Source organism: Bradyrhizobium sp. DN3 (assembly GCF_041357655.1).
Lineage (GTDB): Bacteria > Pseudomonadota > Alphaproteobacteria > Rhizobiales > Xanthobacteraceae > Bradyrhizobium.
On sequence record NZ_JAULLN010000018.1, the window covers coordinates 56,139 to 167,021 of the forward strand.

The 110,883-nt window shown below is 64.6% G+C and carries 110 protein-coding genes and 1 tRNA gene (2 of these 111 running past the window's edge); 58 read left to right on the forward strand and 53 right to left on the reverse strand.

The features are described 5' to 3' along the window. The 3 genes from AAE027_RS25035 to panE all read left to right on the forward strand — a co-directional run. Nucleotides 1-862, forward strand: the 3' portion of a protein-coding gene (locus AAE027_RS25035) for an MATE family efflux transporter (protein ID WP_370989052.1). It extends 488 nt beyond the left edge of the window; the window shows 862 of its 1,350 coding nt (coding positions 489-1,350); its start codon lies beyond the left edge, outside the window; it ends in the stop codon at nucleotides 860-862. Between the two features lie 95 nt (nucleotides 863-957). Further along, nucleotides 958-1,566: a 2-hydroxychromene-2-carboxylate isomerase gene (locus tag AAE027_RS25040; RefSeq protein WP_370989051.1), complete on the forward strand. Its 609-nt coding sequence runs from the start codon at nucleotides 958-960 to the stop codon at nucleotides 1,564-1,566. Nucleotides 1,567-1,657: 91 nt separating this feature from the next. Next, nucleotides 1,658-2,581, forward strand: coding sequence for a 2-dehydropantoate 2-reductase (gene panE / locus AAE027_RS25045; RefSeq protein ID WP_370989050.1), 924 nt, complete (start codon nucleotides 1,658-1,660; stop codon nucleotides 2,579-2,581). Between the two features lie 207 nt (nucleotides 2,582-2,788). Here panE and AAE027_RS25050 read toward each other — a convergent pair whose 3' ends face one another. The 4 genes from AAE027_RS25050 to AAE027_RS25065 form a co-directional block, all read right to left on the reverse strand. Then, nucleotides 2,789-3,382 carry a c-type cytochrome gene (locus tag AAE027_RS25050; protein ID WP_370989049.1) on the reverse strand — a complete coding sequence of 198 codons (594 nt, stop codon included), beginning with the start codon at nucleotides 3,380-3,382 and terminating at the stop codon, nucleotides 2,789-2,791. A gap of 185 nt (nucleotides 3,383-3,567) precedes the next feature. After that, nucleotides 3,568-4,848, reverse strand: a complete 1,281-nt coding sequence (locus AAE027_RS25055) for a PQQ-dependent sugar dehydrogenase (protein WP_370989048.1) — start codon at nucleotides 4,846-4,848, stop codon at nucleotides 3,568-3,570. A gap of 383 nt (nucleotides 4,849-5,231) precedes the next feature. After that, nucleotides 5,232-6,218 (reverse strand): NAD-dependent epimerase/dehydratase family protein, encoded by a 987-nt coding sequence (locus tag AAE027_RS25060; protein ID WP_370989047.1) that lies wholly within the window; start codon nucleotides 6,216-6,218, stop codon nucleotides 5,232-5,234. A 76-nt stretch (nucleotides 6,219-6,294) separates the two neighbouring features. Further along, a tRNA-Gly gene (locus tag AAE027_RS25065) sits at nucleotides 6,295-6,369 on the reverse strand. Nucleotides 6,370-6,641: 272 nt separating this feature from the next. Between AAE027_RS25065 and trxA the strand changes: the two genes are divergently transcribed. Continuing rightward, complete coding sequence (gene trxA, locus AAE027_RS25070; RefSeq protein WP_370989046.1) at nucleotides 6,642-7,565, forward strand: thioredoxin; 924 nt, start codon at nucleotides 6,642-6,644, stop codon at nucleotides 7,563-7,565. Between the two features lie 32 nt (nucleotides 7,566-7,597). Further along, nucleotides 7,598-8,275 carry an LON peptidase substrate-binding domain-containing protein gene (locus AAE027_RS25075; protein WP_370989045.1) on the forward strand — a complete coding sequence of 226 codons (678 nt, stop codon included), beginning with the start codon at nucleotides 7,598-7,600 and terminating at the stop codon, nucleotides 8,273-8,275. 12 nt (nucleotides 8,276-8,287) lie between these two features. Here the strand turns inward: AAE027_RS25075 and AAE027_RS25080 are convergent, their stop codons facing one another. The 6 genes from AAE027_RS25080 to AAE027_RS25105 all read right to left on the reverse strand — a co-directional run bounded on the left by AAE027_RS25080 (nucleotide 8,288) and on the right by AAE027_RS25105 (nucleotide 14,124). Continuing rightward, nucleotides 8,288-10,789 carry an EAL domain-containing protein gene (locus AAE027_RS25080; protein ID WP_370989044.1) on the reverse strand — a complete coding sequence of 834 codons (2,502 nt, stop codon included), beginning with the start codon at nucleotides 10,787-10,789 and terminating at the stop codon, nucleotides 8,288-8,290. Between the two features lie 202 nt (nucleotides 10,790-10,991). Further along, nucleotides 10,992-11,582, reverse strand: coding sequence for a cytochrome b/b6 domain-containing protein (locus AAE027_RS25085; protein WP_370989098.1), 591 nt, complete (start codon nucleotides 11,580-11,582; stop codon nucleotides 10,992-10,994). A 49-nt stretch (nucleotides 11,583-11,631) separates the two neighbouring features. Continuing rightward, nucleotides 11,632-11,910: a PepSY domain-containing protein gene (locus AAE027_RS25090; protein WP_091882699.1), complete on the reverse strand. Its 279-nt coding sequence runs from the start codon at nucleotides 11,908-11,910 to the stop codon at nucleotides 11,632-11,634. 219 nt (nucleotides 11,911-12,129) lie between these two features. Next, nucleotides 12,130-12,942 (reverse strand): SDR family oxidoreductase, encoded by an 813-nt coding sequence (locus AAE027_RS25095; RefSeq protein WP_370989043.1) that lies wholly within the window; start codon nucleotides 12,940-12,942, stop codon nucleotides 12,130-12,132. After that, a complete protein-coding gene (locus tag AAE027_RS25100; RefSeq protein ID WP_370989042.1) occupies nucleotides 12,933-13,742 on the reverse strand; it encodes a crotonase/enoyl-CoA hydratase family protein in 810 nt (269 codons plus the stop codon). The genes AAE027_RS25095 and AAE027_RS25100 overlap by 10 nt, the downstream gene beginning before the upstream one ends. Nucleotides 13,743-13,773: 31 nt before the next feature. Next, nucleotides 13,774-14,124, reverse strand: a complete 351-nt coding sequence (locus AAE027_RS25105) for a hypothetical protein (RefSeq protein WP_370989041.1) — start codon at nucleotides 14,122-14,124, stop codon at nucleotides 13,774-13,776. Nucleotides 14,125-14,230: 106 nt separating this feature from the next. On the opposite strand from AAE027_RS25105, the gene AAE027_RS25110 reads away from it, so the two are divergent. Together AAE027_RS25110 and AAE027_RS25115 are read left to right on the forward strand one after the other, a co-directional pair. After that, nucleotides 14,231-14,761, forward strand: a complete 531-nt coding sequence (locus AAE027_RS25110) for a TetR/AcrR family transcriptional regulator (protein WP_370989040.1) — start codon at nucleotides 14,231-14,233, stop codon at nucleotides 14,759-14,761. 124 nt (nucleotides 14,762-14,885) lie between these two features. After that, nucleotides 14,886-15,083 carry a Trm112 family protein gene (locus tag AAE027_RS25115; RefSeq protein ID WP_028133418.1) on the forward strand — a complete coding sequence of 66 codons (198 nt, stop codon included), beginning with the start codon at nucleotides 14,886-14,888 and terminating at the stop codon, nucleotides 15,081-15,083. Between the two features lie 218 nt (nucleotides 15,084-15,301). Here the strand turns inward: AAE027_RS25115 and AAE027_RS25120 are convergent, their stop codons facing one another. Further along, entirely contained in the window at nucleotides 15,302-16,522 is a 1,221-nt protein-coding gene (locus AAE027_RS25120; protein ID WP_370989039.1) for a ubiquinone biosynthesis hydroxylase, read from the reverse strand. Between the two features lie 136 nt (nucleotides 16,523-16,658). Between AAE027_RS25120 and tesB the strand changes: the two genes are divergently transcribed. After that, nucleotides 16,659-17,522, forward strand: coding sequence for an acyl-CoA thioesterase II (gene tesB / locus AAE027_RS25125; protein ID WP_128930528.1), 864 nt, complete (start codon nucleotides 16,659-16,661; stop codon nucleotides 17,520-17,522). Nucleotides 17,523-17,526: 4 nt separating this feature from the next. Here the strand turns inward: tesB and AAE027_RS25130 are convergent, their stop codons facing one another. Next, nucleotides 17,527-18,432, reverse strand: coding sequence for a DUF4339 domain-containing protein (locus AAE027_RS25130; RefSeq protein ID WP_370989038.1), 906 nt, complete (start codon nucleotides 18,430-18,432; stop codon nucleotides 17,527-17,529). A gap of 236 nt (nucleotides 18,433-18,668) precedes the next feature. On the opposite strand from AAE027_RS25130, the gene AAE027_RS25135 reads away from it, so the two are divergent. The 12 genes from AAE027_RS25135 (at nucleotide 18,669) to xth (ending at nucleotide 30,651) form a co-directional block, all read left to right on the forward strand. After that, nucleotides 18,669-19,007: a P-II family nitrogen regulator gene (locus AAE027_RS25135; protein ID WP_028176997.1), complete on the forward strand. Its 339-nt coding sequence runs from the start codon at nucleotides 18,669-18,671 to the stop codon at nucleotides 19,005-19,007. Nucleotides 19,008-19,141: 134 nt separating this feature from the next. Beyond that, a complete protein-coding gene (locus AAE027_RS25140; RefSeq protein WP_370989037.1) occupies nucleotides 19,142-20,443 on the forward strand; it encodes an ammonium transporter in 1,302 nt (433 codons plus the stop codon). 42 nt (nucleotides 20,444-20,485) lie between these two features. Then, nucleotides 20,486-20,800, forward strand: a complete 315-nt coding sequence (locus AAE027_RS25145) for an ArsR/SmtB family transcription factor (protein WP_018646000.1) — start codon at nucleotides 20,486-20,488, stop codon at nucleotides 20,798-20,800. Beyond that, nucleotides 20,797-21,153, forward strand: coding sequence for an SRPBCC family protein (locus AAE027_RS25150; protein WP_370989036.1), 357 nt, complete (start codon nucleotides 20,797-20,799; stop codon nucleotides 21,151-21,153). The genes AAE027_RS25145 and AAE027_RS25150 overlap by 4 nt, the downstream gene beginning before the upstream one ends. Nucleotides 21,154-21,194: 41 nt before the next feature. Beyond that, nucleotides 21,195-21,797, forward strand: a complete 603-nt coding sequence (locus AAE027_RS25155; protein WP_370989097.1) for an ATP-dependent Clp protease proteolytic subunit — start codon at nucleotides 21,195-21,197, stop codon at nucleotides 21,795-21,797. A gap of 427 nt (nucleotides 21,798-22,224) precedes the next feature. Beyond that, nucleotides 22,225-22,563 carry a P-II family nitrogen regulator gene (locus AAE027_RS25160; protein ID WP_008142813.1) on the forward strand — a complete coding sequence of 113 codons (339 nt, stop codon included), beginning with the start codon at nucleotides 22,225-22,227 and terminating at the stop codon, nucleotides 22,561-22,563. 38 nt (nucleotides 22,564-22,601) lie between these two features. Next, a complete protein-coding gene (locus AAE027_RS25165; protein ID WP_091882666.1) occupies nucleotides 22,602-24,050 on the forward strand; it encodes an ammonium transporter in 1,449 nt (482 codons plus the stop codon). 202 nt (nucleotides 24,051-24,252) lie between these two features. Continuing rightward, nucleotides 24,253-24,657, forward strand: coding sequence for a GFA family protein (locus tag AAE027_RS25170; protein WP_370989035.1), 405 nt, complete (start codon nucleotides 24,253-24,255; stop codon nucleotides 24,655-24,657). A 331-nt stretch (nucleotides 24,658-24,988) separates the two neighbouring features. Then, nucleotides 24,989-26,203 (forward strand): aminotransferase class I/II-fold pyridoxal phosphate-dependent enzyme, encoded by a 1,215-nt coding sequence (locus AAE027_RS25175; protein ID WP_370989034.1) that lies wholly within the window; start codon nucleotides 24,989-24,991, stop codon nucleotides 26,201-26,203. A gap of 9 nt (nucleotides 26,204-26,212) precedes the next feature. Next, entirely contained in the window at nucleotides 26,213-28,687 is a 2,475-nt protein-coding gene (locus AAE027_RS25180) for a DNA translocase FtsK (protein WP_370989033.1), read from the forward strand. 153 nt (nucleotides 28,688-28,840) lie between these two features. Next, complete coding sequence (locus tag AAE027_RS25185; protein ID WP_091882660.1) at nucleotides 28,841-29,596, forward strand: outer membrane lipoprotein carrier protein LolA; 756 nt, start codon at nucleotides 28,841-28,843, stop codon at nucleotides 29,594-29,596. Between the two features lie 239 nt (nucleotides 29,597-29,835). After that, nucleotides 29,836-30,651: an exodeoxyribonuclease III gene (gene xth / locus AAE027_RS25190; RefSeq protein ID WP_370989032.1), complete on the forward strand. Its 816-nt coding sequence runs from the start codon at nucleotides 29,836-29,838 to the stop codon at nucleotides 30,649-30,651. A 106-nt stretch (nucleotides 30,652-30,757) separates the two neighbouring features. Here the strand turns inward: xth and AAE027_RS25195 are convergent, their stop codons facing one another. Both AAE027_RS25195 and AAE027_RS25200 read right to left on the reverse strand, forming a co-directional pair. Then, nucleotides 30,758-31,201 carry a cyclic nucleotide-binding domain-containing protein gene (locus AAE027_RS25195; protein WP_091882654.1) on the reverse strand — a complete coding sequence of 148 codons (444 nt, stop codon included), beginning with the start codon at nucleotides 31,199-31,201 and terminating at the stop codon, nucleotides 30,758-30,760. A gap of 58 nt (nucleotides 31,202-31,259) precedes the next feature. Next, nucleotides 31,260-31,946, reverse strand: a complete 687-nt coding sequence (locus AAE027_RS25200; RefSeq protein ID WP_007598630.1) for a response regulator transcription factor — start codon at nucleotides 31,944-31,946, stop codon at nucleotides 31,260-31,262. A 200-nt stretch (nucleotides 31,947-32,146) separates the two neighbouring features. Here AAE027_RS25200 and AAE027_RS25205 point away from each other — a divergent pair, with 200 nt between their 5' ends. Together AAE027_RS25205 and AAE027_RS25210 are read left to right on the forward strand one after the other, a co-directional pair. After that, on the forward strand, nucleotides 32,147-32,716 hold the full coding sequence (locus AAE027_RS25205) for a L,D-transpeptidase family protein (RefSeq protein WP_370989031.1): 570 nt from the start codon (nucleotides 32,147-32,149) through the stop codon (nucleotides 32,714-32,716). Nucleotides 32,717-32,722: 6 nt separating this feature from the next. Further along, a complete protein-coding gene (locus AAE027_RS25210) occupies nucleotides 32,723-33,508 on the forward strand; it encodes a 2-keto-4-pentenoate hydratase (RefSeq protein ID WP_370989030.1) in 786 nt (261 codons plus the stop codon). A gap of 144 nt (nucleotides 33,509-33,652) precedes the next feature. On the opposite strand, the gene AAE027_RS25215 is transcribed toward AAE027_RS25210, so the two are convergent. Continuing rightward, entirely contained in the window at nucleotides 33,653-34,342 is a 690-nt protein-coding gene (locus AAE027_RS25215) for a YggS family pyridoxal phosphate-dependent enzyme (RefSeq protein ID WP_370989096.1), read from the reverse strand. Between the two features lie 107 nt (nucleotides 34,343-34,449). On the opposite strand from AAE027_RS25215, the gene AAE027_RS25220 reads away from it, so the two are divergent. Then, complete coding sequence (locus AAE027_RS25220; protein WP_370989029.1) at nucleotides 34,450-36,153, forward strand: diguanylate cyclase domain-containing protein; 1,704 nt, start codon at nucleotides 34,450-34,452, stop codon at nucleotides 36,151-36,153. A gap of 99 nt (nucleotides 36,154-36,252) precedes the next feature. Here AAE027_RS25220 and AAE027_RS25225 read toward each other — a convergent pair whose 3' ends face one another. Beyond that, nucleotides 36,253-37,299: a GGDEF domain-containing protein gene (locus tag AAE027_RS25225; protein ID WP_370989028.1), complete on the reverse strand. Its 1,047-nt coding sequence runs from the start codon at nucleotides 37,297-37,299 to the stop codon at nucleotides 36,253-36,255. A gap of 194 nt (nucleotides 37,300-37,493) precedes the next feature. Between AAE027_RS25225 and leuS the strand changes: the two genes are divergently transcribed. From leuS to holA, 3 genes are all read left to right on the forward strand, one after another. After that, a complete protein-coding gene (gene leuS, locus AAE027_RS25230; RefSeq protein WP_370989027.1) occupies nucleotides 37,494-40,118 on the forward strand; it encodes a leucine--tRNA ligase in 2,625 nt (874 codons plus the stop codon). Continuing rightward, on the forward strand, nucleotides 40,105-40,656 hold the full coding sequence (gene lptE / locus AAE027_RS25235) for an LPS assembly lipoprotein LptE (protein ID WP_091882635.1): 552 nt from the start codon (nucleotides 40,105-40,107) through the stop codon (nucleotides 40,654-40,656). Before leuS ends, lptE begins: the two co-directional genes overlap by 14 nt. Before the next feature lie 129 nt (nucleotides 40,657-40,785). Further along, nucleotides 40,786-41,814, forward strand: a complete 1,029-nt coding sequence (holA, locus tag AAE027_RS25240) for a DNA polymerase III subunit delta (RefSeq protein ID WP_370989026.1) — start codon at nucleotides 40,786-40,788, stop codon at nucleotides 41,812-41,814. Nucleotides 41,815-42,107: 293 nt separating this feature from the next. On the opposite strand, the gene AAE027_RS25245 is transcribed toward holA, so the two are convergent. The 7 genes from AAE027_RS25245 to hemJ form a co-directional block, all read right to left on the reverse strand. Beyond that, the gene (locus tag AAE027_RS25245) at nucleotides 42,108-42,992 is read right to left on the reverse strand and encodes a ParB/RepB/Spo0J family partition protein (RefSeq protein ID WP_370989025.1); all 885 of its coding nucleotides are present in this window, start codon (nucleotides 42,990-42,992) and stop codon (nucleotides 42,108-42,110) included. Between the two features lie 156 nt (nucleotides 42,993-43,148). After that, complete coding sequence (locus tag AAE027_RS25250) at nucleotides 43,149-44,015, reverse strand: ParA family protein (protein ID WP_370989024.1); 867 nt, start codon at nucleotides 44,013-44,015, stop codon at nucleotides 43,149-43,151. A 32-nt stretch (nucleotides 44,016-44,047) separates the two neighbouring features. After that, nucleotides 44,048-44,689: a 16S rRNA (guanine(527)-N(7))-methyltransferase RsmG gene (rsmG, locus tag AAE027_RS25255; protein ID WP_370989095.1), complete on the reverse strand. Its 642-nt coding sequence runs from the start codon at nucleotides 44,687-44,689 to the stop codon at nucleotides 44,048-44,050. Between the two features lie 141 nt (nucleotides 44,690-44,830). Next, nucleotides 44,831-46,711: a tRNA uridine-5-carboxymethylaminomethyl(34) synthesis enzyme MnmG gene (mnmG, locus tag AAE027_RS25260; protein ID WP_370989023.1), complete on the reverse strand. Its 1,881-nt coding sequence runs from the start codon at nucleotides 46,709-46,711 to the stop codon at nucleotides 44,831-44,833. Nucleotides 46,712-47,198: 487 nt separating this feature from the next. Further along, complete coding sequence (mnmE, locus tag AAE027_RS25265) at nucleotides 47,199-48,554, reverse strand: tRNA uridine-5-carboxymethylaminomethyl(34) synthesis GTPase MnmE (protein WP_370989022.1); 1,356 nt, start codon at nucleotides 48,552-48,554, stop codon at nucleotides 47,199-47,201. Nucleotides 48,555-48,868: 314 nt separating this feature from the next. Then, nucleotides 48,869-50,134 (reverse strand): transcription termination factor Rho, encoded by a 1,266-nt coding sequence (rho, locus tag AAE027_RS25270; protein ID WP_091882608.1) that lies wholly within the window; start codon nucleotides 50,132-50,134, stop codon nucleotides 48,869-48,871. Nucleotides 50,135-50,387: 253 nt separating this feature from the next. Then, nucleotides 50,388-50,810 (reverse strand): protoporphyrinogen oxidase HemJ, encoded by a 423-nt coding sequence (gene hemJ / locus AAE027_RS25275; protein WP_091882604.1) that lies wholly within the window; start codon nucleotides 50,808-50,810, stop codon nucleotides 50,388-50,390. A 524-nt stretch (nucleotides 50,811-51,334) separates the two neighbouring features. On the opposite strand from hemJ, the gene AAE027_RS25280 reads away from it, so the two are divergent. The 4 genes from AAE027_RS25280 to dnaQ are packed head-to-tail and all read left to right on the forward strand — an operon-like array spanning nucleotide 51,335 to nucleotide 54,161. Next, nucleotides 51,335-52,174, forward strand: a complete 840-nt coding sequence (locus tag AAE027_RS25280; protein WP_091882598.1) for a pyruvate, water dikinase regulatory protein — start codon at nucleotides 51,335-51,337, stop codon at nucleotides 52,172-52,174. Nucleotides 52,175-52,182: 8 nt separating this feature from the next. Beyond that, nucleotides 52,183-52,791: a Maf family protein gene (locus AAE027_RS25285; RefSeq protein WP_370989021.1), complete on the forward strand. Its 609-nt coding sequence runs from the start codon at nucleotides 52,183-52,185 to the stop codon at nucleotides 52,789-52,791. Between the two features lie 23 nt (nucleotides 52,792-52,814). Then, nucleotides 52,815-53,414, forward strand: coding sequence for a dephospho-CoA kinase (coaE, locus tag AAE027_RS25290; protein ID WP_370989094.1), 600 nt, complete (start codon nucleotides 52,815-52,817; stop codon nucleotides 53,412-53,414). Nucleotides 53,415-53,444: 30 nt separating this feature from the next. Then, nucleotides 53,445-54,161, forward strand: coding sequence for a DNA polymerase III subunit epsilon (gene dnaQ, locus AAE027_RS25295; RefSeq protein WP_091882592.1), 717 nt, complete (start codon nucleotides 53,445-53,447; stop codon nucleotides 54,159-54,161). Here the strand turns inward: dnaQ and secB are convergent. Then, on the reverse strand, nucleotides 54,158-54,643 hold the full coding sequence (gene secB, locus AAE027_RS25300; protein WP_091882589.1) for a protein-export chaperone SecB: 486 nt from the start codon (nucleotides 54,641-54,643) through the stop codon (nucleotides 54,158-54,160). The genes dnaQ and secB overlap by 4 nt on opposite strands. A gap of 414 nt (nucleotides 54,644-55,057) precedes the next feature. On the opposite strand from secB, the gene AAE027_RS25305 reads away from it, so the two are divergent. Genes AAE027_RS25305 through AAE027_RS25315 form a run of 3 tightly spaced genes read left to right on the forward strand, consistent with a single transcriptional unit; the run spans nucleotide 55,058 to nucleotide 57,934 of the window. Then, nucleotides 55,058-55,753 (forward strand): Tim44/TimA family putative adaptor protein, encoded by a 696-nt coding sequence (locus tag AAE027_RS25305; RefSeq protein ID WP_370989020.1) that lies wholly within the window; start codon nucleotides 55,058-55,060, stop codon nucleotides 55,751-55,753. Beyond that, complete coding sequence (gene mltA, locus AAE027_RS25310) at nucleotides 55,731-57,347, forward strand: murein transglycosylase A (protein WP_370989019.1); 1,617 nt, start codon at nucleotides 55,731-55,733, stop codon at nucleotides 57,345-57,347. The genes AAE027_RS25305 and mltA overlap by 23 nt, the downstream gene beginning before the upstream one ends. Continuing rightward, nucleotides 57,344-57,934, forward strand: a complete 591-nt coding sequence (locus tag AAE027_RS25315) for a Smr/MutS family protein (protein WP_370989018.1) — start codon at nucleotides 57,344-57,346, stop codon at nucleotides 57,932-57,934. The genes mltA and AAE027_RS25315 overlap by 4 nt, the downstream gene beginning before the upstream one ends. Before the next feature lie 166 nt (nucleotides 57,935-58,100). Here AAE027_RS25315 and AAE027_RS25320 read toward each other — a convergent pair whose 3' ends face one another. The 5 genes from AAE027_RS25320 to hslV form a co-directional block, all read right to left on the reverse strand. After that, the gene (locus AAE027_RS25320) at nucleotides 58,101-59,225 is read right to left on the reverse strand and encodes a hypothetical protein (RefSeq protein ID WP_370989017.1); all 1,125 of its coding nucleotides are present in this window, start codon (nucleotides 59,223-59,225) and stop codon (nucleotides 58,101-58,103) included. A gap of 198 nt (nucleotides 59,226-59,423) precedes the next feature. Further along, nucleotides 59,424-60,728, reverse strand: coding sequence for an ATP-dependent protease ATPase subunit HslU (gene hslU, locus AAE027_RS25325; protein ID WP_091882581.1), 1,305 nt, complete (start codon nucleotides 60,726-60,728; stop codon nucleotides 59,424-59,426). A gap of 53 nt (nucleotides 60,729-60,781) precedes the next feature. Beyond that, nucleotides 60,782-61,399 carry a DUF2585 domain-containing protein gene (locus AAE027_RS25330; RefSeq protein WP_370989016.1) on the reverse strand — a complete coding sequence of 206 codons (618 nt, stop codon included), beginning with the start codon at nucleotides 61,397-61,399 and terminating at the stop codon, nucleotides 60,782-60,784. Next, entirely contained in the window at nucleotides 61,396-61,881 is a 486-nt protein-coding gene (locus AAE027_RS25335) for a GNAT family N-acetyltransferase (RefSeq protein ID WP_370989015.1), read from the reverse strand. The genes AAE027_RS25330 and AAE027_RS25335 overlap by 4 nt, the downstream gene beginning before the upstream one ends. Nucleotides 61,882-62,068: 187 nt before the next feature. Then, a complete protein-coding gene (gene hslV, locus AAE027_RS25340) occupies nucleotides 62,069-62,629 on the reverse strand; it encodes an ATP-dependent protease subunit HslV (protein WP_091882572.1) in 561 nt (186 codons plus the stop codon). Nucleotides 62,630-62,841: 212 nt separating this feature from the next. Between hslV and hisB the strand changes: the two genes are divergently transcribed. The 8 genes from hisB to AAE027_RS25380 all read left to right on the forward strand — a co-directional run bounded on the left by hisB (nucleotide 62,842) and on the right by AAE027_RS25380 (nucleotide 67,975). Continuing rightward, a complete protein-coding gene (gene hisB / locus AAE027_RS25345; RefSeq protein WP_091882569.1) occupies nucleotides 62,842-63,435 on the forward strand; it encodes an imidazoleglycerol-phosphate dehydratase HisB in 594 nt (197 codons plus the stop codon). 63 nt (nucleotides 63,436-63,498) lie between these two features. Next, nucleotides 63,499-64,029, forward strand: coding sequence for a DUF2628 domain-containing protein (locus AAE027_RS25350; protein ID WP_370989014.1), 531 nt, complete (start codon nucleotides 63,499-63,501; stop codon nucleotides 64,027-64,029). Further along, nucleotides 64,026-64,676, forward strand: a complete 651-nt coding sequence (hisH, locus tag AAE027_RS25355; protein WP_370989013.1) for an imidazole glycerol phosphate synthase subunit HisH — start codon at nucleotides 64,026-64,028, stop codon at nucleotides 64,674-64,676. Before AAE027_RS25350 ends, hisH begins: the two co-directional genes overlap by 4 nt. Then, the gene (gene hisA, locus AAE027_RS25360) at nucleotides 64,664-65,404 is read left to right on the forward strand and encodes a 1-(5-phosphoribosyl)-5-[(5-phosphoribosylamino)methylideneamino]imidazole-4-carboxamide isomerase (RefSeq protein WP_370989012.1); all 741 of its coding nucleotides are present in this window, start codon (nucleotides 64,664-64,666) and stop codon (nucleotides 65,402-65,404) included. Before hisH ends, hisA begins: the two co-directional genes overlap by 13 nt. Nucleotides 65,405-65,414: 10 nt before the next feature. After that, entirely contained in the window at nucleotides 65,415-66,188 is a 774-nt protein-coding gene (gene hisF / locus AAE027_RS25365) for an imidazole glycerol phosphate synthase subunit HisF (protein WP_091882560.1), read from the forward strand. An 80-nt stretch (nucleotides 66,189-66,268) separates the two neighbouring features. After that, nucleotides 66,269-66,595, forward strand: a complete 327-nt coding sequence (locus AAE027_RS25370) for a phosphoribosyl-ATP diphosphatase (protein WP_008539706.1) — start codon at nucleotides 66,269-66,271, stop codon at nucleotides 66,593-66,595. Nucleotides 66,596-66,616: 21 nt separating this feature from the next. Continuing rightward, nucleotides 66,617-67,573, forward strand: a complete 957-nt coding sequence (gene coaA, locus AAE027_RS25375; protein ID WP_091882557.1) for a type I pantothenate kinase — start codon at nucleotides 66,617-66,619, stop codon at nucleotides 67,571-67,573. 105 nt (nucleotides 67,574-67,678) lie between these two features. Then, on the forward strand, nucleotides 67,679-67,975 hold the full coding sequence (locus tag AAE027_RS25380) for a hypothetical protein (protein WP_244551021.1): 297 nt from the start codon (nucleotides 67,679-67,681) through the stop codon (nucleotides 67,973-67,975). 39 nt (nucleotides 67,976-68,014) lie between these two features. On the opposite strand, the gene AAE027_RS25385 is transcribed toward AAE027_RS25380, so the two are convergent. From AAE027_RS25385 to AAE027_RS25395, 3 genes are all read right to left on the reverse strand, one after another. Continuing rightward, nucleotides 68,015-70,240 carry a PAS domain-containing hybrid sensor histidine kinase/response regulator gene (locus AAE027_RS25385; protein WP_370989011.1) on the reverse strand — a complete coding sequence of 742 codons (2,226 nt, stop codon included), beginning with the start codon at nucleotides 70,238-70,240 and terminating at the stop codon, nucleotides 68,015-68,017. A gap of 125 nt (nucleotides 70,241-70,365) precedes the next feature. Continuing rightward, the gene (locus tag AAE027_RS25390; protein ID WP_370989010.1) at nucleotides 70,366-70,833 is read right to left on the reverse strand and encodes a hypothetical protein; all 468 of its coding nucleotides are present in this window, start codon (nucleotides 70,831-70,833) and stop codon (nucleotides 70,366-70,368) included. A 99-nt stretch (nucleotides 70,834-70,932) separates the two neighbouring features. Continuing rightward, nucleotides 70,933-72,471, reverse strand: a complete 1,539-nt coding sequence (locus AAE027_RS25395) for a YifB family Mg chelatase-like AAA ATPase (protein WP_370989009.1) — start codon at nucleotides 72,469-72,471, stop codon at nucleotides 70,933-70,935. Between the two features lie 227 nt (nucleotides 72,472-72,698). On the opposite strand from AAE027_RS25395, the gene AAE027_RS25400 reads away from it, so the two are divergent. Next, nucleotides 72,699-72,944 carry a PilZ domain-containing protein gene (locus AAE027_RS25400; RefSeq protein ID WP_018644993.1) on the forward strand — a complete coding sequence of 82 codons (246 nt, stop codon included), beginning with the start codon at nucleotides 72,699-72,701 and terminating at the stop codon, nucleotides 72,942-72,944. Between the two features lie 80 nt (nucleotides 72,945-73,024). Further along, a complete protein-coding gene (locus AAE027_RS25405) occupies nucleotides 73,025-73,798 on the forward strand; it encodes a tetratricopeptide repeat protein (RefSeq protein WP_370989008.1) in 774 nt (257 codons plus the stop codon). An 82-nt stretch (nucleotides 73,799-73,880) separates the two neighbouring features. Here AAE027_RS25405 and AAE027_RS25410 read toward each other — a convergent pair whose 3' ends face one another. The 7 genes from AAE027_RS25410 to rsmI form a co-directional block, all read right to left on the reverse strand. Then, a complete protein-coding gene (locus tag AAE027_RS25410; RefSeq protein WP_249758946.1) occupies nucleotides 73,881-75,170 on the reverse strand; it encodes a CpaE/TadZ family protein in 1,290 nt (429 codons plus the stop codon). Continuing rightward, nucleotides 75,167-75,901 carry a CpaD family pilus assembly protein gene (locus AAE027_RS25415; RefSeq protein ID WP_370989007.1) on the reverse strand — a complete coding sequence of 245 codons (735 nt, stop codon included), beginning with the start codon at nucleotides 75,899-75,901 and terminating at the stop codon, nucleotides 75,167-75,169. Before AAE027_RS25415 ends, AAE027_RS25410 begins: the two co-directional genes overlap by 4 nt. A gap of 68 nt (nucleotides 75,902-75,969) precedes the next feature. Continuing rightward, a complete protein-coding gene (locus AAE027_RS25420; RefSeq protein ID WP_370989006.1) occupies nucleotides 75,970-77,487 on the reverse strand; it encodes a type II and III secretion system protein family protein in 1,518 nt (505 codons plus the stop codon). 13 nt (nucleotides 77,488-77,500) lie between these two features. Continuing rightward, a complete protein-coding gene (gene cpaB / locus AAE027_RS25425; protein ID WP_370989005.1) occupies nucleotides 77,501-78,313 on the reverse strand; it encodes a Flp pilus assembly protein CpaB in 813 nt (270 codons plus the stop codon). Nucleotides 78,314-78,800: 487 nt separating this feature from the next. Continuing rightward, complete coding sequence (gene gshB, locus AAE027_RS25430; RefSeq protein ID WP_370989004.1) at nucleotides 78,801-79,745, reverse strand: glutathione synthase; 945 nt, start codon at nucleotides 79,743-79,745, stop codon at nucleotides 78,801-78,803. Between the two features lie 10 nt (nucleotides 79,746-79,755). Beyond that, a complete protein-coding gene (locus tag AAE027_RS25435; RefSeq protein ID WP_091882523.1) occupies nucleotides 79,756-80,157 on the reverse strand; it encodes a YraN family protein in 402 nt (133 codons plus the stop codon). Then, entirely contained in the window at nucleotides 80,144-81,106 is a 963-nt protein-coding gene (gene rsmI, locus AAE027_RS25440) for a 16S rRNA (cytidine(1402)-2'-O)-methyltransferase (protein ID WP_370989003.1), read from the reverse strand. The genes AAE027_RS25435 and rsmI overlap by 14 nt, the downstream gene beginning before the upstream one ends. A 324-nt stretch (nucleotides 81,107-81,430) precedes the next feature. Here rsmI and AAE027_RS25445 point away from each other — a divergent pair, with 324 nt between their 5' ends. Beyond that, nucleotides 81,431-82,681, forward strand: a complete 1,251-nt coding sequence (locus AAE027_RS25445; protein WP_370989002.1) for a penicillin-binding protein activator — start codon at nucleotides 81,431-81,433, stop codon at nucleotides 82,679-82,681. Nucleotides 82,682-82,793: 112 nt separating this feature from the next. Here the strand turns inward: AAE027_RS25445 and hemW are convergent, their stop codons facing one another. Genes hemW through rph form a run of 3 tightly spaced genes read right to left on the reverse strand, consistent with a single transcriptional unit; the run spans nucleotide 82,794 to nucleotide 85,294 of the window. Beyond that, nucleotides 82,794-83,948, reverse strand: a complete 1,155-nt coding sequence (gene hemW / locus AAE027_RS25450) for a radical SAM family heme chaperone HemW (protein ID WP_370989001.1) — start codon at nucleotides 83,946-83,948, stop codon at nucleotides 82,794-82,796. Beyond that, nucleotides 83,935-84,570, reverse strand: a complete 636-nt coding sequence (rdgB, locus tag AAE027_RS25455; protein ID WP_370989000.1) for an RdgB/HAM1 family non-canonical purine NTP pyrophosphatase — start codon at nucleotides 84,568-84,570, stop codon at nucleotides 83,935-83,937. The genes hemW and rdgB overlap by 14 nt, the downstream gene beginning before the upstream one ends. 10 nt (nucleotides 84,571-84,580) lie before the next feature. Further along, entirely contained in the window at nucleotides 84,581-85,294 is a 714-nt protein-coding gene (gene rph, locus AAE027_RS25460) for a ribonuclease PH (protein ID WP_370988999.1), read from the reverse strand. A gap of 167 nt (nucleotides 85,295-85,461) precedes the next feature. Between rph and hrcA the strand changes: the two genes are divergently transcribed. Next, nucleotides 85,462-86,550: a heat-inducible transcriptional repressor HrcA gene (gene hrcA / locus AAE027_RS25465; RefSeq protein ID WP_091882505.1), complete on the forward strand. Its 1,089-nt coding sequence runs from the start codon at nucleotides 85,462-85,464 to the stop codon at nucleotides 86,548-86,550. Between the two features lie 96 nt (nucleotides 86,551-86,646). Continuing rightward, nucleotides 86,647-87,267 carry a nucleotide exchange factor GrpE gene (gene grpE / locus AAE027_RS25470; RefSeq protein ID WP_370988998.1) on the forward strand — a complete coding sequence of 207 codons (621 nt, stop codon included), beginning with the start codon at nucleotides 86,647-86,649 and terminating at the stop codon, nucleotides 87,265-87,267. Between the two features lie 68 nt (nucleotides 87,268-87,335). Here the strand turns inward: grpE and pncA are convergent, their stop codons facing one another. Together pncA and AAE027_RS25480 are read right to left on the reverse strand one after the other, a co-directional pair. Continuing rightward, nucleotides 87,336-88,058, reverse strand: coding sequence for a bifunctional nicotinamidase/pyrazinamidase (gene pncA, locus AAE027_RS25475; protein WP_370988997.1), 723 nt, complete (start codon nucleotides 88,056-88,058; stop codon nucleotides 87,336-87,338). A gap of 273 nt (nucleotides 88,059-88,331) precedes the next feature. Further along, nucleotides 88,332-89,273 (reverse strand): hypothetical protein, encoded by a 942-nt coding sequence (locus AAE027_RS25480; protein ID WP_176945414.1) that lies wholly within the window; start codon nucleotides 89,271-89,273, stop codon nucleotides 88,332-88,334. Nucleotides 89,274-89,667: 394 nt separating this feature from the next. Between AAE027_RS25480 and dnaK the strand changes: the two genes are divergently transcribed. The 9 genes from dnaK to AAE027_RS25525 all read left to right on the forward strand — a co-directional run bounded on the left by dnaK (nucleotide 89,668) and on the right by AAE027_RS25525 (nucleotide 97,152). Next, nucleotides 89,668-91,569: a molecular chaperone DnaK gene (gene dnaK / locus AAE027_RS25485; RefSeq protein WP_025033017.1), complete on the forward strand. Its 1,902-nt coding sequence runs from the start codon at nucleotides 89,668-89,670 to the stop codon at nucleotides 91,567-91,569. A 98-nt stretch (nucleotides 91,570-91,667) separates the two neighbouring features. Next, the gene (locus AAE027_RS25490; RefSeq protein WP_370988996.1) at nucleotides 91,668-91,802 is read left to right on the forward strand and encodes a hypothetical protein; all 135 of its coding nucleotides are present in this window, start codon (nucleotides 91,668-91,670) and stop codon (nucleotides 91,800-91,802) included. A 27-nt stretch (nucleotides 91,803-91,829) separates the two neighbouring features. After that, on the forward strand, nucleotides 91,830-92,969 hold the full coding sequence (gene dnaJ, locus AAE027_RS25495; RefSeq protein ID WP_370988995.1) for a molecular chaperone DnaJ: 1,140 nt from the start codon (nucleotides 91,830-91,832) through the stop codon (nucleotides 92,967-92,969). An 87-nt stretch (nucleotides 92,970-93,056) separates the two neighbouring features. After that, nucleotides 93,057-93,656, forward strand: coding sequence for a class I SAM-dependent methyltransferase (locus AAE027_RS25500; RefSeq protein ID WP_091882486.1), 600 nt, complete (start codon nucleotides 93,057-93,059; stop codon nucleotides 93,654-93,656). 57 nt (nucleotides 93,657-93,713) lie between these two features. Further along, entirely contained in the window at nucleotides 93,714-94,292 is a 579-nt protein-coding gene (locus AAE027_RS25505; protein WP_370988994.1) for an NADPH-dependent FMN reductase, read from the forward strand. Nucleotides 94,293-94,298: 6 nt separating this feature from the next. Beyond that, a complete protein-coding gene (gene pyrF, locus AAE027_RS25510) occupies nucleotides 94,299-95,009 on the forward strand; it encodes an orotidine-5'-phosphate decarboxylase (RefSeq protein ID WP_370988993.1) in 711 nt (236 codons plus the stop codon). A 24-nt stretch (nucleotides 95,010-95,033) separates the two neighbouring features. Continuing rightward, nucleotides 95,034-95,345: a DUF1330 domain-containing protein gene (locus AAE027_RS25515; protein WP_091882479.1), complete on the forward strand. Its 312-nt coding sequence runs from the start codon at nucleotides 95,034-95,036 to the stop codon at nucleotides 95,343-95,345. A 264-nt stretch (nucleotides 95,346-95,609) separates the two neighbouring features. After that, a complete protein-coding gene (dapB, locus tag AAE027_RS25520) occupies nucleotides 95,610-96,425 on the forward strand; it encodes a 4-hydroxy-tetrahydrodipicolinate reductase (RefSeq protein ID WP_128944535.1) in 816 nt (271 codons plus the stop codon). 103 nt (nucleotides 96,426-96,528) lie between these two features. Continuing rightward, a complete protein-coding gene (locus AAE027_RS25525) occupies nucleotides 96,529-97,152 on the forward strand; it encodes a 2,3-bisphosphoglycerate-dependent phosphoglycerate mutase (protein ID WP_128940750.1) in 624 nt (207 codons plus the stop codon). Between the two features lie 123 nt (nucleotides 97,153-97,275). Here AAE027_RS25525 and AAE027_RS25530 read toward each other — a convergent pair whose 3' ends face one another. After that, nucleotides 97,276-98,172 carry a methylated-DNA--[protein]-cysteine S-methyltransferase gene (locus AAE027_RS25530; RefSeq protein WP_370988992.1) on the reverse strand — a complete coding sequence of 299 codons (897 nt, stop codon included), beginning with the start codon at nucleotides 98,170-98,172 and terminating at the stop codon, nucleotides 97,276-97,278. A gap of 55 nt (nucleotides 98,173-98,227) precedes the next feature. Then, nucleotides 98,228-98,761: a DUF2244 domain-containing protein gene (locus AAE027_RS25535; RefSeq protein WP_370988991.1), complete on the reverse strand. Its 534-nt coding sequence runs from the start codon at nucleotides 98,759-98,761 to the stop codon at nucleotides 98,228-98,230. Between the two features lie 22 nt (nucleotides 98,762-98,783). On the opposite strand from AAE027_RS25535, the gene nth reads away from it, so the two are divergent. Beyond that, the gene (gene nth / locus AAE027_RS25540) at nucleotides 98,784-99,536 is read left to right on the forward strand and encodes an endonuclease III (protein WP_164934839.1); all 753 of its coding nucleotides are present in this window, start codon (nucleotides 98,784-98,786) and stop codon (nucleotides 99,534-99,536) included. Nucleotides 99,537-99,557: 21 nt separating this feature from the next. On the opposite strand, the gene AAE027_RS25545 is transcribed toward nth, so the two are convergent. The 3 genes from AAE027_RS25545 to AAE027_RS25555 all read right to left on the reverse strand — a co-directional run bounded on the left by AAE027_RS25545 (nucleotide 99,558) and on the right by AAE027_RS25555 (nucleotide 103,695). After that, complete coding sequence (locus AAE027_RS25545; RefSeq protein WP_091882459.1) at nucleotides 99,558-100,298, reverse strand: sulfate transporter family protein; 741 nt, start codon at nucleotides 100,296-100,298, stop codon at nucleotides 99,558-99,560. Nucleotides 100,299-100,597: 299 nt separating this feature from the next. Continuing rightward, nucleotides 100,598-101,050, reverse strand: a complete 453-nt coding sequence (gene nikR / locus AAE027_RS25550; protein ID WP_091882456.1) for a nickel-responsive transcriptional regulator NikR — start codon at nucleotides 101,048-101,050, stop codon at nucleotides 100,598-100,600. Between the two features lie 182 nt (nucleotides 101,051-101,232). Next, complete coding sequence (locus tag AAE027_RS25555) at nucleotides 101,233-103,695, reverse strand: heavy metal translocating P-type ATPase (RefSeq protein ID WP_370988990.1); 2,463 nt, start codon at nucleotides 103,693-103,695, stop codon at nucleotides 101,233-101,235. Nucleotides 103,696-103,745: 50 nt separating this feature from the next. Between AAE027_RS25555 and AAE027_RS25560 the strand changes: the two genes are divergently transcribed. Next, nucleotides 103,746-104,021, forward strand: a complete 276-nt coding sequence (locus tag AAE027_RS25560) for a metal-sensitive transcriptional regulator (RefSeq protein ID WP_024338640.1) — start codon at nucleotides 103,746-103,748, stop codon at nucleotides 104,019-104,021. A 259-nt stretch (nucleotides 104,022-104,280) separates the two neighbouring features. Here the strand turns inward: AAE027_RS25560 and AAE027_RS25565 are convergent, their stop codons facing one another. Then, nucleotides 104,281-105,246: a YiiX/YebB-like N1pC/P60 family cysteine hydrolase gene (locus AAE027_RS25565; protein WP_370988989.1), complete on the reverse strand. Its 966-nt coding sequence runs from the start codon at nucleotides 105,244-105,246 to the stop codon at nucleotides 104,281-104,283. Nucleotides 105,247-105,438: 192 nt separating this feature from the next. On the opposite strand from AAE027_RS25565, the gene AAE027_RS25570 reads away from it, so the two are divergent. Beyond that, nucleotides 105,439-106,833 carry a flavin monoamine oxidase family protein gene (locus AAE027_RS25570; RefSeq protein ID WP_370988988.1) on the forward strand — a complete coding sequence of 465 codons (1,395 nt, stop codon included), beginning with the start codon at nucleotides 105,439-105,441 and terminating at the stop codon, nucleotides 106,831-106,833. Between the two features lie 184 nt (nucleotides 106,834-107,017). Here AAE027_RS25570 and AAE027_RS25575 read toward each other — a convergent pair whose 3' ends face one another. The 3 genes in view from AAE027_RS25575 to pheS are tightly spaced (each overlapping or abutting the next) and all read right to left on the reverse strand, a layout consistent with a single transcriptional unit that may run on beyond the window. Continuing rightward, nucleotides 107,018-107,788 carry a sulfite exporter TauE/SafE family protein gene (locus tag AAE027_RS25575; RefSeq protein WP_370988987.1) on the reverse strand — a complete coding sequence of 257 codons (771 nt, stop codon included), beginning with the start codon at nucleotides 107,786-107,788 and terminating at the stop codon, nucleotides 107,018-107,020. Continuing rightward, entirely contained in the window at nucleotides 107,785-110,193 is a 2,409-nt protein-coding gene (gene pheT, locus AAE027_RS25580) for a phenylalanine--tRNA ligase subunit beta (RefSeq protein ID WP_370988986.1), read from the reverse strand. Before pheT ends, AAE027_RS25575 begins: the two co-directional genes overlap by 4 nt. Beyond that, nucleotides 110,190-110,883: the 3' portion of a phenylalanine--tRNA ligase subunit alpha gene (pheS, locus tag AAE027_RS25585; RefSeq protein ID WP_370988985.1), read on the reverse strand. It continues 389 nt past the right edge of the window; only the last 694 of its 1,083 coding nucleotides appear in the window; the start codon falls outside the window, past its right edge; the stop codon is at nucleotides 110,190-110,192. Before pheS ends, pheT begins: the two co-directional genes overlap by 4 nt.

Here is a 110,883-nt window from a genome sequence, read left to right on the forward strand (position 1 = left end):
CGCACTGGCGTTATCGACCGCGATCGGCCTGATCCTGACGCCGCTACTGATCCGCGGCACCTTCGGATTGCCGGCGGCGGGCATCACCAGTCCGGCATGGGCAGCTGCGATTGCCAACGCGCTGACGCTGATCGTGCTGGCCGCCTATCTGCTCCGGAAAAAGCACGCGCTGGCACCGGACGCTGCACTGCTGCGTCATCTGCGGCTCAATGGCGCCGTGCTGGGAAAAATCCTCGGTATCGGACTGCCGAGCGCAATTGGTATGGTGGTGATGGCGATTGCCGAGCTGGTGTTGCTTGGGCTCGTCAACGGCTTCGGCTCAAACGCCACGGCCGCGTACGGCGCCGTCAATCAGGTGATGGGCTACACCCAGTTCACGGCGATGTCGATTTCGATCGCGGTCTCGATCCTCGGTGCGCAGGCGATCGGCGGCGGCGACAGGGCGCGGCTCGACGGCATCGTGCGCACCGGACTTGCGTTCAACCTCGTGCTGACCGGCGGGCTGGTGGCGCTGATCTATCTCGTACCGCGCGCCGTGCTCGGCATCTTCATCACCGACGGCGCCGTGCTCGATCTGGCGAAGGAACTGCTTTACATCGCCTTGTGGAGCTCGGTGCCGTTTGGCCTCGCCACGGTGTTTTCCGGCGCCATGCGCGCCGCCGGTGTCGCCTTGACGCCGATGCTGCTGGCGATCTTCGCCATTGTCGCGATCGAGTTGCCGTCTGCAGTGATCCTGAGCCGCACGATCGGCCTTATGGGCGTATGGGCCGCCTATCCGATCGTGTTCTGCGCCATGCTCGTTTTGCAGATGGGCTATTACCTCGTGGTGTGGCGCAAGCAAACGATCCGGCGTCTGATCTGACGGAATCATCAAGGTATTATGATCATCATTAAACGGTGGACCTGTGGCGCCGCCTACGCCAAAATGGATGAAAATCGCCGCCAGGGAGATCGAATTTGACCCGCACAGCCCCGCAATTCCTGTTCGATTTCGGCAGCCCGAACGCCTATCTTAGCCATCTGGCGATCCCGGCGATCGAGCAACGCATCGGCGTCAAGTTCGAATATGTGCCGATCCTGCTCGGCGGCATCTTCAAGGCGACCAACAACAAGTCGCCGGCCGAGACGCTCGCCGGCATCAAGAACAAGCGCGAATTCCACGCGATCGAGACCGAGCGCTTCATCAAGCGCTTCAAGGTGCAGCCCTACGTCATGAATCCATTCTTCCCCGTCAACACGCTGAACCTGATGCGCGCTGCGATCGCGGCGCAGCTCGAGGGCGTGTTCGAGGCCTATGTCGAGGCGGCCTTCCACCACATGTGGCGCGAGCCGAAGAAGATGGACGATCCCGAGATCGCGGCGAAGGCGCTGGCGTCATCCGGCCTCGATGCGAAAAAGCTGTTCGCCCGCGCGCAGGAACCCGAGGTGAAGAGCAGACTGATCAAGAACACCGAAGAGGCGGTGGCGCGCGGCGCGTTCGGCTCGCCGACCTTCTTCGTCGGCAACGAGATGTTCTTCGGCAAGGAGCAACTGCGCGAGGTCGAGGAGATGGTGCTGGGGAAGTGATTTCCGTATAGCTTTGAAAGCTGGCAATCTCCTCTCGTCGTCCTGACGAAAGCCAGGACGACGGCAAAGAAGTAACAACAAGGACAATCCCATGCGTATCCTCGTGGTCGGCGCCGGCGCCATCGGCGGCTATTTTGGTGGCAGGCTGTTGCAGGCCGGCCGCGACGTCACCTTCCTGGTCCGGCCGCGCCGCGCCAGCGAGCTCGCGAGCGCCGGCCTCGTCATCAAGAGTCCAAATGGCGATGTGACGCTGAAGGACCCGCCGACCGTGCAAGCGGACAAGCTCGCGGAAAAATTCGACGTCGTGCTGCTCAGTTGCAAGGCGTTCGACCTCGACGACGCCATCAAGTCGTTCGCGGCCGCCGTCGGGCCGAACACCGCGATCATCCCCATGCTCAACGGCATGAAGCATCTCGACGTCCTCGACCAGAAATTCGGCGCCGGGCGCGTGCTGGGCGGGCTCTGCGCCATCGCCGCGACGCTGAACGACAAGCGCGAGGTGGTGCAGCTGCAGCCGATGCAATCGATCAATTACGGCGAGCGCGACGGCAAGCTGTCGGACCGCGTCAAGGCAATCGACGAGGCCTTCAGGAGCGGCATCAATGGCGCCTCCGCCAGCCAGAACATTATGCAGGACATGTGGGAGAAGTGGGTGTTCCTCTCGACGCTCGCGGCATCCACCAGCCTGATGCGCACCTCCGTCGGCAACATCCTCGCCGCCCCGGGCGGCAGGGACTTTCTGCTCGGCATGTTGGACGAGACCAGCGCGATCGCCGCGGCGTCGGGCTACGCACCGGGCGGACCATTCTTCGAGCGGGTGAAGGGCAATCTGACCACCGAGGGCTCGCCGATGACGGCATCCATGTTCCGCGACATCAAGGCGGGCCTGCCGGTCGAAGCCGATCACGTCATCGGCGATCTCATCGCACGCGGCGATGCTGCCAAGGTGCCGGTGCCGAAGCTGCGCATCGCCTATACGCATCTGAAGGCGTATGAGAAGCAGCTGGCGGGGTAGGGGCAGCTACACTCTCAGCTGTCGTCCCGGACAATCGAGCGATAGCGAGCGCTGATCCGGGACCCATAACCACAGGACGTGATTGTGGGCAGGCTGGTCACCACGAGTCTTCGCCAAATACAATCCTGTGGTTATGGGTCCCGGATCTACGCGCGCTTGAGGCGCGCTTGTCCGGGACGACAGTGGAGATTGCGGCGACGCCCAGCGCTATTTGAAATACGCAAGATAGTGCGAGACGGCGGTGATTTCCTCATCGCTCATGTGATAGGCGACATCGGCCATCGCGGCGACGCCGCTGCCGACGCGCTGGCCCGCTTTATAGTCGTGCAGCGCCTTGACCAGATATTCCTCGCGTTGACCCGCGAGCCGCGCAACCGCCTTGGTGCCGGCATAGCTGTCCGTGTGGCATGAGGCGCAACGGCGGCCGGCAGCTACCTGCGCGCCCTTTTTCGACAGGTCCGGATCCCCGTCCTCCGGTCCCTTCGGCGGCGTCAGCTGCGAGAAATAGGCGCCGAAATTGCGGATGTCCTCGTTGTTGATCTCCTCGACGATCGGCTGCATCTGGTCGTTCTTGCGCGAGCCGGCACGGAAGAACACCAGTTGCCATTGCAGGAATTGATCGGGCTGACCGGCCAGCGAGGGAATGTTCTCGGTCTGCGAGATGCCGTTCTCGCCGTGACAGCCGGCGCAGGCCGCCGCCTTCTCCTTGATCGCGGAATTATCGGCGGCGCTTACGGAAAGGGCGCCGAGCGTCAGGAGCGCAACCGCGCTGATTGCGTGCGAGATGAACTTCCGGCGCATGATGGGAATTCCGATCTGTCAAGTTCGTCATTCGGGGGCACAAGCCCGGAATCCATAACCCCCGCTCGCGGGTATGGGTTCCGGACTTGCGCGCAAGTCGCGCGCAATCCGGAACGACGGCATGGGACTTTGAGAATGAAAGAGGCTGCGACCGTCGCCCGGTCGCAGCCTTCCGTTACGTCGCGCTACTTCTTGCTGTAGCTGATGCGGTAGATCGCACCGGCCCAGTCGTCGGCGACGAGGATCGAGCCGTCCTTGGCGAGAACGATGTCGGCGGGACGGCCGAGATAGCCCTGGTCGCCCTCAAGCCAGCCGGAGGCGAAGATCTCCTGCTTGGGGTTCTTGCCGTCGGGCCCGACGATCACGCGCACGATGCGCGCGCCCTGATACTTGTGGCGATTCCAGGAACCGTGCTCGGCGATCAGGATGTTGTTCTTGTATTCGGCGGGGAATTGGTCGCCGGTGTAGAACTTCATGCCGAGCGGAGCGACATGCGCGCCGAGATTCAGCACCGGCGGCGTGAACTCGGAGCACTTGTGGCCCTTCGCGAACTTGTCATCGGGCAGATTACCCTGGTGGCAATAGGGATAGCCGAAATGCTCGCCGATCTTGTTGATCATGTTCAGCTTGTCTGAGGGCAGATCATCGCTGATCCAGTCGCGGGCATTCTCGGTGAACCAGTACTTGCCGGTGCGCGGATCGACATCGCCGCCGACGGAGTTGCGGACGCCGAGCGCCCAGATCTCGGCATTGCCGGTCTTGGGATCGACGCGCCGGATCTGCGCGACGCTGGTCGGCGGCATGCCGATATTGAAGGGCGGCCCGAACGGCAGGAAGAACCAGCCATCCTTGTCGACCGAGATGTATTTCCAGCCATGCGCGGCATAGGACGGCATGTCGTCGTAGACGACCTTGCCGTCGCCGAGCTTGTCGAGATTGGCTTCGGCGTCGTCGTAGCGGATCAGCTTGTCGACGGCGATGACGTAGAGCGCGCCGTCCTTGAAGGCGAGACCGGTGGGCATGTTCAGCCCCTTGAGGACGGTCTTGACCTCCCTCTTTCCGTTGTTGTCCTTGATGGCATAGACGTTGCCGAGGCCGAACGAGCCGACGAACAGCGTGCCCTTGTCACCCCAGGCCATTTGCCGCGCGGCCAGCACGCCGGGGGCGTAGACCTCGACTTTGAAGCCCGGCGGCAGCTTGATCTTCTTCATCATCGCCGCGAGCTCGGCCTCCGACGCGCCAGTCGGCGGACCCGATGGCGGCGCCAAGCCCTTCTGCGCCTCGGTCTCGTCGCCGAGGAACCAGTCGTCCGGCGGATGGGTCCAGAACTCCTTGGTGCCGGATTCGTATTTCTTCAGCGCGCGGTTCTTGTCCTGCTGTTGCGCGTTGCCAGCGCTGGTGCCGGCAAGAAGGGCAACCGCTGCAAGCGCCAGAACGGATCGAAAGACGGATTGATGGAATTTCATCGCGTCACTCCCCTAAGGCAGCCGTCAAGGCTGCACGTTATCTTATTTTGCTAGTCGAGAGGCGAAGTTTTGGGTCGGTCAGGACGACAGACGCAAAAAGGTTAGCACATCTGCGAACGGTGAGAAGCGCGCCGCGTGCAACGCGATTGCGCTCCGAGAAAATTGAGACGGAACGTCAATGCGCAGCGAACGGCGCGACGACAACGCTCTCGCTGCAGCGCGGAATCAAGTTGGCGCGCGGATCGTTTGCAGGCGGCTCGAGGGGTGGGACCAACAAAAAATGCGAAAACAACCCCATGCACAGTAGAACGGCTCGGGCCGGGTTGTTCTCGGTGACACCGGACAGACATTTGAAGCGTCGAGCAAAATAGCAATCGCGACGCTTACGAGACGACGGGGTAGGGTCCGTCGTCGAACACCGTGTCATGATAGCCTTTCGATCCGATCTCGCGCGCCAGCGCGCTGCGAAAATCGCGGTCACCATGCAGGCTGCGCAGCACATGCGCGAAGTCGAATTCGGGCCGCCAGCCCAGCTCGCGCCGCGCCCGTTCGTTGACATAGACGCGGTCGATCGCAGGGAAGAGGCGCCAGCCGCGCGCCGCATAGAGCTGCGCACATTCCGGATAGAGCTCGCGCACGACATTGGCGGCATCGCGCGCGAGCGCGGCGAGATGGCGTTGCTCGAACGGGCTCGTGGCCGAGACGATGTAGCGGGCGAACCCGATTCTGGGCGCGCGCTCGGCGGCGAGCAGGTGGGCGCTCACCGCATCCGCGATATCCAGCCGGCGATAGAGCAGCTCGTTGGCCTGCGCGTTCTCGGTTGTGTAAGCCGACCGCATCGCCGGATCGTCATCGGCTTCCGGAAAGAAGCGCGAGGTCCGCAAGATGACGACCGGCAGGGTACGCTCGCGAAAGAACAGCTCGCAGAGGTTCTCGGCCATCAGCTTGGTCGTGCCGTAGATGTTCTTCGGCACCGGCGGCAGGTCCTCGCTGACCCAGACGACAGCTTGTCCCGCCTCCGGCCTGAGCTGCGAGCCGAACGCGCTGGTGGTGCTGGTGAAGACGAAGCTCTTCACGCCGGCGGCCGCGGCCGCCTCGAGCAGGTTGAGCGTGCCGGTGACGTTGGTGTCGACGAAATCCTGCTTGCCGTGGGTCGCCACATGCGGCTTGTGCAGCGTCGCGGTGTGGATCACGGCAGTGACGCCGTCCATCTGGCGCCGGACGAAGGCTGGGTCGACGATCGAGCCGACGGCATCGGTGAAGGGCGAGGGCTTCAGATCAAGCCCGCACACGGGCGAACCGCGCGCGCGGAGTGTCCGGAGGATCGCCTCCCCGAGATGACCGGCGCTGCCCGTGACCAGAATTGTCATGCGAAACCCAATACAGCCGCCAGCGGCGTGGAAAACCACGGCCCGACCCGGTTTGGCTGGATGCTCTGGGAAAAATTGGAGCGGGCGAAGGGGCTCGAACCCTCGACCCCGACCTTGGCAAGGTCGTGCTCTACCACTGAGCTACACCCGCATCCTGTGTCGGTCGCGTGACGCGCCGGCAACGGCTGTCGTATGCCAAAAGCGGGAGGGGAATGCAACAGCTACCGGCGGCATAGATTCGCAATCGGGAGCCCCATATGGACCCTGAATGCGACCAAATCGCCCGAAAATGCCCCGGAACCGGCGAATCGACCGCAATGGATTGAAATTCGGCCGTCCCGGCCCAATTTAGGAGCCGACGACGCGCATCTACATCGGCGACGTGCTAAACAGCCGCCATTCCAGACATGACGAGGGGATCCCGTGACGATCATCGACCAGGGTAACGGAGCGGCGGGCCCGGCCGGCGCCGATCTGATCAAAGACACCACCACCCAGACCTTCGTGAAGGACGTCATCGAGGAATCGAAGCGCCAGCCGGTGCTGATCGATTTCTGGGCGGAGTGGTGCGGCCCCTGCAAGCAGCTCACCCCGGTCCTGGAAAAGGCGGTCAAGGCGGCCAAGGGCAAGGTCAAGCTGGTCAAGATGAACATCGACCAGCACCCGGCGATTCCGGGCCAGATGGGCATCCAATCGATCCCGGCCGTGATCGCCTTCGTCAACGGCCAGCCGGCCGACGGCTTCATGGGCGCGGTGCCCGAAAGCCAGCTCAACGCCTTCATCGAAAAGCTGACCAAGGGCGTGACCGCGCCGGGCGAGGTCAACGTCGCCGAGATCGTGCAGGAGGCCGAGGCCGTGCTCGCCGAGGGCGACACGGCTGCGGCAGCGCAGATCTATGCCGAGGCGCTCCAGCATGATTCGACCAACATCGCGGCGCTTGCGGGCCTTGCGAAGTGCTACGCGGTGTCCGGCGCGATGGAGCAGGCCAAGCAGACGCTGGCCATGGTGCCGGAATCCAAGCGCAACGATCCCGCTGTGAAAGCCGTGCAGACCACGATCGACCTCGCCGAGCAGGCGGAAGCGCTGGGGCCGGTGGCCGAGCTGGAACAGAAAGTCGCCGCAAACCCGCGCGATCATCAGGCACGATTCGATCTCGCCACCGCGCTCAATGCGCAAGGCAACCGCACGGCCGCCACCGAGCAGTTGCTCGAGATCATCAAGCGCGACCGCAAGTGGAACGACGACGGCGCCCGCAAGCAGCTGGTGCAGTTCTTCGAGGCCTGGGGCGGCACGGATGATGCAACCGTCGAGGGACGCAAGCGTTTGTCGACGATCCTGTTTTCGTAGGGCGTGCTGGCAACGCCAGGGGGACCGGGCAGATGCCGATCAACATCGAATATCGCGGGCCCGCCGACCTTCCGGAGATCATTCCGGTATTTCCGCTCCCCGGCGCGTTGCTGCTGCCCCGCGGCCAGATGCCGCTGAACATCTTCGAGCCGCGCTACCTTTCGATGGTCGACGATGCCTTCCGTGACGGCCATCGCCTGATCGGCATGATCCAGCCCGATGTGGCGCACTCGCCGAAGGATTCCGACAAGCCGGCGCTGTTCCGCGTCGGCTGCGTCGGGCGCATCACCCAGCTCGCAGAATCCGGCGATGGCCGCTACATCCTCGAGCTCACGGGCGTCTCGCGCTTCAAGGTGGTCGAGGAGCTCGACGTGCTGACCGCCTACCGGCAGTGCAAGGTGGATTTCTTCGCCTTCGTCGACGATTTCACCGCGCGCATGGGCGAGGACCAGGTCGATCGCGAAGCGCTGCTGGCGGTGCTGGCGGACTTCCTGAGGGCCAACAACCTCAAGGTCGATTGGGAGGGCGTCGAGAGCGCCCCCAACGAGGCGCTGGTCAACGCGCTGGCAATGATGTCGCCCTATGGACCCGCGGAGAAGCAGGCCATGCTGGAGGCGCCCGACTTGAAGACCCGCGCCGAGATCCTGATCGCGGTCACCGAGATGGACCTCGCCAAGAAGCGCACCAGCGGCGATCCACCGCTGCAGTGACGGCCTGAATCCTCACGCAGCGCGGATGGCCACTCCGGAATCTTTCCGCAGCATTTTGGCGATGTCGGATGCAGGCATGGGCCGGCTGAAATAGTAGCCTTGCGTTTCGGCGCACCCCTCTTCACGGAGGATATCCAGCTGCTCCTTCGTTTCGACGCCTTCGGCGGTCGTCGTCTTGCCGAGGCTGACGGCGAAACGAACCACTGCTCGCGCGAGATGGTGCGCCTCTGTCCTCGCGCTGGATAGTTCGCCCACGAAACTGCGGTCGATCTTGACCTTGTCGAACGGGAATCTTTGCAGAAAACTCAGCGACGAATAGCCGGTGCCGAAATCGTCCAGGGCGATTCGTACGCCGAGCTCGCGCAGCTGAGCGAGGACCGCAAAAACAGCGTCGCTGTCATGCATGATCACGGTCTCGGTGACCTCGAGCTCGAGCCTGTGCGGCGCAATTCCTGAACTCGCCAGCGCGCCGACAACGACCGGAACAAGCTCCGTGCTCCTGAATTGAGCGGGAGACAGGTTGACTGCGATCCTGACATAGGCAGGCCATTTGGCAGCTTCCGCGCAGGCGGTCCGCAAGACCCATTCTCCCAGCGGCACGATCAAGCCGGTTTCCTCCGCAAGCGGAATGAATTCGCTCGGCAGGACCAGGCCTCGCTGCGGGTGATGCCAGCGTAGCAAGGCCTCGAAGCCGATGGTCTTGCCGGTGGCAGTGCCGACGAACGGCTGGTAGTGAAGCTCGAATTGACGGCCGGCAAGCGCATCCCGCATGTCGCGCTCCAGATTGCGTCGCGCATGCATGAGCTCGTCGAGTTCCGGCTCGAAGAAACGAAATGCTCCGCGTCCGCCACTCTTGGCCGAGTAGAGCGCGAGATCCGCGCTCTTCATGATCACGTCGGAATCGTTGCCATCGCGCGGCGCGATGGCAATGCCGATGCTGGTGCCCACCGTGACCCGGTGATCGCCGAGATCGAAGGGTTCGCAAAGCGCCTTTCTGATGTTCTCGGCAAGAGCGGCGGCCTCCACGGCCGGGTTGGTCACGTAGTCGATCACCGCGAACTCGTCGCCGCCCAGTCGGGCAATCAACGCCGTTTCCGTGGTGCATTCGCGCAGACGCGCAGCGACGGCGCGCAGCAGGGAATCGCCCGCCGGATGTCCAAGCGTGTCGTTGACTTCCTTGAAGCGATCGAGGTCGAGCATGAGCACGGCCGGATCGAGGCCGCCGTTGCGCGTAACCGCAATGGCATGCTCCATCCGTTCCCTGAGCAGCACGCGATTTGGCAGATCGGTCAGCGCGTCGTGCTGCGCCATATGTGTGATCTTGGCCTCGGACCGGCGTTGCTCGGTCACATCGAGATGCGTGGCCACCCATCCGCCACCGGCCATCGGCTGCCGCGTCACGCGGATCAGCCGACCATCCGCAAACTCGTCGATCCTGCTCGAGACTGCATCGAACGGCAGGGCCGCCAATTTCGAGATGAATTGCTCGGCAGCACCCTCGCTGGAATCGCCCTTGAGGATTCCCTTCACAATACGATGCCTGATGATGTCGGTGTGCAATGTCCCCGTCCGCAGCAGTTCCGGCGGCAACCGATACAGTCGGGCATAACGCTCGTTGCAGACGACAAGCCGCTTTTCGGCATCGAACATGCAAAGGCCCTCGACCATGTGGTTGATCGCCGTGTCCAGCCGGACCGTCTGGTCCTGCAGTTCCTGCTGCGAGTCTTCGAGCTGCTGCCGGGCGTCCGAAAGCTGGCTGATGATCTCCTCGAACTTGGCGGTTCTGCTTGCCAGGCGACGATCGGCCAGCACGCCGATCAGGCTCATGCCCAGCACAGATAGCGCCACACCGGCGATAGCAAGCGCGAGCACAGCCGGAGAAAGCGACAGGGCGCCCGTCGCACGCGTTGGATCCGGCGTGATCTGCACGGCGCCCATGGCCGTGAAGTGGTGCGATACGATGGCGAGTGTCAGCAGGACCGCCGCTGCGAGCGTACCCCGGTAGTTCTGATACCTGATCGCGACGGCCAGGGCGGCATAGCCGAGGCACATGCCCAGAATGATCGAGACGAAGACGAGGTCCAGCGACCAGGCGACGCGACCCGGCACTTCGAGTGCCCACATTCCGAGATAATGCATGCTGGCAATGCCGCCGCCGATGATGACGCCGCCGGCCGCCGCGCGCCACCGGCCGGAATCGCCGACCGCAACGCCGAAGCCCCCCGAGGTCAGAAGCATTGCCGTCGCAAGCGAAAGTGCCGTCAGCACGATTCCGTAGCCGGTGGTAACGCCGGGCTCGTAGGCGAGCATGGCGACGAAATGCGTCGCCCAGATTCCGTATCCGATGGCGGCGCCGGCAATCGCGATCCAGATCAGCCGCGTTCTTGCGCGCGCCGCGATCGCACGATGGAAGATACTGACTGCAACAATGCTCGCGACGAAGCAGACCAGGCCAGCGAGCACGACGAGCCGAAAATCATGCTCGACGGTAAGGCAAGACAAAACGCGGAACATCCAATATCGCTCCATCGCCAATAGTGTCGATGGTGGTCGGGCTAAACGTCGTTCGCGTTAATTTTGTGCAACGCCTGATTGCATGCTTACCAGCGCGTTAATGCGTCCGCCGCAATTCGATGGTGCCGAGCATTGCGCATGCGTCCTACCGCAATCGCGCCCAAGCTGAGGGAGCAACACGTGCGACGATGGCAAGGTAATCCTAGAGGCGATTGCGAATGTGCTTGCGTCCGGTGAACATCGCGCGGATCAGGTTCTCGCGCTGGAGAATCCCCATCAGCAGCACGCCGAGCACGTGCAGCACGACCAGGACGATGACCGCGTCCGACGAATAGTGGTGGGTATCCTCGACCCACCAGACGCCGAAAAAGGTGACGGTCACCGACATCGCGCCCGTGATCGTCGACACCGCCAGCGAGACCAGCAGCGCCACCAGCATCAAGGTGCCGGCGGGGTTGAGCCCGATATAGCGACCCGTGATGCCGCGGCGCAGATTCCAGAGATAGTGTGGTGCGGCGCGCAGCCTGACGCCGACCATCCGGAAGCGCGAATAGCGGCTTCCCATCAAGCCCCAGAGCAGACGAAAGACGAGGAGGCCGATGACCGCATAGCCAACGATGCGGTGAAGGCCGTGATAGACGGTCGGCGTGAACCACGCCATCAGAACTGAGATCGCAAGAAGCCAGTGCCAGAGGCGCAGCGGGAGATCCCAGACCGCGACCGTCCGCGAAACGATTCGATTCGCGGGGGTCCTGTCGGACGCCCCGCGCGTTTGTCGCGCCGCTTCTTCCATCAAGCCCGTTTCGCTTTGGGGCTCACTTGCCGCAGTTTACTTGCTCAGCTTACTTGGCAATCGTGTGCTTCAGGCTGAGGTCTTCGGGGCTGTAGAACAGCTCGTAGAGCTTGCCTTCCTTGACGCCGTAGACCTCATAGCACGAGCCTTCGATCTTGGAGCGCCGCACCTCGTAGCCCAGCGCCTTGGCCTTGGCTTCGGCTTCGCTGGCCGGCTTCCACGACGCCTTGTCGAGCTTGGTGCAGTCCTTGAAACCGTCGGCCATGGCCGCCGATCCCATACCAATCCCGATCGTCAGCGCAATGGCAACAACACGAATGACCTTCACGAACGTCTCCTTCTCTGTGCGCTGTGTGCTCAGCGCGAAGCGCAGCCGAAGGAAGCAAAGGTGAAGGTGAAGTCAATCCGGTTCGGGGGTGACCAATCTTAGATTCATTCTAACGGTCGTCAAAAGATCAGCGCTCTCCGTATGCGGCGCGCGCATTTGAAGCGCCGCTGCGGCCTTACGCCTCACGGGCCGGATGAACTGCTGGCCTCGCCAGTTGCGCTAGGCCGCGCTCCGCATTCCCGGATCGTTGCGCTGCAGCCAGTCCGTCCAGCGGAGACGTCCGCGCACACCCTGGCTGACGACAAAGCCCATGCCACGCGCCTTCGCCTCGGACAGGCCGATCGGCAGGATTTTCCGATGCAGTCTCCTTGCATCCTGGTATTGGCGGGCGAAGGCAACGAGATCGAGATCTTCGGGGCCGCCGATCTCCGCACGCACGCCGCGCTGCCCGTCGAACGCGCAAGTCAGAACGTGATCGGCGACATCCGACGTATCGACAGGATTGAACAGCGTCGTTGGCACCGGCCACACCGGAAGCCAGGCGAGGCTCGAGAGCAACCTGTCGAGCAGGTAATAGAACGGCATCGCGCGAACGATGGACCAGGACAGAGCTGACGCACGCACCAGCCGTTCGCCGGCGAGCTTGACCCGCGCGTAGGGCAGGGTCGCCTGGTCGAGACCGACGATCGAGACATGCAGGACGTGCTGCACCTCGGCGGCCCCGCAGAGCGACAGCAACCGCTCCGTTCCCTCGACGTCCACTGCGGAGGGCGATCTGAAGAAATCGATCGGACGAATGCCGCCGCGCCGCGCGATCGGCGAACAGGTCGCCGCATTGATGACCGTATCGACGTCATGCAGCGCTTCCCGCAACCCTGCGCCTGTGGCGAGATCGCCTGCAGCCCACTCGACGCCCGATCGCATGCCCGGCGATCGCGCAAACACCCGGACGCGACGTCCGTCGCGAACCAGGCGATCGACGATATCCCTGCCGAGATGACCTGTGCCTCCGGTGACGAGTGTCAGCGCCATGCGAGGCTCCGTCTCGGTGCGCGATGTTCGAGATTGCTCCTGACCGCTTCGACATGATTGACGGAGCCGAGCAACGCCGCCTGTTCGGCGGTCTCCGCGGCGAGACCGACCGCCGCGTCGCAAGTTGCGGACAGGTTGAGCAGTCGCTTGGCGGCACGGATCGCACCGGGGCTGCGGCCTGCAATGTCACGCGCCGTTACCAGCGCGGCGGCCACGGGGTCATCGACGAGTCGCGTCGCAAAGCCATAGGCAAGCGCTTCGTCGGCCGAAAAAACGCGCCCGGTATAGGTCAGCTCACGCACCACATCCTCGCGCGCGAGATGACGCATCAATTGCGTGCGGCACATATCAGGCACCAGCCCCCATTTCGTCTCGATGACCGCGAGCTTCGTATCGGGTGCGAGATAGCGCATGTCGGCACCGAGCGCGAGCTGGAAGCTGCCGCCGAAGGCAACGCCGTGCACCGCTGCAACCACGGGCACCGGCAGCTCGCGCCAGAGCCAGACGAGGCGCTGGGCATAGTTCGCGATGCCGTGGGTTCGCCGCGTCAGGTCCACGGACGGGAGCAACGGTTCGCCCTTCGCCGTGGCGAGAAGGCGGTCCAGATCGAGGCCTGCGCAGAATGCGCGCCCTTCGCCGGAGAGAACGACGGCGCGGATGTCCTTGCGCGCACCAAGCTGCGTACCGGCCTCGATGACCGCCTTGAACATCGCGGGGTCGAGCGCATTCATCTTGTCCGGACGGTTCAGCCGAACATGGGCCACGCCATCGTCGATGGTCAGACGGACACGATCGGTCATCGTGTTTCTCCTTTGGCCTGCATCGGCAGGTTCAGTATCCGGCGACCGCCAGCGCGACCACGGTGGCGAGAGCCTTCCAGCCAAAGCCGCGGCCGCGCGACCACCAGGCGTTGGCGACGGCCGCAAAGCCGTAGACGGCGACGATCGTCGCCACGATCCAGTGCCGCGCGCTGTCCGATCCCAACATTGGTGCCGCAAGCAGGAGCACGCCGCCGCCGATCCAGGCTACCGTACCGGCCTGCCAGACCAACCGGATCAGCGTGCGCAGGCTTTCCGGGGTGATGGTCGCTTTGGCGAACACCTTGGTTTCGCCCAGCACGCCATGGATCAGGGCAACCACGATTCCTGCGGCGCCGGCACATTGCAGCAGCAGATCACGCATCAGCAGACCCTCGCCTCTTTCGTCCATACAGTACTGTATGGAAAGGTAGGCGCTGGCCTGCCGCCTGTCAATACACTAGTGTATGGTCAGGCCCTGGGAACCCGACATGACCGAACAGCTCTCCGCCGACGACTGGATCAAGGAAGGTCTCAAGGCGCTCGCCAGGAGTGGCTTCACCGCGCTCAAGGCCGACCCGCTGGCAAAAGCCATGGGCGTGTCGCGCGGCAGCTTCTATTGGCATTTCGCCGATCTCGCAGCATTCCAGGCCGCCGTGCTGAAGCGCTGGCGCGAGATCGCGGCGGAGCAGATCATTGCCGACGTCGAGTCCGCCAGCGACGAGCCATTGAAGGCGTTGCTGCGCAGGTCGTTCGGCGCGCGGCTCGACCTCGAACGCGCCGTGCGCAATTGGGCGGCCTTCGATGCGGCGGCGCAAGGGGCAGTGCGCGCGATCGACCGCCGCAGGCTCGACTATATCGAAGGGCTGCTGGAAAAACGCGGGCTCACCCCGGCAACCGCGCAGGCCCGGGCCCAGATCCTGTACTGGACATTTCTCGGCTTTGCCCTGTCGGGCACGCCGGTGCCGGCAGCACGGCTCCAGGCCCTGCTCGACGAGGTCTTAACGATGGTCTCCGCGTAGATTCTTATTTTGACGCGTTTTCGTTCCGCGAACCGGTACCCACTTCGCTGGAAAACGCTTTGGCAGCCGCGATGGGCGGATGCGAATTTCTGTGCTAGAGGCAGCCGACTGCCGGAGACCATCAATGAACGCGCCCACCGAACGTCCCGAAGCCAGCGTCGATCCGAAACTGCTGGAGATTCTGGTCTGCCCGCTGACCAAGGGCCCGCTGGAGTTCGACGCCGCGCGGCAGGAGCTGATCTCGCGCAGCGCCAAGCTCGCTTATCCGATCCGCGACGGCATCCCGATCATGCTGCCGGAAGAGGCGCGCAAGATCGATTGACGTTTTGTAGCCCGTTCGTCCTTTGGAGCGATGCCCACGCCACACCCTGTCGTCCCGGCGAAAGCCGGGACCCATAACCACAGGGGGAGGTTTGGCGCGATGCTGGTAACCCCGAGCCTTCGCAAAACGATTGCTGCGGCGTATGGGTCCCGGATCTGCGCGCGCTTGAGAGCGCGCTTGTCCGGGACGACGAGGAGAGTTAAGGACAGCAGCGAGACCTACAACGCTTCGCCCTTCAACAACCGCGGCACTTCGCCCGTGAGGCCGGCCGCCTGGCGGATGAAGAGATTCTTCAGCGGCGGTGCGCGGTCGACGAGCCCGAGGCCGATGTCGCGCACCGTGCGCAGCAGCGTCGACTGGTTGGAGAACAGGAAGTTCAGCGAGTTGGTGGCAACGCCCATCGCCATGGTGTCGAACCGGCGCCAGCGCTGGTAACGGTCCAGCACGTCGGCGCCACCGAGATCCATGCCGAGCCGCGCGGCATCGACGACGACCTCGGCCAGCGCGGCGACATCCTTCAGTCCCATGTTGAGGCCCTGGCCCGCGATCGGATGGATGACATGGGCGGCATCGCCGACCAGCGCCAGGCGCTCGGCGATGAAGGAGCGCGCGACGAAATAGGACAGTGGGAATGCGCGCGGCTTGTCGAGCGCCTTGACCTCGCCGAGATGCAGACCAAAGCGCTGCTCGAGCTCAGCGTGGAACTCCTCTTCACTGAGCGCGATGATGCGCGCGGCCTCGCTGCGGCGCTCGGTCCACACCAGTGACGACCGCTTGCCGGATAGCGGCAGAATCGCGAATGGGCCGGCGGGCAGAAAGTGCTCTTCGGCGCGGCCCTCGTGATCGCGTTCGTGACCGACGGTGACGACGATGCCGGACTGGTCATACTCCCAGCCGTGGGTGGCGATGCCGGCGCGCTCACGCAGCTTGGATCTGGCGCCATCGGCGGCGACCAGCAGGCTCGCCGCGATCACGCTGCCATCGCCGAGCGTCACATCGATGCCTTCGGACCGCGCGTCATAGGAGGCCACCGTGGTGGCGCGGAGATCGATGCCCTCGGCCTCGGCGCGCGCCACCAGCGCATCGATCAGGCGGCGGTTCTCGACCATATGGGCGAAGGGCTCGCCCGGCGCGACATCGCCGGCGAAATTCAGGAACACCGGCCGCGTAGCGTCCTCCAGCTTGGAATCGGTAACGACCATGTCCAGGATCGGCTGCGCCTCGCCCCGGACATCGTCCCAGGCGTCGATCGCCTCGAACAGGCGGCGGCAGGCGGCCACGATCGCGGTGGCGCGCGGATCGCGGCTCGGACGCATGCTGAGCGCGGGATCGGCCACGATGACGGGAATCTCGGGCCCGAGCCCCTGGCGCAGCGCCAGCGCCAGCGCCAGCCCTGCAAACGCGCCGCCGCCAATGACAATGCTACCCTGTACCGACATACCCGACTTTCCCGGCCAATTCCTGGTCTTGCTAGCAGACTTGAGGTGGGCGAAACAGTGCGGTGAAACAAGGGCGGAACGGCCCGAATGTCATTCCGGAGCTTCAATCCGGAAATGACGGCAAGAAAGCTCACGCATGTCCAAAAGCCTGATTGACCTCATTTCGATCCTCGACCTCGAACAGCTCGAGGTGAACCTGTTCCGCGGCAACAGCCCGAAGACGAGCTGGCAGCGGGTGTTCGGCGGCCAGGTGATCGGGCAGGCGATGGTGGCGGCCTGCCGCACCGTCGAGGGCCGGCTGCCGCATTCGCTGCATTGCTATTTCATCCTGCCGGGCGACCCGCAGATCCCGATCATCTACCAGGTCGAGCGCCTGCGCGACGGCAAGAGCTATTCGACGCGCCGCGTCACCGCGATCCAGCACGGCAACGCGATCTTCTCGATCATGGTGTCGTTCCATGCCGAGGAGGAGAGCGCGTTCGACCACCAGGACAAGATGCCCGACGTCCCGCCGCCGGAAAAGCTCACGGCGGAGGAGGTGGCGAAGCAGCCGATGTTCAAGGAGATGCCGGAGTTCATCCGCCGCTACTACGAATCCGATCGTCCGATCGAGCTGCGTCCGGTCGAGCTCGGCCGCTATTTCGGCCAGAAGATCGAGGACGGCCGCATTCACGTCTGGATCAGGACCGCTGCGAAACTGCCGGACGATCCGGCGCTGCACATGTGCGCGCTCGCCTATGCCTCGGACTTCTCGCTGCTGGACGCGATCATGGCGCGCTATGGCCGCACGCTGTTCGACAAGCGCATGATGCCGGCGAGCCTCGACCATGCGATGTGGTTTCACCGCCCGTTCCGCGCCGACGAATGGCTGCTCTACGCCCAGGATTCGCCGAGCGCACAATCGGGCCGCGGACTGACCCGCGGCTCGATCTTCAAGCCCGACGGCACGCTGGTCGCCTCCGTCGCGCAGGAAGGCTCCGTGCGCGAGCGGAGGGCGTGATCGCTTAGAGCGAGCCGCGCGGAGCGAGTTCGGTCTGCGACGCAAACCAGTTCATGATCCAGCGATACACCCACGGGATCGGGATGATGAAGCTGCACAGGATCGCGGCCACGATTCCGCGCCACAAGATCTCAAGTCCGCTGCCCTTGAACACGATTTCGCGCCGTGTGCCTTCGACGCTGCGGCAGAACCAGCGCATCTGCGCCGCGGCGACCCAGGCCCAGCCGATGATGGTGATGATCGAGATCGCGAACAGCAGGCTCCAGCCGATATAGGCCCAGATCGAGCCGGTGAAGCTCAGGCCCAGCGGCTGCCCGTTGGAGGCGAGGTTCGCGACCATCCATTTGATCAGCAGCCAGTAGAGGACGATCTGCACGATGAACAGCAGGTTGCTGAGCAGCTGGCTTCCGATGAACGAGATGGCGATCGCCAGGACGATGAAGCCGAAATACCAGGGCACCAACGTCATCGCATTGCCGGTGAAGCTGAGATTCGGACGAGCCGGGACCTTCACGCAGGAGACGATCCATTGCGTGTACCAGACGAACACCCACGGCGCCGGCAGAACGAAAATCATTCCGATCAGCAAGACGATGCTGCGCCAGGTGAACTCGAGGACGCCGAAATCGACCGCCAGCGATCCTCCACCTGCGCCACCATAGCCGCCGGCGCCGGCGCCAGCATATCCACCGCCGCCCATCATCGGCGGTCCGCCGGCCGGCATCATCGGCGGCGCGCCGCCGCCTCCGATCAAGCCGGGGATTTCGGCGGCCTTCTGCCAGCCGGCCATGCCTTCGGTCCACACCAGCGTGTCCGGGCGCACGACGCCTTGGGCGATGAGATCGCGGAACTGCCCTTCCGCAAAGGGCCCCTGCTGCTTGCCCTCGGATGCGTAGAACCAACTCGCCATGATGCGTCCCCCCAAAATACTTATGTACCGCCCTGGACCGGCAGGTTCACCCGATCCATGCCGAAAATGCATTGTGAAGGATGGACGGCTGCTCTGTACAGAGGCGGCCGTTCACATGGCCAAACTGTTTTTCCGCTTCAATCTGCAACTTTTTTGTGCCATTTGCCCGGAAAGATGCCAGATTGACGCAGCGCCGGGGACATACGGCGCGGCGCATCCCGGGGAATAGGCCTGCCATGAAACTCGTCGTCGCGATCATCAAACCCTTCAAGCTCGATGAGGTCCGCCAGGCCCTGACGGCGATCGGCGTCCACGGCATGACCGTGACCGAGGTGAAGGGCTATGGCCGCCAGAAGGGCCACACCGAGATTTATCGCGGCGCCGAATATGTCGTGAACTTCCTGCCGAAGCTGCGCATCGAGATCGCGGTCGCGTCCGACGTTGCCGACAAGGCGGTCAGCGTGATCACCGCGACCGCGCGCACCGGCCAGATCGGTGACGGCAAGATCTTTGTCACGCCGATCGACCACGCGCTGCGTATCCGCACCGGCGAAACCGACAGCGACGCGCTCTAGAGTTTTGTTTTGACGCGTTGCCTTGACGCGAACCGGTATCCGCTTCGCGCGAAAACGCTCTGATACATCTTCTTCGATCGCACCGGGCAACGACGCCACAGCGTGCGACGCCAGTTAATGCCGGGGGGAACGACATGGCGGGATATTTGCGCCGCGCAGCTGCTATGGCTGCGCCGATCGGATTTGCGTCTGCCATTGCCTCGCCGGCGCACGCCGCAGGCTCCGAGATCAATACCGCCGACACCGCCTGGATGATCGTCGCCACCGCGCTGGTGCTGATGATGACGATCCCCGGACTTGCGCTGTTCTACTCCGGCATGGTGCGCAAGAAGAACGTGCTTGCCACCATGGCGCAGAGCCTCGCCGCGGTGACGCTGATTTCGATTCTCTGGGTCGCGTTCGGTTATTCGCTGTGCTTCGTCGGCGACGGCCCGTGGATCGGCACGCTCGACCGCTGGTTCCTGGCGGGCATGACCATGGACAGCGTCAACCCGGCGGCCAAGACGATCCCGGAATCGCTGTTCATGCTGTACCAGATGACGTTTGCGATCATCACGGTGGCGCTGGTCGCGGGCTCGGTCGCCGATCGCATGCGGTTCTCCGCCTATCTCTTGTTCTCCGTCGCCTGGTTCATCTTCGTCTATATTCCGCTGGCGCATTGGGTGTGGGGTGGCGGCTTCCTCGCCAGCATGGGCGTTTTGGATTTCGCCGGCGGCCTCGTGGTGCATTTGTCCGCCGGCACCGGCGGCCTCGTCGCCGCGAAGGTGATGGGGCGCCGTCACGGCTACGGCACCGAGAATCTTTCGCCGTTCGATCTCTCGCTGGCGGTGATGGGCACCGGCCTGTTGTGGGTCGGCTGGTTCGGCTTCAACGGCGGCTCGGCCGGCGCGGCCAATTCGCGCGCGGTGATGGCGATCATTGCAACGCATCTCGCCGCCTGCGCCGGCGCTCTGACATGGGGCGCGATCGAATGGTCGACGCGGCGCAAGCCCTCGGTGCTCGGCATGATCTCCGGCGCGGTCGCAGGCCTCGGCACCATCACACCGGCCTCCGGGTTCGTGGCGCCCTGGCATGGCATCGTCATCGGCATCATTGCCGGCGCGGTTTGCTACTGGGCGTGCACCTGGCTGAAGCACCGCTTCAACTATGACGATTCGCTCGACGTGTTCGGCGTCCACGGCATCGGCGGCCTGACCGGCACCCTGCTCGGCGGCGTGTTCGCAACCAGCGCCATCGGCGGCACCGCCGGCCTGGTCGAGGGCCACCCGCAGCAAGTGTTGATCCAGCTCTATGGCGTCGCCGTCACCTTCGTGTGGTCGGCAGGGGTGAGCTTCGTCCTGCTCAAGCTGGTCGGCCTGTTCGTGCCCTTGCGCGTATCCCGTGAGCACGAGCTCGAGGGGCTCGACATCTCGCAGCATGGCGAGGCGCTTCAGTAACAGGGGCTTGCGCGACACATAAGTACGTGCTTATGTGTTGCCATGATCGAAGCCGACATCTTCAAGGCGCTGGCCGACCCGACGCGCCGCAAGGTCTTTGAAAAGCTCGCTGGCGGAAGCCTGAATGCCAGCGCCTTGCGCGACGGATTGGAGATCAGCCAACCCGCGATGTCGCAGCATCTTTCGGTGCTGCGCGCGGCAGGCCTCGTGCGCGAACAGCGGCAGGGCCGCTTTGTGAATTACGAAGTCGACCCGGACGGAATTGTCGCCATCGGGGCATGGCTTGCGCGCTACCGCGCCTATTGGCCGAAGCGCATGGAAGCACTCGCTGACCTCCTGAAGGACATGGATCAATGAGCGACACCGTGAAGCCTGATCGTCCCGACGAAGCCCTCGTGCTCGAATATGATTTCGATGCACCGCCGGCAAAAGTCTGGCGCGCCGTGACCATTCCTGCATTGCGCGAGCGCTGGCTGCCGGATTGCGACCTTGCCGGCGCCGAGCCGGAATCAACGATCGCAGGTGAAGAGGTGTGCTACCGGCTTCGCGATTCCAAACCGCCATTTCGCGAGAGCCACGTCATCTTCCGGATCGAGCCGAACGAAGACGGCGGCACCCGCTTTCGCATCATCCAGCAAGCCTGCGACGAACGAACAAGGCTGCCGCAGCCGGCCAATAGCAATTGCTGCCTGATGCGCGCGGCGGCCTAGCAACAACACGACGTCATCACCTGCAGACATGGAGGTCGCCGATGCGCGACATGCTTCAGCTCGTCCCTATGGTCGTCGAACAATCCGCCCGCGGCGAACGATCCTTCGACATCTACTCGCGGCTGCTGCGCGAACGCATCATCTTCCTCAACGGCGAGGTCAATGATGCGATGTCCGGGCTGGTTTGCGCGCAGCTGCTATTCCTGGAGGCGGAGAATCCGAGCCGGCCGATCAATCTCTACATCAATTCCTATGGCGGCGTGGTTACCAGCGGGCTCGCGATGTACGACACCATGCAGTTCATCAAGGCGCCGGTTCATACGCTGTGCATGGGCACTGCGCGCTCCATGGGTTCGTTCCTGCTGATGGCCGGCGAACCCGGTCACCGCGCCGCGCTGCCCAATGCGAGCCTTCACGTGCATCAGCCGCTCGGCGGCTTCCAAGGCCAGGCGTCAGACATCCTGATCCACGCCAACGAAATGCAGGAAACCAAGCGGCGCATCATCAGGCTCTATGCGCAGCATTGCGGACGGACTGAAGAGGAGGTGGAACGGACCCTGGACCGCGACCACTTCATGACCGCGCAGCAGGGAGTCGAATGGGGATTGGTCGACCGGGTTTTTGCTGAGCGCGACGCCATCTGATGGCGCGACAGCGGCCCTCAGCGGGATCCCCTCGGCGAGTGCTCGTCTGCTCGACCCGCGACCGCCGCGATGAGCGTATCCCGTAAGCAGCGGGCGCAGTGGTCTCTATATTTCTCAAGTCCCCTCCCGTATCAAAATACCTTTTGACTGCCCGACACATGGGCAACATTGTGTCGGCAGCCTGTCCTGCCTGCGTTTTGAGCAGGCGTGACCACGTTTTGAGCGCGACGTAATATCGCACCGCACGGCAATGCGCGTTAGACGCGAAAACACGCGTTTTCATAATCCGTTAGGCAACGCGCCTGATCTGGCACGGCATTTGATTCTACGGGTCTCGGCTGAGCCCGCGTAGTGAACTTCTCCCTCGTGGCGAACCAGTCGAGAACGCCCGGCCATGTCCGGACCGGGCCAAGCGGGGATAGGACCCATGAAAATCGTTATGGCGATTATCAAGCCATTCAAGCTGGAAGAAGTCCGTGACGCCCTGACCGCCATCGGCGTTCACGGTCTCACGGTGACGGAAGTCAAGGGATATGGCCGCCAGAAGGGCCATACGGAAATCTACCGCGGCGCCGAATATGCCGTGAGCTTCCTGCCCAAGATCAAGATCGAGGTCGCTGTCGCCTCCGACCAGGTCGACAAGACCATCGACGCCATCACGTCCGCCGCGAAAACCGGCCAGATCGGTGACGGCAAGATCTTCGTCATCAACCTCGACCATGCGGTACGCATCCGCACCGGCGAGGCCGACGCCGCGGCCCTTTGATTTCGCGCTCAACCTTTATCCAATCAGGAGTGAATACAATGACGTTTAAGCGTCCCTATGGCGCGGGACTGGCGGCTCTCGCAGTCGGCCTGTTCGCTGCGACCGCAGCCTATGCCGAGCCAACGGTCAACAAGGGAGACAACGCCTGGATGCTGACATCGACAGTGCTGGTGCTGTTGATGACGATCCCCGGCCTCGCACTGTTCTACGGCGGTCTCGTCCGTTCCAAGAACATGCTCTCGGTCCTGATGCAGGTGTTCTACACCGTCTGCGTCGTCACCGTGATCTGGGCCGTGTACGGCTACAGCCTCGCCTTCACCGGCGGTTCCGACTTCATCGGCGGCTTCTCCAAGGCCTTCATGATGGGCGTCACCACCGACTCGAAGGCGGCCACCTTCTCGGTCGACGCCAACATCTCGGAGCTCATCTACGTGTGCTTCCAGATGACCTTCGCGGCGATCACGCCCGCCCTCATCGTCGGCGCCTTCGCCGAGCGCATGAAGTTCTCGGCGATCGCTCTGTTCATCCCGCTCTGGGTCACGCTGATCTACTTCCCGATCGCGCACATGGTCTGGTACTGGCCCGGCCCGGACATGATCCAGGATGCGGCCAAGGCGCTCGCTGCGGCGGGTGATGCGGCAGCCAAGACCGCGGCGCAGGCCAAGCTCGACGAGATCAACGCCGACGCCGGCTGGATCTTCAAGAAGGGCGCGATCGATTTCGCGGGCGGCACCGTAGTGCACATCAACGCCGGTATCGCGGGTCTCGTCGGCGCTCTCCTGATCGGAAAGCGGGTCGGCTACGGCAAGGAGCTGATGGCTCCGCACTCGCTGACCATGTCGATGATCGGCGCCTCGCTACTCTGGGTCGGCTGGTTCGGCTTTAACGCCGGCTCCAACCTGGAAGCCAACGGCGGCGCTGCGCTCGCCATGACCAACTCCTTCGTCGCCACCGCTGCCGCTGCGCTGTCGTGGATGTTCGCGGAGTGGATCATCAAGGGGCATCCGTCGGTGCTCGGCGTCATCTCCGGCGCTGTCGCAGGTCTCGTGGCCGTCACGCCTGCCGCCGGCTTCTCGGGCGTCATGGGTGCGATCGTCCTCGGCCTCGTGGTCGGCGTGGTCTGCCTGTTCTTCTGTACCGTCGTGAAGAACGCGCTGGGCTATGACGACTCTCTCGACGTGTTCGGCGTGCACTGCATCGGCGGCATCGTCGGCGCTCTCGGCACCGGCATTCTGGTCAACCCGGCGCTCGGTGGTGCCGGCATCATGGACTACACCGCGATCCCGCCCAAGGTTGCCGATTACGACTTCGCCACGCAGATGATCGCCCAGCTCTGGGGCGTCTGCACCACGCTGGTGTGGTCGGGCATCGGTTCGGCGATCCTCTACAAGGTCGTCGATGTGATCGTCGGCCTTCGCACCAATGTCGAGAGCGAGCGTGAAGGCCTCGACATCACCGAGCACACCGAGCGCGCCTACAACATGTAACTCTCCTCCCGGTCGCGATCTCCTCGGGGATCGCGGCCAGACCTACGGTTTGGGCACATACCCGGCAATGCCCCGACCGTTGAGGGGCTCCAGCGCAAGTTGGAGCCCCTTTCTTTTGGTCGGAGGGTCGAAGAAAAACATTGCCATTGCGCACCGCCGGCGCAGAAATATCGACCTCAAGAACAACAATCGGGAGGTCGTCATGCGTTTGGAAGGCGGATGCTATTGCGGCGCAGTGCGCTACAAGGCCGAAGGTGATCCGATGATGCAGGCCCAGTGTCATTGCCGCGAATGCCAGTACATCACCGGCGGCGCGCCCAATACCTTCATCGCAATGCCGGCGGCCGGCTTCAGCTACATCATCGGACAGCCCAAGCAGTTCACGCGCAAAGACCTCGCACGCGCCGTCACGCGCGAATTCTGCGCCGAATGCGGCACCCATCTGGTGACCAAGGTTCCAGGCCTGCCGGCCGCGGTCGTGAAGGTCGGCACGCTGGACGAGCCCGGACAGTTCCATCCACAAATGGCGATCTACACCTGCGATAAGCAGGAGTTTCACGCGATCCCGTCGGGCATCCCGGCATTCGAGAAGCTGCCGGGGCGCTGAAACCGCAATGACGAGGCAGAGGCGGCCTATGGCCGCCTTTCTTACGAGGAATGCCGAAGCATCGGCCACGGGAGAGGATGTCTCAACATCGGGACAGTCCCTATTTGGAGAGAACCCTCACCCGCGCCTTCGGCGCGAACCTCTCCCGCAAGGACCAGCCCCGCCCTGTAGTCATGCATCCCGTTGTTATCCGGCCTCATTATTCCCGCTCTGGACGGGGGCGGCGGCCGATGGTTAATCGCGTCTTAACCTCGCCCTATCTATGGTGAACTGAACCGCTTCCCGCCGGCGCTTGGTGCGACCGGCTGTTCCAAGAGTGCTGGCGCCCAGAATGGTCATGACCGCTTCATCCCGTGCGCCGCAGGCCAGTGGAAGCTCCGACAGCGAACGCTCGCCCTTCGTCCGGCTGAACGAGCTCTTGGGCCCGCATCAGCCGGGTAAACCCTTGATTACGCTTGCAGTCGGCGAGCCCCAGCATCCCGTGCCTGACTTCGTCGGCCCGGTGCTGGCCAAGCACATCGCCGAGTTCGGCCGTTACCCGGCGAACAAGGGCACCGACCCCTTCCGCAACGCGGCGGGCGCCTGGCTGTCATCGCGCTTCAAGCTGCCGCGGCCGCTCGACCCCGAGAACGAGATTCTCGTCCTCAATGGCAGCCGCGAGGGGCTGTTCCTCGCCGCAATCGCGGCGGCGCGCTATGTCGGCCCGCGCCCCGGCAAGCCTGCCATCCTGATGCCGAACCCATTCTATCCGGTCTATGGCGCTGGCGCTCGCGCCGCAGCCTGCGAGCCGGTCTATCTGCCGACCACCGTCGAAAACGGCTTCCTGCCCGATCTCGACGCCATCGACGAAGCGACGCTGGCGCGCACCGTGGCGTTCTATCTGGCCTCGCCCGCCAATCCGCAAGGCTCGATCGCCAAGCCCGACTACTTCAAGCGGTTGAAGCAGCTCGCCGACCGCTACGGCTTCGTCATCCTCAGCGACGAATGCTATTCCGAGATCTACACCCGCGAGGCACCGGGCAGCGCGCTCGAATGCGCCGGCCCCGATTTCACCCGCGTGGTTGCGTTCCAGTCGCTGTCGAAGCGCTCCAACCTGCCCGGCCTGCGCGTCGGCTTCGCCGCCGGCGACAAGAAGTTCATCGGCATGTTCCTGGAGCTGCGCAACATCGCAGCGCCGCAGGTGCCGGTACCGCTCCAGCATGTCGCGACCGTTGCTTACGGCGACGAAGCGCATGTCGAGGAGAACCGCAGGCTCTACCGGATCAAGTTCGATCTCGCCGACCAGATCATCGGCAATCGTTACGGCTATCGCCGGCCCGATGCCGGCTTCTGCGTCTGGCTCAACACGTCCGCGTTCGGCGACGACGTGTCGGTGACGCTGAGACTGTTCACGGAAGCAGGCGTGCGCGTGGTGCCCGGCAGCTATCTGGCGCGGCTCCAGCCTGACGGCTTCAATCCCGGCGCGGGCTATATTCGCCTCGCGCTGGTGCAGGACGGCGAGACCACGGCGCAAGCGCTGCACCGCCTGGTCGAGACTCTGGGTTAGGCGGGGCCCATGAGCATGTCGGCAATCGAACGTGTCATTCCACTGGTCGGCCATCTGCCGCCCTCGATCCGAGAGGGGCTGGCACGGCGCCTGCGCGAGCTCACCGGCCTCGGCCTGATCGCGCTGGCGGGCGTCGCCTCGGCGGCGCTGATGACCTGGTCGGTGCAGGATCCCAGCCTCAGCCACGCCACCTCACGGCCGATCCGCAACATCCTCGGCTATGCCGGTGCGATCGGTGCCGACCTCTCGATGCAGATCCTCGGCCTTGGCGCGATCATGCTGGTCCTGACCGTCGCGGTCTGGGGCTGGCGCATGATGACGCATCGCCCGTTCGACCGCGAAGCGCTGCGGCTCGGCTCCTGGATTCTCTGCACGGTGATCGCCGCGGGTTTTGTCAGCTGCTGGCCGCATGGCGGCGCCTGGCCGCTGCCGACCGGCCTCGGCGGGGTGGTCGGCGACGCGCTGGTGCGCGCGCCCGCCGTGATCTTCGGACCTGCGGGAACAATCTATCGCATCGTGCTGGGCACGATCCTGTTCGCCGCGATGGCCGTGACATTCCTGATCGCCTGCGGTCTCGGCGCACGCGAGCATGACGACGAGCTCGCGGAGATCGAGGATGACGACAAACCGCTCGACGAAGATGAGGAGAGCGATCGCGGCTCGGTGTCGCTGGGCTGGCTGTTCCACGCCTTGATGAGCACCAAGGCGCGACTGATCTGGCTCTTCGGTGCCGCTTACCGCTCGCTGGTCTCGAGCGGGCCGAAGACCAAGGCCGCTCAGTTCAGCCGTCAGGAGCCCAATCTCGGCGGCGGCCGCGCCGCGCCCTCGATTTCACCGCAGTCCGAAGACGAGGACCACGAGGACGAGTACGAAGAAGAGGAGGAGGAAGAGGAAGACGAGGAGCCTGCCGCGCGCGCACCGCGCAAGAAGGTCGCGCCGAAGAGTTCTGCGAAGAAATCCTCCGACAAGTTCGATCTTCCGTCCGTCTCCATGCTGGCCGCACCAAAGGCCGGCGACCGCCAGCCGCTCAGCAAGGCCGAGCTGGAGACCAATTCCCGTTCGCTCGAAGGCGTGCTCCAGGATTTCGGCGTGCGCGGCGAGATCGTGAAGGCCAATCCGGGTCCCGTGGTCACGCTGTACGAGCTGGAGCCGGCGCCCGGCATCAAGTCGTCGCGCGTGATCGGGCTTGCCGACGACATCGCGCGCTCTATGAGCGCGCTGTCGGCACGCGTCGCCGTCGTACCCGGCCGCAACGCGATCGGCATCGAGCTGCCGAACGCGCATCGCGAAAAAGTTTACCTGCGCGAACTGCTGGTGGCCAAGGAGGCGACCGACACGGTTGCAAAACTACCGCTCTGCCTCGGCAAGACCATCGGCGGCGACCCCGTCATCATCGACCTCGCGCGCACGCCGCACATGCTGATCGCCGGTACCACCGGCTCCGGCAAATCGGTCGCCATCAACACCATGATACTCAGCTTGGTCTACAGGTTGCGCCCCGACCAGTGCCGGCTGATCATGGTCGATCCGAAGATGCTCGAACTCTCCGTCTATGACGGCATCCCCCATCTGCTCACGCCTGTTGTGACCGATCCGAAGAAGGCGGTGGTCGCGCTGAAATGGGCCGTGCGCGAGATGGAAGAGCGCTACAAGAATATGGCCAAGCTCGGTGTGCGCAACATCGACGGCTACAACACGCGCCTGCTCGAATTGAAGGCCAAGGGCGAGGAGCCGACGCGCACGGTGCATACCGGCTTCGACAAGGAGACGGGCAAAGCGATCTACGAGGAAGAGAAGCTCTCGCTCGACCCGCTGCCCTACATCGTCATCATCGTCGACGAAATGGCGGACCTGATGATGGTCGCCGGCAAGGACATCGAAGGCGCGGTGCAGCGTCTGGCGCAGATGGCGCGCGCCGCCGGCCTGCACGTGATCCTCGCCACGCAGCGGCCGTCGGTCGACGTCATCACCGGCACCATCAAGGCGAACTTCCCGACCCGCATCGCCTTCCAAGTCACGTCCAAGATCGACAGCCGCACCATTCTCGGCGAGATGGGCGCCGAGCAGCTGCTCGGCCAGGGCGACATGCTCTACATGGCCGGCGGCGGCCGCATCAGCCGCGTGCACGGACCTTTTGCCTCCGACGAGGAGGTCGAGAAGGTGGTGCGTCACCTCAAGACGCAGGGCCAGCCCGAATATCTCGAAGCGGTCACAGCCGAAGAACCCACCGAGGACGAGGACGGCGCAGTGTTCGACGCCACGGGCATGGGTGCCGACGGCGGCGGCGATTTGTTCTCGCAGGCCGTTGCCATCGTCAAACGCGACCGCAAGGCTTCGACCAGCTACATCCAGCGCCGCCTGCAAATCGGCTATAACCGCGCCGCATCGCTGATGGAGCGCATGGAACTGGAAGGCATCGTCGGGCCCGCCAACCACGCCGGCAAACGCGAGATTCTGGTCGAGGAAGAAGACAGCCATATGTGAGGCAAAGCGGCCTCAACGCATCATTTCACGCAAAATCGATATCTGCTTTTGCCAGAAATCACGCTAAAAGGCGCCCAGCCACGTTAGGACGACGCGTTGATCAGACATCCGGACATTCGATTCGCTGCCACCATCGCTGTGCGAAGCGCGCGCGTGGCCGGCGTGCTTCTCGTCACCGCCGCGATGGTGACCGCTACATCGTTCGCGCAGACCGTGCCCGTGCCGAAGCCAGCGCCGAAGGGCCGCGATGGCGGTGCGGCGGGGGGAGGGCCCGCCGTCACCGGTGCGACGCAGGCGCCGCCGAATCCGGTCATCCCGGATCCGCGCCGCAACGTGCCGAGCAGCATCTTCCAGACCTTCGATGCCAACCAAAAGGCGCAGGCCGCCAAGATCAGCGCCTATCTCTCCTCGCTCCAGACCCTGGTCGGGAATTTCGTCCAGGTCGGCCCCGACGGCAGCAAGACGCAGGGCGATTTCTACATCCAGAAACCGGGCAAGGTGCGCTTCGAATATGACGCGCCGAGCCCGATCGACATCGTCGCCGATGGATCCTCGCTGGTGGTGCGTGATCGCAAGCTCGCGACCCAGGACATTTATCCGCTGTCGCAGACGCCGCTGCGTTTCCTGCTGTCCGATCGCATCGACCTGATGAAGGACACCAACGTCGTCAACGTCTCGGCCGACGACGTCTTCACCAGTGTCACTATCGAGGAGAAGCAGGCGCTGGTCGGCACCAGCCGCCTCCTGTTGATGTTCGGCGCCAAGGACGGCCAGTTGAAGCAGTGGACCGTCACCGACCCGCAGGGCTACGACACCACGATCGCGGTTTACAATCTGGATTCGAGCAAGAAGCTCGATCCGGGCATGTTCAAGATCGATTTCACCAATTACGGCCCGTCGCCGGGTTGAGCGCTCCGCTGCCGTAGGGTGGGCAAAGGCGCATTTGCGCCGTGCCCACCATCTTTCCTCCTCGCGATCGGCACGTGGGCACGCTTCCGCCTTCGCTCTTCGAGCTACGGCGGACAAGTCGCTTTGCCCACCCTACCGAAAGCACGCCCAGATCCTCACATCTCGCACCCGAAAAGACGGTGGGCACGGCGCTTTGCGCCTTTGCCCACCCTACGAGAGCTTGCTAAGACGCATCCCTCATGCGTCTCTCCCTGACAACCTGGAACATCAATTCGGTGCGGCTGCGCATCGATCTGGTCGCGAAATTCCTCAAGAGCGCGCGGCCGGACGTGCTGTGCTTGCAGGAGACCAAATGCATCGACGACGCCTTTCCGCTGAAGCGCTTCAAGCGGCTCGGCTATGAGCACGTCGCGCTGAACGGACAGAAAGGCTATCACGGCGTCGCCATCGTCTCGAAGATCCCGTTCGAATCGAAGGATATCCGCACCTTCTGCGACAAGATCGATTCGCGCCACATCTCGGTATCGTTCGGCGAGAAGGCCAACATCGCAAAGCCGCTGGTGCTGCATAATTTCTACGTGCCCGCCGGCGGCGACATTCCCGATCCCGCCCTGAACGAGAAGTTCGACCACAAGCTTCGTTTCCTCGACGAGATGAAGGCCTGCGAGCCGCTGCATCCGCGCGGCGAGGACCGTCACATCCTGGTTGGCGATCTCAACGTCGCCCCGCACGAGAACGACGTATGGTCGCACAAGCAGCTCCTGAAGGTGGTGTCGCACACGCCTGTCGAAACCGAGAAGCTGAAGGCAGCGCTGTCGGCCGGCGAATGGATCGACGTCGCGCGCGAGCGCATTCCGATGTCGGAGAAGGTCTATACATGGTGGAGCTACCGCTCCGCCGACTGGACCGTCGGCGATCGCGGCCGCAGGCTCGACCATATCTGGGTCTCGCGCGCGCTGAAGGATGCGGTCAGTGATTTCAAGATTCTTCGCGATGCCCGGAGCTGGGAGCGTCCGTCGGACCATGTCCCCGTCACGGTGACGCTGGAGGTGTAGCCTCTCGGGAAGCCCGTAGCCTGGATGGAGCGCAGCGCAATCCGGGGTTCTTGCATACGGAAAGGCTGTCCCGGATTACGCTTCGCTCCATCCGGGCTACGACAGCTCAGCTCGTCAGCTTCGCACCGGCCATCAGGATATCGCTGGCGATCTGGCTGGAGCGCACCGCGAATTCGTCGCGCAGGCGAACCGCGGCGGCGGGGTCGCTTTCGAGCACGCGCTGAAACAGGCTGCGCGCGATGCGAATGACGGAGGCGTGCTCCAGCGCAACCGCGCTCGACGGCCGCTTCATCGGCACCACGAGCGCGAGCTCGCCGATCAGTGCGCCGGGACTGGCGATCATTTCGGCGCCAGCGCCGTCCTCGACCCGGAAGGCGCCGCGCTGGACCACGAAGCCGGCATCGGCCTCGTCGCCGAGATTGAACAGGACGTCGCCGCGGACGAAGTTCCGCTGCTCGGAGCCGATCGCCAGCATGCGCAACGACGCGTCTCCCAACAGGCGCAGTGTCGGGACTCGCTCGAGAAGCGCTACATCGTCGTCGATTGACATTCAGGTCCGAGGCTCAAAGGCGCGCGATCTCAAACGATTCGCGGGCCCCCGAAGCGTATCACGGCACCAGCTTGTAGCCACCGGCTTCCGTGACCAGGATTTCCGGGTTGGCGGCATCCTTCTCGATCTTCTGGCGAAGGCGGTAGATGTGGGTTTCCAACGTGTGGGTGGTAACGCCGGAATTATAGCCCCAGACCTCCTGGAGCAGGGTCTCGCGCGAGACGGGCATCTGGCCGGCCCGGTAAAGGAAACGGAGGATGGCGGTCTCCTTCTCGGTGAGGCGCACCTTGCGCGCGTTCGCCGCGGTCAGCATCTTCGAGCCCGGGCGGAAGGAGTAGGGGCCGACCGAGAACACCGCGTCCTCGCTGGCCTCGTGCTGGCGGAGCTGGGCGCGGATGCGGGCGAGCAGCACGGCGAAGCGGAAGGGCTTTGCCACATAGTCGTTGGCGCCGGATTCCAGCCCCAAAATCGTGTCGGAATCGGTGTCGTGGCCGGTCAGCATGATGATCGGGGCCTTGAAGCCGCCCTTGCGCAGGGAGCGGACCACCTCGCGGCCGTCGGTGTCAGGCAGGCCGACATCCATCAGAACGAGATCGGGAGCATTGGCCTTTGCGGCGCTCGCGCCCTTGGCGCCGGTATCGACGGCGGACGCTTCGAATTCTTCGTGCAGCGATAATTGCTCCACCAACGTATCGCGCAGATCGGTATCGTCATCCACGATCAGGATCTTGCGGGCATTGGCCATGGGGGGTCATCCTTTTGGATCCGGCTCGGCGCGCATCCATGCCGCACCCAGCCGCGAGGGAAAGTTAGGGTCGCCGTTGTTATTGTTGTTCGTGTTGAAGTAGTGGGCTGTTACCGATTCACAAGCCAGAACCACTCTAACCCAGAATAGCAGGGCGTTTTGATGAATGTCCTGTAATGAATTCGACATCGCATGTTCACATGAAAAACAAAGCTGCGTCAGCTAGTTACACCCAGAATCGAAGGGCCAGGCCGCTGTCCGCGATCCGCGTTAAGCCAGCTGCCGGTAATCCGCGCCGGGGCTGGCTGACGGCCGGAGCACTGACGATACCGGTGGCGTTGGGGCGAGGCGGCATTCTCGCCAACAAGCACGAGGGCGACGGCGGCACCCCGCGCGGCAGCTTCCGTCCCAGGCGATTGTGGTGGCGGAGCGACCGGCACAGCCGCCCGCAGACGTTCTTGCCGGCCCGGATCATCACCGGCCAAGACGCCTGGTGCGAGGACCCCAAAGACCGTCATTACAACCAAGGTATCCGGCTCGGCGAGGGGCAGGGCGGGGACCGGCTCAAGCGCGCCGACCACCTCTACGATTTCATCATCGAGATCGACCACAACACCAGGCCGCGGATCGCCGGCCGCGGCAGCGCGGTGTTCTTGCACCTCGCCCGCGACAATTTCGGCCCGACCGCAGGCTGCGTCTCCATGACGAAATCTGCGATGCTACAATTGCTGCGACGGCTGGGACCAAGAACAAGAATCATCATCGGGTGAAGACGCATGCTCGACAAGGATCAGATCGCCGCCGCATCGCAAGTCCTGGTGAAGCATTGGCGCGACGGCACCAAGCTTGAAGCGCTGGATGCCCAGTTGCGGCCGCAGAGCCGCGCTGATGGCTATGCCATCCAGGCCGCGCTCGAAACGCAATCGGGCGGAAAATTATTCGGCTGGAAGATCGCGGCAACGAGCGAGTCCGGACAGAAGCACATCAACGTCACGGGACCGCTGGCCGGCCGCATCATGAGCGACACCGTGATCGCCGATGGCGGCACCGCGTCGATGCAGGGCAACGAGATGCGCGTCGGCGAGCCGGAATTCGCCTTCCGCATGGGGCGCGATCTACCGCCGCGCGCGGTGCAGTACACTGTCGACGAGATCCTCGCCGCCGTAGACACCTTCCATCCCGCAATCGAAATTCCCGATTCGCGCTTTACCGATTTCGCCAGCGCCGGCGAGGCGCAGCTCATCGCCGACAATGCCTGTGCGCATCTGTTCGTGCTGGGCGCGCCGACGACTGCGGATTGGCGCGCACTGGATCTCGTCGAGGAGCGGCCGGAGATCACGCTACGTGGCCAGCGATATGTCGGTCACGGCAGGAACGTGCTCGGCGATCCCCGCGCCGCACTGGCCTGGCTTGCCAACGAGCTTCGCGGGCTCGGCATCACCTTGCGGGCAGGGGAGGTGGTGACCACAGGCACGTGCCATCCGCCGCTGCCGATTAAAGCCGGCGATCATTTTGCGGTGGATTTCGGTGTGCTGGGGAAGGTGTCGGTGGGGTTTGTGTAGGCGCACACGCTCCGCTGTCATTGCGAGGAGCCCTTGCGACGAAGCAATCCAGAATCCCTCCGCGGAAAGATTCTGGATTGCTTCGCTTCGCTCGCAATGACGAAATCGATGACGGTTGCTGGGCGCGTTCTTCGCTAACGGCTCTCACCTGTGCCCGAAGATCGCGCTTCCCACGCGCACATGGGTGGCGCCGAGCATGATCGCGGTCGCAAAATCCGCGCTCATACCCATCGACAGGTTCTTCAATCCATTGCGAGCCGCGATCTTGGCCGTGAGAGCAAAGTGCGCCGCCGGCGGTTCGTCGACGGGCGGGATGCACATCAGGCCGGAAATCGTCAGCCCATAGGTGTCGCGGCAGCTCGCCAGGAAAGCATCGGCCTCGCCAGGCGCGACGCCGGCCTTCTGCGGCTCCTCGCCGGTGTTGATCTGGACGAAGAGTTGCGGGTGCTTGTTCTGGGATTCGATTTCCTTGGCTAACGCTTGGCAAATGCTCGGACGGTCGACCGAATGGATGGCATCGAACAGCGCGACCGCCTCTTTCGCCTTGTTGGATTGCAGCGGCCCGATCAGATGCAGCGCGATGTCGGAGTAAACAGACGTTAACGCAGGCCACTTGGCTTTGGCCTCCTGCACCCGATTCTCGCCGAATACACGCTGTCCGGCGGTGATGACCGGGGTAATCGCATCCGCGGCGAAAGTCTTGGACACCGCGATCAGCGTCACGGAGGCGCGATCACGCTGCGCATCCTTGCAGGCGCGTGCAATTTCGGCTTCGACTGCGGCGAGCGCGTTTGGTGAATGGCCGGTTACCGGCGTGGCATTGGCTTCTGTCATGACGTCGATTGGTTGTGGTCGTAACCGAGGTAAGTCCAATTTTACCGAGTTCAAGAAAGAGTTTTTGAACCCTTCGCTTTACCTTGGCCCATGGGGTGGGTAGCGAAATGGCAAGCGTCAGTCTCAACCGCAAACGAGCGAAACTCAAGCAGGTTCTCGGAATCCGGGCGCGGCTGGCGTTGCTCGCGGTGATTCTGGTGGCCCCCTTGATGCTTGAGCGCATCCGTTCGCTCGAAGGCACGCGCGCGCGACAGATCGCGCAGGCCGCCGCTGAATTCACCACCGTCGCAAGGCACAGCGCCGATGCGCAGCGCGAAGTGATCTCGTCGGTCGAGACCATCCTGAAATCGGAGGCCTTCATCCGGGCGTCCGCCGGCGGCATCAGCAAGAGCTGCGACGTGCTGCGCGCTAGCCTGCCGTCCAGCCTGCCCTGGATCCGCACGCTTCTGATCGCCGGCCAGGACGGTCGCATCCAGTGCGCCACCAACAACATGTATGTCGGCCTCGACCTCAGTGACCGGCCTTACTTTCTGCAGGCACAGCAAACCGGCCGCTTCGTGTTGAGCGACTTCATCCTGTCCCGGCCTGCGCCGACGCCGACCGTCATGGCGGTTTATCCGGTGTCCGCATTCAGCGGCGTCCCGGATGCCGTCGTGCTCGCCACCGTCAATCTCGACTGGATGTCGAAGGTCATGAGCAATCTCGGCGGCCGCGCCGGCATTACCGCCGTGCTGGTCGACAGCGCCGGCACCGTGCTGGCCGCGCCGGCCGACCAGCACAGCGCGGTCGGCCGTCCCCTCGACAACATGCCGCTGATGTCGGCGATCGCCGACAGGGCATTGCGGTCGGACCAGGACGAAGGCGCGCTGTCCTTTCTTGCTGCTGACGGCTCCCGCCGCGCGGTCAGCTACATCCGCATCGCCGGCACCAACGCGCGCCTGATCGCCAGCATCGACGAGGACAAGGTATCTGCGGCCGTGAGCCGCGACATCCGCACCGCCTATCTCCAATTCGCCTTCGTCGTCGTGTTCGTCCTGCTCGGCGCGCTGATCGCCGCCGAGAAACTGGTGATCAAGCCGATCGAGATGCTGGCCGACATGGCCAAGCGTCTCGGCGAAGGCGATCTGTCGGCACGGGCGGCGCGCAGTCGCCTGCCCGCCGAGTTCGTGCCGCTGGCCCGCGCGTTCAATGCGATGGCTGCGCAATTGAGCCAGCGCGAGCGCGAGCTGATCGCGAGCAACGACCGCCTGACGGTGATGGCCTCGATCGACATGCTGTCCGGCCTCGCCAACCGCCGCGGCTTCCAGAGCCGGCTCGATTTCGAATGGATGCGCGCGCAGCAATATGGCAGCGAGCTCGCGCTTCTGATGATCGACGTCGATCACTTCAAGCTCTTCAACGACACCTATGGCCATCTCGAAGGCGATTCCTGCCTGACCCGGCTCGGCGAATCGCTGTCCGGCATTGCCGCCGACACGATGGGCTTTGCGGCACGCTATGGCGGCGAGGAATTCTGCCTGCTGCTGCCGAACACCGACGTGCCCCGCGCCGTCGAAATCGGCGAATTGGTGCGCGCGGCCGTGCTGAAACTCTGCCTGCCGCACATCACCTCCGCGCATATGATCGTCACAGTCTCGATCGGCGTTGCTGCGACGAAGCCAAACGAGACACTGCGCCCCGGTGATCTCATCGAAGCCGCCGACGCCGCGCTCTATGCCGCCAAGCATCGCGGCCGCAACAACGTCGTCGAGCACGGCGTGCAGGCGATCGAGACCGGCACGACTGACGTGATGATGGCGGCTAACGGCTAGAGCGTTTTCGAGCGAAGTGGATACCGGTTCGCGTGAAGAAAACGCGTCAAAACAAGAATCTAGAGCTTCGGTTCTGATACAATCAGAACCGATAATGCTCTAGCCCGCCGCTCCCGCGCGCTCGAGCTCGATCTCGGTCACCACGCGATTGCGGCCACCGCCCTTGGCGAGATAGAGCGCGCGGTCACAGCGCTCGATGAGATCGGTGATCGCTTCGCCGGTCCGGTATTGCGCGACGCCGATCGACACGCTGATATTGGGCAGGATCTCACCGGTCGAACGACGCGTGATCCTGCATTCGGCGATCGCGCGCCTGATGCGCTCGGCGGTCTCGGCAGAGGCGGCAAGGTCGGCATCCGGCAGCACCGCGATCAGCTCCTCGCCGCCATAGCGGGCCGGCAGATCCTGCTCGCGAACCTTTTCGCGCAACACCTTGGCGATCAGGCGCAACACCTGGTCGCCGATGCCATGGCCGAAATTGTCGTTGAAGGTCTTGAAGTGGTCGATGTCGAGCAAGAGCACGCTGAGCGGCTCGCCCCATTCCGCGGTCGTCTGCGCCTTGCGCAGGAATTCGTCGAGCGCCCGCCGATTCGCCAGCCCCGTCAGCGTGTCGGTCCGGGCGCGCTGCTCGGACCTCGACAGCGAATCACGGATCACGTCGAGCTCGCGGGTCTTTTCCGCAAAGCCTGCCTCAAGCCGTGTCGCGCGGGTGGCGGCGCGGGCGAGCTCGTTCATGAGCTGGGCGACCAGCGCCTTCGGATCGACGCCGGCCTTGCCTTGGTCCGCGACCTCGCTGATCGCCTGCATCTGCGAATGGTTGTCGGCGATGGCCGTCGTCAGAAACTCCTTTGCCGCACCCATGAGAGAATGCAGTCGCTCGGAGGTGCGGACGACGATGGCACTGACCTGCGGAGCGATGTAGGTCTCGAACAGATCCTGATTGGTTCTGCTGTCGAAGGGACGGTTGTGGTCGATCAGGAGATCGATCGCGTTGCGCAGATCGTCTTGGCTGCCAGCGAGATATTGGAACCAGACGGCAAAATTGGCCGGGGTCGGCGCAATCCGCTGCTCGGCCATGCTCCGCATCGCCCGTCCGGCAATGGACGCGGCATAGTCGTAATCGGGATCGTCGAAGCTGGAATCCATCGCAAGTTTTGGGGGTCGTTGGCGGCCGCAACTTCGCATCGACCCCTTAATCACACCCCAACGGCGGCCTCGGTATTTTTGCGGAGCAGCTCGGAAGGTTCCCCAGATTGCGGCAACCCATTGACCCCTTGCGGACTTCTATGGCCTAGTCCGCCGTCTTTAAGCCGGCCGAACCACGAAAAGCCAACGATTCCATGACCTCCGAACGCTACAACGCCCGCGACGCCGAACCGCGCTGGCAACGCCTCTGGGACGAACAGGCGATCTTCGTCTCCCGAAACGACGATTCGCGGCCGAAATACTACGTCCTCGAGATGTTCCCCTACCCGTCCGGGCGCATCCATATCGGCCATGTCCGCAATTACACGCTCGGCGACGTGCTGGCCCGCTTCAAGCGCGCCAAGGGGTTCAACGTGCTGCATCCGATGGGCTGGGACGCCTTCGGCCTGCCGGCCGAGAACGCGGCGATCGAGCGCAAGGTCGCGCCGAAAGCCTGGACCTACGACAACATCGCCGCGATGAAGAAGCAGCTCCGCTCGATCGGGCTGTCGCTGGACTGGTCCAGAGAGATCGCGACCTGCGATCCCTCCTACTACAAGCACCAGCAGAAGATGTTTCTGGACTTCCTGCGCGAAGGGCTTGCCGAGCGCGAGAAGCGCAAGGTGAACTGGGATCCCGTCGACATGACCGTGCTCGCCAACGAGCAGGTGATCGACGGCCGCGGCTGGCGTTCCGGCGCTGTCGTCGAGCAGCGCGAGATGAACCAGTGGGTCTTCAAGATCACGAAGTACTCGCAGGAGCTGCTGTCCGCGCTGGATGGGCTCGACCGCTGGCCCGACAAGGTGCGGCTGATGCAGCGCAACTGGATCGGCCGCTCCGAAGGCCTGTTGATCCGCTTCGCGCTGGATGCGGCAACGACGCCGGCCGGCGAGAACGAGCTGAAGATTTTCACGACACGGCCCGACACGCTGTTCGGCGCGAAGTTCATGGCGATCTCGGCGGATCATCCGTTGGCGCAGGCGGCCGCCGCGAAGAACCCTGAGCTTGCGGAGTTCATCACCGAGATCAAGAAGATCGGCACCGCGCAGGAGGTCATCGACACCGCGGAGAAGCAGGGCTTTGACACCGGCATCCGCGCGGTGCACCCGTTCGATCCCTCCTGGAAGCTGCCGGTCTATGTCGCCAATTTCGTGCTGATGGAATATGGCACCGGCGCGATCTTCGGCTGCCCGGCGCATGACCAGCGCGACCTCGACTTCGTCAACAAGTACAATCTCGGCAACACGCCGGTGGTCTGCCCCGAAGGGCAGGATCCGAAGACATTCGTCATCACCGACACCGCCTATGACGGTGACGGCCGCATCATCAATTCGCGCTTCCTCGACGGCATGACGATCGATCAGGCCAAGGAAGAGGTGGCGAAGCGGCTGGAAGGCGAGCTGCGCGGCAATGCGGCGGTCGGCGAGCGGCAGGTCAATTTCCGCCTGCGCGACTGGGGCATTTCGCGCCAGCGCTATTGGGGCTGCCCGATTCCCGTCATTCATTGCCCGAAATGCGATGTGGTGCCGGTGCCGGATGCCGATTTGCCGGTGACGCTGCCGGAGGATGCGACCTTCGACAAGCCCGGCAACGCGCTCGATCATCACCCGACCTGGAAGCACGTCACCTGCCCGAAATGCGGCGGCAAGGCGCAGCGTGAGACCGACACCATGGACACCTTCGTGGATTCGTCCTGGTACTTTGCGCGCTTCACCGATCCCTGGAACGAGAAGGCGCCGACCACGCGGTCAGTGGTCGATCGGCTGATGCCGGTCGATTGGTATATTGGCGGTGTCGAGCATGCGATCCTGCATTTGCTCTACGCGCGCTTCTTCACCCGCGCGATGAAGGCGACCGGGCACATTGCGCTGGACGAGCCGTTCGCCGGCCAGTTCACCCAGGGCATGGTGGTGCACGAGACCTACCAGAAGGCCGACGGCACCTATGTGCAGCCGGCCGAGGTCAAGGTCGAGGTCGGCGGCAATGGTCGCCGCGCCACGCTGCTCGCGACCGGCGAAGACATCCAGATCGGCCCGATCGAGAAGATGTCGAAGTCGAAGAAGAACACGGTCGATCCCGACGACATCATCGAGACCTACGGCGCCGACGTCGCGCGCTGGTTCATGCTGTCGGACTCCCCACCCGACCGCGACGTGATCTGGAGCGACGAGCGCGTCCAGGGCGCATCGCGCTTCGTGCAGCGGTTGTGGCGGCTGGTGAACGATGCCAAGGAACTCGGCAAGGAGGCGCCGGCGGCCCGGCCGGCTTCGTTCGGGACGGATGCGACCGCCTTGCGCAAGGCCGCCCATGGCGCCCTGGACAAGGTCACGACCGGCATCGAGCGGCTGCACTTCAACGTCTGCCTCGCCCATATCCGCGAATTCGCCAATGCCCTGTCCGAGGTGCTCCAGCGCCCCGGCCAGCCCGCCGCGGACCTGGCCTGGGCGATCCGGGAGGCCGGCCAGATCCTGGTCCAGCTGTTCTCCCCGATGATGCCGCATCTGGCCGAGGAGTGCTGGCAGGCCTTGGGCCAGAGCGGGCTGGTTTCAGAGGCCAATTGGCCCCAAATCGAACGCGATTTGCTGGTTGAAGACAGCGTGACCCTGGTGGTCCAGGTCAACGGCAAGAAGCGGGGTGAGGTCACAGTTGCAACAGTGGCCCAGAATCCGGAAATCGAGGCTGCCGTTTTGGCCCTCGATGCGGTAAAGCTGGCCCTGGACGGCAAGCCCGTCCGCAAGGTGATCATCGTCCCCAAGAGGATCGTGAATGTTGTCGGCTAGGATCCGCATCGCAGCCCGCTTGCTGGCGGTCGCCGCCCTGGCGGCGCTGACGGCCGGCTGCTTCCAGCCGATGTATGCCGAGCGTAACGACGGCACTCCCGGCCTGCGCGAGAAGCTGATGGGGGTCGAGCTGCCGCCGATCGCCAAGCCGAACGCCTCGCGCGAGGCGCGCGTTGGCGTTGAGGTCCGCAATGCCCTGGCCTTCAAGCTCTACGGCACCGCCACGGGCATGCCACCGACGCACCGCCTGGAGATCCGCTTCACATCCACCCGCTCCTCGCTGATCGTCAGCGCCGCGACCGGACTGCCGACCAGCGAGAATTACGGCATCGACGCCCAGTACAATCTGATCGAGGTCGTCACCGGCAAATCGGTGATGACCGGCACCACCTTCTCGCGTGTGTCCTACGACATGCCCGGCTCCTACCAGCGCTTCGCGCGCAACCGGGCCTATCGCGACGCCGAGGATCGTGCCGCCAACGAGATCGCCGAGAACATCACGACCCGGCTCGCCTCGTTCTTCACCGCGGGCACCTAATTCATTCCTGTCATTCCGGGGCTCGCGAAGCGAGAACCCGGAATCTCGGTTCCCAACCTCTGGTTTCTCTGGTGCGCAATTGCACACCGTAGTTAGCGCTACGCGCGCTCCGGAATGACGATCTAGGCCATGGTCGCGCTGCGCGGAAAAGAGATCGACGCCTTCCTCGCCCGCCCCGATGCGGGCCGCCCGATCATCCTGCTCTACGGTCCTGACGCGGGCCTCGTGCGCGAGCGCGCCGATGCGCTGATCGCATCCGCCGTCGACGATCCCAACGATCCATTCTCACTGGTCAAGCTCGATGGCGACGAGCTCTCCGCCGAGCCGTCCCGCCTCGTCGACGAGGCCATGACCGTGCCGCTGTTCGGCGGCCGCCGCGCCATCCGCATCCGCGCCGGCTCGCGCAGCTTTGCCAGCGGCATCGACACCCTGGCCGAGATGAGCGTGAAAGATTGCCGCATCGTGATCGAGGCCGGCGAGCTGCGCCCGGAATCGCCGCTGCGCAAAGCCTGTGAGCGCGCCAAGACGGCGGTCGCGATCGGCTGCTACCCCGACACCGAGCGCGACCTCGCCAAGCTGATGGAGGACGAGCTCCGCATCGCCAATTTGCGTATCGCGCAGGATGCCCGCGCGGCGCTGATGTCGTTCCTCGGCGGCGACCGTCAGGCCTCGCGCAACGAGCTGCGCAAGCTCACGCTCTATGCCCATGGCAAAGGCGAGATCACGCTGGACGACGTGATGTCCGTGGTCGCCGATGCCTCCGAGTTGAAGCTCGATCCCATCGTCGACGGCGCCTTCGCCGGCCGGCCCGACATCGTCGAGACCGAATTCGCCAAGGCCATGATCGCCGGCACCTATCCCGGCGTGATCATCTCCGCCGCACAGCGTCAGGCCGCATGGCTGCACAAATCGGCGCTCGCGATTGCCGACGGCACGCCGGCCTCAGCCGTGCTCGACGGCGGCTTTCCACGGCTGCACTTCTCGCGAAAGCCCGCGGTCGAAACGGCGCTGCGCAATTTCAGCCCGGCCCGGCTTGCCCTCATCATCGAGCAGCTCGCGACAGCCGCGCTCGAGACCCGCAAGCAATCCACCCTTGCCGCCGCCATCGCCCAGCGCACGCTGATGGCGATCGCCGCGAATGCGAAGCGGCGGGGGTAAGCGCGGCTCTCACCACGTCATTGCGAGCGCAGCTCTCTCAGCACCGTCATTGCGAGGAGCACTTGCGACGAAGCAATCCAGAATCCTTCCGCGGAAAGATTCTGGATTGCTTCGCTTCGCTCGCAATGACGTGATTGATGTAGACGCGCGCCACACACGCAACTGTCGTCCTGGCGAAGGCCAGGACCCATTGCCACCGCGAGTAATTTGGTGGGCGGTATTGGCCTTGATATCCTATCGATAGATCACGCGGTATGGGTCCTGGCTTTCGCCAGGACGACATCGAGGATAGTTCAGAGCCCGCCCTTCGCCAGCCGCTTCATCACCTCGTCGAGCTGATCGAGGTTGCGGTAGTTGATCTGCACGGAGCCGCCGGGATCGCGGTGATTGACCGTGACCTTGAGCCCGAGTGCGTCGCTGACGCGCTTTTCGAGATCGATCGTATCAGGGTCCTTTTCCTTCGTCCCAGTGCGCGCCTTCTGCGGCTTGCGCTCAGGCACGCCCTCCTCGTGCGCGAGCGCCTCGGCCTGACGGACGTTGAGACCCTCCTCAACGATGCGCTTGGCGGCCGCGAGCGGATCGGGCACGCCGATCAGCGCGCGGGCATGGCCGGCCGTCAGTTCGCCGGTCGCGATGAAGGCCTGCACCTCCGCCGGAAGCTTCGTCAGCCGCATCATGTTGGCGACGTGGCTGCGGCTCTTGCCGACGACTCTTGCGATGTCGTCCTGGCTGCGTTTGAACTCGTTGGCGAGCGCGTGATAGCCCTGCGCCTCTTCCATCGGGTTGAGGTCTTCGCGCTGCACGTTCTCGACGATCGCGAACTCGAGCGCGTCGCTGTCGCTGATGTCGACCGGCACGATCGGCACTTCGTGCAGGCCGGCCATTTGCGAAGCGCGCCAGCGCCGTTCGCCGGCGATGATCTCGTAGCGGTCCTGTGCGCCCTTCACCGGTCGCACCACGATCGGCTGGATCACGCCATGCTGCTTGATGGAGTCGGAGAGCTCCTTGAGCTCGGCCTCTGAAAAGGTACGGCGCGGGTTGCGCGGATTGGCCTTGATGAATTCGATCGGCACCTTGCGCTGCGCGCGCGGACGATCGACATGCTGAGCCTCGCCGCCGACATCACCGATCAGACTCGCAAGACCTCGGCCCAGTCGCGAACGCGCTTCGTCGGCCATCGCCAGCTCCCTTGGATTCACGGTGCAGCACTCCAGAACTGAATTTCAGACTCTCGATCGTAGGGTGGGCAAAGGCGCGTCTTCGCGCCGTGCCCACCATCTTTCAATCGAATGGTTTTGGTGGGCACGCTCCGCTTTGCCCACCCTACGGCAGCGTCAATGCGTCATGCGCAGCTCGCGCTCGCGCTGGATCACTTCGGTGGCGAGCCGCAAATACGCTTCGCTGCCGACGCATTTAAGATCGTAGACCAGCACCGGCTTGCCGTAGGACGGCGCTTCCGAGATGCGCACGTTGCGCGGGATCATGGTCTTGTAGACTTTCTCGCCCATGAACTGGCGGACGTCGGCAACGACCTGGTTCGAGAGGTTGTTGCGCGAGTCGAACATGGTCAGCACGATGCCGTGGATCGACAGGTTCGGGTTGAGCGTCGAGCGCACCTGCTCGACCGTTTGCAGCAATTGCGACAGACCTTCCAGCGCGAAGAACTCGCATTGCAGCGGCACCAGGATCGCATCGGACGCCGCCATCGCATTCACCGTGAGCAGGTTGAGCGAGGGCGGGCAGTCGATCAGCACATAGGTGTAGTCGGCGTCCGGCGAGACGTTGTTGTTGAGCGCGCCGATGGCGTCGCGCAGCTTGAAGGCGCGGCCGGGCGTGGTGCCGAGCTCGAGCTCGAGGCCTGAGAGATCCATGGTCGAGGGTGCGATGTGCAGCCGGGGCACCGCGGTCGAGACCACCGCCTCGCGCAAGGCGGCTTCGCCGACCAGCACGTCATACGTGGAGCAGGAACGGCTGCGGCGATCGATGCCGAGGCCGGTCGAGGCGTTGCCCTGCGGGTCGAGATCGACGATCAGGACACGTTCACCGATCGCAGCGAGCGCCGTGCCGAGGTTGATCGCTGTGGTTGTTTTTCCCACGCCGCCCTTCTGATTCGCCAGCGCTAGGATGCGCGGGTGGCCATGCGGTACCTCGTTGGTCTCTTGGGCGTCCTGTTCTTGCTGCGGCTCGTCAATCACGCTCATCGCAAATTCCCCCACTCAGGCCCCTGAACGCCTCACCCGCGCCGTTCGACGGACGTCAGTTCCACGATCCACCCGTCACCGGTGCGGCTTGGATGGAGCTGAGTCTGAATATTCCAATATTTAGCGGCTTCGGTCAATTCAGCCTCTACATCTTGACCTTTGAGAAACAACGCCTTTGCGCCCTGGCGCATCAGCGGCTCCGCAAAGCCGATAAGTTGATGTAGCGGAGCCAACGCGCGCGCGGTGACGCAATCGACGGGGCCGGTGATTCTATCCACATTATCCCCGATCTCAGCGAGATGTACGAGCCCCGGAGATGTGGTGACGCGAATCGCCTCGCGCAGGAATGCGGCCTTCTTGGCGATTCGCTCGACGAGATGGACGCGGGCATCCGGCGTCCCGGCCATGGCGCAGGCGAGCACGACGCCCGGGAAGCCACCGCCGCTGCCGAGATCGGCCCAGCGTTTTGCCGCCGGTGCGAGATCCACGAGCTGAAGCGAGTCGGCGATGTGCCGGGTCCAAAGGTGCGGTAGCGTCGAGGGCGCGACGAGGTTGGTCTTGGCCTGCCACTCCCGGAGCAAGGCGATGTAGCGATCGAGCCGGTCCTCCGTTTCATGTGAAACGGGCGCGAGCTTGAGCGCCGCGATCTTGTCGGCAGCGATGACCGCGTCCAGTGATTGATCGGTGGCGCTGGCCTTGTCGATCTTCGGTCTGGTCGGCCTCGGTTCGGGTCGACCACCGGCGCCCTCACCCGCCGCGGATTTTCTTGATGACGATCTGCCGCCTCCCGGCCCGCGATGTTTCACGTGAAACGCCTATGCGATCGCCTTTGAGGTCTTCCGTGCCTCCCGCCGCAGATAGGCAGCGAGAATGCCGAGCGCCGCCGGCGTCATCCCATCGATCCGACCGGCCTGGCCGACCGTGAACGGCCGAGCCTTTTCCAGCTTGGCCCGCACCTCGTTGGAGAGACCGGGGACCTGCTGGTAGTCGACCTCAGTCAACACCATCCCCTCGTCGCGCCGGAATGCGTCGACATCGGCGCTCTGGCGCTCCAGATAGACGTCGTATTTGGCGTCGATCTCGAGGTGGGCGGCGATGACAGGGTCGATCGCGGACAGCTCCGGCCAGATCGCGCGGACCTGCCTCCAGCCAATATCTGGATACGCCATCAGCTCGAAGGCGGACCGGCGCTGGCCATCGCGGTTCAGGGACAGTCCGTGCTTGATCGCCTCGTTCGGGGTAATCGCGAGCGACTTCGAGAGCGTCCGGGCTGCGTTCAGGGCATCCATCTTGGCGCGATGGTGCTGCATCCTGGCAGTGCCGACACACCCCAAGGCGATGCCCTTCTCGGTCAGACGCTGGTCGGCGTTGTCGGCCCGCAGCGTCAGCCGGTATTCGGCCCGGGAGGTGAACATCCGATAGGGCTCGCTAATCCCGCGCGTGACGAGGTCGTCGATCATCACACCGAGATAGCCATCCGCCCGGTCGAACACGATCAGCGCGGCCCCGCTCGCCGAGAGCGCGGCGTTCAACCCGGCCACGATGCCCTGCCCGGCGGCCTCTTCGTATCCGGTGGTGCCATTGATCTGCCCTGCCAGGAACAGACCGCGCAGACGCTTGGTCTGGAGGGTCGGATCGAGCTCCCGGGGATCGATGTGGTCGTATTCGATGGCATAGCCCGGACGGACCATCTTCACCCGCTCCAGGCCCGGAATGCTGGCGAGGATCGCAAGCTGAACCTCTTCGGGGAGTGAGGTCGAGATGCCGTTGGGATAGACAGTCGTGTCGTCGAGCCCTTCCGGCTCCAAGAAGATCTGATGGCCATCACGGTCGCCGAAGCGGACGATCTTGTCCTCGATCGACGGACAATAGCGCGGACCGGAGCTCTTGATCTGGCCGGAGTACATCGGGGAGCGATGGACATTGGCGCGGATCACCTCATGGGTCGCCGAGGTGGTCCGGGTGATCCCGCACTGGATCTGCGGGGTCGTGATCCGCTCCGTCATCACTGAGAACGGCTCCGGTGGTTCGTCTCCGGGCTGCATTTCGACCGCCGACCAATCGATCGTGGTGCCGTCCAGACGGGGTGGAGTCCCCGTCTTCAGCCGTCCGAGAGTAAAGCCGGCGCGCTCAAAGGAGCTGGACAGGCCCATCGCCGGCGCCTCGCCCACACGACCGGCGGGCCAATTCTTCTCGCCGAGATGGATCAGACCGCGCAGGAAGGTGCCGGTGGTGACGACAATCGCCCCTGCCCGAAGCTGCCGGCCATCAGCCAGGCGCAGACCGGTGACCCGGCCTTCCACCACGATCAGCTCGTCAGCCTCACCCTCGATGACGGAAAGACCCTCGGTTTCCCTGATCGCGGCCTGCATCGCGGCCGCATAGAGCTTCCGGTCGGCCTGAGCGCGAGGACCACGGACAGCCGGACCCTTGCGGCGATTGAGGACGCGAAATTGGATGCCGCCGGCGTCGCTGACCCGGCCCATCAGACCATCGAGAGCATCGACTTCGCGGACCAGATGGCCCTTGCCGAGGCCGCCAATGGCGGGGTTGCAGGACATGGCGCCGACGGTGGAGAAACGGTGCGTCACCAGAGCTGTCGTTGCACTCATCCGCGCAGCAGCAGCCGCGGCTTCACAGCCGGCGTGACCGCCGCCAATGACGATGACGTCGAAACTCTCTCGCTCTGTTCGCATGAGCGGACTTCTAGCTCAGAGGCGGAGAAGCCGGAAGCGGAAACTGGCGGATGTTTCACGTGAAACGGTGGGGAAGGCGAAAGCGATTCCGTGAAAACAACCCCATGCACAGTAGAAAGGGCGTTGAACGACAGTTGTTTCACGTGAAACGAGAGCGCTTCGATGGGGTGGGGATTGCAAAGCCGTCATTGCGAGGAGCCCTTGCGACGAAGCAATCCAGTCTGCCTCCGCGGAGAGACGCTGGATTGCTTCGCTGCGCTCGCAATGACGGGCGGGGCGTTGCTCTTGCTCCCTGTTTAAATGCCCGGGGATCGAAGCATGGCGAGATTGAGCGCTAGGTTTTTCCGGCTCCCGGCCGTCATTGTCTTCGGGCTTAATTGAAGAGGGCTAAGGCCGAAACCTGTTTCACGTGGAAACGGTCCCCCCGCCGTTTCACGTGAAACGCAAGAAATGGAACAAATGCTAGTCCTACAATGAAGAACTAGCACTACTTTCCGATACAGAATTTCTGGAAGATGGCCCCAAGAACGTCTTCGACATCCACCCGGCCCAGCAACCGGCCTAGGGCGTAGGCGGCGGCACGCAGTTCCTCCGCGGCGAGCTCCTCGCCCTCTTCTACTAGCTCCAGGCTCCGGCGCAAGCTGTCTGCCGCTTGGCGCAACAGGTCGCGTTGGCGCGCGCGGGTCACCAATGCGCCCTCGCTGGTCCCAAAGAATTCAGACGCAAATGTCACGAGCCCGTCGACCAGCTGAGGGATGCCATCGCCCCGGCTCGCCGAGATCCCGAACTCGCCGCGCCGCCCGGCTTCCCCCACCCCACCGAGATCGATCTTGTTGCGCACGATCCAGACCGAGCCAACGGTCCGATCGTCATCGCCGGCCTTCCACAGCGACCGCGTCGCGTCGGGATCGATGGCCTGCGATCCCTCCACCAGCCACAGTACGAGATCTGCGTCTTCGGCCCTGGCCCGTGCCCGGCGCACGCCCTCTTGCTCGACCGGGTCATCGGTCTCGCGAATGCCGGCGGTGTCGATCACCGTCACGGGGTATCCGTCGAGATCGAGCTGCACCTCGATCACATCGCGTGTGGTGCCGGCGTGCGGCGAGACGATCGCGACCTCGCGGCGGGCGAGTTGATTCATCAGCGTCGACTTGCCGACATTCGGCTCGCCGGCGATCGCAACCACTAGGCCATCGCGCAGACGTTCAGCTTGTCCCTGTGCCGCAAGGACTTCCGCAATTTCACCATGCAGCGCTCGGATCGCCTTGATGGCCGGCGCCAGGAGCTCGGCAGGCACATCGCCCTCGTCCGAGAAATCGATGCCGGCTTCGATCAGGGCAGAAGCCTCGATGATGCGCTCACGCCAATCGCGCGCGCGATGGCCGAGCAGGCCTTGCAATTGGCGCAGCGCCTGACGCCGCTGGCGGTCGGTGTCGGCGTGGATGAGATCGTCGAGGCCCTCGGCCTCGGTGAGGTCGAGCTTGCCGTTCTCGAACGCGCGCCGCGTGAACTCACCAGGCTCGGCCGCCCGCGCATTCGGTATATCAGAAATAGATGCGAGAAGCGCCGAGAGCACCGCACGTCCGCCATGGACGTGGAATTCGGCGACGTCCTCGCCGGTCGCGCTTGCCGGTCCCGGAAACCAGAGCACGACTGCGTCGTCGATCGGTTGGCCCATACCGTCACGGAGCAATCGGCGGCTGGCCTGCCGCGGCGCAGGCAGCGTACCCGTCAGCGTCGTCAACACCACGCCGGCCTGCGGCCCGGAGACGCGCACCATCGCAATCGCGCTCGGCGGACGGCCGGACGACAGCGCAAAGATGGTCTGGTCTTGCGGATGCATGGCCTATTTGTCCGGCTGCGGAAGAAAAGGCAAATCCACCATTTCGAACGCCAAGTGGCCTAGTTTTGCTGCGCCAAGTCCCGCAGCAAAGGATTATATTGCGATGCAATAAAACTGCGGCAATTTTGCTGCAGGATCCAGCCGCTCAGGCCCAGCAGGCTCAACCAGATTCAATCTTATTGTATTCTGTCAAAGGCTTAACCGAAAATCGGGGTCGAGCGAGAGGGCCGCTAATCTGCTGCAATTCGCCGCAGCAAAGCTGCACAATGAAAAAGGGCGCCCGAAGGCGCCCTCCACTTTTCGCTGCACTGCATTCAAGTGTTCATCGAGTCGAAGAACTCAGAATTGCTCTTCGTCGAGCGCAGCTTGTCGAGCAGGAAGTCGATCGCATCCATGGTGCCCATCGGGTTGAGGATGCGGCGGAGCACGTACATTTTCTTGAGCACCTGCGGATCGGTGATGAGCTCCTCCTTGCGGGTGCCGGAGCGCGAGATGTCGATCGCCGGGAAGGTGCGCTTGTCCGAGACCTTGCGGTCCAGGATCAGCTCCGAGTTACCGGTGCCCTTGAACTCTTCGAAGATGACTTCGTCCATGCGGCTGCCGGTATCGACCAGCGCGGTCGCGATGATGGTCAGCGAGCCGCCCTCCTCGATGTTACGGGCGGCACCGAAGAAGCGCTTCGGGCGCTGGAGCGCGTTGGCATCAACACCGCCGGTCAGCACCTTGCCGGATGACGGCACCACGGTGTTGTAGGCGCGCCCCAGTCGGGTGATCGAATCGAGCAGGATCACGACGTCGCGGCCATGCTCGACCAGGCGCTTGGCCTTCTCGATCACCATCTCGGCGACCTGAACGTGGCGCACCGCCGGCTCGTCGAAGGTCGAGGACACCACCTCGCCCTTCACCGAACGCTGCATGTCCGTGACTTCTTCCGGACGCTCGTCGATCAGGAGCACGATCAGATAGCAGTCCGGGTGATTCGCGGTGATCGAGTGCGCGATGTTCTGCATCAGCACGGTTTTACCGGTGCGCGGCGGCGCGACGATCAGCGCGCGCTGGCCCTTTCCGATGGGCGCGACGATGTCGATCACGCGTGCAGAGAGATCCTTGCGCGTGGGATCGTCGATCTCCATGCGGAAGCGCTGATTCGGAAACAGCGGCGTGAGGTTATCGAAATTGACCTTGTGCTTGGCCTTTTCCGGGTCCTCGAAATTGAGCGTGTTGACCTTCAGCAACGCGAAATAGCGCTCGCCCTCTTTCGGGCTGCGAATATGGCCCTCGATGGTGTCGCCGGTGCGCAAGCCAAAACGGCGGATCTGCGAGGGCGAAACATAGATGTCGTCAGGGCCTGGCAAGTAATTCGCATCGGGCGAGCGAAGAAAGCCGAAGCCGTCGGAGAGCACCTCGACAACGCCCTCACCGACGATGTCGGTTTCCTGAATCGAGAGCTGCTTGAGGATGGCGAACAGCAGCTCCTGCTTGCGCAGGGTGCTGGCGTTCTCGACCCCTTTCTCTTCCGCGAACGAGACGAGCTCGGCCGGGGTTTTCGACTTGAGGTCCTGGAGTTTAATTTCCCGCATTGGGGTGGTCCTGTGGGGTAACCTTGGAAGGGGGTGCGAGGTGGCTCTGAAATGCGGACGCGAGCAGGTGCAGGTAAGGTCCGCAGGTCTGGCAAGGTGAGTGCCGGTGAGGCTTCAAACCTGATGCGGTGTCCGGCCTCTGGAAAGCTCGGACACAACCACATCCGCCTGCGTTGGGTGGGATATCGATAATATAGAAAATCGCTTCCTGCTCCGCAAGCCGAAGCGCTGAGCGATTCGTCGCGCGCCTTGCCTAGAACGGCTTCACGATCACCATGATCACGATGAAAATCATCAGGACGGTCGGCACCTCATTGATAATTCGATAGAATTTCTGGGTCCGCGGGCGTCGGTCGGCGGCGAAATCCTTTAGCCAGCGGGAAAAAAAGCCGTGGACCGCGGACATTGCCAGGACCAGTGCCAGTTTTACGTGCAACCAGCCGGAGCTGAACCAATGGCCGGACCAGGCGAGATAGAGCCCGGCGAGCCAGGTGACCATCATGGCCGGATTGATGATCGCCTTGAGCAGCCGGCGCTCCATGACCTTGAACGTTTCCGACTGCTTCGATCCGATTTCGGCCTCGGAGTGATAGACGAACAGCCGCGGCAGATAGAGCATGCCCGCCATCCAGGAGATGACGGCGATCACGTGCAGCGCCTTGATCCACTCATACATGCCGGCAGCCTCCCATTCTTGTTTTCGACCCGCTTTGCCGACGCGAACCGGGATCCATTCTGCTCGAAACCGCTTTCTGCTCACCGAACAGTGGATGGAAGGTGTCCGGTAAGAATTCATTCATAGATTTGGGCGCACACACATATCCGCGTGCTCGGCTCTTCTAAACCTAAAAATTTTAGAATCTTAAGGTTTGAGTCTTTGTGACCGTGGATTGGACTCACACAATTCGGTCCGCCGCTTCACGCGCGCTTGTTCACATCCATCAACATATCCTGTGCCGATCTGGGCCGTCGAAATAAGTGACCCGAGCTCAGGGGCTTGCGCCCGCTTGTCGGCAGCTTATCAAGAGGGTTGTCCGCGCAATCCTGTTTCCGCGCCGGACGGCCGGCAAACTTGTTCTGACAGGCAGCGGTGTGAAGAAAATTGGCCGTTGTCCCGTCCCTGGTGTCGCACATCCCTTTCCGAGAGGTTAAGCTCCACAGAAATCCACAAACTGCCCCACCAAAACTCAAAGAGTTTTTGTGCCGACCTCGAACAACTATTTCCATCTGCACCTGGTCTCCGACTCCACGGGCGAGACGCTCATCACCGTGGCGCGCGCGGTCGCGGCTCAATATGCCAACGTGACGCCGGTCGAGCATGTCTATCCGCTGGTGCGCAGCCAGAAGCAGCTCGATCGCGTGCTCGACGAGATCGAGGAGGCGCCGGGAATCGTGCTGTTCACGCTGCTGGAGAAGGATCTGGTCTTCAGGCTCGAGAACAAGTGCAAGGAGATCAACGTTCCGAGCCTGTCCATCATCGGCCCGGTGATGCAGCTGTTTGAAGCGTATCTCGGCGCTGCGACCACGGGTCGCGTCGGCGCCCAGCACGTGCTCAATGCGGAATATTTCAAGCGCATCGATGCGCTGAACTACACCATGATCCACGACGACGGCCAGCATGTCGAAGGTCTCGACGAGGCCGACGTGGTGCTGGTGGGTGTGTCCCGCACCTCGAAGACGCCGACGTCGATCTATCTCGCCAATCGCGGCATCCGCACCGCCAACGTGCCGCTGGTTCCGGGCATTCCGGTGCCCTCGCAATTGGAAACGCTGACGCGGCCCCTGGTCGTCAGCCTGCATGCAACGCCGGAACGCCTGATTCAGATCCGTCAGAATCGCCTGCTCTCTATGGGAGCCGAGTCCGGCAGCGACACCTACACCGACAAGCAATCGGTCACCGAGGAGGTTGCGTTCGCACGCAAGCTCAGCGCCAAGCATGATTGGCCGCTGCTGGATGTCACAAGACGCTCGATCGAGGAAACCGCCGCGGCGATCATGAAGCTCTACACCGATCGCCAGCGCAACCGGCCCTCGGAATAGTTCTCGCAATGGGTCTGTGGCGCGGCACATCTCCGTTGATCCTGGCCTCGCAAAGCAGCGCGCGGAAGACGCTGCTGGCGAATGCTGGCTTCGAATTCGAGAGCGTGACGGCTGACATCGACGAACGCGGCCTTCAGGCTGCGTCGAAACTTTCAAACCCGCGCGAAATTGCTCTGCTGCTGGCCTGTGAAAAGGCGAAGGCCGTCTCGGCTCTTCATCCGGGCAGCTACGTCATCGGCGCCGACCAGACCCTGGCTCTCGGCGAGCGCCTCTTTAACAAGCCCGCCGGTCGTCCCGAGGCGATGGCGCAGTTGCGTGATCTCGCCGGCAACAGCCACGAGCTGAATTCAGCGGTGGCGGTGGCGCACGACGGAAAGATTGTTTTCGAGGATGTTTCGGTAGCCCGCATGACCATGCGGCAAATGACCGAGGCCCAGCTTTCAGCCTATCTCGATGCCGCCGGTGACGCCGTCGCGACCAGTGTCGGCGGCTATCAGCTCGAAGGGCTGGGTATTCATCTGTTCGAGCGCATCGAGGGCGACCATTTCACCATTCTCGGCCTGCCGCTGCTGCCGCTGCTTGCGTTCCTGCGCCGCGAGCGGCTAGTTGCGGTGTGAACGACAGACATGGCTGGGCCTTGATGCGGATCCTCGGACTGACCGGCTCGATCGGGATGGGCAAATCCACCACCGCGAAATTGTTCGCGGAGGCTGGTGTTCCCGTCTACGACGCCGATGCCGCTGTTCATCACTTGTATGAGGGCGAAGCGGCTCCCGCGATCGAGGCTGCCTTCCCCGGCACGACCATCAACGGCAAGGTCGACCGCTCCAAACTGTCCGCGCGCGTCGTGCACGATCCCGCCGCGATCAAGCAGCTCGAGCAGATCGTCCATCCAATGCTGGGCGAGTCCCGCAAAAAATTCTTCGCCGAGGCCGAAGCGGCCAAGGTCCCCGTCGTGGTCCTGGACATTCCCCTCCTGTTCGAAACCGGCGGCGAGAAACGGGTCGACGCCGTGGTCGTGGTCTCGACCTCGCCGGAACTTCAGCGCGCGCGGGTGCTGGCGCGCGGCACGATGGACGAGGCAAAGCTCGACGCCATCATCGCCAAGCAGATGCCCGACGCCGAAAAGCGCAAGCGCGCCGATTTCGTGGTGGATACCTCAAACGGGCTGGACCCGGTGCGTGCTCAAATCAAGCACATCCTGGCCGAGGTCGTTAAGATGCCGCAGCGGCGAGCCTGATTCGCCGATTTTTGCACGGCCATCTCAATCATGCGCGAAATCGTTCTCGATACCGAAACCACCGGCCTCGATCCGCTCCGCGGCGATCGCCTGGTCGAAATCGGCTGTGTCGAGATATTTAACCGCATGCCGACCGGACAAACCTTCCACCGCTACATGAATCCTGAAAGGGACATGCCGGCGGAGGCCTTCGCAGTGCACGGGCTGTCGGCCGAATTCCTGTCGACCAAGCCGCTGTTCCACGAGGTCGTCGACGAGTTTCTGGAATTCATCGGCGATGCGCCGCTGGTGATCCACAACGCCTCGTTCGACATCAGCTTCATCAATGCCGAGCTCGATCGGATCAAGCGCGCGGCGATCCCGCGCGAGCGGCTGGTCGATACGCTGCTGCTGGCGCGGCGCAAGCATCCCGGCGTGTCGAACCGGCTCGACGATCTCTGCTCGCGGTATGCGATCGACAATTCACACCGCACCAAGCACGGCGCGTTGCTCGACGCCGAGCTCCTGGCCGAGGTCTATGTCGATCTGGTCGGGGCGCGGCAGTCGCAGTTGCTGCTTGCCTCGGATACCGAGGAGATTCGCGTCAGTGCGACCGGCGAAGCGCCGCGGCGACAGCGCCTGGTGCCGCTTGCGCCGCGGGTTTCCGATGCCGAACGCGAGGCCCACCGGGCCTTCATCGCAACGTTTGGCGACAAGGCGATCTGGAACGAGTACCTGCCCGCTCCAGCTGCCGTGGCGGCCGGTTAGGCCTGACCGGCTTGGCCCTGAGCGGCCATTTGCCGCTCCATGTTCTGACGATAGAGACCGACGAAGTCGACCGGATCCAGCATCAGCGGCGGGAACCCGCCGTCGCGGACGGCGGTCGCGATGATCTCGCGCGCGAACGGGAACAGCAGGCGCGGGCACTCGATCATGACCAGCGGATGCAAATTCTCCTTCGGCACATTGGCGATCCGGAACACGCCGGCATAGGCGAGCTCGAACGAGAACATCACCTTGCTCGCCGCCTCGGCCTTGCCTTCGACCGACAACGTCACCTCGAACTCCTGTTCGCTGAGGTTGTTGGCGCTGACGTTGATCTGGATGTTGATCTGGGGCGGCTGGCTCTGCTGCTGGAGCGAGCTCGGCGCGTTCGGATTTTCGAACGAGAGGTCCTTGGTATATTGCGCCAGCACGTTGAGCTGGGGAGCCTGGGCCGCCTCGGGAGGGGTGCCGTTACCGTTGGTCATGAAAGTCTCTCCTTACCCGATTTGGGCTGAATTTCGCGGCGGTTGGCTAACATAGGGCCGCCTCATTCCACAAGGACGAACGACCCCGGGTGAGATATCGGAGCCGCGCCCGCACCTGTGCCCTTCACCCCGGTCTTTTGCGCGAAATTGCGCCCTAAACGATTGAACAAGCGCGATTTCCGGGCACGATCGGGTTTCCCCTTAAGCATAAAACGCGCTACACTCAGCGCTGTGCCAAAAGGCGCCATTGGCCGGGCAAGATTTCGTGCCTACATCCCAGGGACCAGACGCGCGGACCTAAATGGTGATGTAGACTTGCCGTTTCGGTATGGAACGGTCTACTGGCCGGATTGATTTTCCCGGCGACGACCTCAAATCGAAGACCCAAAGCAAAGACCAGAAAGCGAATACGACGTGGACATCTACACTATCATTTTCCTGGCGCTGGCGGTCTTTATCTTTCTGCGGCTGCGCAGCGTGCTGGGACAGCGCACCGGCAACGAACGGCCGCCGTTCGACCGCAATGCGCTCCAGGGTGCCCAGGACAAGAACGTCGTGACCATGCCGGGCAAGGTGATCGACCAGGCCCCGCTGGCGCCGACGGCCGAGCCGGCCCCGCCCGCCGACCGCTGGAAGGGCCTGGCCGAGCCGGGCACCCCGCTCGCGCAGGGTCTCGACGCCATCGTCGACAAGGATTCCACTTTCGACCCGCGCCATTTCATCTCGGGTGCCCGCGGCGCCTATGAGATGATTGTGCTGGCCTTTGCCAATGGCGACCGTCGCGCGCTGCGCGACCTGTTGTCGTCGGAGGTCTATGAGAGCTTCGATGCCGCGATCAAGGAGCGCGAAAAGAACGAGCAGAAGACCGAGACGCGTTTTGTCTCGATCGACAAGGCTGAGCTCGTCGGCGCCGAGCTGCGCGACCGCACCGCCCAGCTCACCGTACGCTTCGTCTCGCAGATGATCTCGGTCACCCGCGACAAGGCCGGCAACATCGTCGACGGCAGCGCCGACACGGTCGCCGACATCACCGACATCTGGACTTTCGCCCGCGACACCTCCTCTCGCGATCCGAACTGGAAGCTGGTTGGCACCGGAAGCGCGAATTAAGATCTTCTTGAAGAACAGCGCGACGGCGCTTTGCGCAGGTGTCGTCGTGCTGTCGTCGTTTTCGCTCGGCGCTGAAGCGGCGCGGCGCCACTACCGCAGCCACCACCATCATCCTCCGACATTGCCTGCCGCCCCGCCGCGGGCCTTGCCCTATCCGCAGCTTCCCCTGCCGTTCGAGATTCCCGGCGCGCAATATCTGCCGCTGGCCTGGGCGGACGTGAAGGGCTGGAGCGAGGACAATCATCTCGCCGCCTACAAGACCTTCCGTGCGAGCTGCCGGTCGATCAACGCGCAGACCGGCGCATCCGAGCCGAAAGCCGAATCCAAAGCCGAATCCAAAGCACTTGGCGCCTCGCTGAGCGAGCCCTGCCGGGCCGCCAAATCGCTCGCGCTCACCGACGACGCCAAAGCAAAAACCTTCTTCGAGGACAATTTTTCGCCCTTGCGCATCTCGCGCCTCGGCGAGCCCGACGGCTTCGTCACCGGCTATTACGAGCCCGTGCTGGAGGGATCGCGGACGCAGACCGACGTCTACAACGTTCCGGTCTATCGCCGGCCGTCCAATCTGTTCGTGCGCGGCTACAAGCAGGACGCGGTCAGCCTGCCCAACAAGGGCCCGGTCTATCGCAAGATCGGCCGCCGCAAGCTGGTGCCCTATTATGACCGCGGCGAGATCGAGGACGGCAAGATCGCCGGCCGCGGGCTGGAGATCGCTTGGCTCAAGGACCCCACCGATCTCTTGTTCGCGCAGATCCAGGGCTCGGCGCGGATCAAGTTCGACGACGGCGGCACGGTCCGGCTCAATTACGACGCCTACAACGGCTATCCCTACACGGCGGTCGGTCGCATTCTGATCGAGCGCGGCATCATTCCGAAGGAAGAGATGTCGATGCAGAAGATCAGGGAATGGATGACGCAGAATCCTGAGGGCGCCAAGGAGCTGCGCCGCCAGAACCGCGCCTACATCTTCTTCCGCGAGGTCAATTTGTCCGACAAGGAGGAGGCGGTGGGTGCGCAGGGCATTCCGCTGACGGCCGGCCGCTCGATCGCGGTCGACAAGTCGCTGCACGTCTACGGCACGCCATTCTTCATCGAGGGCGAGCTGCCGATCGATTCCGAACGCGCCAAGACACCGTTCCACCGGCTGATGATCGCGCAGGACACCGGCTCGGCCATCATCGGACCTGCGCGCGCCGATCTTTATTTCGGCGCCGGCGCGGATGCCGGCCGCGTCTCCGGGCGGCTGCGCCATCCCATGCATTTCGTGATGCTGGTGCCGAGGGGCCTCGATCCCAGCGCGCGCGGCGCGAGGCTACCGGTGCCGGACCCGCGTCCCTCGGAGAAGATCGCAAAGCTGTTTCCGCAGGCCGACCCGGCGAAGGATCCGAAGAACGCGACGGCTGCGGCGAAAGCTGCTGAGTCAGGCAAGCCTGAATCCGTGAAGGCTGGCGCGCCCTCGCCTGCCGTGCCACAAGCCAAGGACGCCACCGTTGCGGTGGCAAGCCCAGTGCCGCTGCCGGAGCCGCGTCCCAACATCAAGCCCGACCGCGAACAGCGCAAGCGCGTGTATCGTCGTTCCCACCCGCAGCAATGAAGCGATCGTCCCGTCCGCCCGTGCTGGAGCCGCGTCCTTCACCGCGCCGCCGTGCGCTGAGCGAGGAGGAGCGCGCGCTGTGGGACAATGTTGCAAAACAGGTCAAGCCGCTGAGGAAATCTCGCGTGGCGAAGGCGCCGGCCGCGCCGCGCGGTGAGCCAGCACCGACGTCGCCGTCCGCAAGACCCGCGCCGCCCGCAAGGCCGGTCGCCGCTGCGCCGGTGCCGCGCGTCGCAAAACCGTCCATGCCGCCCTTGGCGCCGCTCGGCAAACGCGAGCGCGCAAAGCTGTCGCGTGGGCGCAGCGAGATCGAAGCGCGGCTCGACCTGCACGGCATGACCCAGACGCGGGCCCATCGTGCGTTGACCGGCTTCCTGCACCGCGCCCATCACGACGGCCTGACCTTCGTCCTCGTCATCACCGGCAAGGGCCGCAGCGGCGGCGAAAGCGGCGTGCTGCGCCGCCAGGTGCCGGAATGGCTCAGCCTGCCGGAATTCCGCGCCTTCGTCGTCGGCTTCGAGGAGGCCCATATCGGGCACGGTGGCCAAGGTGCGCTGTATGTGCGGATTCGGCGGCCGAGGGTCTAGAACGGCCGGACAATTGCGAGCGCGGACTTCTCTTGCCTCTCCCGCTTGCGGGAGAGGTCGACGCCCGAAAGCGCGGCGGGCGAGGGCTCTCTCGTCTTGGGGAATCCCTCTGTGGAGACACCCTCACCCCAGCCCTCTCCCGCAAGCGGGACAGGGAGCACACCGCCTAAAACGGCCGGATGATTCCGACGCGCGGGATCAGCGTGAGGATCAGGCCGAAGATGGTCGTCTTCCGATCCCCGACCGGAATCGGCGGCGTCTGCCGCGCAGCGGGAAGCATCTTCACCGCGTGCAGGATCAGGAACATGCAGACCGCCCAGTTCGAGATCCAGCGCGAATAGTCGAACACCATCGCGAACATCACGAGATAGGCAAGGCTGACGCCGATTAGGGCTGCGATCACGAGGCGGCGATGCGCCTCGCTGGCGAGCGTGCCGATCAGGCTCGCAAAATAACGCCACAACGGCGTGTGCAGCCAGATCAGTAGCGCAAACACGGGCACGCCGAGAATGTTGTGCGGCAGCCGGCCCCAGGTGTCGGCAACCTCCTTCGCCAGCGGCTGATACCAGATGTAGCTGAACTGCAGCAGATCGGTGCGAGATGAATCGGCCATCCGGCTCTTGAGATATGCGACGAAATCCGCTTCCGGGATCGGCATCGTTCCCAGAAACTGCGCCGCGAAGAACAGCGCGGAGACGAGGCCAAAGGCGGCGAAACCGAACGTGATGTTGGTGCGATTGCAGCCACAAGCCAGGTAATGCCTGATCACGACGATGGTGATGATCGTCGGCACATACATCAAGAGATGGATGTGATGGATCAACACGAGCACGATCGAGAACAGCGCAGCCGTCGCCACGAACAGCAGTGAGCCCGCCGGCATCAGCAAGAGGACGATCGCCAGCGCACAGCCATAGATGTCGAAATGGCCGAGCGTATGCATGAAGTTCTTGAGGAAGAACGGCGAGCCCGCGGTGAAGACGAACAGCGGCAGCGTCTTCGCGGTGAAGCCGAACGTCTTCTGGAACAGCGTTGCGTACAGCCCCAGCGTCGCCAGCCACGTCACGCCGCCGAGCGCGAACACCAGCCATACCGGCACCTTCGCCGTGAACAGTGCGACGATCGCCCCGATCAGCGCGCGCTTGATGAAGCCGAAATGGTAGTCGACGAGGAGGTGGATATAGGGGACGTAAGGCGGCAGCTGGATCTTGTGGACGAAGACACCGACGAGGACGGCGGCGTTGATCGCGAGCAGCACCCGCCAGGGGTTTTGCCAGAGGCTAGCGGGCATTTGGTACTTGCCGCGCATAAAACTCCGCCGTCGTCCCGGACAAGCGAGCATAGCGAGCGCTGATCCGGGACCCATAACCACAGAAGGTCGTTTGAGCCGAGATCGGAGTCGCCATCTGTTTCAACAAGGACCGCCGGGGGTAATGGGTCCTGGCTTTCGCCAGGACGACGGCGGAATAGATACAGCGCCGGGGCAAAATTACAAAATAAACCGGCTCAGATCGGCATTCTTGGCGAGGTCGCCAACGTGCTTCTGCACGTAGTCGGCATCGACCCGGACGGTCTCGCCATTGCGATCGGGGGCGGTGAAGGAGATCTCGTCCAGCACCCGCTCCATCACGGTCTGGAGCCGCCGCGCGCCGATGTTCTCGACGGCGGAATTGACGGCCACGGCGACGTCTGCCAGCGCATCGACCGCGCCATCGGTGATGTCGAGCGTCACGCCCTCGGTTTGCATCAAGGCGACATATTGCTTGATCAGCGAGGCTTCGGGCTCGGTGAGGATGCGGCGCATGTCGTCGCGGGTCAGCGCCTGCAATTCGACGCGGATCGGCAGGCGGCCCTGCAACTCCGGCAGCAGGTCGGACGGCTTTGCGACGTGGAAGGCGCCGGAGGCGATGAACAGGATGTGGTCGGTCTTGACCGCGCCGTGCTTGGTCGAGACCGAGGTGCCCTCGATCAGCGGCAACAGATCGCGTTGCACGCCCTCGCGGGAGACGTCGCCGCCGACGCGGCCGTCGCGGGCGCAGATCTTGTCGATCTCGTCCAGGAACACGATGCCGTTGTTCTCGACCGCGCTGATCGCCTCCAGCGTGAGCTGCTCGGTGTCCAAGAGCTTGTCGGATTCCTCGTTGACGAGGATCTCGTGCGAGCCCTCGACGGTCAGTCGCCGCGTCTTGCTGCGGCCGCCCAGCTTGCCGAAGATGTCGCCGATCGAGATCGCACCCATCTGCGCGCCCGGCATGCCGGGGATCTCGAACATCGGCATGCCACCGCCGGATGATTGCGTCTCGATCTCGATTTCCTTGTCGTTGAGCTCGCCGGCGCGCAGCTTCTTGCGGAAGGATTCGCGGGTCGCAGAAGAGGCATTGGCGCCGACCAGCGCATCGAGCACACGCTCCTCGGCCGCGAGCTGCGCCCGCGCCTGCACGTCCTTGCGCTTGCGTTCACGCACCTGGACGATCGCGACCTCGACGAGATCGCGCACGATCTGCTCGACATCGCGGCCGACATAGCCGACCTCGGTGAACTTGGTCGCTTCCACCTTCAGGAACGGTGCATTTGCGAGCTTGGCGAGCCGTCGCGCGATCTCGGTCTTGCCGACGCCGGTGGGGCCGATCATCAGGATGTTTTTCGGCAGCACCTCCTCGCGCAAGGAGCCTTCGAGCTGCTGCCGCCGCCAGCGGTTGCGCAGCGCGATCGAGACGGCGCGCTTGGCATCGGCTTGGCCGACGATGAAACGGTCGAGTTCGGAAACGATTTCGCGGGGGGAGAAGTCTGTCATGGCACCTTAGCTAGGGTCAGATGCGGGCTGGGACAAGCCGCTTTTTTCGGCCATCAGATGATCGGCGGACCGGATTGCCATTGCTTCACGGCGTCGACCGGATGGATCAGCATCAGGATATTGAGTGTCAGATTGTCGCGAATATGGAGCGCCAGCATGATTTCGAAGGCGAGGCCGATCAGAATGGTTACTGACACCGGCAGCACACGGGCAACGAGGAACCCCAGCACCATGAAGACCGTGTCCGAGACCGAGTTGACGATGCTGTCGCCGTAATAGTCCAGCGAGATCGTACCGGCGCGGTAGCGTTCGATGATGAACGGCGAGTTCTCGACGGTCTCCCAGGTGCCTTCGATCAGCATGGCGATGATCAGCCGCGCTGGCCATGACAAAGGCAGCGAGGGCAGTCGCGCAAACAGCAGCCAGGTCAAACCGTAGAACAGAAAGCCGTGCAGGACGTGGGAGAAACTGTACCAGTCTGCGATCTGCTGGGAATTCTCCGAGCTGTTCACCACGCCATGCCACAGCTTGATCGTGCCGCAGGTGCAGATCGGCACGCGTCCCATCGCGAACAGGATCGAGGCCTGCAGCGCCAGCAGCAGCAGCGCGATGCCGACCCAGGCGAGCGGCGGTACCGCGACCTTGCTCTGCTGCGTGCTCGTCAGCGTCACGATGCACGCACCATCAACACCGCCGGTCCATCCGGCGTCTCGACCATGCGGTCGCGGACGAAGCCCGCCTTCTCGTAGGCGCGTATCGCGCACGCGTTGAGCGGATCAGGATCGGTGACGATCCGCGGCACCCCGTTCCGCAGCTGCGCCTCGACGAACTGGCGAATGACCGCCGAGCCATGGCCGCACGCGATCATGTCGCTTTCGCCGATGAACTGGTCGATCCCACGCGTGCCCTCCGGTTGCGGCCCGAAGCCCGTATTCCAGGCGGTCAGGCGGTAGCATTGAAGATAGCCGAAGGGCCTGTTGCCGGCCAACACGATGAACTGGTCCATCGCGGGTTCAGTGAGGTCGCCGCTGACCAGCGCAAGCTGCTCGTCGGGATCGCCCCACCATTCCCGCACATGCGTCTGGCACAGCCAGTACCGGATCAGCGGCAGGTCGGCCGTTGTCATCGGGCGGAAGGTGTAGCTTAGGGCCATCCTATCGACCACGGTGGCACTGCGCCCCCTCTCCCGCTTGCGGGAGAGGGTCGGGGAGAGGGTGTCTCCGCAATGGGACAATCCCCCAGAGGAGAAAGCCCTCACCCGCGCCTTCGGCGCAACCTCTCCCGCAAGCGGGAGAGGTTGCAGCCAGTCCGGTGCCCCGCCGTTGAGTCACAGGTAGGCCCTACCCTGTCGCCAGGCTCTCGATCGTCACATTCCGGTTGGTGTAGACGCAGATGTCGGCGGCGATGTCGAGGGAGCGGCGGACGATGGTCTCGGCGTCCTTGTCGGTATCGAGCAGGGCGCGGGCCGCGGCGAGCGCATAATTGCCGCCGGAGCCGATCGCCATCACGCCGGCCTCGGGCTCGAGCACGTCCCCGGTGCCGGTCAGCACCAGCGAGACGTCCTTGTCGGCCACGATCATCATGGCCTCCAGCCGCCGCAGATAGCGGTCGGTGCGCCAGTCCTTGGCCAGCTCGACCGCAGCGCGGGTCAGCTGCCCCGGATACTGCTCAAGCTTGCTCTCCAGCCGCTCAAAGAGCGTGAAGGCGTCGGCGGTCGCGCCGGCAAAGCCGCCGATGACGTCGCCCTTGCCGAGCTTGCGGACCTTCTTGGCGTTGGACTTGATCACGGTCTGGCCGATCGAGACCTGGCCGTCGCCGCCGACCACCACCTTGCCGCCCTTGCGGACCGTCAAAATCGTGGTGCCGTGCCAGCCCGGCGAGCTGTTCTGGGAAACCTGCATGAATGATCCTCGTTGTCGGGCCTGATTTAGGCGGTCGGGGCCAAGGGGACAACCGGCGGACAACCGGCGCACAACGGGCCGCTCCGGGCCTAATTCGCTCACCATAGGCAGAAGTAGAGGCCCGGCTACCCGTTCCCGCAGTAGCGAAGGCGTCATTTGGCTGTTAAAAGACCGGCGTTTTCGGCCCCGAACTAGGATGAAAGCTAGTTTTGATGCGCACCGCGACGATCAAGCGCAAGACCAAGGAGACCGACATCGAGGTCACCGTGAACCTCGATGGCACCGGCGTGGCCAATATCGCGACCGGCATCGGCTTTTTCGACCATATGCTCGATCTCCTCGCCCGCCATTCCCGCATCGACCTCACGGTCAAGGCGGTGGGCGACCTGCACATTGATCATCACCATACCACCGAAGACACCGGCATCGCGCTCGGCCAGGCGGTCAAGCAGGCGCTCGGCAACATGGCGGGCATCACCCGCTATGCCGGCGTGCACATGCCCATGGACGAGACGCTGTCGCGCGTCGTCATCGACATCTCGGGCCGCCCGTTCCTGGTGTTCAAGGCCGACTTCCCCCGCGACAAGATCGGCGAGTTCGACACCGAGCTGGTGCGCGAGTGGTTCCAGGCCTTCGCCATCAACGCCGGCGTGACTCTTCACGTCGAGACCCTATATGGCGATAACAGCCACCATATCGCCGAGTCCTGCTTCAAGGGTCTGGCGCGGGCGCTGCGCACTGCGGTCGCGATCGATCCGAAGGCTGTGGGCGAAATCCCGTCCACCAAGGGCTCGCTCGGCGGCTGACGTCTCGGTCCGGCGGCGGGCGCCGCCTCCGGTATCACTGAATTCAGAGAACGGGGCATCACCATGCCTGTCTACACGGTTCATGCTCCCTCTCCTGCCGGAGCCGATCTGCGTGCCACCGACAAGTTCGTCTTCGTGCGCGACGGCTTCCATTTCTGGGCGATGATCTTCGGCCCGATCTGGCTGCTGTGGAATCGGCTGTGGCTGGCGCTGATCGGCTGGCTGATCTTTGTGGCCGCGTTCAATGCGGGGCTGTCCAGCCTCGGTCTCGGGCGCTCGTCGATCTTCTACGCGGATCTCATTATCGCCCTGCTGATGGGCTTTGAGGCCTCGAGCCTGCGCCGTTGGACCTTGTCGCGCGGCAAGTGGCGGCAGCTCGACGTCGTGATTGCCGACAAAGAGGACACCGCCGAGCACCGCTTCTTCGAGCGCTGGAGCCAGAAGCAGCACGGCATCGTCAACGATCAATGGGCCGTCGATCGCGGCGGCCCGCCGCCGACGCGCAGCGTACCGGGTCAGCAATTCTCGAACCCGCCGCCATTGCCGGCGGGCGGCATCATTGGGTTGTTTCCAGAACCGGGAGGGTCAAGATGAGCGTCGCCATCATCGATTACGGTTCCGGCAACCTGCATTCCGCCGCGAAAGCCTTCGAGCGCGCCGCGCGCGGCCTGGACAACCCTCAAAAGGTCTTCGTTACCAGCGATCCGGACCAGGCCTACAGCGCCGACCGTCTGGTGCTGCCGGGCGTCGGCGCCTTCGCCGATTGCCGGCGCGGACTTGATGCCGTCAACGGCATGGTCGAGGCGATCACGGAAGCGGTGCGCGTCAAGGCGCGGCCCTTCTTCGGGATCTGCGTCGGCATGCAGTTGATGGCAAGCCGCGGCAAGGAGCATGTCACGACGGACGGCCTGAATTGGATCGGCGGCGATGTCGAGAAGATCACGCCGCGCGACGAGAACCTGAAGATCCCGCACATGGGCTGGAATACACTCGAGGTGCTGCGCGAGCATCCGGTGCTGACCAAGCTGCCGCTTGGCCCTAAGGGCCAGCACGCCTATTTCGTGCACTCCTATCACCTCAACCCCACGAACGAGGCGGACGTGCTCGCGCGCGCCGATTACGGCGGCCCTGTCACCGCGATCGTCGCGAAGGACACCGCGATTGGCACGCAATTTCACCCCGAGAAAAGCCAGCGTTTCGGCCTGGCCCTGATCTCGAACTTTTTGCGATGGAAACCGTGATCCTCTTCCCCGCGATCGACCTCAAGAACGGCCAATGCGTGCGCCTCGAGCAAGGCGACATGGCGCGGGCGACCGTGTTCAACCTCGATCCCGCGGCGCAAGCGCAGAGCTTTGCCGCGCAGGGTTTTGAGTATCTCCACGTCGTCGACCTCGACGGTGCCTTTGCCGGCAAGCCGGTGAATGCCGAGGCCGTCGAGGCGATGCTGAAGACGATCAGGATTCCGGTGCAGCTCGGCGGCGGCATTCGCGATCTCGCCACCGTCGAAGCCTGGCTCGACAAGGGCATCACCCGCGTCATCATCGGCACCGCCGCGGTGCGCGATCCCCAGTTGGTGAAGGCTGCGGCGAAGAAATTCCCCGGCCGCGTCGCGGTCGGTCTCGATGCCCGCGACGGCAAGGTCGCGGTCGAAGGCTGGGCCGAGACCTCGCAGGTCACGGTGCTGGAGATCGCAAAGCGTTTCGAGGATGCCGGCGTTGCCGCCATCATCTTCACCGACATCGCGCGCGACGGGCTGCTCAAGGGCCTGAATCTAGATGCGACCATCGCACTCGCCGACGCAATTTCGATTCCGGTGATCGCCTCCGGCGGCCTCGCCTCGATCGAGGACGTCAAGGCGATGCTGACGCCGCGGGCCAAGAAGCTCGCCGGCGCGATCGCCGGCCGTGCGCTCTACGACGGCCGGCTCGATCCCGCCGCCGCCCTCACCCTGATCCGCAACGCGCACTAGGAGCTGACACATGTTCAAGGTGCGCGTGATCCCCTGCCTCGACGTCAAGGACGGCCGGGTCGTCAAGGGCGTCAACTTCGTCGATTTGCGCGATGCCGGCGACCCTGTCGAAGCCGCGATCGCCTATGATGCCGCCGGGGCCGATGAGCTCACCTTCCTCGACATCACCGCGACCCATGAGAACCGCGGCATCATGCTGGATGTGGTCCGGCGCACGGCGGAAGCCTGCTTCATGCCCGTCACGGTCGGCGGCGGCGTGCGTGAGGTCAACGACATCAAGACGCTGCTGCGCGCCGGCGCAGACAAGGTCTCGATCAACAGCGCCGCGGTGTCGCGGCGCGAGTTCGTCAAGGAAGCCGCCGAGAAGTTCGGCGAGCAGTGCGTGGTGGTGGCGATCGACGCCAAACGCGTCAAGCGTCCGGGCGGCGACCGCTGGGAGATCTTCACCCATGGCGGACGCAATTCGACCGGCATCGACGCCATCGAATATGCCCAGGAAGTGGTCTCGCTCGGCGCCGGTGAAATCCTGCTTACCTCGATGGACCGCGACGGCACCCGGCAGGGTTTTGACATTCCGCTGACCCGGGCGATCGCCGACAGCGTCTCCGTCCCGGTGATCGCCTCCGGCGGCGTCGGCAATCTCGACCACCTCGTCGACGGTATCCGCGACGGGCACGCAACCGCCGTGCTGGCCGCCTCGATCTTCCACTTCGGGGAATTCACCATCCGCGAAGCCAAGGAGCACATGGCCCGCTGCGGACTGCCCATGCGCCTCGATGCCTGACGACTCCCGTTCATAAAAGTGGTACACGAGCCGGTAGAGACCGGCTCGTTCGGCCGGATCGCGTTTTCCGAGTAGTCTGCATGCCGCGTTTCACGATCCACGATCTGGCCGAGACCATCGATGCCCGCGCGGCATCCGGTGGCGAGGCCTCCTATACCCGCAAACTTCTGGACAAGGGCGCCGAGCATTGCGCCAAGAAGTTCGGCGAGGAAGCAGTCGAAACCGTAATCGCAGCAGTCGAAAACGATCGCGCGCATCTGATCGCCGAAAGCGCCGACCTGCTCTACCATTTCCTTGTGCTGCTCAAGGCACGCGGCGTAAAGCTGGAGGAGGTCGAGGCCGCGCTGGACAAGCGGACGTCGATGTCAGGGTTGGAAGAAAAGGCGTCGCGCAAGAGCGGCAACTAGCCGAGGTGGAAAGATCGCGTCATGGATATCCGCGCACCCGAGCAGCAGTATAATCCGTACCGCGTCTATACGCGCGAGCAGTGGTCCAGGCTGCGCGACGACACGCCGATGACGCTGGAGCCGGGCGAGTTCGACCGGCTGCGCTCGCTGCACGATCGCCTGGACTTGCAGGAGGTCGAGGACATCTACCTGCCGCTGTCGCGCCTGTTGTCGATCTATGTCGACGCCATGCAGCGCCTGTATTACGCCGAGCGCCAGTTCCTCAATATCCGCGACCGAAAAGTGCCCTACATCATCGGCGTCGCCGGCTCGGTCGCCGTCGGAAAATCCACCACGGCCCGCGTGCTTCAGGCGCTGTTGGCGCGCTGGTCGCCGCGGCCGAAGGTCGAACTGATCACGACCGACGGATTTCTGTATCCCAACGCGGTGCTCGAGCGGCAGGGCATCATGCAGAAGAAGGGTTTTCCGGACAGCTATGATCTGCCGCTGCTGCTCAGCTTCCTCTCCGACATCAAATCCGGCCGCCGGCACGTCCGCGCGCCGGTCTATTCGCATCTGACCTACGACATCGTGCCAAACGAGTGGGCCGAGATCGATCGGCCCGACATTCTGATCGTCGAAGGCGTCAACGTGCTGCAGACCGGAAAGCTGCCGCGTGACGGCAAGGCGGTGCCTGTGGTCTCCGACTTCTTCGACTTCTCGGTCTATATCGATGCCGACGAGGCGGCGCTGCGGCAATGGTACATCAAGCGCTTCCTGGCGCTGCGCGACACCGCCTTCACCAATCCAAAATCCTACTTCAACCGCTACGCCCTGTTGTCGGACGAGGAAGCGACCGCCACCGCGATCGCGATCTGGGAACGCACCAACCTCGCTAATCTCGAGGACAACATTCTGCCGACCCGTCCACGCGCGACGCTGATCCTGAAAAAGGGCGCCGACCACACGGTGGAGAGCGTGGCGCTCAGGCGGCTGTAATCACGTCGGTGAACATGGGTCCGTGGCTGGTCCGGGCTGAGTGTCTTTTGTTGCTGACCGACAATCGGTATTCCGCTATGCCTTCAAAAACGGCTGGGAGGCAGCATGGTTGATCGTCTCAGAAGCGCCGCGGAGCAGCTTGAAGCGCCGATCTGCCCGGACTGCCATATCGAGATGAAGTGGTTCCGCTCCGAACTGCTCGCGGACGAGCCGACCCCGATCATCGCGCATCTCTTCGTGTGCCCACATTGCAAGCGCGCGGCAAAGACGGACACCATATTCAAGGGCCCCCAAACGCCGCCTGATAAGCTCGCTGCGCCGCGTTTTACTGCTCATGAAGGAACGATCGTCCCGCCGGACGACACGGGGCATGCTCGGCTCCCGGCCTGCCCCGCACCATAGCTGGCGCCGGCCGGGCTCAGGTTCCCATGAGATTCGCGATCAGACTGCCAGGTGCCGGGACGGGGCCAGCCCGGCCAGCGCCTCGTCCAGCTTCTCGCGGTCGAGCGGCTTGATCAGGAATCCGTTCATGCCTGCCTCGAAGCAGGCGTAGCGGTCCTCGACCAGCGTATTGGCGGTGAGCGCCAGGATCGGCGTGTGCTGGCGACCCGTGGCTGCCTCATGTGCGCGGATGCGTTTTGTCGTCTCGATGCCGTCGAGCTGCGGCATCTGGATGTCCATCAGCACGAGGTCATAGGGCGTGCCGGCCGATGAAGCGGCGAGCCAAGATTCGAGCGCCGCTTCGCCATGGACGGCGATGACGACGCGATGGCCGAGTTTGGTGAGCAGCGAGCGCATCAACAATGCGTTGATCTCGTTGTCCTCGGCAACGAGAATCGAAAAGCCCCTCGCCTGCGTTGCGCTGGTGGATTCTGCCACCGGCTCCGGCGCGAGATCGGGCGAGGCGACCTCCGGCGTTAGCGCGAGGCGTGTGGCGAGCGAGGCCGCGCGCAGCGGCTTCACCAGGAATCCGGTGAAGGCCGGGGAGAATTTCTCGTGGCGCGAGCTCGACGTCAGCAGCACGAGCCGCTGCATCGCATGCGCCCGCGCCGCTTCGCCGAGATGGTCGGCAGCGGCAGGACCGATCGCGCGATCGACCAGCATGGCGTGCCATGAACGCTCCGGCAGCAGCGCCTCGGCGACCGCCGCATCCGCAACCATGCAGGTCTGGCCGCCCCAGCGTTCCAGGCGCCGCGCGATCAGCGAAGCCTCGATGCCCTCGGCAACGAGGAGTAGCGATTTGCCGGCGAGATCGGGGCTGGGGAATGCCGTTTGTCCGGCGCCGGCTTGTGACGGGGCCAGTGGCACCGCGACCTCGAAGGTCGAGCCCTTGCCCGGTTCGCTCGTGAGCGTGATCCGGCCGCCCATGCGCTTGACGATGCGCTCGCTGATGGAAAGGCCAAGCCCCGTGCCGCCATAGGTGCGCGCGACGCGCTCGTCCGCCTGCTCGAACTCCCGAAAGATGCGCGACTGCGCTTCCGGCGCGATGCCGATGCCGGTGTCGCGGACCAGGAAGCTGATCTCGTTCGGCCAGATGCCGGGCTCGACGATCAGCGCGACGCCGCCGCGCGCGGTGAACTTGATGGCATTGCCGGCGAGGTTGAGCAGCACCTGGCGCAGCCGCGCGGCATCGCCCACCACCTCGAGCGGCAGGCGCTCGTCGATATAGGACGCGATCTCGAGAGTCTTGGCCTGTGCCCGCGGCGCCAGAAGCTCGGTGATCTCCTCGATCAGCGTGGACAAGGCGAAGGGACGTTGCTCGAGATCGAGCTTGCCGGCTTCGATCTTGGAATAGTCGAGCAGCTCCTCGATCAGCGTCATCAAGGCTTCGCCGGAGGTTTTCACCGCCTTGGCATAGGTCGCCTGCTCCGGCGTCAGCGTGGTATCGAGCAAGAGACCGCCCATGCCGATGATGCCGTTCAGCGGCGTGCGGATCTCGTGCGAGGCCATCGCCAGGAAGCGCGATTTCGCGCGGTTGGCGGCATCGGCCTGGTCGCGCGCTTCGGACAAAGCGCGTTCGGTCTCGGTGCGGTCGGTGACGTCACGTCCGACGCTCTGCAATTCGGCGGGCTGTCCGGCATCGAGGCGGACATAGCCCTCGCGCCAGGCGATCCAGCGCGCGCCGAGCGGGGTTGCGATCCTCTGGTCGTGAACGCGCGTGCCGCTGCTCTCGCGCGCGCTGTCGCCCTGCTCCAGCACGTCGAAATCGAAGCGGGTGCCGACCAGCGCGCGACGTGGCTGTCCGGCCAGCGCGCAATAGGCGTCATTGGCAAAGGTGATGCGGCCGTTTGTGTCGCGCAGCACGATCAGGTCGCCCTGCTGTTCGAACAGGCTGCGGGCGCGCTCTTCGGCTTCCTTCAGCTCCCAATTGCGGTCGATCAGCGTCTCGTTGTGGGCGGCGAGCGTGCGCAGCCGCTTGTTGACGAAGCGCAGCCGCATGCTCAGCGTCGCAAGGCCGAGACAGGCGAGGGCGAACAGGAAGCTCGCGCCAATCGCGAACGCATTCGGATCGTAGCCGGAATTCTCGGACCGGCTGCCGGAGACGAAGCCATAGGCGGCGCCGAACGTCGCCGAGAAGATCATGAAGGAACGGATCGCGAAAGCGATACGGGGATGCTGTCGCCTGAAGCGGCGCATGCGCACCTTGATCCGGAACGTCCGACCCATGACCACCGACCCCGACTCTTGTCCGAAACCCCGCGCTCGCCGTGTGCGACGATGTCGCCTCGACCTTGCGAACAGTTTGAGGCTTCGGCGCCGCCTCCAAACAGGGTTGACGAGGCGTTAATGCTTCAGAGCGAGGCGGCCTGGAGCTGGCGGTGGCCGCCGCGGGCGCCGACGATCAGTGCCGCTGCCTCGCGCTGCGAGAACGTCTTCGAGCGCACATAGATGCGGTAATCGGCCGGCCCTTCGGTAGAGAGATAGATCACCTGAGCGCCATCGACGGGCTGCGCTGCGATCGAGACCAGACGCGTCGACGGAGTGGCCTGGCAGGTTTCCGATTCCGAACCGAGGCCGTCGTCCACGACCGCGAAATCGGCGGCGTCCGCATCGTCGGTGACCTGAACCCGCACCGTGGCCTGCGCGGGATCCTCGGTGAAGGCGACGTGCACGCCGGCGGTCCAGAACAGAGTTGTGAGCTCGACCGAGGTCTCGCCCAGGGCGATGCAGGGATGCGAGACCGATCCGATCTCGGCGCGGGCGAACACCGCCGCTGCCAACAGGGGGACAACCGAGGCCAGGATCTTGAAACGCAACATGACACTCTACTCGCCCGGGCCCTTTGGAGAACTCGTTGGGCCTTATGGTTTGCAGAGCGTAAAGGAAACTCGTTACCGCCGGGTTGATGCGCGGAATGATCAGGCCAACTGGCGCGCATCCTCCGCGAGTGCGCGGTAGGACAGGGCCTCGGCGAGGTGCAAGCGGCCGATCTTGTCGGCGTTGTCGAGATCGGCCAGCGTGCGCGCGACCCGCAGCACGCGGTGATAGCCGCGCGCCGACAGCCGCATGGTCTCGGCGGCGTCGCGCAGCAGTTTGGCGCCCTGCGCATCCGGCTTGGCGATCTCTTCCAGGACCGAGGCCGGCGCCTCGGCATTGGTGCGGACGTGGGGCAGGCCGGCATCGGCATAGCGTGCGAGCTGGATGTCGCGTGCGGCTGCGACGCGCGCGGCGACCTCGGCGGAGCCTTCCGCCGGCGGCGGCAGGATCAAATCGGCCGCCGTCACCGCCGGCACCTCGATGCGCAGATCGATGCGATCCATCAGGGGACCGGAGATGCGCGCCTGGTAGTCGCCGGTGCAGCGGTCGATGCGGCCGCGCTTGCAGGCATAGCCGGGCTCGAACGCATTGCCGCAGCGGCAGGGATTCATTGCGGCCACCAGCATGAAGCGGGCAGGGTAGGTGACGCGGTGATTGGCGCGCGACACCGCGACCTCGCCGTTCTCCAAGGGCTGGCGCAGCGAATCCAGCACGCGCGGATCGAACTCGGGCAGCTCGTCGAGGAACAGCACGCCCTGATGCGCCAGCGAGATCTCGCCGGGCTTGGCGCGCATGCCGCCGCCGGTGAGCGCGGCCATGCTGGCGGAATGATGCGGCGAGCGGAACGGCCGCCGCGCGGTCAGCGCGCCGCCCTCGATCTCGCCGGCGACGGACGCGATCATGGAGACTTCGAGCAATTCGCTCGGCGACAACGGCGGCAGGATCGAGGGCAGGCGCGCCGCCAGCATCGATTTGCCCGCGCCGGGCGCACCGATCATCAAGAGGTGATGCCCGCCGGCGGCCGCGATCTCCAGCGCCCGCTTGGCGCTCTCCTGGCCTTTGATATCGCGCAGGTCGAGGGATGAGGCGGCGGCTTCATGTACCTTCGGTGAGGGCCGCGACAGCACCTGCGTGCCCTTGAAATGGTTGGCGATCTGAATGAGCGATTGTGCGGCGATGATCTGGATGTCCGGGCTCGCCCAGGCCGCCTCCGAGCCGCAGACGGCCGGGCAGATCAGGCCCTCCTCGCGTCCATTGGCGCCGATCGCGGCGGGCAGGACCCCTGCGACCGGCGCGATCGACCCGTCGAGGCCGAGCTCGCCCAGAACCGTGAAACCCGTCAGCGCATCCGGCGGGATCGCGCCGATCGCCGCCATCAGCCCGAGCGCGATCGGCAGGTCGTAATGGCTGCCCTCCTTGGGCAGATCGGCCGGCGCCAGATTGACGATGATCCGCCGCGCCGGCAGCGCCAGCCCCGAGGCGATCAGGGCCGAGCGGACCCGCTCGCGCGCCTCCGACACCGCCTTGTCCGGCAGGCCCACGATGGCGAAGGCCGGTAGGCCCGGGGCGACCTGCACCTGCACGTCGACCGCACGGGCCTCGATCCCCTCAAAGGCGACGGTAGAAACCCGCTGAACCATTGCTCGAACCAGCCTGCCCTCTCGCGCAATTAGGGGTAGCAGAGCCTGGCGCCCTTCGCAAGAACAATACGGGAACATGTCCGAGGCCGAGCCAGCCCTAACCGATCGTAAACGTGAAGCCGACACTACGCCTCGAATGCGAGCGGCTCTTCTCAGCACATTCCAACGAATGTCCGCTACTCCTGGGGCTGCGGGATGGGCCGTGATCTAACGGGTGAAGAATTCAAATGCTTGCAAATCGCCGGAGAAGCGAACGCCGGGTGTGCAGCCGGCTGGCCAAGATCCATTTTGGCGCGGGCTCGCTGCCGCGCGACTGCACGATCACGGATATTTCGGATGGCGGCGTGAAAGTGGTGGCGGAATTCCTGGAAGTGCCGCCGCAATTCACCATCATCTTCGCGCCCGATTATTCCCGCCAATGCCGCCTGCGCTGGCGCATCGGCTGCGAGTTCGGCGCGGAGTTCGTCGATTAGGCCTCAATGGACGCGCCTCCTTAACGGGGCTTTAGCGTTAATGGGTAAGCATCTCTGATCAGTCGCCGAGTGATCAGAGTATGCCCAAGCGTCCGTCCGCCGCCTTTCCTTCGGCGAAATTCCTGCTTCCCGCGTTCATGGTGCTCGTCCTCGGCGGCTGCCAGACCAATGGCATCGAGGATGTGACCGGCGCGCTCGGCGTCAGATCTGAAGCCGCCGTCAATGTCGACGCCAAGCCGGACATGGACGCCTTGCGCGAACGCTATCGCGCCAAGCCCGGCGATCCCAGTGTTGCGCTCGCCTACGGCAAGGCGTTGCGCGAGAGCGGCCAGCGGGCGCAGGCCGTCGCGGTGATGGAGCAGGCCGTGCTCGCCCATCCCAGCAACAAGGCATTGCTCGCCGGCTATGGCCGTGCGCTCGCGGACAACGGCAATTTCCAGCAGGCCTTCGACGTTCTCGGCCGTGCGCATACGCCCGAGGATCCGGACTGGCGGATCCTGTCGGCGCAGGGCGCGGCACTCGATCAGCTCGGCCGCAATGAGGAGGCGCAGCAATATTACGCGACCGCCTTGAAGATCGTGCCCGACGAGCCGCAGGTTTTGTCCAATCTCGGCCTGTCCTACATGCTCCAGAACAATCTGCCGCGGGCGGAGGAAACGATGCGCCGCGCGCATGAGCGCAATCCCGCCGATGCCCGCGTGCGCGCCAATCTCGCGCTCGTGCTGGGGCTGGAAGGAAAGCAGGCGGAGGCCGAGGCCATCGTGAAGGCCGATCTGCCGCCGGATCAGGCGGCGGCAAAGGTCACGGCGCTGCGGCAATTGCTGGCGAAGAAGCAGCAGCGAGCGGACAGATAGCCCACGCTCTTGGTAGATTTTCGTTTTGACGCGTTGTCTTCACACGAACCGGTAGCCAGTTCGCTCGAAGACGCTTCTAGCCTTACGACGCCTTGCGATGTGGGGCGGATCCGCGGCCCGACCTGCCCTTCAGCTTTTTCAGCAGCGGCCCGAGCAGCGAACGCTTCGGCTTCTTCACCTCGCCGCGGCCGGCGAGACGGTTCGCCATGCTCTGAAACAGAAGGGTGGTGCGGTGACTCTTGGAGACCTCCGCGATCATCTGGCCGTTGTTGGCGGCGGTCGAGAACAGCTTCGAATCGAACGGGATCACCGCGAGCGGCTGGCTCTCCATGGTCTTGGCGAAGGCTTTGACCTCGATCTCCGCGCGCTTGTGCATGCCGACCTGGTTGAGGCAGTACAGCGGCGGACGGTCGTTCGGCCGCGCCGCCTTGAGCACGCTCAGCATGTTCTTGGTGTTGCGCAAATTGGCGAGATCGGGCTCGGCCACGATCACGATGTCGTCGGCGTTGACCAGCGCGCGCCGGGTCCAGCCCGACCATTGGTGGGGAACATCGAGCACGATGCAGGGCGTGGTCATGCGCAGCGTGTCGAACACCGCGTCGAAGGCTTCGGCGCCGAAATCATAGACGCGGTCGAGCGTCGCGGGCGCGGCCAGCAGGCTGAGCCGCTCGGTGCATTTGGCGAGCAGGCGCTCCATCAGCGCCGTGTCCGGCCGGTCCTGCGACAGCACCGCGTTGGCGATGCCCTGCACCGGATCCTGGTTGTAGTCGAGGCTCGCGGTGCCGAAGGCGAGGTCGAGATCGATCACGACGGAATCGAGCGCGAGATCGCGGGCGATGGTCCAGGCCACGTTGTGCGCGACGGTGGACGCGCCGACGCCGCCCTTGGCGCCGACCACCGCGATGACACGGCCGGTGATGATGGCTTCCGACGCCGAGAACAGGCTGCAGATCGAGCGAACCACGTCGAGGGTTTCGACCGGTCCGACCACGTAATCGTTGACGCCGCGGCGGACCAGCTCGCGATAGGGCGCGGTGTCGTTGGGATTGCCGATCACCACGACGCGGGTGCCGGGATCGCAGACGCCGGCGAGGTCGTCGAGCCCCTCCAGGATGTCGCGCGTGCCGTCGGATTCGATCACGATCACGTTCGGCGTCGGCATCGATTCATAGACTTCGATCGCCGCAGCGAGACCACCGTCCCTGGCAGTGAGATGCGCCTTGGCGAGCCGGCGATCCTCTCCCGCCGCGGTCACCGCGGCGAGCGTCTGCTCGGTCTCGCAAAAGGCCTGCACCGAGATGCGGGGAACCGGCGCAATGTGTTCGTCGGGGTGCCGCGGATCGTCCGCGTCTTCGTCGTGGATGCCTGTCATTTGCCGGTGTCGCTGAGTTTGGCCTTGTCGGCCTCGGGATAGGCGGTCGCAGTGGGCGAGCCCTTGCGATAGCGGTCGAAGGCGATGTCGCGCCGAGCGGTGTAGGCGGGCGTCTCGGCGCGCGGCTGCTCGAGATCGGCGGGGTTGTCGATCATGGCCGCGAGGTTGCGCTGGCTGGCGCAGCCCAGATTGAAATATGGCCGGTTCTCGTTGTAGCCGGGGTCGAGGATGTTCGGACCAACGTCTTCCGGCCACAGTCCGCAGGGTCCGGCCACTGCGCTGATCTTGGAATAGCTCAGCCGGATCGTCGGCAAGAGGCCAGGATCCTCGGGACGATAGGGATGCTGGACGATGGCGCGCGAGGGCACGCCGCCGGATGTGAGCACGGAGCGGATTTCCTGATAGGTCGCCGCCGCCGCGCGCGAATTCGTGGTGTCGCTGGGCACGTCGACGACGACGGAGCCGGTGCCTTCGCGCACCCAGTCCCGGGCAATGCCGGCGACATCCGCGTGCTGCGCGGCCGAGAGGCCGCCGCGCGCCTTGCCGACGAAGATCACAATCGAGCGCTTGCCCTCCTGCACCGCGATCGGGTGGCGCTGGCGATAGTCGGTCGGCACCGTCTGAGTGACGATTTCACCGGTGGTGTTGCACGCGCCCAGCATGACGGACAGTCCCGTCAGCGCCAGCGCGACGCTGAAGTGGCGGCGTCGGTCGGCTATCGTCCTCGTCATCGCTTGATCCCCTTTGCCCCGTTTCCTGCCCAGTTTCTTGCCCCGTTCCCCAGGCCGTCCGCGCGTCGTCAGTCGATGATGAAACCGAAATCGCCGGGCGTGCCGTTGATGGGATCGACGCGGCGCGCGATGCCATAAAGGCGGTTCATGCGGCCGAGCAGCGCCGTCTGCGCGTCGGAGGCCGGCGCGAAACCATCGTCGGGCCGCGACAATTCCTTCTGGGCGACGGCGCGCACCACATAGGGCGTCACGATCACCATCAGCTCGGTCTCGTTGTTGACGAAGTCCTGGCTGCGGAACAGCGCGCCGATAATCGGCACCTGGTCGACGCCGGGCAGGCCGTTGATCGCCTGCTTGGTGTGCTGCTGGATCAGGCCAGCCATCGCCATCGAGCCGCCGGAGGGAATTTCCAGCGTCGTTTCGGCGCGGCGGGTCTGAACCGAGGGGATCGTGATGGAGTTGCTCGAGGTCGAGGACACCGCCTGTGTCAGCGTGATCGCGTTCGTGTTCGACAGCTCCGAGACCTCGGTCATGACGCGCAGGCTGATGCGGCCTTCGCTCAGCACGACCGGGGTGAAATTCAGCGAGATGCCGAACTTCTTGTAGGTGACCTGGGTGGTACAGACGTGGGTGACCGGATCGCAGGAATAGCCCGCCGGAATCGGGAATTCGCCGCCGGCGATGAAGGTTGCGGATTCGCCGGAGATCGCGGTCAGGCTCGGCTCGGCGAGGGTGCGCATGACGCCGGCGCTTTCCATTGCGCGCATCGTGGCGCTGACGGTGGCGACGCCCTTGGCAAGGCCGGCGACGCCGAGCCCGTTGTTGGCGACGATCGGTCCACCAGAGACCGAGAACGGGTTGGAGTTGTTGAAGTTCACCACCGCGGTGCCGGCGTTCAGGCTGGCGCTGAGATCGACGCCCAGCTGCTTGACGATATCGCGGCGGACTTCGCCGACGACGACCTTGAGCATCACCTGGTCGCGGCCGCGCACGACGATGTTGTTGACGACTTTGTCCGAACCGCCGACGAGCTTGGCGGCGACGTCGCCGGCCTGCTGGGCCTCGACCGGGCTCGAGACCGAGCCGGTCAGCATCACGCTGTCGCCGACGCCTTCGATCTGCACGCCCGGCAGCGACTGGCGCAGCGCGGCGCGCATGCCGTTGAGGTCGCGCTTCACCGCGATGTCGTAGGAGGCGACCTGCTGGCCGTCGGCAGTGAAGAACACCACGTTGGTCTGGCCGACCTGGCCGCCGATGATATAGGCGCGCTGCGCCGAGCGGATCACCGCGTTGGCGATCTTGGGATCGGCCACCAGCACGTCCTTGACCTCGCGCGGCAGGTCGATGACGACGGACTTGCCGACGCCGAGTGACAGGAAGCGTGTCCGTGCCGGCGCGATCGTCGCCACCGGCGACACACCGAGATCAGGCGCTTGCATCGGTGTCTGGTCGCCGACCGGCGCGTCCGCGGCACTGAGCCGGTCGGGGGCTGCGAGCAGCCCCAGCATCAGCATCGTCCCCGCCATGAACGAGCGCGCGCGCTTCCCCCGAATGCGCACGCCCGTCCGATCATCCCCGTAGTTCATGCTATCCCCATCATCACTTCTGTGACGTCAGTTGCCGCGCCTGCACGCCGTAACGAATTACATTCACGCCGGCGGGGCGCTTGACCGCCTGGTCCTCGGGCGTGCCATCGACTGCGTTGGCATCGACGATGCTCCGCAGCGCGAGCTGGAGCGTGCCGCCCTGGCGCGCAGCCGACAGCGTGGCGACCTGGTCAGGCTTGAGCTCGAGCGTGACGGTCTTGCCGATCACGGCGGTCTGGCCGTCCTTTTCCTTCGGCGCCTGATCGATCGCGAGCACGCGGATGTTGGTCAGGATGACCTCCGACACGATCAGGTCATTGCCGCCGGCCGGTCCGTTGGTCTCGGGATTTTTCAGGCGGCGGGTCAGCACGATGTCGACGCGGTCGTTCGGCAGGATGAAGCCGCCGGCGCCGGTCTCGGCTGAAATTTCGGTGGAGACGGCCCGCATGCCGGAGGGCAGGATCGCAGCCATGAAGCCGGAGCCTTCGGCCCTGACCAGCTTCTGCTCGCGGATCGGCTCGCCCTGCATCAACGGCACGCGCGCGATCGAGCCGGCGATCTGGGTCTGGGCCTCGGGCCTGCTGTCGCGGCGGATGAAGGCGTTGCTCGCGGTCGCCGCCGGCCAGGCCTGCCATAGCAGGTCCTCGGGCTTCACGGCCTGGCCGAGCCCGATGTCGTTCTTCGCGACCAGAACCTCGACCGTCGGCAGCTTCTCGGCGACGGGCAGAACGGGCGCGGGCGCACTCTGATAGCTGCTCGCCAGATACGCAGCGACGCCGCCGGCGCCCAGTGCGATGACGAGAACGACAATGCGTGCGGTATTCATACGCTTCTACTCTTACGCGGGGCACTCGAACCGCACGTGGCGGGTTCCCCCGCGTCGATGAGTAGGGAGTAAAAGTATAAGGGGTGTTGCGAGGTCGAATGTGATGGCCGATCACGCTGCGGGTTTTCGGCAGATGGTGAACGCGGCGTTATCCGCTCGGCCAGCGGCCCCGTAGATTCACGGGGCGCGTGAGACGCGTGCAGATGCAGCGCGGGGGCGTCATGGTGAATGGGTGGTTAGTGATGGGCGACGCATCGGGGATATGCCAGCGAGACGGAAACAATGCGCAACATTATCATTGTCGTCCCGGCGAAGGCCGGGACCCATACCGCGTGATCTCTCGATGATGGGACGCAGAAGTACTGAGCGCGAGTCTTAGCCAAACCGCTCCCTGTGGTTATGGGTCCCGGCCCCCGTGCGCAATTGCGCACTAGGCCGGGACGACGTTGGGGAGAGATCGGGGAATGCCAACGCAATCGTGCGGAGCCTACTTCTTCCGCTTCTGCTCGATCACGTCCCAGATCTTCGCCGCAACATCAGGCCCGCCGAGCCGCGTAACGGCGCGGATGCCGGTCGGCGAGGTGACGTTGATCTCGGTGAGGTTGCCGTTGATGACGTCGAGGCCGACGAACAGAAGGCCGCGCTCGCGCAGCGCCGGGCCGACGGTGGCGCAGATCTCGCGCTCGCGCGGGGTCAGCTCGGTCTCCTGCGCCGCGCCGCCGCGCACCATGTTGGAGCGGAGGTCGTCCGCGGCCGGCACGCGGTTCACCGCACCGGCGAACTCGCCGTTGACGAGGATGATGCGCTTGTCGCCGTGCTTCACCTCGGGGATGAACTGCTGGATCACCCACGCCTCTTTGAACGTCACCGAGAACATGTCGAACAGCGAACCGAAATTCATGTCCTGCGGCATCACGCGGAACACCGCGGCGCCGCCATGGCCGTGCAGCGGCTTCATGACGACGGCACCATGCTTGTCGCGAAAGGCGTTGATCTCGTCGAGGTCACGCGAGATCAGGGTCGGCGGCATCAGCTGCGGAAAGTTCATCACGAACAGCTTTTCCGGCGCGTTCCGCACCGAGGCGGGATCGTTGACGACTAGCGTCTTCGGATGGATCCGCTCCAGGAAATGCGTCGAAGTGATGTAGGCGAGATCGAACGGCGGGTCCTGGCGCAGCAGCACCACGTCAAAGCCGTTGAGCGCCTCGCGCCTGGGCTCCCCGAGGGTGAAATGGTCGCCGGGCTCGTCGCGCACGGTGAGGAGCTGAACCGGAGCGACGAGCTCGTCGCCGACCATCGAGAGCTTGTCCGGCGTGTAATAGGACAGGCCGTGGCCGCGCTTCTGCGCCTCCAGGAGCAGTGCAAAGGTGGAATCGCCCTTGATGTTGATGCGGGCGATGGGGTCCATCTGGACGGCGACGTTCAGTTTCATGGTCTGCCTTTCAGGTCGAGGCGTCGAATGCCGCCAACACATGGCGCGGAAGTGATCGCGGCGCAATCAGCATGGCGTCGAATCGCAATTCGAATTCGGCATGCTCGGGATGCGCCACGAGCCAGCCTTGTGCGGCATCGATGATGCGCTGCTGCTGGCGCGGCGTCACCGCGAAGGCGGCATCATCCAGCGTCGCCCGCGCCTTGACCTCGACGAAGGCGATCAGATTGCGGCGGCGCGCCACGATGTCGATCTCGCCATGCGGGGTGCGATAACGCTTGGCGAGGATGCGGTAGCCCTTGGCCATGAGAAAGGCGGCGGCGCGGCTCTCGGCGGAGATGCCGGTGCGGAACGCGGCGATGCGCTCGGGCGAGGCGACTTTCGGTTCCGCCGGGACCTCAGTCTTCGCCATCGCCGCCCCGCAAATCCTTGTGCACGTCTTTTGCGAGCTCGAGCGCGCGGGCATAGACCTCGCGGCGCGGCCGGCCCGAGAGTGCGACCGCATGCGCCACGGCATCCTTGACGCTGTGCGCGGCCAGCTGCTCGCGCAAGAGACCGTCGAGCGCATCCGATGCCAGCACGTCGGCGTTTGCTGCAGGCGGACCGATCACCAGAACAAATTCACCGCGCGTCTCCGGCGCGTCGGCTTGCCGCGCGAACTCGGCGAGGGGCGCGCGCCTGACCTCCTCGTGCAACTTCGTCAGCTCGCGGCAGACCGCGGCATCTCGCTCACCCATGATCTCGGCGAGATCGGTCAAGGTGGCCTGCATCCGATTGCCTGATTCGAACATCACCAGTGTCGCGTCGATGCGGGCGAGCTCGGCAAGGCGCGACCGCCGCGCGGCCGATTTCGCCGGCAAAAAGCCTTCGAAGAAGAAGCGGTCGGTCGGAAGCGCGGCGACGGACAGCGCCGCCAGCACCGACGACGGGCCGGGCAGCGCATACACCGCATGACCGGCGGCGCAGACCTCGCGCACCAGCTTGAAGCCGGGATCGGAGATCAGCGGCGTGCCGGCGTCGGAGACCAGCGCGACCGAGCCGCCTGCCGCAAGCGCCTCCAGGATTTTTGGGCGCGCGGCTTCCGCGTTGTGCTCGTGGTAGGGCTTGAGTTGGGCGGCGATGGCGTAGCGCTCGGTCAGGCGCCGGGTGATGCGGGTGTCCTCGCAGGCGATGACGTCGACGCCGGCGAGTGTCTGAAGCGCCCGCAGCGTGATGTCGCCGAGATTACCGATGGGCGTCGCCACCAGATGAAGGCCCGGCGCCGCCTTCGGCGCCGTAAGCCGATGGGCGTCGATGGAGAAGCCGCGCGAGGCGGCATCTTGAGCTTCAGGCGTATTTATCGGGGCCGGCTTTGCGCGCATAATGAAGTCAACTTAGGCACGATCCGCAGGGCTGGGAACCGGCTCTTCGAAAAAGATCGTGCCGAGGTGAGGGCGGACGGGAATGTGATCGATCCGGGGTCGCGTCGCGAGGGAGTGAGGGCCTCGCGCCATATTCGCGACCGAAACGCCGCCTTGATGCTGCGTGAGTGCGTGAGCAGTTGGCCAGGACGGGAAGGCGGCCGGGTGAAGTGGCTATTATCCTTTTGTTTTGGTTAACTATTCGTCGACAATATGCCTGAATCCCCGGCTTGTGTCGTGGAAGGAGTGACCGGCTGCCGACGGCCGGTCGGAAGAGAAGTTGCCATGGTGGGCCCGCGTCATCCCAGATCTTCCTCTTCGGAGGAGTCTTCCGCTCCCGGGCCCCGATCGTCGGCGGCGACCCGGCGGAGTGCGCTCGGCCTTCTGCTCGGCGCGCCCTTGCTGTCGGCCTGTGCCGGCGTGCAGCAAAGTCTCAGCCAGTTCTCCAACCCGTTTTCCAGCTCGGCGCCCCCGGCTCAGCCGGCTGGCCCGCCGCAACAGGCCGCGACCGCGGGCACCGGCGGGGTGAAGGTCGCCGTGATCCTACCGCTTTCGGCCGCCGGCAATGCGGGCCTTGCGGCGCAATCCATGCGCAACGCCGCGGAGATGGCGCTGGCCGAGTTCCAGAACCCGAACATCCAGCTCCTGATCAAGGACGACAATGGCAGCCCGCAAGGCGCGCAAGCGGGTGCTCAGCAGGCGGTCGACGAGGGCGCCGAGATCATCCTGGGACCGCTGTTCGCGCAGTCGGTGCCTGCGGTGGCGCAGGTCGCGCGCACACGCGGCATTTCGGTGATCGCGTTCTCGACCGATTCCAGCATCGCCGGACGCGGCGTCTATCTGCTCAGCTTCCTGCCGGAGTCCGACGTCAACCGCATCGTCGAATATTCCGCCAGCATCGGAAAACGCTCCGTCGCCGTGCTCGTGCCCGACAATGCCTATGGCAACGTCGTCGAAGCCGCCGTGAAGGCGGCGGTGCCGCGGCGTGGCGGGCGCATCGTCGCCTTCGAGAAATACGGCGCCGATCGCGCCACCCCGGCGCGGACCGTGGCGCAGCAGCTCGGCAGCGCGGACGCGCTGTTCATTGCTGATGACGGCGATGCCGTCGTTTCGGTCGCGGATGCGATGACTGCGGCAGGCGCCAATTTGCGTAACATTCAGCTGCTCGGCACCGGCCTGTGGGACAATCCGCGCGTCTATGCCAGCGCTGCGTTGCAAGGCGGTCTCTATGCCGCGCCGGACCCGGCCGGCTTCCGCGCCTTCTCCGGCCGCTATCGCACCAAATACGGCGCCGACCCGATACGCACCGCGACGCTCGCTTATGATGCGGTCGCCCTCGTCGCCGCGCTCGCGCGCACGCAGGGCACCACGCGCTTCTCACCTGATGTGCTCACCAACCCCTCGGGCTTTGCCGGCATCGACGGCCTGTTTCGCTTCCGCGCGGACGGCACCAACGAGCGCGGGCTTGCGGTGATGAAGGTGACACAGGGTGGCGGCGTTGCGGTGGCGGGCTCGCCGAAGAGTTTTGGGGCGTAACGAGATGCCGTAGGGTGGGCAAAGGCGCGCTTCGCGCCGTGCCCACCATCTCTCCGCAAGATCGCATGAGAGTGGTGGGCACGCTTCGCTTTGCCCACCCTACGGCATCTCGCTACGCCGCCAAATCCGCGACCACCGCATCCAGCACCGGAAATCCGCTGCTGGTCACGCGCAGCCGGCCCGTCGCATCGACCGTGATCGCGCCTTCCTCGCGGAGCAGCGCGATGCGGCCGGGGTCGAGCGGGCGGCCGGAGAGGGCTCTGTAACGCTCGGGGTCGATGCCTTCGGCGAGACGCAATCCCATCAGCAGAAATTCGTCGGCGCGTTCCTCGCTGTTGAGGAGCTCGTCGGTGACGACGCCGTCGCCGTTGGTCTCGACCCGCATCAGCCAGGCTTCGGGGCGCTTCTCGGTGGCGGTGGCATGGCGCACGCCGTCGATGTCGAGCCGGCCATGGGCGCCGGGGCCGATGCCGGCATATTCCTCGCCGCGCCAATAGACCAGATTGTGCCGGCACTCGGCGCCGCGCCGCGCGTGATTTGAAATCTCGTAGGCCGGCAGACCAAGCTTGTCGCAGGTTTCCTGCGTGACGTCGTAGAGCGCACGCGCGACGGCTTCGTCCGGCGTCTTCAATTTGCCGGCCTGGTGCAGGCCGAAGAACGGCGTGCCTTCCTCGATCGTCAATTGATAGAGCGACAGATGCTCGGCCGCTTCATCGATCGCAAGACGCAGCTCCGCGGCCCACATCGCCGGCGTCTGGTCGGGGCGGGCGTAGATCAGGTCGAACGAATAACGATCGAACGAGCGGCGCGCGATGGCGACGGCATCGAGCGCCTCGCGCGCACTGTGCATGCGGCCGAGCGCCTTCAACGCGGCATCATCAAGCGCCTGCACGCCGAGCGAGACGCGGTTGACGCCGGCGGCGCGATAGCCGGCGAAGCGTGTGGCCTCGACGCTGGTCGGGTTTGCCTCCAGCGTCACCTCGACATCGTCAGCAACATGCCAGTGCTTGCCGATCGCATCGAGCACTGCGCCGACGGTTGCGGGCTGCATCAATGACGGCGTGCCGCCGCCGAGGAAGATCGAGGTGACCTCGCGGCCGGGCGCGCGCTCGGCGGTCGCTGCGATCTCGCGGGCGAAGGCCGAGGCGAAGCGCGCTTCGTCGATTGGTGCGTGGCGGACATGGCTGTTGAAGTCGCAATAGGGGCATTTCGACAGGCAGAACGGCCAGTGCACGTAGACGCCGAAGGCTTCCTTAGCGCGGCTCAAGGCAGATCTCCGCCAGTTTCACGAAGGCGCGGGCGCGGTGCGACAGGCCGAGGCCGAGCGGCGGCAGGCCGTGCTTCTCGATACTTTCCATCTCACCGAAGGTGCGGCTGTGGCCATCGGGCAGGAACATCGGATCGTAGCCGAAGCCGGCGGTACCGCGCGGCGGCCAGACCAGCGTGCCGTCGACGCGCGCCTCGACCTGTTCGAGATGATCGTCGGGCCAGGCGACGCAGAGCGCGGAGACGAAATGCGCGGTGCGGTTCGCCGGAATCGTCGCGCCGCGCTCCTGGAGCAGGCGCTCGATCTGCGCCATCGCCACTGCGAAGTCTTTGTTTGGCCCGGCCCAGCGCGCGGAGAAAATGCCGGGCGCGCCGTCGAGCGCGTCGACGACGATGCCGGAATCATCGGCGAAGGAAGCAAGCTTGCTCGCCCGCGCCGCCGCGATCGCCTTGATCGCGGCATTGCTGCGGAAATCGTTGCCGGTCTCTTCGGGCTCGCCCAGGTCGAGCTCACCGGCCGACACCGCCTCGATGCCGTACGGCGCAAGCAGCTCCCGCATCTCGGCGAGCTTGCCGGGATTGTGGGTAGCGATGACGAGCTTGTCCGTGATTCGGCGGTGCATGGCCTATTGACTACGCTACCGCCAGTTTCTGCAAGTCTACCAGACGCGCGACGCCCTTGCGCGCCAGCGCCATCAACGCCAGGAACTCGGTTTCGGTGAACGGCTCGCGTTCCGCGGTGCCCTGCACCTCGATGAGGCGGCCGTCGCCGGTCATGACGAAATTGGCGTCGGTCTCGGCTTCCGAATCCTCGGCGTAGTCGAGATCGAGCACTGGCGTACCGTTGTAGATGCCGCAGGAGATCGCGGCGACGTTGTCGCGCAGCACGTTGGTCTTGATCATGTTGCGCGCCTTCATCCAGTTGATGCAATCGGCGAGCGCGACCCAGGCGCCGGTGATCGAGGCCGTGCGGGTGCCGCCGTCGGCCTGGAGCACGTCGCAATCGACCGTGATCTGGCGCTCACCGAGCGCTTCCAGATCGACGATGGTGCGAAGCGAGCGGCCGATCAGGCGCTGGATCTCGACGGTGCGGCCGCTCTGCTTGCCGGCGGAGGCCTCGCGGCGGGTGCGTTCGGAGGTTGCGCGCGGCAGCATGCCGTATTCGGCGGTGACCCAGCCGCGGCCCTGGCCCTTCAGCCACGGCGGCAGGCGGTCTTCCAGCGTGGCGGTGACCAGCACATGGGTGTCGCCGAATTTCACCAGGCACGAGCCTTCCGCATATTTGACCACGCCGCGCTCCAGCGTCACGGGGCGCAATTTGTCGGGCGCACGGCGGCTTGGCCGCATGGGAAATCCTCCAAAACTCACGGGAAAGGCTGTTCGCGGTGCTTGTAGGAGGGGCGAGGGTAGGCGGCAAGGTTTTTTCACCCCCTGATTTCGAGCCTGTAAACGCCACGCTTGTCAGGAGCGCCCGGGATAGACAAATTATGAGTATCTGAGAGGAGTTACCGTCTGTGGCCCATCACGATCCGATCCATCTGATCGCGCCGCGCGCAGGCCTCGCCCAGCTCAACGAGCGTTCCCGCGACATCTTTCGTCAAATTGTCGAAAGCTATCTCGCGACCGGCGAGCCGGTGGGCTCGCGCAATATCTCGCGCCTGATCGCGATGCCGCTGTCGCCGGCCTCCGTGCGCAATGTCATGGCCGATCTGGAACAGCTCGGCCTGATCTATGCGCCCCATACCTCCGCCGGCCGGCTGCCGACGGAACTCGGGCTGCGCTTCTTCGTCGATGCCTTGATGCAGGTCGGCGACCTCAACGAGGCCGAACGGCAGTCGATCCAGAGCCAGCTCTCGTCCGTGGGCGAAGCGCAATCGGTTGAGGCGGCGCTGGACCAGGCCTTGATGCGGCTGTCGGGCCTGACCCGTGCCGCCGCAGTCGTGCTGACGCCGAAATCCAATGCGCGGCTCAAGCACATCGAATTCGTCCGCCTGGAACCGGAGAAGGCGCTGGTAATCCTGGTCGGCGAGGATGGCCAGGTCGAAAACCGCGTGCTGACGCTGCCGCCCGGAGTTCCCTCCTCGGCGCTGACCGAAGCCGGCAATTTCCTCAATGCGCGAATCCGCGGCCGCACGCTGGCCGAGGCGCGGCTCGAGCTCGAGACCGCGCTCGGGGAGGCCCGCGCCGAGCTCGATCAGCTGACGCAAAAGGTGATCTCGGCCGGCATTGCAAGCTGGTCCGGGGGCGAGAACGAGGACCGCCAGCTCATCGTCCGCGGTCACGCCAATCTGCTGGAGGATCTGCATGCGCTAGAGGATCTGGAGCGGGTGCGCCTGTTGTTCGACGATCTCGAGACCAAGCGCGGCGTCATCGACCTGCTCGGCCGGGCCGAGACCGCCGAAGGCGTGCGCATCTTCATCGGGAGCGAGAACAAGCTGTTCTCGCTGTCGGGTTCCTCCACCATCATCTCGCCCTATCGGGATGCCGCCGGCCATATCGTCGGCGTTCTCGGCGTGATCGGCCCGACGCGGCTGAATTATGCCCGCGTGATCCCCACCGTGGACTACGCCGCCCGCATCGTCAGTCGCCTTTTGGGGGGCTGACCGGCGTTTCCTCCGATCACAGGCGCTTGATTTTCGTAAGCTTAGGCACGATATCCGGGCCAACAATCCCCTGAGACGAGTTCGAGAATAGAGCCGATGACCGATCAAGACCGGCAGCCCGAAGACACGACCGCGCCGACCGGCGAGCCCGTGGTCTCGAAGCCCTACATCATGCCCGACGATCCCGAGCCGGGCTCGGTCGAGACGTTGCAGAAGGAAGCCGCCGAGGCGCGCGACCGCATGCTGCGGACGCTGGCCGAGATGGAGAACTTGCGCAAGCGCACCACCAAGGAGGTCGCCGACGCCCGCCTCTACGGCATCACCGGCTTTGCCCGCGATGTGCTCGAGATCGCCGACAACCTCCAGCGCGCGCTCGATGCCGTTCCGGCCGAGGCCCGTGCGGCGGCCGATCCCGGCCTGACCTCGCTGATCGAGGGCGTCGAGCTCACCGAGCGCTCGCTGCTCAACGCGCTGGAAAAGCATGGCGTGAAGAAGTTCGATCCGCAGGGCCAGAAGTTCGACCCGAATTTCCAGCAGGCGATGTTCGAGGTCCCGGATGCGTCGGTGCCGTCGGGCACCGTGGTGCAAGTCGTGCAGGCCGGCTACACCATCGGCGAGCGTGTGCTGCGTCCCGCCCTGGTCGGTGTCGCCAAGGGCGGCGCGAAGGCTGCGCCCGCGGCCAACAACAACAATGAGTCGAGCGGCGCGGCGAACTGAGTCTCACGGCTTCGCCGTCATTCCGGGTTCGACGCTTCGCATCGCCCCGGAATGACGGTGCGAAACTCTTACGCACTCACCGCGATATCCGCAGATTGAATCCGCTTCACGCCGGCCTTGGCCATATCGGCCCAGGCCTTTGCCAGCGAGCCCTGCGTGTCGATGCCGCGGCAGGCGTCCTCCACCACATAGACCTCGAAGCCCGCCTTGCGCGCATCGAGCGCCGTCCAGGCGACGCAGAAATCGGTCGCGAGGCCAGCGACGAAGACGCGCTTGATCTTGCGGCCCTTCAGATAGCCGGCAAGGCCCGTCGAGGTCTTGCCGTCGGCTTCGAGGAAGGCCGAGTAGCTGTCGACGTCCCTGTGAAAACCCTTGCGGATGATGAGTTCGGCGTGCGGGATCGCAAGGTCCTTCGACAGCGCGGCACCGTCGGTGCCCTGCACGCAATGGTCCGGCCACAGCACCTGCTTGCCGTAGGGAAGATCGACGGTCTCGAACGGCTTCCTGCCGGAATGCACCGACGCGAACGAGATGTGGCCGGGCGTATGCCAGTCCTGCGTCATCACCACGTTCGCAAACGCTTTCGCGATCTTGTTGATGACGGGCACCACCTGCTCGCCTTCCTTCACCGCAAGACTGCCGCCGGGCAGGAAGCAGTTTTGCACGTCGATCACGAGCAGCGCGGAGGCCTCGTCCGGCTTGATTGACGCGGCCGCAAACAGCGCGGTTGGAGCGAGGCCCGCGAGCGCCGTAGTCGCAAGCGCCGCCAACATGTGTCGCCGATCCAGCATCGTTCGTCTCCCCTCCAGGATGATCACGGGAAGAAAGCCTAGTTCCGTTCGCATACGAACAGAAGCCCGAAAATGCAGCCGATATTGGTGAGCGGTTGGGCTTGGTCGGCGGGTTCGCTTAACCTCTCCCGCTTGCGGGAGAGGTCGCTGCGCTCGCAGAGCGCGGCGGGTGAGGGCTCTGTCCACGTCGAGAGTGTCCCCTTGCGGAGACACCCTCTCCCCAACCCTCCCCCGCGAGCGGGGGAGGGAGCGCATCCAGTTTGTGGGGTGCGACTACCCCTTCGGCTGGATGCCGTCGCGCACGGCGCGGAAGCGGGTGAAGGCGGCTTGCCACTGGTCGCGCGGGGCGCTGGCGATGATGCGCAGCGAGGCGCCGCCGCTCGAGAAGCGGATCCACTGCACCACGGTCACCGGCGTCTTGTCCTTGCCGCTGACGCCGTCGATCCGGGTCTCAAAGCCCTGCTGGCCGTTGATGCGGATCGGCTCGGACATGGTGACGCGCGACTCGCGCACGCCGGGAATCTGGAGCGCCGCCTCCTGCGCAAAGCGGGCGCGGTCGTCGGCCTGCTGCGGGGTGGCGCCGATCAGGCCGAGGATCATGAACGGCTTCGACTCATAGCCTGCGCTCTCGTTGCCGTCGGCCAGGATGATGCTCGAGCCCGGCGCCAGCGTGCGGATGTCCTTGAAGTCGGCGAGCTCGGTGATCTTGAACGGCATCAGCGCGATCTGCTCTTCGGCCGAGACCTGCTTGCGGGTGGTGGCGCTCGCAAACATCTGGCGCACCGCTTCATCGGTGTAGATCTTGGTCGCATTCTCCGGGATCTGCACCGCGACATAGCCGGAGAAGCCTGCGCCCGGCACGATCATCGAATAACGCCTCACCGGAGTGTCGCCGGCCTTGCCGCTTTCGGTGGTGAAATAGGCAAGGCCCGCGGGGGTCTCGATCTTGTCCTGCTTGACGCCGTTCGCACCGGCCGGATTGGAATTGAAGGCGCTCACGACCTCGCCATAGGCCGCAGGCGGCAGCTCGGTGATCAGCACCTTGACGCTGCCGTCCTCGCTCTCGAAGCCCGGAAAGGACTTGGCCGTGCTCAGCCCGATCAGCGGCACCATGCCGAGGCGCAGGCCGGGCGGGTAAACGGCGTCGGCAGCAAGGGCCGGAAGCGCCGAGGCGACGAGGAGGACGAGCGCGGCGAGGGGGCGGATCAGCTTCATGGGCACTCTGATTGGTTCACATTGAGGCCGTTCGATGGTCGGCCATTGGGCCGCTTTGTCGCGCGGAGCAGCTGCGCTGCGGTTGCCGGCCGGACCGCCTTTTAGCGGGTTTGGCCTTGCCGCAACAGGGTGGGGCGGACTGCCATAGCGGGGGCTTGCCGAGGCCTGAACCTGTTAATATTTCCTCACCCGCAAGGGTGGTTGAGCCCGGATATGATCTTCCAAAACCCGATGTTTTCGCGGCCGAAACTTGCGTTCGGTCCTTGCGGGCCCCTCCCCCCCTCCTATATGAGCCTCAATCATCGCAATATCGCGGATGTTTGATCTTAGGGGGTTTCGGTCGGGTGCCTTCTGGGCCCAGCCAACCTGCCGCAAAAAGAAGGATATCAGGACCATGGGAAAGGTCATTGGGATCGACCTCGGCACCACGAACTCGTGCGTCGCCGTAATGGATGGCAAGAACGCCAAAGTCATCGAGAATTCCGAAGGCATGCGCACGACGCCTTCGATCGTCGCCGTCACGGATGACGGCGAGCGCCTCGTCGGCCAGCCGGCCAAGCGCCAGGCCGTCACCAATCCCGAGCGCACCTTCTTCGCAGTGAAGCGCCTCATTGGCCGCCGCTACGACGACCCGATGGTCGAGAAGGACAAGAAGCTCGTTCCGTACAAGATCGTGAAGGCTTCCAACGGCGACGCCTGGGTCGAGGCCGACGGCCAGACCTACTCGCCCTCGCAGGTCTCGGCGTTCATCTTGCAGAAGATGAAGGAGACCGCGGAAGCCCATCTCGGCCAGAAGGTCGACCAGGCCGTCATCACCGTTCCCGCCTACTTCAACGACGCGCAGCGCCAGGCGACCAAGGACGCCGGCAAGATCGCGGGCCTCGAAGTGCTGCGCATCATCAACGAGCCGACTGCGGCCGCGCTCGCTTATGGCCTCGACAAGACCAAGGCCGGCACCATCGCGGTGTACGACCTCGGCGGCGGCACCTTCGATATCTCCATTCTCGAAATCGGCGACGGCGTGTTCGAGGTGAAGTCGACCAACGGCGACACCTTCCTCGGCGGCGAAGATTTCGACATGCGCCTGGTCGGCTATCTCGCCGACGAATTCCAGAAGGAGCAGGGCATTAACCTGCGCAACGACAAGCTCGCTTTGCAGCGCCTGAAGGAAGCCGCTGAAAAGGCCAAGATCGAGCTGTCCTCGACGACGCAGACCGAGATCAACCTGCCCTTCATCACCGCGGACCAGACCGGGCCGAAGCATCTGACGATGAAGCTCACCCGCGCCAAGTTCGAGGCGCTGGTCGACGACCTCATCCAGAAGACGGTCGAGCCCTGCCGCAAGGCGCTGAAGGACGCCGGCGTCACCGCCGGTGAGATCGGCGAAGTCGTGCTGGTCGGCGGCATGTCGCGCATGCCGAAGGTCCAGGAAGTCGTGAAGCAGCTGTTCGGCAAGGAGCCGCACAAGGGCGTCAACCCGGACGAAGTCGTGGCGATCGGCGCCGCGATCCAGGCCGGCGTGCTCCAGGGCGACGTCAAGGACGTGCTGCTGCTCGACGTGACTCCGCTGTCGCTGGGCATCGAGACGCTGGGTGGCGTGTTCACCCGCATCATCGACCGCAACACCACGATCCCGACCAAGAAGAGCCAGGTGTTCTCGACCGCCGAGGACAACCAGAACGCGGTCACCATCCGCGTCTTCCAGGGCGAGCGTGAAATGGCGGCCGACAACAAGATGCTCGGTCAGTTCGACCTGATGGGCATTCCGCCGGCCCCGCGCGGCATGCCGCAGATCGAGGTGACCTTCGACATCGACGCCAACGGCATCGTCAACGTCTCGGCCAAGGACAAGGCCACCGGCAAGGAGCAGCAGATCCGCATCCAGGCCTCGGGCGGCCTGTCGGAAGCCGACATCGAGAAGATGGTCAAGGACGCCGAGGCCAATGCCGAGGCGGACAAGAAGCGCCGCGAGGCCGTGACCGCCAAGAACGAGGCGGATGGCCTGGTGCATTCGACCGAGAAGGCGCTGGCCGAGCACGGTTCGAAGGTCGCCGAGAGCGAGCGTCGCGCGATCGAGGATGCCGTCAGCGACCTCAAGGAAGCGCTGAAGGGCGACGATGCCGAGGCGATCAAGGCCAAGACCCAGACGCTGGCCCAGGCGTCGATGAAGCTCGGCGAGGCCATGTACAAGCAGCAGGCCGAGGCCGACGCCAAGAAGGATGCGGCCAAGGACGACGTCGTCGACGCGGAATTCACCGAGGTCGACGACGACAAGAACAACAAGAAGTCCGCTTAAACCCCAAGAGGGTGACGATGCGGACGGCTTGGACCCCAGACGCGCTAAAGGCCTCCTCCCTCGCGGGGGAGGCCAACGTGTCGGGACGGGCGGGACAGATGCCCGTTACGATCAATCAATTCCCAGCCGTTATGCTCAATGTTGCTACGCTGCCCTCTGCCGCGACGCGCAAGGCCGCCTATATCAAGGCTGCCTATGTCGTTGCGCAGCGGCGTCGTTTCGCCCCGACTTGATTCGCGATTGGATAGACCGAGTCCGACATGTCCACGTCCACCAAGCGCTGCTACTACGAGACCCTCGAAGTCGAACGCGACGCCGACGAATCCAAGCTGAAATCGTCGTTCCGCAAGCTGGCGATGAAATTCCATCCCGACCGCAATCCCGGGGATGAAACCAGCGAGGTCAAGTTCAAGGAAATCAACGAGGCCTACGAGATCCTCAAGGACAAGGACAAGCGCGCCGCCTACGACCGTTACGGCCACGCCGCGTTCGAGCAGGGCGGCGGCTTCGGCGGCGGCGGTGCCGGTTTCGGCGCGGGCTTCGCCTCCTCCTTCTCCGACATTTTCGAAGACCTGTTCGGCATGGCCGGACAGCGCAGCCGCGGCGGCCGCGAACGTGGCGCCGACCTGCGCTACAACATGGAGATCACGCTCGAGGAAGCCTTTGGCGGCAAGACCGCACAGATTGAGATTCCGGTCTCGGTCACCTGCGAGGCCTGCTCGGGCATCGGCGCCAAGGCCGGCACCAAGCCGAAGACCTGCTCGGCCTGCGGCGGCGCCGGCCGCGTGCGGCAGTCGCAGGGCTTCTTCACGCTCGAGCGCACCTGTCCCGGCTGTCAGGGCCGCGGCCAGATGATCGAGGATGCCTGCCCGTCCTGCTCGGGCCAGGGCCGGGTCACCCGCGAGCGCACGTTGTCAGTCAACATTCCGCAAGGGGTCGAGGACGGCACGAGGATCAGGCTCGCCGGCGAGGGCGAGGCTGGGGTCCGCGGCGGCCCGCCCGGCGACCTCTACATCTTCCTGTCGCTGGCCCAGCACCAGTTCTTCCAGCGCGACGGCGCCGATCTGCATTGCCGCGTGCCGATCTCGATGGTGACGGCCGCCCTTGGCGGCGAATTCGAGGTGCCGACGATCGAGAAGAGCAAGGCCAAGGTGAAGGTGCCCGCCGGAACCCAGTCGGGCCGCCGGTTCCGCATTGCATCAAAGGGTATGCCGGTGCTGCGCTCGCGCCAGATGGGCGACATGTACGTCCAGGTCGTGGTCGAGACCCCGCAGAACCTCACCAAGAAGCAGCAGGAATTGCTGGCCGAGTTCGAAAAGCTCTCCTCCGGCAACACCCAGCCGGAATCCGAGGGATTCTTCGCCAAGGTCAAGGATTTCTTCGGCAACCGGGCGAGTTGACGTGTCTTGACCGTGCCGCCTTCGGCCTATACGTCTTTATGACCATTTTCTGACACGCCGCGTCCCGCGGTCCCGTCCGGTCCTGACATGCCATTGCCATCGTCCGCGCGTGCGTTGAAGAAGCCTCGTCTTGATGACGAGGTGCGCTTTCTCAGATCTTGGATCGAAAAGCCGCTGCACATGGGCGCGGTGATGCCGTCGGGCAAGCTTCTGGCCCGGACCATGGCCCATTACGTCGATATCGATTCCGACGCTCCGGTGGTCGAGCTCGGGCCCGGCACCGGCGCCATCACCTCGGCTCTGATCGAGCGCGGCATCGACCAGAAGCGCCTCGTCCTTGTCGAATACAATCCCGGCTTCTGCGCCCTGCTGCGCGACCGCTACCCGCAGGCCAAGGTGGTGCAGGGTGATGCCTATCGCCTGCGCGACACGCTCTGGAATGTCTTGAGCGCGCCGGCTTCCGCGGTCGTCTCCGGCCTGCCGCTCGTCACAAAACCGATGTTGACGCGGCTGCGCCTCATCCGCGATGCCTTCACGGCGCTGGCGCCTGGTGCGCCGTTCATCCAGTTCACCTATGCGGTGGTGCCGCCGATCCCGAAATCGTTGCCCGGCGTGTCCACAGAGGCCTCGGAACGGATCTGGATGAACCTTCCGCCGGCCCGCGTCTGGGTGTATCGCAAGGACTAATTCCGCCGGCTCCTCTTTTTGCGCGGCGGGCTCGTTTCGCCGAACGCATTGGATTGGATGTCAGCTCCCAAGATCCTGGTCATTCCCGGCTCGCTGCGCACCGGCTCGCATAATGCGAAGCTGGCAGCGCTCGCAGCCTATGAATTCGACCAGGCCGGCGTCGACGTCACCCGCATCTCGCTCGCTGACTTTCCGCTGCCGATCTATGACGGCGATCTCCAGGCCAAATCCGGCGTGCCCAAGCACGCTATCAATCTCAAGCGCATGATCGGCGCGCATCACGGCGTGCTGATCGTCACGCCCGAATACAATGCATCGGTGCCGCCGCTACTGAAGAACGCGATCGACTGGGTCAGCCTCGTGCACGATCTGCACGAGGCGCGCGGCGACGTGTTCCGCAACCGCGTCTTCGCGCTCGCCGGCGCCTCGCAGAGCCGGCTGGGCGCGGCCCGTGCGCTGCAGGCGTTGCGGCTGATCCTGACCTCCTGCCACGCCCATGTGATTGCCAGCCAGCTCACGCTTGCCTTTGCCGATCAGGCCTATGACGATATGGACAGGCTGAAGAACGAGGGCGATATCGCCGCGTTGAAGCAGCTGGTGCGGCAGTTGATCGACATTTCCCAACGCATGATGTGAGGTGACATGACGCCAGCCGAGATCGCCCCGAAAGACCGCCTGATCGTTCCGCTCGACCTGTCGAGCCCGGAGGCTGCCGAGGCGATGGTCGCAAAGCTTGGCGACAGCGTCACCTTCTACAAGATCGGCTACCAACTCGCCTATGCCGGCGGCCTGCCGCTGATCGGCAAGCTCGCCGACACGGGCAAGAAGGTGTTTGCCGATCTCAAGATGCACGACATCGGCAACACCGTGATGCGCGGTGTCGAGAGCGTCGCCAAGCTGGGGGCGACTTTCCTCACCGTCCACGCTTATCCGCAGACCATGAAGGCGGCCGTCGAGGGACGTGGCGGCTCGGGCTTGAAGATTCTCGCGGTCACCGTGCTGACCTCCTACAACGACGACGATCTGCACGCAGCCGGATATCGGCTCGGCGTCTCCGAGCTGGTCGAGGCCCGCGCCCAACAGGCGCAGGTGCTCGGTGTCGATGGCCTCGTGTCCTCGCCCGAGGAAGTGGGCGCGCTGCGAAAGATCGTCGGTCATCAGATGAGCCTCGTCACGCCAGGCATCCGGCCGGCGGGCGCGCCGAGTGGCGACCAGAAACGGATCATGACGCCGGGTCGTGCGATCGCCGCAGGTGCCGATTATCTCGTCGTCGGACGTCCGATCCTCGAGGCCGCCGACCCCAGGGCGGCGGCCGCCGCCATCCAGGCTGAGATCGCGCAAGCGCTCGGCTGAGCAACAACCAGGGAGAGAAGAACAATGGCAAAAGGCTACTGGATCGGGCGCGTCGATGTGAGCAATGACGAGGGCTACAAGCCCTATGCCGTCGCCAACGGTCCAATCTTCAAGAAATGGGGTGGTCGCTTCGTCGTTCGCGCCGGCAAGTTCACCACCGTCGAAGGCGCCAGCCGCAACCGCAACGTCGTGATCGAATTCCCGGACTACGAGACCGCGCTCGCCTGCTACAACTCGCCGGAATACCAGGCAAACATCAAGGTGCGCCAGCCGCACTCCATCGCCGAGCTCATCATCATCGAGGGCTATGACGGCCCGCAGCCGTCGGACGGCTGAGGCACGATCTTTCTTACCCTCCCCTGGAGGGGGAGGGTCGCTGAGCATGTCGCGAAGCGGCAAGCGCGGCGGGGTGGGGTGATCTCTCCACTCGGGCACCGTTCGTCGCGGAGAGACTGTCACCCCACCCCGTCACGCAATCTCGCTCTGCTCGATCGCGTGCCGACCCTCCCCCTCCAGGGGAGGGTGGCAGCGTGCGGGCTCGTCCCCTCGGTTGCCGGAACTGCCTCCCCCCGCTACAACGGCCCCAGAGAGGATCACACCATGTCCGACATGCGCTTGATTGTTGCTGGGGCTGGCGGCCGGATGGGCCGCGCGCTGACGCGGGCGATTGCCGAGAGCAAAGGTGCGGTGCTGGCCGGCGCGCTGGAGGCGCCGGGCTCGGACTTGCTCGGCAAGGATGCCGGCGTGCTCGCAGGCCTGCCGGCCAACGGCATCACGCTCTCCGCCGATCTCTGGGCGATGTCCAAGGATGCTGATGGCATCCTCGATTTCACCGTGCCGGCGGCGACTATCGCCAATGTCGCGATCGCCGCCCAGCGCGGCCTCGTCCATGTCATCGGCACCACCGGGCTGTCGGCCTCCGATAACGCCGTGATCAAGAGCGTGACCAACCGGGCCGTCGTGGTGCAATCCGGCAATATGAGTCTGGGCGTCAACCTGCTTGCCGCCGTGGTCAAGCGCGTCGCCAAGGCGCTCGACCAGAGTTTTGATATCGAGATCGTCGAGACCCATCATCGCATGAAGGTCGACGCGCCCTCGGGCACTGCGCTGATGCTGGGCCAGGCAGCAGCTAGCGGGCGCGGCATTCAGCTCGACGAACACGCCGCGCGCGGCCGCGACGGCATCACCGGCGCGCGCCGGCCCGGCGACATCGGCTTTGCCTCCTTGCGCGGCGGCACCGTGGCCGGCGATCACAGTGTCAGCTTCCTCGGCCAGTTCGAACGCCTGACGCTGTCGCATCACGCCGAGGATCGCATGCTGTTCGCCCATGGCGCGCTCAAGGCGGCGCTGTGGGCGCACGGCAAGGCGCCGGGGCATTACTCCATGGCCGACGTGCTCGGCCTGTCCGACATCTGAACAAGAGCATGATCCGGACCCGAAGGGCCGCGTTAGCGCAAAGTGCGAAGCGGTTTTCCGACAAGGTCATGCTCAGAACAATAAACTAGATGGAAAGCAGTTGATGAGCGAACGTCTTCTCGTGCTCGTGCGGCATGGCCAGAGCGAATGGAATCTGAAGAACCTGTTCACGGGATGGAAGGATCCCGACCTCACCGAGCTCGGCGTGAGCGAAGCCAAGGAAGCCGGCCGCAAGCTGAAGGCGCAGGGTCTCGTTTTCGACGTCGCCTACACCTCGGTCTTGACGCGCGCGCAGCACACGCTCGACCTCATCCTCGGCGAGCTTGGGCAGGAAGGCCTGCCGACCGCGAAGGACCTCGCGCTGAACGAACGCGACTATGGCGATCTCTCCGGCCTCAACAAGGACGATGCCCGCAAGAAGTGGGGCGAGGACCAGGTGCTGATCTGGCGCCGCTCCTACGACGTGCCGCCGCCCGGTGGCGAAAGCCTGAAGGATACGCTGGCACGGGCGCTGCCCTACTACGTGCAGGAGATCCTGCCCGCCGTCCTCAACGGCAAGCGCACGCTGGTCGCCGCCCACGGCAACTCCTTGCGCGCGCTCATCATGGTGCTGGAAAAGCTCTCGCCCGAAGGCATCTTGAAACGCGAGCTCGCCACCGGCGTGCCGATCATCTATCGGCTCAATGCGGATTCGACCGTGGCGTCGAAGCTGGATCTGGCCGGGTAATGACGATCCCGTAGGGTGGGCAAAGGCGCACAGCGCCGTGCCCACCATTCTTCCGCAATCGCTGATGCATGGTGGGCACGCTTCGCTTTGCCCACCCTACGGCAGCTTCGCCGGGACGGCGATCTACTGCACCCCCACCCGCCCCGCTTCCCAGCCCAGCATCGCCTGCTTGCGGGTGATGCCCCAATGATAGCCGGTGAGCGTGCCGCTCTTGCCGAGCGCGCGGTGGCAGGGGACGACGAACGAGACCGGATTCTTGCCGACCGCAGCGCCCACGGCGCGCGAGGCCTTCGGGCTGTTGATGTTGCAGGCGATGTCGGAATAGGACACCGCGCGGCCCATCGGGATCTTCAGCAGCGTCTCCCATACCCGCACCTCGAAATCGGTGCCGATCAGGACCACGCGCAGCGGCTGATCCGGCCGCCACAGCTTGGGGTCGAAGATGCGCGCTGCGAGCGGTGCGGTGCCGTCGTGATCTTCCACATAAGTGGCCTTCGGCCAGCGCCGCGTCATGTCGGCGAGCGCGACCTTCTCCTCACCGTGATCGGCGAAGGCCAGGCCCGACAGGCCGCGGTCGGTCGCGATCACGATCGCGGTGCCGAACGGCGAGGGATGGAAGCCGTAGCGCAGCGTCAATCCGGCGCCGCCATTCTTCCATTCGCCGGGCGACATCGCCTCATGGGTGACGAAGAGATCGTGCAGCCGGCCGGGGCCCGACAGACCGGAGTCGAGCGCCGCATCGAGGATGCTCGCGGAGTCTCTGAGCAGCCCCTTGGCATGGTCGAGGGTGAGCGCCTGCATGAAAGCCTTCGGCGTGATCGAGGCCCAGCGGCGGAACAGATGGTGCAGCTCATCGGGCGTGACGCCGGCCGCATCGGCCATCGCCTCGATGGTCGGCTGCGCGCGCCAGTTTTCCGAGATGAACGCGATCGCCCGGCGCACGGAATCATAGTCGCGCAGCGCGGCGTTCTGGGGGCCCGGCTTGGCCAGGCGCTGGTCATGTATGGCGAGTGTCATCATGACCGGAAATGTAGGAGAGGGACGGGGGCGAAACCACCCGATTTCTGATCTGGAATCAGGTGATCGGATTGTAGGTCGGGCCGCGCTTGGCGGCGTTCAGCGCCTCTACCAAGCCTTTGTAAAAGCTCGCCTTTTCGTCAGGCCCCAGGAAGCGGGCGATCTGGATCTGATGGCCGCGCGAGATCAGATAGAGGTGCTCGATGCCAAAATCCTCGTCGATCTCCATGTCGAGCCGGACCCAGAGCGGATTGAACGTCCATTCGACGACCTGGCCGCGATCACTGATGCGGCGCACCCGCAATTCGGAAGGGGTCACCACGATCTCCTCGCTGGCCCGTGCCGCGCGGAAATTGGCCTTGAAGGCCCACCAGATCACGAGAACGTCGAGCCCGAAGAAGCCCAATACCGGCCACGCCCCCATCATCAGGAAGGCGAGGCCCGTGACGAAGCTGACGACGCTCAGGAACAGCATCACGGCGAGGAAGCCGGTGCGGTTCAGCGAGCGGTGTGGCGTCAGCAGCGCGGAGAAGATCTGCACTTCGCGCTGATCTTCGGAGCCCTTGCGCTCAATTTCGTTGCCTGTGCTCATCGTCCCTCAGTATATCCCGATCATGGCGAAAATCACCCGCAAGCCGGCTCCGCGCAAAGCGGCCGTGCCGAAGAAGAAGGCAAAACCGGCCGCGGCAAAGCCGAAACCGCCCGCGAAAAAGTCGCGCAAAGCCGCAAAACCCTGGACGCCCGCCGAAATTCACGAGGCCTTCAGCCGTTTCCGCAAGGCCAATCCGGAGCCGAAGGGCGAGCTTGAGCACATCAATCCGTTCACGCTGCTGGTCGCCGTGGTGCTGTCGGCGCAGGCGACCGACGCCGGCGTCAACAAGGCGACGCGCGCATTGTTCGAGGTGGCCGACACCCCGCAGAAGATGCTCGACCTCGGCGAGGAGCGCCTGCGCGAATACATCAAGAGCATCGGCCTCTATCGCACCAAGGCCAAGAACGTCATTGCGCTATCGGCAAAAGTGCTCAGCGAGTTCGGCGGCGAGGTGCCGCGCACGCGCGCCGGGATCGAGTCGCTGCCCGGCGCCGGACGCAAGACTGCGAACGTCGTGCTCAACATGGCCTTTGGCGAGCACACCATGGCGGTCGACACGCATGTCTTCCGCGTTGGCAACCGTACCGGGCTTGCGCCGGGCAAGACACCGCTCGAGGTCGAGCTCGGTCTCGAAAAGGTGATCCCGGCCGAGTTCATGCGGCACGCCCATCACTGGCTGATCCTGCACGGCCGCTACACCTGCCTCGCGCGCAAGCCGCGCTGCGAGGTCTGCCTGATCAACGATCTCTGCCGGTGGCCGGAGAAGACGGTCTGAGGCAGTGCCGCGTCGGGCACGTCACCGCATCTGTCGCGCCGGCTCGATCAGCTCGGGCCGCGAGCCGGACAGGCGCTTGTGCATATGGACCATGAAGGCCATGCCGAAGATCGGCGTTGCCAGATTCACGATCGGAATCGAGACGAAGGCGGCGATGAACAGGCCGGCGGTGAAGATGATCGCGGCGTTGTCGCGCCGCATTGCCTTCGCTTCCTCTGGCGGGCGGAAGCGCATGGCCGCGAGCTCGAAATATTCCCGGCCGAGCAGCCAGGCGGCAGCGAGGAAGAAGATCAGGAAGCCGGCGCCGGCGAATAGCACCAGCGGCAGCGCGGCCAGATAGACCAGGATCGTCAGCAATGCGGTCTTGACGCCCTCGAGGATTGCCTGGCTGAACGGCAGCGCGACACCGGGCCGTTCGGCGGGATAGTGCTCACGCTCGACGATGTCGGCGACGTCGTCGACGAACAGGCTCGCCACCAGCGAGGTGATCGCGGGCATCAGGAAGATGCCGCCGAACACGACGCCGAGGCCGGCCGCGATCGAGACGATCCACGAGAGGACCTCGAGCGACGAGTGCCAGCCCGGCCCGAGCAGGCCCTCCAGCCAGACCTCGCCAGAGGTCGCAAACCAGCTGAGGAGCCGTTGCAGGCCGATCGCCAGCACGGTGATCAGCACCAGCGCCAGCCCGATCGATCGCCACAGGATCGAGCGCATCGGCGGCGAGATCATTTGCGACAACGCCTTCACGGCGGCATCCAGCATGGGGCACCCTCTCCCGAAACCACCCGCGAGAGGTAGACACCCGATGCGGCTTCGGCAAGGGCGGGCGGCTCCGCCGCCGTCGGCTGCGAACGCGGCGCGAATTCTTGCTTACCCTCCCCTGGAGGGGGAGGGTCGGCACGTGATCGAGCGAAGCGAGATTGCGTGACGGGGTGGGGTGATCTCTCCACTCGGGCACTGTTCGTTGCGGAGAGACCGTCACCCCACCCCGCTCGCGCTGCGCGCGATCGACCCTCCCCCTCCAGGGGAGGGTAAGAGCCGCTACGCTCTCCTAGAGTAGCCTACTCATGCCGATGACCGTGCCCGTGCTTCCGCGCCTTCACGTGCTTGCCCTCGCCGGTCGGAATCATCACCACGCGGCCGTAGCGCACGCCGCGTTCGGCGATGATGTGATCGGCGAAATGCTTGACCTCGGAGGCCGCGCCGCGCAGCGCGGTCATCTCCATGCAATTGTTGTCGTCGAGATGGACGTGCAGGGTCGCGAGCGCGAGGTCGTGATGGCCGTGGAATTCCTGCACCAGGCGTTTTGAGAGATCGCGCGCGGCGTGGTCGTAGACATAGACGAGGCCGGCGACGCAGGGGCCGGTCTGCGCTGTGTCCTCGGTGCTCTGTTGCAGGCCGGCGCGGGCGAGATCGCGGATGATCTCGCTGCGGTTCTGGTAGCCGCGTGCTTCCGCCGCCGCGTCGATCTCTGCCAGCAGATCATCCTCGATCGTGATCGTAATTCGCTGCATCAGATGCTCCCTCGGCGCGGCGCCTTCTTACCTCGCCCCGCCTGCGGGGAGAGGTCGTAATTCAAGCGTAGCTTGAATTACGGGTGAGGGGGAGCTTCCGCGAATGCAGCTGTTACCGCCTGTGTGGAGATGCCCCTCACCCTAACCCTCTCCCCGTAAGAACGGGGAGAGGGAGTACACCATCACAGTCGCGTCGCGCGCAAGCGCAACGCGTTGCCGACCACGCTCACTGAGGACAGCGCCATCGCCGCTGCGGCGATGATCGGCGACAGCAGCACGCCGAAGGCCGGGTAGAGGATGCCGGCCGCGATCGGGATGCCGGCGGCGTTGTAGATGAAGGCGAAGAACAGGTTTTGGCGGATATTGCTCATCGTCGCCTGCGAGAGCTTTCGCGCCCGCACGATGCCGACGAGATCGCCCTTGAGCAGCGTCACGCCGGCGCTCTCCATCGCCACATCGGTGCCAGTTCCCATGGCGATGCCGACTTCGGCCGCCGCCAGCGCCGGCGCGTCGTTGACGCCGTCACCGGCCATCGCGACGCTGCGGCCGGCCTTTTGCAACTTGGTCACCACCGCGCTCTTCTGGTCCGGCAACACCTCGGCCTCGACATCGGCGATGCCGAGCCGGTGCGCCACCGCTTGCGCCGTCGTGCGGTTGTCGCCGGTCAGCATGATGACCTTGATGCCTTCGGCCGCAAGGGCCTTCAGCGCCTCCGGAGTCGAGGCCTTGACCGGATCGGCGATCGCGAACAGGCCGGCAAGCCGGCCGTCGACGGCCATGTTAATCACGGTCGCGCCGTCGCCGCGCAGCCGCTCGGCTTCGGCATCGAGCGCCTTGGTGTCGATGCCGATCGACGTCAGATATCTGGCATTGCCGAGCACGATGGTCTTGCCGTCGACCTTGCCGGTCGCGCCCTTGCCGGTCGGCGAGTCAAAATGCTCGACTTGGCCAAGAGTGAGCTGCTTCTCCTTTGCCGCGCGCACGATCGCGTCGGCCAGGGGATGCTCGCTGGCACGCTCGACGCTGGCGGCGAGGCGAAGGACGTCATCCTCAGCAAAGCCGGCAGCCGGCACGATCGCCACCACCTTGGGCTTGCCCTCGGTCAGCGTGCCGGTCTTGTCGACCACCAGCGTGTTGATCTTCTCCATCCGCTCCAGCGCTTCGGCGTTCTTGATCAGCACGCCGGCTTGCGCGCCGCGACCGACGCCGACCATGATCGACATCGGGGTCGCAAGTCCGAGCGCACAGGGGCAGGCGATGATCAGCACGCTGACCGCAGCGACCAAGCCGAAAGCGAGCCGCGGCTCCGGTCCAAACCACGACCATGCCGCAAAGGCGGCGATGGCGACGACAATCACCGTCGGCACGAACCAGCCGGCGACCTGATCGGCCAGCCGCTGGATCGGCGCGCGCGAGCGCTGCGCGTCGGCGACCATCTGCACGATCTGCGACAGCAGCGTCTCGCGTCCGACCTTGTCGGCGCGCATGATGAAGCTGCCGGACTGGTTGAGCGTGCCGGCGATCACCTTGGCTCCGCTCTCCTTGGTGACCGGCATCGATTCGCCCGTGACGAGCGATTCATCGAGCGAGGAGCGGCCTTCGAGGATCACGCCGTCGACCGGCACCTTCTCGCCGGGACGAACGCGCAAGCGGTCGCCGGCATGCAGCGTATCGATCTCGACTTCATGCTCGCTGCCATCGGCATCGACGCGGCGCGCGGTCTTCGGCGCGAGTTGGAGCAGCGCCTTGATCGCGCCCGAGGTCGCATCGCGGGCGCGCAGCTCGAGCACCTGGCCGAGCAGAACCAGCACGGTGATGACGGCAGCCGCCTCGAAATAGACGGCGACCGCCCCCTCATGGCCACGGAAGGTGGCAGGGAACATCTGCGGCGCGACGGTGCCGATGATGCTGTAGACATAGGCGACGCCGGTGCCCATCGCGATCAGCGTGAACATGTTGAGGTTGCGCGTCAGCAGCGACTGCCAGCCGCGGACGAAGAACGGCCAGCCGGCCCACAGCACCACCGGCGTGGCGAAGACGAGCTGGATCCAGTTCGACAATGTCTGGTCCATCCAGTTGTGCGGGCCCGCGAGGTGGCCGCCCATCTCCAGCACCACGGCCGGCAGCGCCAGCGCGCCGCCGATCCAGAACCGCCGCGTCATGTCGGCAAGCTCCGGATTGGGCCCGGTCTCGAGGCTCGCGACTTCCGGCTCCAGCGCCATGCCGCAGATCGGGCAGGTGCCGGGGCCGACCTGGCGGATCTCGGGGTGCATTGGGCAGGTGTAGATCGTGCCCGCGGGCATCTCGGGCTCGGGCGCCTTGTCCTTGGCGAGATACTTGGCAGGGTCGGCGGCGAATTTGGTACGGCAGCCGGCCGAGCAGAAATGGAAGGTCTCGCCGTGATGTGTGAGGTGGTGCTTCGACGTCGCGGGATCGACCGTCATGCCGCAGACGGGATCAAGAACTTTCGTCGCGGCATCGCCATGGTCGTGCGCGTGATGATGGGCGTGGCCGGCGTGATCGCCGTGTCCGCCGCAGCAGGAGGACGCCGGATTGGCCGCTGCGGGCGTGGCCTTGGCGGAACAACCGCATCCCGGATGTCCATCTGTGGCGTCGTGATGATGCTCGTGTTCGCTGTTATTCATTTCCATGCTCCGGCCTTGCAACCTATACCCGGTAGGGGTATATAGGCCGCATGCGCAAGGACATCAAGGCATCTGTCGGAAAACGTCTCGGCCGGATCGAGGGCCAGGTTCGCGGCCTCTCGAAAATGGTAGAGGAAGACCGCTACTGCATCGACATCGTCACGCAGATCTCGGCGGTGCGCGCCGCGCTGCGCCGGGTCGAGGAGGAGATCCTGAAGGATCACGTCGCCCATTGCGTCGAGCACGCCATCGCCAGCGGCGACAAGGCCGATCAGCGCGAGAAGATCGCGGAGCTGATGGCAGTGATCGGGCGGGCGGAGCGGTAGGCTCTCACCGTCATTGCGAGGAGCCCTTGCGACGAAGCAATCCAGACTGTCGACGCGGTGACAGCCTGGATTGCTTCGCTGCGCTCGCAATGACGGGCAAAGGGACGCGAGATAACTCCTCTTGCGTCGTCCTGGCGAAAGCCAGGACCCATACCGCGGAATCTATCGATTGCGCTCGGTAGGCGTACCGAACGAGGAGTCTTCGCCAAACTGCTCCCTGGGGTAATGGGTCCCGGCCTTCGCCGGGACGACAGTGGAGCTACGCCGCCCTCTCTCTTGCCCAGCCTCGCCGCCGCGGGCGGTACATCGCCAGCCTCTTCAGCAGCGGGACATGGCCGGCGATCTCGGCAGGTTGCTTGCTCACTTCCTCAGCCGAAATCTCAGCCGGCGTCTCTTGGTCAATCGCTTCAGGAACGAGCGGCGGCGCACGGAGCGTTTCTGGAAACACACTGAATGTGCCCGCCACCTCCTCGAGCGGCTTCTGCTTGTCGGCCCAGTGCAAGGCCGTGTAGTCGAAGCCGTGCACGATGGTGGGTTTGACGACTTCGAAATAGGGCGAGATGTCGAAGTCGCGAGGCATGTAGAGCGAGGAATCGCGGATGTGCAGGATCTCGCGGCGAGCAGCGCGGCTGCCGGCCTTGGTGATCTTTGGCAGGATCGGGTAGCGCACGGCGTCGAACGCCTGCGCGATCAGCGCCGAGCAGATGATCTTGGTCGGATCGCCCGATCCCAGCGCGATCATGCGCCGCCGCCAGCGCTGTGGCACCGGCAGCGGGAACAGGAAGCGCATGAGGTCGACGATGTTCTTGGTGTCGTAGCCGAAGCCGATGCGGTTGATCGCATAGCGGCAGACGGTGGTGCGGTCCTCATAGGACAGCCCGACCGGGCGGCAGACGCGGGTGTGATAGGGGAAATATTTCGACAAAGGCGCCGAGGTGACGCCCTCGCCGATATTGGCCTCGATCAGCACATGCGGCTCGCCGTCCGCCTCTTCCGCGCCCTCGATCGGACCGACATAGAGCGCAGCATGCGACCAGGTCGACTGCGTCAGATATTTGATGATGCCGGAGATGCGGTTGTTGCCCTCGACCAGCAGCACGTCGCCAGGCTCGATGACGCCGCGCAGGTGCTCCGGGTCGCTCGGCGTGAACGGCTCGTAGCCCGGCACCTCCTTCGAGAGGTACGCGGCAATCAGCTTGCCGACTGAGTCCAGGACCGTCCCCATTTCGAACTCCCCCCACGGCCTTTTCCGGCCGTCTTTTTCCCTTCTCTACCATGGTCGAAACGTGTTGCAATTCGGTTCATCACTCTGTGAGATCAAGCACGATTGATTCACCATGGTGGTTGCTGCGCAACATCAGATACGGCAAGGTTCGCGGGCTGTTCCCGTTCGCCGCAAGTCCCCGGAAACCATGACATGACAATCACGCGCCGCGGTTTCCTTTCGGCGTCGGCGGCCCTTGCCGCGATGCCGGTGCTGCGCGCAACCGCCGCGACCCCGCCGCGGGAGGCTGACATCGTCGTGATCGGCGCGGGGGCTGCGGGAATTGCCGCAGCGCGGCGCATCATGGCCGCCAACCGCAAGGTTGTGGTGGTGGAAGCAGCGGCCCAGATCGGCGGCCGTTGCATCACGGACAGCACGACTTTCGGCACGCCATTCGACCGCGGCGCGCGCTGGATGCACAATCCCGAGACCAATCCGATGACCCGGCTGGCGCGCAGCGCCGGGTTCGACGTGCTGCCGGCCCCGTCAGGTCAGAAGATGCGCATCGGCCGCCGCAATGCGCGCGCCGGCGAGACCGAGGAGTTCCTGGCCGCGCTGGTCCGCGCCAACCGCGCCATCGACGACGCCGCGCGCGGCAAGCTGGATACTTCCTGTGCCTCCGTGCTGCCGAAGGATCTCGGCGACTGGGCCGGCGCGGCCGAGTTCATGCTGGGCGCGGGCTTTGCGGGCAAGGATCTGAAGGAGCTTTCGGCGATCGACAAGACCCGCGCGCAGGACCGCAATGGCGCGATCGCCTGCCGCCAGGGTCTGGGGACGCTGATCGCGAAACTCGGCGAGCAGGCGCCGGTGGCGCTGTCGACGCCGGCGAGCCGGATCGTCTGGAGCAATCGCGACGTCGGCGTGGAGACCCCGAGCGGCAAGATCGCCGCCCGCGCCGCCATCATCACGGTCTCGACCAACGTGCTGACCTCAGGCGCGATCAAGTTCGCGCCCGACATTCCGAAGCGCACGTTAGACGCGGCATCGAAGCTCACCCTCGGCAGCTATGATCACATCGTGCTGCAACTGCCCGGCAATCCGCTCGGCCTGTCGCGCGACGACATTCTCATCGAGCAGAGCAACTCGACGCGCACGGCCCGCATGTTCGCCAATATCGGCGGCTCCTCGCTGTGCTCGATCGACGTCGGCGGCTCGTTTGGTCGCGATCTCTCCGAGCAGGGCGAGAAGGCGATGACGGCTTTCGCGAAGGAGTGGATCACCAAACTGTTCGGCAGCGAGGCTGCGGCCGCCGTGCAGAAGACCAGCGCGACGCGCTGGAATGCCTCGCCCTATGTCATGGGCGCGATGTCGGCGGCCTCGCCCGGCGGCCAGCTCTCGCGAAAGGTTTTGGCAGAGCCGATCGGCAACATGTTCCTCGCCGGCGAAGCCACGCATGAGACGCTGTGGGGCACGGTCGACGGCGCCTGGGAAAGCGGCGAACGCGCCGCGGAGGCCGCGCTGCGCAAGATCGGCGCGCTCAAGGACGAGCCCGCGGACGTGCCGACGCAGTCGACGAAGAAGCGCAGGGCGAGGCCGCCGCGGAATTGATTCAGTCGTCGTCCTGGACAAGCGCAGCTCTTGGCAGCGCGTAGCGTTGTCCAGGGCGGAGCGCAGATCCAGGACCCATTACCCCAGGGAGGGGTGTGGCGACGGCTGGTGGTCACCAACCCGGGCTAAAAATGCCGACCGGGGTAATGGGTCCTGGCTTTCGCCAGGACGACGCGGGGCTGGTTCAGCGCAACACCCCATCCAGCACCGGCAGCCCCGCAATCACCGCCAGCGCGATCAGCGCGTAGCAGATGCCGCGAAACACCTTTTCGCTGGCGCGGCCAAACAAGGAGGCGCCGAACGCGACGCCGAGCGCATAGACCGGGCCGACGATCATCGAAAGCACGAGCGACTCGCGCGAGATCAGGCCCGTCGTCGCGTAACTGACCATCGAGAAGAAATCCGACGCGCCGAAGAACAGCATGATGTTGGCGCGCGCGACGATCGGCGCGATCGGGCGCCCGAGCCAATAGCCGACGATCGGCGGGCCGCCGGTCTGCGCCAGCCCGCTACAGAAGCCGGAGAGGCCGCCGATGCCGACCGAGAGCCAGGCGTGGTCCTTGCCGCGATAGCGCCAGCCCGACAGCAGCAGGAGCAGCAGCGCAGCGACGAAGCAGGAGATGATCCAGCGTGTGGTGACGGGCTCGAGCACGCTGAGGAAATAGGTGCCAAGGGGCACCCCGATCAGCGCGCCCAGCACGATCACAGCAGTGGCCTTGCGGTCCGCCTTGCGCCAGGCATCGGGCAAGAGCGGCGCGGCCGCGACGAAATCGATCACGAGCAGCAAGGCGGCAACGAGCCGCGGCGCCGCGATGCTGCTTGCCAGCGGCATGAAGATCAGCGCCGCGCCGAAGCCGGAGAAGCCGCGGGCGGTACCCGAAACGAAAGCGACGGCGCAGAGCGCCATCGCAATGGTGAGGCTGACGTCCTTCGGGAGAAAGTCCGCCAAGCTCATCCGCGAAGAGTGCCGCCAGTCTTCTTCGTCACCTCCGCCACGACCTTCGCGGCCACAGCCTCAATCTCCTGGTCGGTCAGCGTCTTCTCGCGCGGCTGGATGGTCACCGCGATCGCGATCGACTTCTTGCCGTCGTCGATGCCCTTGCCCTCGTAGACGTCGAAGACGTTGACGCCGGTGATCAGCTTCTTGTCGACGCCTTGCGCCGCGCGCACAATGTCGCCGGCCTTGACGGTGCGATCGACGATGAAGGCGAAGTCGCGCGAGACCGGCTGGAACGCCGACAGCTCGATCACAGGCTTGGCACGGGTCGGCTTCTTCTTCGCCTCGGGGATGCGGTCGAGAATCACCTCGAACACCATCAACGGGCCGTCGGCGCCGAGCGCCTCGAGCACGCGCGGATGCATCTCGCCGAAATGGCCGAGCACGTTCTGCGGACCGATCTGGATCGTGCCCGAGCGTCCCGGATGCAGCCAGCCGGGACCACCGGCGACGATCTGAAGCGCCTGCATCGGCGCGCCCGCAGCGGCGAGCACCGCCAGCGCGTCCGCCTTGACATCGAATACATCAGCCTGCGCCGAACCGGACCAGTGCCGGCCGAGACCTTCCGAGGAGGCAAAGCCGCGGCGCACGCCGCTCGCCGCCATGAATTGATCCTGCGGGCGGTCGCCCCTGAACAGTTGCCCGACCTCGAACAGCGCGACATCGCCAAAGCCGCGATCAGCATTGGCTTGCGCGGCGGCGATCAGGCCCGCCAGCAGGGTCGGGCGCATGTCGGAGAGATCAGACGCGATCGGGTTGGCGACTTCGAGCTCGCGCTGGCCGCCGCCGAACAATTTTGCCGCAGGTTTTGCGATGAACGACCAGGTCACCGACTCGACCATGCCGCGGCTCGCCAGCGCGCGCCGCGCACGGCGGGTGCGGAGCTGAAGCGGTGTCAGCACCGGCTTGCGCGCGTCCTCGCCGCGCTCGAACGGCGTTTCCGGCACCTTGTCGACGCCGAAGATGCGGACGATCTCCTCGACGATGTCGGCCTTGCCGTGCACGTCGGTGCGCCAGGAGGGAACTGCGACCTTCACCACCGGGCCCGGGCCCGCCATCATGAAACCGAGATGGGTCAGGATGCGCTTCATCTCTGCTTGCGGCACTTCGATGCCGGACAGACGCTTGACCTCGGTGACCGGGAAATCGATCACGCGATCGTCGCCGAAGGCCTTGCCGACCACCACGGTCTCGGACGGCGTGCCGCCGCACATCTCCATCACCAGCTTGGTCGCGAGCTCGAGCCCCGGCACCATGAACGCCGGATCGACGCCGCGCTCGAAGCGGTAGCGCGCATCGGAATTGATGCCGAGCTTGCGGCCGGTCTGGGCGATGTTGATTTCGTTCCACAGCGCCGATTCGATCAGCACGTCGGTGGTGTTCTCGTCGCAGCCCGACGCCTCGCCACCCATGATGCCGGCGAGCGATTCGACGCCGTGCTCGTCCGCGATCACGCAGATCGCGGGATCGAGATTGTAGGTGCGGCCGTCGAGCGCGAGCAGCGTCTCGCCCTCGCGGGCGCGGCGCACGACGAGGTTGCCCTTCACCTTCTTGGCGTCGAACACGTGCAGTGGCCGCGCGCGATCGAAGGTCATGAAATTGGTGATGTCGACCAGCGCGTTGATCGGGCGCAGCCCGATCGCGGTCAGCCGCTTCTGCAGCCATTCCGGCGATGGCCCGTTCTTGACGCCGCGCACGAGGCGCAGCGCGAAGCCCGGGCACAGCGTGGCGTCTTCGACCGTCACTTTCACGGGGCAGGGGAATTCACCCTTGATCGGCTTGATCGTGGGGTCCTTGAACTTGCCCATGTCGGCGGCGGCAAGGTCGCGCGCGATGCCGTGCACGCCGGTGCAGTCCTGCCGGTTCGGCGTCAGGTTGATCTCGACCACGGGATCGCCGAGCCCGGCCCATTCGGCATAGCCGGCGCCGATCGGGGCGCCCGCGGGCAATTCCATGATGCCATCATGGTCGTTGGAGATCTGCAGCTCGGCCGCTGAACACAGCATGCCGCGGCTCTCGACGCCGCGAATGGTGCCGACACCGAGCGTGATGTCCTTGCCGGGAATGTAGGTGCCGGGCGGCGAGAACACGCTGACGAGTCCTGCCCGCGCATTCGGCGCGCCGCACACGACCTGCACCGGCGCGCCGCCGTCACCGGTGTCGACCATGCAGACGCGCAGGCGATCCGCATTCGGATGCTGCTCAGCCGAGATCACCTTCGCAATGGTGAAGGGCTTGAGTGCCTTCGCCTTGTCCTCGATGTTCTCGACCTCGAGCCCGATCATGGTGAGCTTATCGGCGAGCTTGTCGAGCGGCTCGTCGGTCTCGAGATGATCCTTCAGCCAGGAGAGAGTGAATTTCACGAGCTCAGCCCTCCGGCAAGCGTTGGCACTTCGAGCGGCTTGAAGCCGTAATGGGATAGCCAGCGGACGTCGCTGTCGAACAGCTGGCGCAGATCGGCGATGCCGTATTTCAGCATGGCGATGCGGTCGATGCCCATGCCCCAGGCAAAGCCCTGGTACTCGTCGGGATCGATGCCGCAGGCGCGCAGCACGTTCGGATGCACCATGCCGCAGCCGAGAATCTCGAGCCAGTCCTCGCCCTCGCCGAAGCGGATCTCGCCCTTGTCGCGGCGGCACTGGATGTCGACTTCCAGCGACGGCTCGGTGAAGGGAAAGAACGACGGGCGGAAGCGCATGTTGATGTGGTCGACCTCGAAGAATGCCTTGCAGAACTCATGCAGGATCCATTTGAGGTGGCCGAGATGCGAGTGCTTGTCGATGACGAGGCCTTCGACCTGGTGGAATTGCGGCGTGTGGGTCGCGTCCGAATCGATGCGGTAGGTGCGGCCCGGGCAGATCACGCGGATCGGCGGCTTCTGGCTCAGCATGGTGCGTACCTGCACCGGCGAGGTGTGGGTCCGCAGCAGCATGCGCGAGCCATCTTCTTTCGGATGAAAGAAGAAGGTGTCGTGCATCTCGCGCGCGGGATGGCCTTCCGGGAAGTTCAGCTTGGTGAAGTTGTAGTCGTCGGTCTCGATGTCGGGACCTTCG

What these genes read in the sequence shown, in the direction of transcription:
- panE (WP_370989050.1), top strand. Translation starts at nt 1,658, where the DNA reads ATGCGTATCCTCGTGGTCGGCGCCGGCGCCATCGGCGGCTATTTTGGT.
- AAE027_RS25050 (WP_370989049.1), bottom strand. Translation starts at nt 3,382, where the DNA reads ATGCGCCGGAAGTTCATCTCGCACGCAATCAGCGCGGTTGCGCTCCTG.
- AAE027_RS25055 (WP_370989048.1), bottom strand. Translation starts at nt 4,848, where the DNA reads ATGAAATTCCATCAATCCGTCTTTCGATCCGTTCTGGCGCTTGCAGCG.
- AAE027_RS25060 (WP_370989047.1), bottom strand. Translation starts at nt 6,218, where the DNA reads ATGACAATTCTGGTCACGGGCAGCGCCGGTCATCTCGGGGAGGCGATC.
- AAE027_RS25075 (WP_370989045.1), top strand. Translation starts at nt 7,598, where the DNA reads ATGCCGATCAACATCGAATATCGCGGGCCCGCCGACCTTCCGGAGATC.
- AAE027_RS25080 (WP_370989044.1), bottom strand. Translation starts at nt 10,789, where the DNA reads ATGTTCCGCGTTTTGTCTTGCCTTACCGTCGAGCATGATTTTCGGCTC.
- AAE027_RS25085 (WP_370989098.1), bottom strand. Translation starts at nt 11,582, where the DNA reads ATGGAAGAAGCGGCGCGACAAACGCGCGGGGCGTCCGACAGGACCCCC.
- AAE027_RS25095 (WP_370989043.1), bottom strand. Translation starts at nt 12,942, where the DNA reads ATGGCGCTGACACTCGTCACCGGAGGCACAGGTCATCTCGGCAGGGAT.
- AAE027_RS25100 (WP_370989042.1), bottom strand. Translation starts at nt 13,742, where the DNA reads ATGACCGATCGTGTCCGTCTGACCATCGACGATGGCGTGGCCCATGTT.
- AAE027_RS25105 (WP_370989041.1), bottom strand. Translation starts at nt 14,124, where the DNA reads ATGCGTGATCTGCTGCTGCAATGTGCCGGCGCCGCAGGAATCGTGGTT.
- AAE027_RS25110 (WP_370989040.1), top strand. Translation starts at nt 14,231, where the DNA reads ATGACCGAACAGCTCTCCGCCGACGACTGGATCAAGGAAGGTCTCAAG.
- AAE027_RS25115 (WP_028133418.1), top strand. Translation starts at nt 14,886, where the DNA reads ATGAACGCGCCCACCGAACGTCCCGAAGCCAGCGTCGATCCGAAACTG.
- AAE027_RS25120 (WP_370989039.1), bottom strand. Translation starts at nt 16,522, where the DNA reads ATGTCGGTACAGGGTAGCATTGTCATTGGCGGCGGCGCGTTTGCAGGG.
- tesB (WP_128930528.1), top strand. Translation starts at nt 16,659, where the DNA reads ATGTCCAAAAGCCTGATTGACCTCATTTCGATCCTCGACCTCGAACAG.
- AAE027_RS25130 (WP_370989038.1), bottom strand. Translation starts at nt 18,432, where the DNA reads ATGGCGAGTTGGTTCTACGCATCCGAGGGCAAGCAGCAGGGGCCCTTT.
- AAE027_RS25135 (WP_028176997.1), top strand. Translation starts at nt 18,669, where the DNA reads ATGAAACTCGTCGTCGCGATCATCAAACCCTTCAAGCTCGATGAGGTC.
- AAE027_RS25140 (WP_370989037.1), top strand. Translation starts at nt 19,142, where the DNA reads ATGGCGGGATATTTGCGCCGCGCAGCTGCTATGGCTGCGCCGATCGGA.
- AAE027_RS25145 (WP_018646000.1), top strand. Translation starts at nt 20,486, where the DNA reads ATGATCGAAGCCGACATCTTCAAGGCGCTGGCCGACCCGACGCGCCGC.
- AAE027_RS25150 (WP_370989036.1), top strand. Translation starts at nt 20,797, where the DNA reads ATGAGCGACACCGTGAAGCCTGATCGTCCCGACGAAGCCCTCGTGCTC.
- AAE027_RS25155 (WP_370989097.1), top strand. Translation starts at nt 21,195, where the DNA reads ATGCGCGACATGCTTCAGCTCGTCCCTATGGTCGTCGAACAATCCGCC.
- AAE027_RS25160 (WP_008142813.1), top strand. Translation starts at nt 22,225, where the DNA reads ATGAAAATCGTTATGGCGATTATCAAGCCATTCAAGCTGGAAGAAGTC.
- AAE027_RS25165 (WP_091882666.1), top strand. Translation starts at nt 22,602, where the DNA reads ATGACGTTTAAGCGTCCCTATGGCGCGGGACTGGCGGCTCTCGCAGTC.
- AAE027_RS25170 (WP_370989035.1), top strand. Translation starts at nt 24,253, where the DNA reads ATGCGTTTGGAAGGCGGATGCTATTGCGGCGCAGTGCGCTACAAGGCC.
- AAE027_RS25175 (WP_370989034.1), top strand. Translation starts at nt 24,989, where the DNA reads ATGGTCATGACCGCTTCATCCCGTGCGCCGCAGGCCAGTGGAAGCTCC.
- AAE027_RS25180 (WP_370989033.1), top strand. Translation starts at nt 26,213, where the DNA reads ATGAGCATGTCGGCAATCGAACGTGTCATTCCACTGGTCGGCCATCTG.
- xth (WP_370989032.1), top strand. Translation starts at nt 29,836, where the DNA reads ATGCGTCTCTCCCTGACAACCTGGAACATCAATTCGGTGCGGCTGCGC.
- AAE027_RS25195 (WP_091882654.1), bottom strand. Translation starts at nt 31,201, where the DNA reads ATGTCAATCGACGACGATGTAGCGCTTCTCGAGCGAGTCCCGACACTG.
- AAE027_RS25200 (WP_007598630.1), bottom strand. Translation starts at nt 31,946, where the DNA reads ATGGCCAATGCCCGCAAGATCCTGATCGTGGATGACGATACCGATCTG.
- AAE027_RS25205 (WP_370989031.1), top strand. Translation starts at nt 32,147, where the DNA reads ATGAAAAACAAAGCTGCGTCAGCTAGTTACACCCAGAATCGAAGGGCC.
- AAE027_RS25210 (WP_370989030.1), top strand. Translation starts at nt 32,723, where the DNA reads ATGCTCGACAAGGATCAGATCGCCGCCGCATCGCAAGTCCTGGTGAAG.
- AAE027_RS25215 (WP_370989096.1), bottom strand. Translation starts at nt 34,342, where the DNA reads ATGACAGAAGCCAATGCCACGCCGGTAACCGGCCATTCACCAAACGCG.
- AAE027_RS25220 (WP_370989029.1), top strand. Translation starts at nt 34,450, where the DNA reads ATGGCAAGCGTCAGTCTCAACCGCAAACGAGCGAAACTCAAGCAGGTT.
- AAE027_RS25225 (WP_370989028.1), bottom strand. Translation starts at nt 37,299, where the DNA reads ATGGATTCCAGCTTCGACGATCCCGATTACGACTATGCCGCGTCCATT.
- leuS (WP_370989027.1), top strand. Translation starts at nt 37,494, where the DNA reads ATGACCTCCGAACGCTACAACGCCCGCGACGCCGAACCGCGCTGGCAA.
- lptE (WP_091882635.1), top strand. Translation starts at nt 40,105, where the DNA reads ATGTTGTCGGCTAGGATCCGCATCGCAGCCCGCTTGCTGGCGGTCGCC.
- holA (WP_370989026.1), top strand. Translation starts at nt 40,786, where the DNA reads ATGGTCGCGCTGCGCGGAAAAGAGATCGACGCCTTCCTCGCCCGCCCC.
- AAE027_RS25245 (WP_370989025.1), bottom strand. Translation starts at nt 42,992, where the DNA reads ATGGCCGACGAAGCGCGTTCGCGACTGGGCCGAGGTCTTGCGAGTCTG.
- AAE027_RS25250 (WP_370989024.1), bottom strand. Translation starts at nt 44,015, where the DNA reads ATGAGCGTGATTGACGAGCCGCAGCAAGAACAGGACGCCCAAGAGACC.
- mnmG (WP_370989023.1), bottom strand. Translation starts at nt 46,711, where the DNA reads ATGCGAACAGAGCGAGAGAGTTTCGACGTCATCGTCATTGGCGGCGGT.
- mnmE (WP_370989022.1), bottom strand. Translation starts at nt 48,554, where the DNA reads ATGCATCCGCAAGACCAGACCATCTTTGCGCTGTCGTCCGGCCGTCCG.
- rho (WP_091882608.1), bottom strand. Translation starts at nt 50,134, where the DNA reads ATGCGGGAAATTAAACTCCAGGACCTCAAGTCGAAAACCCCGGCCGAG.
- hemJ (WP_091882604.1), bottom strand. Translation starts at nt 50,810, where the DNA reads ATGTATGAGTGGATCAAGGCGCTGCACGTGATCGCCGTCATCTCCTGG.
- AAE027_RS25285 (WP_370989021.1), top strand. Translation starts at nt 52,183, where the DNA reads ATGGGTCTGTGGCGCGGCACATCTCCGTTGATCCTGGCCTCGCAAAGC.
- coaE (WP_370989094.1), top strand. Translation starts at nt 52,815, where the DNA reads ATGCGGATCCTCGGACTGACCGGCTCGATCGGGATGGGCAAATCCACC.
- dnaQ (WP_091882592.1), top strand. Translation starts at nt 53,445, where the DNA reads ATGCGCGAAATCGTTCTCGATACCGAAACCACCGGCCTCGATCCGCTC.
- secB (WP_091882589.1), bottom strand. Translation starts at nt 54,643, where the DNA reads ATGACCAACGGTAACGGCACCCCTCCCGAGGCGGCCCAGGCTCCCCAG.
- AAE027_RS25315 (WP_370989018.1), top strand. Translation starts at nt 57,344, where the DNA reads ATGAAGCGATCGTCCCGTCCGCCCGTGCTGGAGCCGCGTCCTTCACCG.
- AAE027_RS25320 (WP_370989017.1), bottom strand. Translation starts at nt 59,225, where the DNA reads ATGCCCGCTAGCCTCTGGCAAAACCCCTGGCGGGTGCTGCTCGCGATC.
- hslU (WP_091882581.1), bottom strand. Translation starts at nt 60,728, where the DNA reads ATGACAGACTTCTCCCCCCGCGAAATCGTTTCCGAACTCGACCGTTTC.
- AAE027_RS25335 (WP_370989015.1), bottom strand. Translation starts at nt 61,881, where the DNA reads ATGGCCCTAAGCTACACCTTCCGCCCGATGACAACGGCCGACCTGCCG.
- hslV (WP_091882572.1), bottom strand. Translation starts at nt 62,629, where the DNA reads ATGCAGGTTTCCCAGAACAGCTCGCCGGGCTGGCACGGCACCACGATT.
- hisB (WP_091882569.1), top strand. Translation starts at nt 62,842, where the DNA reads ATGCGCACCGCGACGATCAAGCGCAAGACCAAGGAGACCGACATCGAG.
- AAE027_RS25350 (WP_370989014.1), top strand. Translation starts at nt 63,499, where the DNA reads ATGCCTGTCTACACGGTTCATGCTCCCTCTCCTGCCGGAGCCGATCTG.
- hisH (WP_370989013.1), top strand. Translation starts at nt 64,026, where the DNA reads ATGAGCGTCGCCATCATCGATTACGGTTCCGGCAACCTGCATTCCGCC.
- hisA (WP_370989012.1), top strand. Translation starts at nt 64,664, where the DNA reads ATGGAAACCGTGATCCTCTTCCCCGCGATCGACCTCAAGAACGGCCAA.
- hisF (WP_091882560.1), top strand. Translation starts at nt 65,415, where the DNA reads ATGTTCAAGGTGCGCGTGATCCCCTGCCTCGACGTCAAGGACGGCCGG.
- AAE027_RS25370 (WP_008539706.1), top strand. Translation starts at nt 66,269, where the DNA reads ATGCCGCGTTTCACGATCCACGATCTGGCCGAGACCATCGATGCCCGC.
- coaA (WP_091882557.1), top strand. Translation starts at nt 66,617, where the DNA reads ATGGATATCCGCGCACCCGAGCAGCAGTATAATCCGTACCGCGTCTAT.
- AAE027_RS25380 (WP_244551021.1), top strand. Translation starts at nt 67,679, where the DNA reads ATGGTTGATCGTCTCAGAAGCGCCGCGGAGCAGCTTGAAGCGCCGATC.
- AAE027_RS25385 (WP_370989011.1), bottom strand. Translation starts at nt 70,240, where the DNA reads ATGGGTCGGACGTTCCGGATCAAGGTGCGCATGCGCCGCTTCAGGCGA.
- AAE027_RS25390 (WP_370989010.1), bottom strand. Translation starts at nt 70,833, where the DNA reads ATGTTGCGTTTCAAGATCCTGGCCTCGGTTGTCCCCCTGTTGGCAGCG.
- AAE027_RS25395 (WP_370989009.1), bottom strand. Translation starts at nt 72,471, where the DNA reads ATGGTTCAGCGGGTTTCTACCGTCGCCTTTGAGGGGATCGAGGCCCGT.
- AAE027_RS25400 (WP_018644993.1), top strand. Translation starts at nt 72,699, where the DNA reads ATGCTTGCAAATCGCCGGAGAAGCGAACGCCGGGTGTGCAGCCGGCTG.
- AAE027_RS25405 (WP_370989008.1), top strand. Translation starts at nt 73,025, where the DNA reads ATGCCCAAGCGTCCGTCCGCCGCCTTTCCTTCGGCGAAATTCCTGCTT.
- AAE027_RS25410 (WP_249758946.1), bottom strand. Translation starts at nt 75,170, where the DNA reads ATGACAGGCATCCACGACGAAGACGCGGACGATCCGCGGCACCCCGAC.
- AAE027_RS25415 (WP_370989007.1), bottom strand. Translation starts at nt 75,901, where the DNA reads ATGACGAGGACGATAGCCGACCGACGCCGCCACTTCAGCGTCGCGCTG.
- AAE027_RS25420 (WP_370989006.1), bottom strand. Translation starts at nt 77,487, where the DNA reads ATGAACTACGGGGATGATCGGACGGGCGTGCGCATTCGGGGGAAGCGC.
- cpaB (WP_370989005.1), bottom strand. Translation starts at nt 78,313, where the DNA reads ATGAATACCGCACGCATTGTCGTTCTCGTCATCGCACTGGGCGCCGGC.
- gshB (WP_370989004.1), bottom strand. Translation starts at nt 79,745, where the DNA reads ATGAAACTGAACGTCGCCGTCCAGATGGACCCCATCGCCCGCATCAAC.
- AAE027_RS25435 (WP_091882523.1), bottom strand. Translation starts at nt 80,157, where the DNA reads ATGGCGAAGACTGAGGTCCCGGCGGAACCGAAAGTCGCCTCGCCCGAG.
- rsmI (WP_370989003.1), bottom strand. Translation starts at nt 81,106, where the DNA reads ATGCGCGCAAAGCCGGCCCCGATAAATACGCCTGAAGCTCAAGATGCC.
- AAE027_RS25445 (WP_370989002.1), top strand. Translation starts at nt 81,431, where the DNA reads ATGGTGGGCCCGCGTCATCCCAGATCTTCCTCTTCGGAGGAGTCTTCC.
- rdgB (WP_370989000.1), bottom strand. Translation starts at nt 84,570, where the DNA reads ATGCACCGCCGAATCACGGACAAGCTCGTCATCGCTACCCACAATCCC.
- rph (WP_370988999.1), bottom strand. Translation starts at nt 85,294, where the DNA reads ATGCGGCCAAGCCGCCGTGCGCCCGACAAATTGCGCCCCGTGACGCTG.
- grpE (WP_370988998.1), top strand. Translation starts at nt 86,647, where the DNA reads ATGACCGATCAAGACCGGCAGCCCGAAGACACGACCGCGCCGACCGGC.
- pncA (WP_370988997.1), bottom strand. Translation starts at nt 88,058, where the DNA reads ATGCTGGATCGGCGACACATGTTGGCGGCGCTTGCGACTACGGCGCTC.
- AAE027_RS25480 (WP_176945414.1), bottom strand. Translation starts at nt 89,273, where the DNA reads ATGAAGCTGATCCGCCCCCTCGCCGCGCTCGTCCTCCTCGTCGCCTCG.
- dnaK (WP_025033017.1), top strand. Translation starts at nt 89,668, where the DNA reads ATGGGAAAGGTCATTGGGATCGACCTCGGCACCACGAACTCGTGCGTC.
- AAE027_RS25490 (WP_370988996.1), top strand. Translation starts at nt 91,668, where the DNA reads ATGCCCGTTACGATCAATCAATTCCCAGCCGTTATGCTCAATGTTGCT.
- dnaJ (WP_370988995.1), top strand. Translation starts at nt 91,830, where the DNA reads ATGTCCACGTCCACCAAGCGCTGCTACTACGAGACCCTCGAAGTCGAA.
- AAE027_RS25500 (WP_091882486.1), top strand. Translation starts at nt 93,057, where the DNA reads ATGCCATTGCCATCGTCCGCGCGTGCGTTGAAGAAGCCTCGTCTTGAT.
- AAE027_RS25505 (WP_370988994.1), top strand. Translation starts at nt 93,714, where the DNA reads ATGTCAGCTCCCAAGATCCTGGTCATTCCCGGCTCGCTGCGCACCGGC.
- pyrF (WP_370988993.1), top strand. Translation starts at nt 94,299, where the DNA reads ATGACGCCAGCCGAGATCGCCCCGAAAGACCGCCTGATCGTTCCGCTC.
- AAE027_RS25515 (WP_091882479.1), top strand. Translation starts at nt 95,034, where the DNA reads ATGGCAAAAGGCTACTGGATCGGGCGCGTCGATGTGAGCAATGACGAG.
- dapB (WP_128944535.1), top strand. Translation starts at nt 95,610, where the DNA reads ATGTCCGACATGCGCTTGATTGTTGCTGGGGCTGGCGGCCGGATGGGC.
- AAE027_RS25525 (WP_128940750.1), top strand. Translation starts at nt 96,529, where the DNA reads ATGAGCGAACGTCTTCTCGTGCTCGTGCGGCATGGCCAGAGCGAATGG.
- AAE027_RS25530 (WP_370988992.1), bottom strand. Translation starts at nt 98,172, where the DNA reads ATGATGACACTCGCCATACATGACCAGCGCCTGGCCAAGCCGGGCCCC.
- AAE027_RS25535 (WP_370988991.1), bottom strand. Translation starts at nt 98,761, where the DNA reads ATGAGCACAGGCAACGAAATTGAGCGCAAGGGCTCCGAAGATCAGCGC.
- nth (WP_164934839.1), top strand. Translation starts at nt 98,784, where the DNA reads ATGGCGAAAATCACCCGCAAGCCGGCTCCGCGCAAAGCGGCCGTGCCG.
- AAE027_RS25545 (WP_091882459.1), bottom strand. Translation starts at nt 100,298, where the DNA reads ATGCTGGATGCCGCCGTGAAGGCGTTGTCGCAAATGATCTCGCCGCCG.
- nikR (WP_091882456.1), bottom strand. Translation starts at nt 101,050, where the DNA reads ATGCAGCGAATTACGATCACGATCGAGGATGATCTGCTGGCAGAGATC.
- AAE027_RS25555 (WP_370988990.1), bottom strand. Translation starts at nt 103,695, where the DNA reads ATGAATAACAGCGAACACGAGCATCATCACGACGCCACAGATGGACAT.
- AAE027_RS25560 (WP_024338640.1), top strand. Translation starts at nt 103,746, where the DNA reads ATGCGCAAGGACATCAAGGCATCTGTCGGAAAACGTCTCGGCCGGATC.
- AAE027_RS25565 (WP_370988989.1), bottom strand. Translation starts at nt 105,246, where the DNA reads ATGGGGACGGTCCTGGACTCAGTCGGCAAGCTGATTGCCGCGTACCTC.
- AAE027_RS25570 (WP_370988988.1), top strand. Translation starts at nt 105,439, where the DNA reads ATGACAATCACGCGCCGCGGTTTCCTTTCGGCGTCGGCGGCCCTTGCC.
- AAE027_RS25575 (WP_370988987.1), bottom strand. Translation starts at nt 107,788, where the DNA reads ATGAGCTTGGCGGACTTTCTCCCGAAGGACGTCAGCCTCACCATTGCG.